The sequence below is a fragment of the Pseudoxanthomonas putridarboris genome (assembly GCF_038321125.1).
GTDB classification, from domain to species: domain Bacteria; phylum Pseudomonadota; class Gammaproteobacteria; order Xanthomonadales; family Xanthomonadaceae; genus Pseudoxanthomonas_A; species Pseudoxanthomonas_A putridarboris.
Map to the genome: position 1 here is coordinate 113692 of NZ_JBBWWT010000001.1, position 115343 is coordinate 229034.

Here is a 115343-nt window from a genome sequence, read left to right on the forward strand (position 1 = left end):
GTCCCCTGCCGCATCGGGCGAATCTGCAGCGTGTGACGCACCGTCCAAGCCCGCCGCCGCGGAGACCTGCACGAGATAGCGCCGTGTCTCCATCGGCAGCGGGGCCGCATGCAGTACGTGCGCGGTGTAGCGGCCGGGGCCAGCGTGGTAGGCGGCGAAGGCGCCGGGCACGCCGAAACGATCGGCCATCTCGCGCAGGTAGGCGGCGCCGGCGAGGATGTTCTCGCGCGGATCGTGTGGGTCGTCGCCGAAGCCGTGGCGCCGGCGCAGTTCGGCCCATGTCGCCGGCATGATCTGCATCAACCCCATCGCGCCTGCGTGCGAAACGATCGGGCGGCCATTGAGGTGCGTACAGCCCGCGCTCTCGGCACGCATCACCGCGCGAACCCACGGTTCCGGTACCGCGTAGCGCTGCGAGGCCTCGGCGATGTGCGGCGCCCACTGCGCGAGGCCGCAGCCGTGCGCGGGCGCGGCAACGGCCGCCGTCAGCAGCACGGCGCAGGCGAGATGCCTCACCAGGTCCACAACGGCACCGCTTCGCCGAGGATCGCATCGCGCCCGACCGGCCCGAAGTAGCGGCTGTCGAACGAGGCCGGGTGCCCGGATGCAATTAGGAACACCTCGTCCGGCGCCAGCGTGCGGCAGCCAGGCCAAGCCGCCAGCGGCCGGCCGGCGCCGTCGCGTTCGCGCACCAGGGCGACGACGCGGTCGTCAATACGGACGAGTCCGTCGCGCACGCAGGCGTGCTGATCGCCGACCGCGCCGATCCGCTTGAGGATCGGCAGGTGCAGCGGCAGGTAGCCGCGCCGGTGCGCCAGGTGCGCGGCGTCGGCCGGCAGCCGGGCGAAGACCGGCGTGCCCGGCCGCCCGTCGCGCAGCGGCCACCAGGCATACCAGCCGCGCGGCGCGCTGTCGCTGGGGTTGTAGACCAGCCGTGCCGGCCACAGCGCGCAGGCGGCGACGCCGATCAGCAGCACCGCGGCCGCCGCCACACCCAGCAGCCGGCGTTGCCGGCGCGTCACGACAGCAGGCTCCGGCGCAGCGTCGCGGCCGCGTGCTCGGCGGCGGTGTAGACCGGCAGCGCGGCGCCGGCGACAAGGCGCTGGTGCAGAACGCGCCAGTAGTCTTCGCTCACCTCTTCCGGCGGGATGCGCTGGGCTTCGATCGCGGCGATCGCGCTCAGCGCCTGCGCGGTCTTCGACGCGGTGGTGGCGTGCAGCAGCAGCTGTGCGCCCGGGGCGATACCCGGCAGGCAGACCACGCGCTCGCCGGGGCCGGCGGCGCGCAGCACGGCAAGCCGCTGCCGGCCGTCGCCACCGTGTTCGACGCGGGCGAAGACCGCGCCGGGCGGGAAGTAGACGCAGCGCGACCGATCCTCCGGCGCGTCCTCCCACAGCGACCGGCCGAAGCGCAGCCACGCCGACGCGCAATCCGGCACGCAAGTCAGCGCGACGCGGGTCAGCGGCGTCATGACGCGTCCCTGCCCTCGCCGTACTCGCGTTCGAGCAAGACCCGCAGCATCTCCGCGACGGTGAGGCCGCGCTGGAAGGCGATGACCTTGATCCGGCTGCGCAGCGCCGGGGTGACGTCGATGGTCATGCGCGCGGTGAAGCCGTCGTTGCGGCCGCTGCCGCGCACCCAGGCGTCCGCGCTGGCCTCGCGCGAGGGCCGCGGCCCGAGGCCGATGCGGCGCGCGCTCATCGCAGCCACCCGCGCACTTCATCGCCGAAGCGGGCGATCTCCTGCGCGGCCGGGCAGGCGTCGTCGATCTCGTCGACGAGCTGCCCGAGCGCGGCGGCTTCAGCGAACACCACGCGCTGGCTGACGGTCGAGGCCAGCACCGGCATCGCCTGCGGCGTGGTGTCCTGTTCGAGCGCCTGGCGCACTTCGCGCCCGATCAGCGTGCGCACGACGCAGCGGTTGACGATGAAGGCCGCCTTCAGCCACGGCTTGAACAGACGCGCCTCGTTGACCAGAGCGACGATCTCGCTGGAGGCCCACACGTCGTAGGGCGAGGGTTGCACCGGCACGAGCACCAGATCGGCGGCGAGGATCGCAGAACGCGCCAGCGCGGTGACGCGCGGCGGGCCGTCGATGACGACGTGGTCGGCGCGGCGTGCCAGTTCCGGCACTTCCTCGTGTAGCGTTTCGCGCGCGAGACCGATCACGCCGAAGCGCCTGCGCCGGCCGCCGTGGCTGCGCTTCTGCGCCCAGTCCAGCGCGGAGCCCTGCGGATCGGCGTCGATGACGACGACCTGCTTGCCGCCGTTGCCGAGTTCGCCAGCGAGATGAGTGGCGAGCGTGGTCTTGCCCACGCCGCCCTTCTGGTTGAGCAGCGCGACGATCATCGCCGTCTTCCTCCGCGGTTGCGGTGGAATCGGATTGGATGCGCCGTCGATCTGTCGCGTGGACGCAGTTGTCCACTGTCGCGGCGGACGCCTACCACCGTTATGCTTTTAAGCGTTAGAGCGTTACGGGCTGCGCAAGTGTGCGTGCGCGCTGGCGTTTTCGCGCGTTCGCACGTGTGATAGCACGAGGATTCCACGTGTGATGGCACGTGATTCGGCACGTGTGATGGCACGACGATGTTCACAGGCTTTCCCGACGTTGCCCACAGTGCCGCGGCGGCACGCGTCCTGCGGACGGCACGCGACGGAACAGGAGCGTTTCGTTCGTCATGCGATCGCGCTCCACGTGGAGCACGTAGCCGGGCAGCGGTTGGCGCTTCGCGATCCGCCGCAACCAGAGCGCGAAGTCGGCAGAGTCCATCTGGCTGCCGGACTTGGCGTGCAAGTGGCGGAAGTCGAAGCGCCAGCCGGCGCGCTGCGAGCCGCCGTGCTTGCGCACCAGCCGGTACAGCCAACGCTCGATGCCGCCTGAAAGCCGGAAGTACGCCGGGTCGATGGTCAGCACCAGTGCGCGCTCGACGACGCCGGTGTAGAACCAGTCCGGCAGGATCAGTTCGACGCCAAGCGGCCGGCCGCTGCGGTCGGCGCGCTCCTTCCACTCGTTGAGCCAGGAGAAGCGGTGCAGACGCGGCCCGGTATTCTCGCGGATCGAGGTCGCCACGCTGGTGGATTGCAGGCGGTCGAAGGCGGCGCGCAGCCGCTGGTAGTCGCGCAGCGACGTGCCACGACCGACGAAGCGCAGGATCTCGTAGGGCGTGGTGACGATCCGGCGCGAGGTCGGCAGGCCGGCGTCGCGCGCCTGCATCCACTGCGAAGCTGCCCAGATCAGCACGTCCGCGTCCCAGATCGTGGCGATGCCGTGTTCGACTGTGCCCTCCACGCGCACCGTCACGCCGCCGCTGCGGAAGTCGATCGGCCGCGTGCGCCGCGACTTCGCCAGCGAGAAGAACGGCCAGGCCATCAGATCCTGCGCGTCGCGCGGCGCGAAGTCGCCGGGCAACGCGCGGAACCGCGCCAGCGGTGTGTGGTCGCGTTCTCTGGACACCGCGCACGCTCAACGCACCGGGTAGTTGGGATCTGAAGTCGATTCGCAGGTGCGCGCGACCGACCAAGCCTCAAGGTCGGCGACCGCGTACAACACGCGGCGTCCGAACTTGCGGAACGGCGGCCCGCCGCCGATCACGCGCTGCTTCTCCAGCGTGCGCGGCGAGAGCTTGAGCCAGGCGGCTGCCTCGGCATTGGTCAGATAGCGCGGTGCGCTCTCGGGGGCGGTCGATGCCATCGCGGCGTGCTCCGTCGGCGGCAGGCGCAAGGCTGCCGGTACAGGGCACGGTCGCCGCGTGCAGCGGTGCGGCGAAGGGAGAATCGGCGCGTGCGCGCGGCCCTCCGCGTAGTCAGTCCAACAAGGTGCGGTACTGCCCTTCCATCAATGCGCGGCCGCGCTGGATCAGGTAGCGCAGCTGCGCACGCAGCTCGCTGTCGGCCGTCCAGTTCCCAGCCACGCGCGCCTCGCCGAACACGGCGTTGGCGATCTCCCGCTGCGGTGCGCCGGCGACCGCGCCGTCCAGCGCCTGCAAGGCGCGGGCATGCACGATCGCGCTGCGCGACGGTCGCGAGATCGAGGCGCGAGTGCCTACACGCGGCCGGCGCAGCAGGCCGAACGCGAGGTCGAGCATGGCGTGCGCCCGCTGTACTTTCGCGCCGACCGACACCGCGCAGGCGAAGCGGTCTCCATCGCACAGTGCCTCGGACAACAGCAGGCCAACCACCTCATTTCCGGCACGGACGTGAAGACGTAAATCCGTATCGTCGGCTGTCAGTAGCTTGCTTCCGGGGATCGCCCAGAGGTCGAAATGGGCCGCGGCCGGATCGTCGTCCGGCACCAGTCGCGTCCATCGACCATGCCGGCGATGCCAGATCGGCCGCGCATCGCGCGCATCAAGCGTCGGGTCTTCCGGGAAAGGACAACCCCCAGTGCGCGACGTCGCCCGTGCCGTGCACGGCACGCGACCAGTCGGCGCGGTAGTGGGGATTGCGGCGCAGGAATTCCCACGCCAGGCCCGGTCCCTTCAGGTGCAGCACATACAGGTAGGCAGCCGAGGGCTGCCAGGCGGTGTCATCCGTCATGGCGCGATTCCCACGGGATCAAACTTGGCGAGTATCGCGGCTCGCGAGGCGTGCACGATGAATCGAATGGGAACCGGCCGGAAAGTGCAAGTTGCAGACGTGCCGGCTGCGGCACGCCTGAAATGCACTACTTGCTGAAAAGCGTAACGACGTAATTGCGGCAATGCGCCGTGCCGTGATTACGGTTGAATCGCACCTGCGTCGCGCGCCTCTCGCAGATAGATGCTGAGCGGTTGGCGGGCTGCAAAGTCGATATCGCAGCGGATCTGATCGCCGGCAACGCTGGCAAGGTCCGACAGGCGCACGTAGTCCAGCGTTGGTGTCCCCAGGCCGAGGTCACACAGGCCGTACGCAAGATCCGGATCATCGGGATCGAGCTCGGTCAGCAGCCACGAAGCCGGACCATCGACGACGAACAGCCGGACCACGGGGTACGGGTCGTGGTCTTCATCGTTGGCTGTACGTGCGCCGTTGGCCAGCAATCGGGCACGCAACTGGCTGGATATCAGATTCACGTCGTCGTTCGCGGATTCAACCCGTCCCCCCAACAGCTTACGCAAAGCCGTCGATCCGGCTTTGCGGTTCCGCGGCATTTCACCATTCCGCCATGACGGCTGTACGGCAAGATCCCCGGGCGCCGGTCCCTGACCGCGCGCAGGCATCTTCCGGAAATTTCTCCGGCATGGGAAGCAACGGCTGTCCAGATGGCGCAAGAATCAGGGCCGTGCGCAACAGCCGAATAGCGCCCGACCGTCAGTCGGCCGTGTGCTGGCGACGGACTGTTGAACACTATAGATTGTAGCCCTATAGGACGCAAGCGGTTGTCATTCTGGGATTTGGCGGACTCCCAGAATGAAGGCGAAACCCTCCCTGCCCGCGGCGCTCAAGACCATCCGCAAGGCCCGCGGCCTGAGCCAGGAAGCGTTCTCGGACGTGTCCAGCCGCACCTACATGAGTTCGCTGGAGCGGGGGTTGAAGAGCCCGACGTTGAACAAGCTCGAAGAACTGTGCGAGGTGATGGGGGTGCATCCATTGACGCTGTTGACCTTGGCGTATGCGGGCTGCGACTCGCAGAAGACAGATCAGGTCCTGCAGTCGGTCGGAAGGGAATTGGACGCCATCTTGAGCGAGACCGGCGAATGACTGATTCACCCCAAGGGGATCCATCCCAAGTAGCGCACCAGGACGACGGCATATGCCGCATCCTTGCCTTGGACGGCGGCGGCGCGAAAGGCTTCTACACGCTCGGCGTGCTCAAGGAAATCGAGGCCATGCTTGGGTGCCCGCTCCACCAGCGATTCGATCTGGTCTTCGGGACTAGCACGGGAGCGATCATCGCCGCATTGATCGCGCTTGGCTACGAAATAGATCCGATCCACGATCTCTACAAATCGCACGTTCCGAACATCATGGCGCGCAAAGGGGCTGCCGCCAAAACTGCGGCGTTGCAGAATTTGGCCGGAGAGGTGTTCGGCGACAAGACCTTCGACGATGTACTGACTGGTATCGGCATAGTCGCAACGCGCTGGGCCACCGAGAAGCCGATGATCTTCAAGGCTAGCGTTGCCCAAGCGCACGGCCGCAAGGCGACGTTCAAGCCAGGCTTCGGCGTGAGCATCGCGGATGCCGTTCAAGCGTCGTGTTCCGCCTATCCCTTCTTCGAACGAAAGATCGTCACGACCTCCGACGGAAACAGAATCGAGTTGATAGATGGCGGCTACTGCGCGAACAACCCGACGCTTTTTGCGATCGCTGATGCAACGGCTGCGCTGAACAAGGAAAGAAAGGATATCCGCGTCGTGAACGTCGGCGTCGGCATCTATCCGGAGCCGAAACCTGGTCTGCTGATGAAGATCGCGAAGAAGTGGCTCGCGGTTCAGTTGTTGCAAAAGACCCTGGAGATCAATACGCAGTCGCTGGATCAACTGCGCGAAGTATTGTTCAAGGATGTTGCGACAATCCGGATAAGCGACACCTTCGAGCGCCCTGAAATGGCAACGGACCTCATGGAACACGACCTGGACAAACTGAACATGCTTCGCCAATGCGGCAGCGAGTCGTTCGCTGCCCGCGAAACGCAACTGAAAGAACTCCTCCTCTGAGAGAACCTAGGAACATGGGGATTCCTGAAAATCAACTCGACACCTGGTCCCATCAAGGTTCGGTCACGCAATCCGCGGCTACGTACAACGCGATCAAGAGCGCTTTGGAATCTACAAACGCCGTATACCACGCCAATAACTTCAAGGTCTTCCTTCAAGGGTCGTACGGTAACGACACCAATATCTATACTGAAAGTGATGTAGACGTCGTCATCCAGCTCGACGACGTCTACTTCAGCGACGTGACCTCACTGCCGCCGGCCGACAAGGAGGCCTACGACCGGACTTTTGTTCCAGCGACCTATTCCTACGACCAATACAGGAACGATGTAGTCAACGCCCTTACCAGTCGATTTGGCGCCGACGTCACGAACGGTCATAAAGCTATCGCCGTAGCGGCGAACGGCAACCGACGCAAAGCCGACGTCATCGCGGCAATGCAATTCCGTCGATACTGGAAGTTCAGAAGCACCTATGACTCGTCTTACGATGAGGGAATCTGCTTTTTCACTTCCGACGGCCAGCAGATCGTCAACTACCCCAAGCAGCACTCTGAAAACCTGACCATCAAGCACCAAGCCAGCAACGGTTGGCTGAAGCCGATGATCCGCGTATTGAAGAACATGCGAAGGAAGCTGGTCGCCGATGGCGTCCTGAACGCGAGCGTGGCACCTTCGTACTATCTCGAAGGACTTCTCTACAACGTACCTTCCGGCAAGTTCGGACTGAGCTACGAGGACAGCTTTGTCAACGCGATCAACTGGATACAGTCCGAGGCCGACGAGAGCAAGCTGGTTTGCGCGAACGAACAGTATTACTTGCTCTGGGAAGGAACCCCCACCTCGTGGGAACCGTCCAACGCTGAGGCGCTCCTCCAGGCCGTCATCCAGCAATGGAATGAATGGTGATCCCCCAGGCATTCCACCTGAGCGGCTTCACGACTGTCCGATCCGATTCGCGAAGAGGCTGAAGCATGAAAGGACGCACGATCTACCTCTTCATGTGGGGTTATCAGGACAGCTACAGGATCAGTCTTCAAGGCTTGGCCAGAGGTGTCCTCTCAAAACTCGGAGTAGTGGACGACGCCTACGTGCTGCTTGTAGGCGCCCGTGCGCCTGGGAGCAATAACCCCAACCCGGTCTGCGTCGAGCCGGAAGACGGCCAATGGCCGCTGTCGCTCTTCGACGGCTTACTCGACGAAGTGGAGTCGAAATACAAAGGGCATCACCTACAGTCCGTATTCTACGGCGACGCCCCCAGCATGAACGACAAGCCCGAGTGGATTCGGCGCGACGCGGCGCGAATGGCGGTTGCCGATGCGCTGGAGCCCTATGACAAGGCCAACGAGGTAGCGTCATTCTGCGGCGAGCCAAGGCGCATCGGAGACTACTACGTCACCCCGGTCATACAGGTCCCAACGGCGACCTTCGCCCAGTTTCCGCCTTTATCGCCGCGACCAGCGGGAGCATTCGAAAGAGGTTATGGATACCGCAGCCTGATCCATGCGGCGATCTATGCCGTGCTCGAAGAAGCAACGGGGAAGCTTCAGGACCCAGAACCCGGGCGCTTTTTCCATGACGGCGTGAGGAACGCGGAGGAAATTGTCCGTGTAGCGGCAGAGAAGTTCATGCACACGCCGGGTTTATCGATCGACCGGCAGTACATCCATACCGATCTGTTCAAGATTCTAAATCTCGTCTCCTCTCTTCTCTACGAAGGATCGAAAGGAATCGGCGACCTCGTAATCGTCGATCCCACGAACACGGCGGTCGACTTTGCCCTGAAATTCGCCAGTCCAGTGCCGCTCCGCGAACCACGCTGGATTAGGAAAGTCCTGCAGATGGCCGCCACCGGCGTCGGGATCATCGCGGATCACCAGAATATCTACGGCCTAGGCAGACTAAAGGAATCCCACAATCCTGCAGAACAAGATGCGTTTATCGTCTCCTTCGTTGACCACTATCACTGGGAGCTGCGTTGCGGCGACCAAATGCTGATACGAAGCCACTATGGCGTACCCAGACTCCCGCAGGAACCCATCGACAGGAAGGCCTTTCTCAGCAGCTACGCGCGGATCTTCCCGCGATCCCTGCCAGAAGACGGACTGCGTGCATGGAGTCTACTGAATGCACAGACTCGCCTGGAGCATGGCAGCATGGTTGTGTTCGCAGAAGACGCGGCTAACGAGGCAAAGCGACTCGGCAGGCAAGGCACGCCGATCATGCCAATCATTCTTACCGAAGAGTTGCTTCGAAGCGTCAGCGGCATCGATGGAACGATACTCGTCGATCCCAGCGGGTACTGCCACGCTATCGGCGTGATCTTGGACGGAGAGGCGAACGAGGAGTGCATGCCATCAAGAGGGTCCCGATACAATTCCGGAGTAAGGTACGTGGGCTCCGGCGGCAGAAAAAGACTGGCGATCATTGTTTCGGATGACCGCACCATCGACGTTATTCCCGCGCTGAGACGATTGGTCAGTCGGACATTGATCGAACGACACGTCGCCACCCTCGAATCTGCAACACTCGACAACTATCACGATTCCAGGAACTGGCTTGATAAGCACCGCTTCTACGTCAATTCCGGGCAGTGCGAACGGATCAACGCAGTGCTTTCCCGCTTGGACAATCTCCCGAAGGAGGCAGGCCTGCTCTACTTCGAAACCGAGAGGTTCGAAACTCACCCCGAAATGGAAGAAAGCTACCTGAGCGACTAGCAATTCGGCCCAAGGGCGATTTGATTCAGCGGTGAACACTCGCCATCCACGCACGAGAAGACGCGGGCCGGTTCGCCGGCCCGCGTCCTCGAGACCACCTCACTCAGCGGAGATGATCAGCGTTGGCGGCAACCAGCCGGTTTTCGCCAGTAGGTTTCCCGCCGATTCGGCCAGTACGTCGCGCTTAAGCTTGGCGAACGCGGGGCCGCCGTGGCCGTACTGGCCGAGGATCGCCAGCGTGTCGGTCTTGCGCAGGCGCTTGAAGTAGCCGGCGTTCGGCGTCCAGTGCGCGGTCATGTCCAACTGCAATGCCGACAGAAGCGGCATCGCCGGCTGCGAATCGCTGTGATCCTGCGCCGCGCTGAAACTGCGCGCCGCACAGTAGGCCAGCAGCGACAGGATGCGGTGGTCGTCGGCCTGCTGGCACCACGTCCACAGCGCGTCGGGTTCGGTCGGCAGCAGGCGTTCCCATGCGGCGTGCCACTTCGCCGCCGCCGCTTCGGCAGCGCTGCCGGCCAGCGTCTCCGACGCGCCGACGTCGGCGTGGTCGGTCACGGCGACGTCGAGGCCATGCCCGCCGCTGCGGGATTTGCGCAGCGCCAGCACCAACTGGAACGCGAGCGCGCGCATCGCCAGCGGAATATTGTTCGCCAGCGCCTGCTGCGCGACCACCGTCAGGAACGCCGACAGGTCGCGGCGCACGGTGCGCGGGTCGCCGCCCGCGCCCTTGTCGCCAACCCCGTCCACTTCGCCGCCCTGTCCGGCCTTGCGTGCGACCTTGGCCGCCGCGCGCTTGTCCTCGGGCCGGATGAGGCCGTCGAGAACCTGCACGTGGCCGCGATGGTCGAGCGCGACCACTGCGCCGGCCAGCGCCGCCGCGTCCGGGTCGGGTGCGATCAGCCCGCGCTCGATGGCCGCGATCTGTTCCTGCAGCGCCTCGCACTTCGCGCAGGCCCGCGTCCACGGCGGACTGTCCTCGTCACCGTCGGCCTCCGCTTCCGCCGCCTCGGCCTGCTGCTCGGCGGCGGCCAGCCGCGCGCGCAACTGCGCCAGCTTCTTCTCGGTCTTGGCGTCCGGCGTTTGCCGGATGCTGGGCACCTTTCCGAACTGCGCGCGCGTCTCGTAATCGAGCGTGCCGGCGACCACCTGCACCCACGGGCGTTGCTTGCGCAGCTTGGCGACGGCCTTCTCCAGTTTCGCGTTGGCCAGCCGGTCGAGCAGCGCGGCATCCTCGAAGTAGTCGGTGGCATCGTTGCCGAACAGGTCGCGGCGGATGGTGCCGCCGGCAGCGACGTAGGCATCGCGGCCCACCAGCCGCGCGCGCGGGTCGTCGCCGCGCACCGTCGTTTCGGTCAGGGCGCGGCGAATCTGGTACGCCGATGGGCGTGCGTCGTCTTCCAGCAGCGCGCCCTGCGCGGCGTGGTCGTCGGAGAGAGTGAAGGCCATCACCTGCTCCAGGGTCAGTTCCTCGGCACGGTAGAGCCGCATGACCTGCGGCGACACCCGCGCCAGCCGCAGCCGCTTCTGCACAGTGTCAACGCTGATGCCGAACTCGGCGGCAATGTCCTCGGTCGGCTTACCTTGGTCCACCAGCTTGGCGAAGGCGGCGAACTGGTCGGCCGGGTGCATCGCCTCGCGCTCGACATTCTCGGCGAGGCTGTTGGCGGTGGCCTGCTCGCGCGACACCACGCGGCAATCGACCGGCGCGCTCGCCGCCAGTTCCTTGCGCTTGGCGAGCAGCCGTAGCGCGGCGAGCCGGCGCTTGCCGGCGACCACCTCGAAGCCGGGCCGCTTGTCCTCGCGCGGACGCGGGATGACGGTGAGATTGTGGATCAGCCCGCGCGCCTTGATCGACGCGGCGAGGCTGTCGATGCGAGTGCCGCCGGTCTTGCGAACGTTGAGCGGCGACGGGAACAACTGGTCGAGCGGGATGGCCCGCACGTCGTTGGGGGTTTGGACTTGCGCGTTCATGGTGAACTCCTGTGGTTGTCATCGGTGCGTTGCGTGGCCCCGGCTCCGCAGGAGCAGGGGTCCGCAACAAGCTGATGGCGACCGCTCGCCACGCAGCCCGGCGCAGTCAAGGGAGCGGCGCAGCCGCAGCGCAGCGGCTGGCGCGGCCCGCAGCCGCAGGCGAGGACACGGGCAGCTGCGCGGGCCCTTGACTGAGGAAGCCGGGCGGAGTGGCAAGTCGTCACAAACGACAAAAGAATCGGCCCGCCTTACGGCGGGCCGTTCGTCGCAACGATCAATCGCTGCTGGGTCGCGACCAGATCAGGCTGTAGCTGCCGTCATCGCTCTCGACCAGGCGACCGTAGATCGCCGCCGGGAACGAGGGGTCGTCGAGCGAGACCGACAGGTACGGGCGGTTGGCCTGGCTGGTCTTGGCCCACGCTGCACCGATCTCGTAGTTGCCAGCCAGCACCCGATAGTCGGGGCTGTTGTCGCTGGTCTTCTCGTTCGGGACGAACTTGACCTTGACGTTGACGTTGAGCGTGCGCACGGTGCCCGCGTAGCCGTTATCGGACTTGGTGAAGGTGCCGATGGTGGACATGGTGATTCTCCTTCCGGTTGGTCAGGTCGCGCCCATCGCGGCCTTGACGGCGATCGGAAAGGCGATGGTCGGGCGCCCGCACCGCTTGCGGTCGCAACGCAGTGGAGAACCGGCAAAGCGCAAAGAACTTGTCGGCGAGGAGGCGGCACGCCGGGGAAGTTGTTTGCGCGTCCGGTTGCGGGCATGAGCCCGAGGCGCAGCCGTGCCATCGACCAAGATTCGCCGACAAGTGAAGGCCGCAGGGGTCGAGCTGATTTGGGAGGAGACTCGAACCACTCGGTACCCGCCGCATAACCGAAGGCGCGGGCACCGTGCGTGCGCTCAACCGGCCACAACCGTTGTTCCGAACGGCAGCGACTTCAGCCACGATCTAAGGTCGACCACAACGGGAACGGCACGGGTGACAACCCCCGTCATCCGACGCGGCCACGATGTTGAGCTGACACCACTTCCGTCCTGGCGGTAACGCCGCCAGCCCCTGACACTGATAACGGCAGCTACAGCCTGATTTGGCCGCGCCGCGCCGCGGCACGGCGCGCGCCCTGCCGTAAGGCGGATGTTTTGCGAGAGATTGCAAGAAAGAGAGGAGCTTGCGCTCCTCTCGACAATCGGCGACTCAAACCCAGCCGCGTGCGGCCATCGATAGGGACGCGTGCGCACCGACGACGAAGTGGTCCAGCAGCCGCACATCGACCAACGACAGTGCCTGCTTCAACTGCGCCGTCAGCGCCCGGTCGGCCGCCGATGGCTCGGGTTCGCCCGACGGATGGTTGTGCGCCACCACGACCGCCGCCGCGTTCAACAGCAGCGCCTGCCGGACCAGTTCGCGCGGATGCACCTCGGCGCCATCCACGCTGCCGAAGAACAGTTCGACGTATTCGATCAGCCGGTGCCGGGTATCGAGGAACACCGCAGCGAACACTTCGCGCTGCAGGCCAGCCAGCTTGTCGCGGAAGAACTTCCCGGCGACCGACGGATCCGAGAACAGCGTTCCGCGCCGCATGCGCTGGTCGACCACCTGGCGCGCTGCCTCGATGATCTGGTCGGCATTGGCCGGATGGTAGCGCTTGCGCGTATCGCGAATGAATAGAGGAGAATCGAACGAAGAAGAAGACGACATGGTCGTGCTCCGGTACCGGGCGGGATTGCCCGGCGCCGGGCGGCACGCCGCAGCGCAGCAGTCAAGGGTCGCAGACGGCCGCAGGCCGCAAGCGCCATCGGCGCGCAGCCCTTGACGGCGAGAACGACGTGCTACGGTGAAGGCAGCCGCAAGACCGCACCTCCTCCAGCCCGCTACCCACGGATCAGACGCCCAGCCCAAGAAGAGCGCCACTGGTTCGGAAGACCGATCAGCAGTTCTCCACGGGCGGCACCACATCACTAAACTTCTTGGTTGCACTGCTCGGCCGTGACAGTTCGTCCAGCTCCCTGACATGAATCTTCAACGGAACTTGGGTCACGACGCCACTGAATACACAAGTGCCCGTCGGCAACGTGGGAATCGACTCCTCCGTGACCCGATCCACGTAGGAAACCGCAGAAGAAATCATCTTCAGATCGGCCTGATTGATCAGCCGGTGAATGAAGTAGTTGTGCGCCTGCGAGGCGATGGTCGGGGAGATATCGCTTGGCCGTTGACTTGCTAAAGTCACAAACACCCCGAACTTCCTGCCCTCCTTGATGACCTCCTCAAACGTCTCCAGGCGGTAGTCCTTCCAAGTCTCCGCCTCGCGCGAGGATTGCTTGGACAGGATGTTGTGCGCCTCGTCTATGATGAGCGAGAGCGTTCTGTCCCCGCCTTCCGACTTTTGCTCGTCATAGAGTTTTTTCACCAGCAGAAGAGGAATCGTCTTCTTCATCTCGATGTTGACGTCGTGCAGGTTGACCACGACCACATTCTTCTGCCAGAAGCTCTGTTGCCCACCGAACGAGAACAGCTTTTCTATTTCGTCCTTCTTCGCCTTCAGCCGATTGATCAACGGCGCTATATGCTCGTTCTGCGCGCGGTTGGTAATAACGTCAGCGATGAGCTGCAGATAGAGCGCGGAAATCAGGTTGCCCAGCATGCTGGCGCCGAAGGCGAACCGGTCCACCTGCCGGTAAAGGATTGTGTCCGGAATCCGGTTGGGGTTCGTTCTCAGGTACGCAGTGCCATCGCGCAGCCGGAACTCGTTGCCCAGGTTGTACCAGTCGAGGTCGCCCGCCAGATCGACAAGATTCCCATCGGCATCGGCATCCGGCAGGATCTGCTCGAAGTAATCGATGAGCAGGGTCGCCCGCACCTTGTCCGCCAGCTGCAGGGTATCCCTCACCTTGCTCTGCAGGACGCCTCTGAAATAGGCCTCCGGATTGTTCGCCTCGGATACCTGCCTGAAGAAGCGCAATGTTCTCCTGAGGAACGGCTTTTGCGTCTTCTCCGTGGCATCGACAAGAATCGACAGAACCTCGATATCGAGCAGCGCATCCATTTCGACGGGAATCCTGTCGCCGTTTGCAACACGCGTCGACAGGTTGTAGACCTTCTTGTCCGGAGTCAGGCATTCTTCCCCACGGTACTCGCCATTGAAGTCGATGAGCACGAAGCGCGTTCGTTCCTCGAACCGCTCGCTGTTGCGCTGCTTCAGGGCCCGGATCAGCCCCTGGTACAACGCCGCGAGCGTGTTGGTCTTCCCGCTCCCGGTGTTCCCGAAGATCGCGATGTGGCTGTTGAACAATCCGTCGATGGGGAACTCTATCTCGATGTCTTCACCAAACAGCGTGGCGATGCTAACGGAGGGTGCGCCCTGCTGCACGAGGTTGTGCATCAGATGGACTTTCTGCTTGGTCAGCAGGTACGCTTCGTTGCCGATCAGCGGCAGCTCTCGGGTTCCCCCGGCGAAGACCCCACGTTCGTCGATGTAGCCCGAAAGGGCAACCGTGAGGATTCTTCGGTTCGTGTTGACCGCCTGGCCCTGCTCTTCCCATTCGTCGGACTTGTCGGATTGGACCCGCTCGCCCTCGACTCTCCCGATGATGCTCAGAAAGCCCTTCCGTATCTCCAGGTAACTGTTCACGGCAATGTTCGTCAGGATGTCTCCGTCCAAGAACATGTCCGACAGGTTCTTGTTCCGGTCCACCTGCACGTAGATCTTGCGCCCCTCGACGGCGCTGACCTCCCCGACCCTGAGGACAGAATCCCTCAATAGTTCGTGCGAGCTCACGGCGTCAGCCCTGCCCAGCACGCAATATACGGCTCAGCGAGTCGTTGAAGTGCTCGAAATGCAGCTCGTCCTCGTCGCCAGGGGCAATGATCTCGACGTTGCTGTACTGCTGGAACAGTGTCGCAAACCTGTCGCGAGCCGCTGAATTGAAGGCGAACAGCATCAGCCTCAACGTCGGATTCTTCAGGGCACGCATCGTAATGTCGCGGATGTGCTCGTCACCGAACGAGAAGCCGAATGTGATCAGAACGGTGTTCTCCCTGTCCAGGGAGTTCGCGTAGATCCTCAGCAGGTCGTAATAGGTGCGATCCATGAGGGTCTCGCGGAACTTTGCCGCCTGCGGCAGTACCACCGCGCAGGCGGCGATGAACTTCCTCCTCTCCTCATGAGTCCCGTCATTGTCGAGCAGCTTCACCGCCTCGACCCGGAGCAGGATGTCGTCCTTGTCCTTCAGCCACGACAAGGAGCCGTGGAGCTTGATGAGGTTGATGCAGGGTATTTCGACCCGGTAGTCGTAGAGATTGCCAGTGTTGTAGGTGGCCCTGAAGAAGTTCCGCGACGAGTACTCCATCCGATGCCCCAAGCTGGGCGAACGACTGAAACCATCGTTGAGGATGGTGGACGGGCACGCCGCCGACGCCTTCTCCAAGAACAGGTCGTAGTTCGTCGTGAACACCGTCGCTTGGCGCGGGAGGATGGTGGTGCGCCTGGCCAGGAGTATTTCCTCGATCGTCTTCAGCAGTGCCTCATAGCACCTGAGGGACGCGCGGTTGCCCTCGTCCGCCTCGTCGTTGATGAGCTTGTTGGTCGGCGCGTGAACCGTCTCGAGGAACGCATACATCTTGGCGTATGCCTCCTCGTCCCTTCCCGCGGAGATCAGTCCAGCGATTTCCGCCTCGATCGGACCGGCCGTGGGGATCGCCGGCAGCGACGCCCCGGATCCGAGCAGAAAGTTGATATTCCCCGACTGGAATGAACGAAGGAGCCTCTTGCGCAGTTCCTCGCCCAAGTCGTTGGCATTGATTATTCGAGCCACGCACCACCCCCCTGAGCGTAACGATGACGCTCGCCAGAAACGAAGCCATCACCCCCGCTCCCGCGGATACTACCGAGCATCATCGTGCCCCGGCAAATCCATGAAGAAGCGTTACCGCCCGCAATTCAGCGGCGTTCTTCCCACGTAGCGCCCGGCCCTGACCGTGGAGAGCATCCGCGTGCCGTCAGGGAGGTAGGTATGGACAGTGGAAACCAGCTCTCCCTCCAGCCCGAGCTTGGCGATCAGCAGCACCGCGAAGTTCGCGCCCACAGTTTCGTCCTGGACGATCTGCAGCATGGACAGGTCATCCGTCCTGCTTGGGTAAGGCGCAAACGACGGATGCGAATGCCATTCGCCAAGATAATTGAACCGGGTGTAGTCATGTCCGGTCTGCTGGAAGAATGCGCGAAGCCGTCCGATGGCGTCCTCGATTCTTCGCACGAATGAGGCGAACGCACCGCGACGATGCACGGTCATCTCCCGGACGATGAAGAGATTTGGTCCGACATGCTCGCCCATCAGGATTCCACCGACCTCGCGCCGGCCGGCTTTCCGGAGCGCCGCCAGCAGCAACTCGTGCTGCTCAGGCGGCAGGATCAGCGTCAGCACGCTTTTGTCCTTCGTACATCCTCAGCAACGCTTCCACGACGGCATGCCTGTCTTCGCCACTCCCGGCGTCCTCGCCGCGCTCCCAGCCATGGCCCTGCACGGCGACCGGGCGCGTGTCGAACGGCGCCTCGAAGATCCACTCGCGGCGCATGCCCAACAGGTACACCGAATAGGGAAACTCGCTTGGATCCCGGGACAACGCGGTATCGATGGCCAGCCGGGTCAGCGCGGTCGCCACGAAGCCGACGTCGCTGTCGTATGCGACCAACGGTTGTTCTTCGGTTCCATCGTAGCCTGCCGCGTTCTTGAAAGGCGCGTCGGGAAGGGTCGCCAGGTAGGCGTGGTAGGCGTCGCGAACCGCCAACGGGTTCGGATCGCGTCCCGGGCGCGCCCGCGCGATCATCCCACCGTAACCGCCGGCGAATATCTCGCCCCAGCATAGCGGCGTTTCCTGCCGCTTCGCTAACGCTGCCAGCAGAAGGAAGACTTCCGGATTGGCGGTGGCATCGATCAGCAGGTCGCAGTTGGACAGATCCTTGAGCGCGGCTGCCGCGGTCACCGCTGACTCCTGACCGGCGAGACGAGTGGTTCGCGTATCCACCTGCACCCCAGCGGCAATCAGTGACAGTGCGTCACGCGCCGCTCGTGCCTTGTGCGTCCCCACGTAGGCCCAAGACAGCTCGTGGCGCACCATGTTGCCGGGCGCGAGGTAGTCGTCGTCCACCAACAGGAAGCGGCGGACACCGGATCGCGCCAATGAAACCGCGATCTTGCTGCCCATTGACCCGAGTCCGACGATGCCGACACGGACATTGGCCAGTCGCTGTGTTTCCTCCGACAACCTGAAATCGGAAGGCGTCGGCCACACGATCCTGTGCTCCAGCAACTCCGGCTGCTCGCCCGAGTCGATCAGGAACACCCGCAGCGACGGCAACGCCGTGCCCAGCAGCACGATGGTTCTCGCCTTGTACTTGCCGGCCTCCTGCACCAGGACGTCGTCGGTGGCAAATCCCGCCTCTGCCAGCACCCGCACCAACGCCTCGGCGGATTCGACGGATTGGCGCTGGTCGAAGACTTCGCTACGAAAGATCCATCCATCGCCGGACAGCGAGAACAGCGGAAGCGATGCTGCGATACCTTCCGGAACGTCGACCACGTCCTGCAGCACGTCCTGCGCGTCGGCGACTTTCGCCGCGAACATGACGACTGCACCCAGGTTGTACACGATCGCCGATTTCAGCCGGGTTCGGGACGGTAGCGGGAGCGCAGTCCACGTGGCCAGTAGCCCGGTGGTGGCCACGAAGCGCTGGCCCGCGCCGCGCATGTCCTGTCCCTCCGTCAGGCGGTGCGCCGAGGGCACCGTGTTCGGCAACTCGGGATGCTGTTCAGTGCTCAGCAGTTCGTGTGCGCTACGCACCATGTCTGCACCCGTCACGTCGGGATGCCAGTTGTCTGCCCGCCACTGCAGGCACAGCGGGCCGCCGGCCCCGTACTGGTGGCCGGACCATCGCTCGGATTTGTCCCGCGGACAGATGTAGGGCGGCGAGTCCGGAAACATGGCCGGATAGGTCATCCGCCCCGCAAAGACGCGGCCATGGATGGTCATGTCGAGATCGACCGCAATCGAGCCGTCCTCGGACATGCGCCAGGCCGTGCTCAGCCAGCCGGCCTCGGCTTCGAGACGATCGAGTTCCGCGCGCTCGCGCAGGAAGCGCGCGGGATCGTCCATGGCCCATTTCATCAGGCGAAGCCCGAGGACTTGTTCGGCACCACCGGGCGGCTGGGGAAAGTGAGGCCAGCGGCAGCGGCGGCGGCAGGCTGGAGCAGGGACTTGGCCGCAGCGGCGTCCTTGGCGATCTGGGCGCTGAAATAGTCCGTGTTGAACACCTTGTCCCAGGCGTCGCCCGCCTTCTTGCGCGTGCAGTCGTATTCGTCGAGAACTTTCAGTGTCTCCAATGCCTCGCCCAGGCAATCGCGGAAGAAGATCACGCCCTCGTCGCCTTCCTCCGCGAGATTCTTGTCCGCATACACCGGATGGCCGATGCGCTGACTGAAAACCAGTTGCGCCTTGATCGCCTTCCAAGTGTCGCGCAGGGCGTCATCGTCCCGGTCGAGACGCGCCACGAAGTGGTCTACGACCAGTTTCGAGATGCAGATGCCGCTGGTGGTCTTTTTCTTCCAGGCGACGCGGCTGCGGGCCATCTTCTTGGTCAGCTTGGTGATCCGCCGCAGTTGGCTGGTATCGGACTGCCCCGCCTTCAGTTCCGAGCCGACCGCATCGTTGTACCAGCGCGTCACCTTGCGGGCATCCGACTTGACCCAGTCATCGCCGCTGGCCAGTTCGTACTCGACGACTTCGTTGCCCCAGAAGTCCTTCGAGCGGATCGTGCGGTAGACGGGAATGTCGATGTGGTAGCCGTCCGGATACTGCTGGCGCACGCAATTGGTCTTGACCACCGCGTCGTAGGCCAACCGGTCGTCCTTCAGCGCGTTGCGAACCCGGGTGCGGGCGTCGCGTGCGCCGAGGTAGCCGCCATCGGCGTCCTTCAGGTCTTCCTTGTCGAAATACACGCCATCGTCGATGTCGTAGTCGCAGGCATCATCCTGGACCATGGTGCGCATCGCATAGGAGCCCTGCGAGCTGAACTCCTTGGGCAAGGGATGGCCGGCCTTGGTCAACCCGTTCTTGAGCCGCGTCCGGCCGCTGTCGCGGCGGTTGCGCATCTCCGTCTGGTCGTCGTTCGAGAGGTTCACCTCGTCCGCGTGATACCCCTTCATCTCTTTGTTGCAATCAATGATGGTCATGGGCTTGTGCCTCGGGCTGCTGGCGACTGGGATCGGACGCGCCCGCCAGTGCAGTGCGGAACGCGCTCATCCGATCGTCTGATTCAGTCGTCGCCCAGGCGAAATCGACGTCGGAGATGGCTTGCCGGGCGAGCGCGTTGAGTACCTTGGGACGCGCGTCGTCCATGTTTTCCAGATACCTGTGGAGTTCGCCGGACGGGCATTGCGCCGGCAGCCGGTAGGCGAAGCTGCCGTGCCCCCGCAGCTCCGCGATCTTCTGCGCGAGGTAGCCATATGCGACCGCCTGTGCGTTGATGCTCGCGGCGATGGCCTTGAGGCCGCTGTCCCAACCCAGCGCCCCGCGGTGCAGTTTCCTGGCGCTCTTGAGTTCTTCGCCGCCCTGTACGGGAAGCGTGCCGAGCATGTACAGGTGGATCGGGCGATCGGCCTCGCCGCGCCGCTGCAGGATCTCGTGCGCTTCGATCATGCCCACCGCGCCCGGGTTGTTCGCCCACAAGCCGCCGTCCACGTAGTCGACGGTGGCCTCGCCACCACCGGGTTCGGTCAGGCGTGCGATCGATCGCAGGATGGGGGCAGCGCTGGTCGCCATGCAGGCGTCCACCAATAGCCGCTCGTTGTCGCGCCCGTTGAGACGGTCCATGTGCGGGGTCTTGAACACCACAGAGGCATGGCGGTTCAAATCCACCGTGGTGATGGCCAGGCCGATGCCGCGGCGCGCGTAGACCTGCCCCATGGTCTCGGTGCCGAAGGCATTGGTAAGCACGGCACGCAAGGCCCGGTCGCCGGCGGCAAGGCCGGAGAACAGGCCTCGGACGTATTTGCCCAGCTTCGGCACTGCCCGCAGCCGCTGCCGCGGGAAAATCTCCCGGCCATGCACCTGGTACAGCGCCAGCACCTTGCCGAGCGGGATGCCCGCCGCCAGGGCGCAGGCGACAATCCCGCCGGTACTGGTCCCCACCAGCAGGTCGAATGCCCGGCCCGGGTCGATCTCTCCAGTACCTGAGACGCGGAGCCGCTGTGCGAATGTGTCGAGATACGTCGCCTGGTAAACGCCGCGCATTCCGCCACCGTCCAGACACAGGACTCGAAATGGCTCCGCAATCCCCATATGTGCACCCTCGATGGGCTTGTTACCACGAGATATGGGGGTGACGACTGGGATTTCAAGGGCATAGGGCGACGGCCGTCACAATGCCCCATGGCAACTCCAGCAATGATCGATATCTTGGTCATATCGGCCGATTTTTGTATAAGATATTAGGCATGGCTAGAACCTCCCCCAAGCTGTTGCCCCGCTTGGCCCGCCTGCTGGCCGGGCTGGGCGCCAACATCAAGCTGGCCCGCCTGCGGCGCGGGCATAGCGCAGAAACCGTCGCACAACGCGCCGGCATCACCCGCAGCACCCTGACCCGCGTCGAGCGCGGTGATCCCGCGGTTTCGCTGGGCATCTATGCCCGGGTTCTGCAGGCACTGCGTCTGGAGAATGACCTGGCCGCCCTCGCTGCCGACGACGCGCTGGGCCGGAAGCTGCAGGATGCCGAACTCGAGCCCGCCCGCCGGGCGCCTGGCGCAAGGTCCCGTCCGGTCTCGTCGCAAGCGGTAAGCGATGAAGCAGAGGCGCGCGCCCGGAAGCGGAAGGACTGACAGTGTCGCGCCGCTACGATCAAGTCGTCGTCCATGCCGACCTGGAACACTTCGCGGCGCCCGTCGCCATGGGCGTGCTTCGCTGCCAGCGCGGGCGCAGCGACATCTTCTCCTTCGCCTACGAACGCGCTTGGCTGGAGCGTCCGGAAGCTTTCGCCTTCGATCCTGACTTGGCGCTCGTCGAGGGCCCTCAGTACCCGCCACCGGCGCGCGCCAACTTCGGGATATTCCTGGACTCGTCGCCGGATCGATGGGGCCGGATGCTGATGCAGCGTCGCGAGAACGTGCGCGCGCGCGATGAGGCCCGCCCGCCGCGCACACTGACCGAGTGGGACTTCCTGCTCGGCGTGCACGACGAAACCCGCATGGGCGCGCTGCGATTCCAGGCGCCCGATGGCGGCGACTTCATCGACAGCGACCCGACATATTCCGCGCCGCCCCTGACCTCTCTGCGCGAGTTGCAGGCGGCCAGCCTGCAGTACGAGACGCATGCCGACGACGAGGACCATCCCGGCTATCGGCAATGGCTGGCGCAACTGTTCGCGCCCGGCACATCGCTGGGCGGTGCCAGGCCCAAGGCCTCGGTGCGGGACGAACACGGCCACCTGTGTATCGCCAAGTTTCCCAGCCGCGACGACCGCCGTGACATCGGCGCATGGGAGTTGGTGGCGCATGCCCTGGCCCGCCGCGCCGGCATCGACGTACCACCGGTGCGTGCCATCCGCCTGCCGGACAGCCCGCACACCACGTTTCTCGCCCGCCGTTTCGACAGGACAGCCGAGGGCAGGCGCAAGGCGTTCGTCTCCGCGATGACGCTGACCCAGCGCATCGACGGCGAGGCCGGCGCCAGCTATCTGGAAATTGTCGACCTGCTGCAATCCAGCGGCGCCAATACCAGGCGCAACTGCAGGGAACTGTTCCGGCGCGTTCTGTTCAACATCCTGATTCAAAACACCGACGACCACTTGCGCAACCACGGTTTCTTCATCGATCGCAACGGCATCACGCTCTCGCCCGCCTACGACATCAATCCGGCGCCGGACCAGCATGCGTTATCGCTGGCGATCAACGAGGTCGACACGGCCTGCGACGTGATGGTGGCAATGGATGCCTGCGGCGACTACGGACTGAGCCGGCGTGAGGCGGATCTCGAGCTTGCCGCCGTCCGAACCGCGATTGGGCACTGGCGGGAAGAAGCGCAGCGGTTGGGGATCGCACGCGGCGAGATCGAGCAGATGCGGCCGGCCTTCCAAGTCTAGTCGCAACCATGCAACCAGCATCGCGGTTGGACGAGAACGAAACCCGCCTTAGCCGGATCATCGGCACTTAGCCGCACGCACGAGGGGAAACATGACGTCGATCGTCATCTGGCACAACCAAGAGGACGGGTTACGCGGCCTGTGGGCGGTGAGCGACTCACGCGTCACCAGCGCCGACAACATCCTAACCGACAACTATCCCAAGCTCTCCGTCATCCACGCGCTGGCGTACGAACGCGGGGATTTCTGTCGCTCGCGACCACGGCATGTGCTCACGACCGCCTTTGCGTGCGCCGGCAGCACGCTGATTGGCTCGACCGTCAGGGAAATGCTTTCGGCCCTGCTCTCTACACTGAGCGAGCTCGACTACTACGACGCGCCCGATATGCCGTTCGAGGACAAGATTCCAACACTCGAAGAGGTGGCCCATCTCGCCGCGACGCTCGCTTCCAGATATATCCTCAGCCTGGGAATGCATTACCCAGCGAGCGCGAGGACAGAGATTGCAGTGTTCGGCTACTGCGCCAGATCCGACGCGTTGCGCGTGTTCAAGATATCCAACCGTCCGGAAGCCCCCGCAACCGTCACTGTCGTGGCTGTTCCGGTCAACGACCACGACTTCCTGATTCTGGGGGACAGGAAATCGGATGTTGCCGAAGCAATTGCGGCAAAGCGTGCCCACTCAGAGAAACGTTCACTCGATTGGCACAGGGCGCCGATCCTGGCGCTGCTGAACTTGGTGGAAGATGTCGGTTTCGGCACCATCGGGGGTTCAGTCCAGCTATGCGCAGCCGGGAGGTTCGGGGTTCGCCATCTCCCGCTGTTCGACTCGGAACGCATGCAGGACCTTCTGGCTGGCTTCAACTTGTTCGAGATCTTTCCGAAGATCGGAGGATTCACTTGCGGCCACTCCCTGGGGCTGGTTCATCCCGGCACGGGTGGTTGGCCAAGTCCTCGACGCTGAAATGACCCGAGACCTTCGACGACCATGCTCTAGTCAAGGCGGGATCACCACTGCCGTAGTTTCCGGCAAGTTCTATGAATCGCACCGCGAACGCGTCGGCAATGACTGTCGCCAATGGCGATTGCTATTGATGTAGGCGCTTTCGTGTGCAAATGAGTGCACACAAATTGCACACGCGCTATTGCAAATAGCTGAAAATAAAGGACTTTCCGCCCGTTCCATCATCGGCGCGACGGACAGGCGCAGGGTTTCCGGCGGGGGCACGGGCGACGGCATGCCGTCATTGTAGCGTGGGGGCTTTCCGCCCCCGCCGTGGATCAGCCGGAGGCGCTGGCCTTGCCGGTCGGATGGCCCAGGATGGCATCGGAATCCTGGTCGAACACCGGCGCGGCGAAAGGCGCGGGGCCCGGCGTGCGGCCGAAGGCGATGGGCCGGGTGACGCCACGGTAGCTGCCCACCAACGGGTGACTGAACTCGGCCACCATGTCCTCGGCCAGCACCTGCGGGTGCTCGAACATGTCCTCCACGCGCCGCGCGGCCGCGCACGGCACTTCCTCGCCGAAGCGCTGTTCCCATTCCAGCGCGGTATGCCGCTGCAGGGCTTCATGCAGCCGCGGCACGATCTCGGCGGCGTGTTCGGCGCGCTTGCGCACGGTGTCGTAGCGCGGATCGTCGGCCAGCGCGTCCAGCCCGGTCAGCCGGCACAGCGCTTTCCAGAAGCGCGGCGTGTTGGCCGAAATGTAGAGATGGCCTTCGCGGGCGGGATGGATGCCGGTGACGCCGCCGGAACGCATGTCGCGGCCGATGTCCAGCGCTTCGCCTTCCGCCCAGATCATCCGGGCCGACTGCATGGTCAACGCGCTGCGCAGCAGCGACACGCCGACGAACTGGCCCAGCCCGCTGCGCTCGCGTTCGTACAGCGCGGACGAAACGCCGGCGGCCAGCAACGCCGCCGCGTAGTAGTCCACCACCGAACCGTAGATGATTTCCGGCGCGCCGCCGCGCTTTCCCTGCAACGTGCACATGCCGGTCATGGTCTGCAGCACCTGGTCGTAGCCGGCCTTGTCCTTCAACGGCCCGCTCTCGCCGTAGCCGGTGACCGCGCAATAGATCAGGCGCGGGTTGATCAGGTTGAGGCGTTCGTGGTCGATGCCCAGGCGCCTGGGCACCGACGGGCGGAAGTTGTGCACCAGCACGTCGGCCTCGCGCACCAGGCGCAGCAGCGCCGCCAGGCCCTCGGGTTTCTTGAGGTCCAGCGAGATGCCGCGCTTGCTGCGGTTGACGCCCAGGAAGGCGCGGCTCTCGTTGGCCAGCGTGGACGGATACTGGCGCAGGTTGTCGCCGTCCGGAGGTTCCACCTTGATGACGTCGGCGCCCTGGTCGGCCAGCAGCGTGCAGCCGTAGGGCCCGGCGATGTAGGCGCTCAGGTCCAGCACCTTGACGCCGCTGAGCGGGCCGGCCGGGCCGGTACGGCGGCCGGGCCGGAATGGGGATGCGTTGTCCATGGGGGAAACCTCCTTCAGGCGGCACCGTGGCGGCGGCGTCCAGTCTGGTCCAGTGCGGCGCACGGAAACAGCGCGCGCCGGTAACTTCTGCTGCCACAAATTCTTGCGTACAAGGCGACCGGCCGCATCATGCCGGGGGCGCCAGCGACAGCCAGGTCAGCCGCCACGCGCCGTCCTGCCTCCCGCCAGCGCGGTAGTACGGCCAGAACAACAGCGGCGGGCGGTAGTCGAGGGTCATGCTGATGCCGGCGCCCTCCTCGCCGTCGGTCACGGGCAGCACCTGCAACCACTCCTCCTGCGCGCGATCGGGCAGGCGGACGGTCTCCTCGGTCTTGAACCCGTCGATCAGTTCGGTGGCGTACGCCAAGGGGCCATAGGTCAGGCCGATGTAGTGCAGGTCCAGCACCTGCTGCCGCACCAGCGAGCCATCGGGCGCGCGGGATTCCTGCACATTGCGCAACGCCCGGCGATGCAGCACCGGCCGCAGCGGAAAGTCGAGGGCGACCTGGTCGCCGGCCCGCCACTGGCGCGGCACGCGCAGGTAGCTGCCGGGCACCGCGTCGAGGTCGAGCGCTTCGCCATTGACGCTGATGCGCGCGCCCTGCGCCCAGCTCGGGATGCGCAGGCACAACGCGAACGCGGTGGACCGCTCCGGCGTCACCTCGATGCGGATGCGGCCATCGAAGGGATATTCGGTGACCTGCCGCAGCGATACGCGCCCGGCCCTGGGGTGCGGCAACGCCGCTTCGCCCGCGCCGTAGAGATTGACGCGGACATCGCCGCCGTCGCCCACGCCGTAGAACAGCGCGGGCAGTTCCTCCAGCGCCATCGCACCGCTGGATTTGCAGCAGCGCCAGTAGGTGGTGTGCACGCGGCGGCCGTTGGGGAACGAGTAGTAGCACCAGTCCTCGCCATTGGGCGCCTGCGCGCCCAGCAGGTCGTTGTACGCGGTGCGTTCGATCTCCTCGGCGTAGCGCGCGTCGCCGGTGACCGCCAGCAGTTCGCGGTTGAGCTGTATCCATGCCAGCAGCGAGCAGGTCTCCACGTAGGCGTTCGGGCTGAAACTGCCCGGTGCGTTGAACACTTCGCGCGAGCGGTGCGCCACGCCGCCCCACGGGCCGCCGCCCAGGGTCAGGTGGTGGTCGCGGATGCTCCGCCACAGGTTCTCCACCGCCTGCCGGTGCGCCGCCTCGCCGGTGGCGCGCGACAGCTTGGCCAGCCCCACCAGGTTCCAGGCCAACTGGTAGGCCTTGCCGGTGGCGATCTCGGCGGCATCGGCGCCGTCCAGCGCGCGCGTCAGCAACGCAAGCTGGGGATGCGCGTCGGCCTGTTCCAGCACGCGACGGGCCAGTCGCAGGTAACGCGCTTCGCCGGTGGCGAAGTACAGCTCCATCGCCGGGTCCATCAGTACCGTGGCCGACATGCCGTGGTGGTTGCCCAGCGTAGTGATGTCGATGCCGCCTTCGGTCAGCACCTCCCAGCACAGGTCGCCGATGCGTTGCGCGGCGCGCAGGTAGCGCGGTTCGGGGAAGTGCCTGTGCACTTCCAGCAGGCCGAGGACCAGGTAGCTGTGCGTCCAGATGTCCCAGGTGCGCAACGCCGGCGCGCCGTCCCATGTCACCGGCCTGGGCGGCTGCGGATGCATGAAGCGGCGCGCGGGTGCGTAGTTGCCCAGGTAGCCGTCGGCCTGCTGCTGCGCCACCAGGTAGTCGGCCACGCGGCGGATGTTCGCCAGCAGGACCTCGTCGCCGCTGCGCGCGGCGGCGCGCGCGGCGGCGACCAGCCATTTGCCGGCATGCTCGCCGTACCAGTCGCCCTCTTCGTTGGTGGCCACGTGGGCCGGGTCGAAGATCGCGATCGCCGGGCTGCGCTCGTCCACGATGAAGTGATGCAGGCGTCCGCGCAGATTGGCGTCCAGCGCCTGGCCGAGCGGTCCACCCAATTTCGTTCCGGTCATGCTCATTGCTTCAGGTACCGTGCGAGTTCGTCGATCTGGTCCGCGCTCAGTCCCTGCGCCTGGGCACGCATGATGCCCCCGGTCAATGCGTCGACGATGCGTGGATGCGGGCGCATCGCGATCAGCGCACGCGGAGGGATGTTGCCCTGGGGATGGTCGTGGCACATGGCGCACCGCTGCCGGTAGATGTCCTCGGCGCCCTGTCCGGCCAGGCCGGCCTGCGCCGCGGATGCGGCCTCCGCGGCGGGTACCGTTCCCACGGCTTGCGCACGCCCGGCGAGCCTGCGTCCTCCCAGGCCGAATGCCTGGATGCGGTCGGTCCCCACGAACACCTGGCCCCCGCCGAATGCCGGCTCGTTGTACTTGCCGCTGGTGAACAACTCGCCGGGCGCGCTCCGCCACAGGACGTCCAGCGTCGCCGCATCCAGCGCGTACAGCACCGGCCGCGGCGCATCGGCGCCGCTCAGCGGCGCCGAGCGCGGGGCGTTCTCGTCCAGTATCCAGACGATCGCATGGTCGGCGCCGTTGCTGGTCACCACCGGCGACCCCGGATTGCCGAGCACCAGGGACTTCTGCAACCTGTCGATGCGCAGGAACGGCGGCTGGCCGGCATGCCTGGCCACCTCGATCCTGGCCACCGAGGGCGGCACGCTGATGGGCGATCCGCCGGCGCGCTTGCTGTTTCCGGTGACGAACAGATAGTCCGTCCCGCGCGCGTCGCGGAACGTCGCCGGCACCGAGCGCGCCCGGGCCAGATCCAGCGCCGCGTCCTCGTCCGAATACGGCCCGAACACGTTCAATGGCCCGCGCCTGCCGAACTGCGGCTGGGCCTGCGGAGCCAGCAGCGACCCATCCGAGGACGAGTCCTCGCTGCATGGCGGCCGCCGGTCCAGCCGGCCGGGCAATCGCTCGCGATCGAGCAGATAGACGTTGCCCTGCTTGCCGCCGACCGCCATCAGGCGCGGGGCGGTGTCCGCCTGCGCGTCCGGCAGCAGCACGGCGCCTCCGGCGCCCAGGTCGATGTCCATCTTCGCCGTGCGGCAGTGGTTGAACGGCGTATAGGTGCCCTGCAACACGAATGCGCCGGTTCCAGTTTGCGCGAGCTTCAGCACCGACTGGGTCCAGTCGTGGGGCGCATCCCGGTAGCCATCGAAACCGCTGCCGGTGACCACGTACACACTGCCCTGCGCATCCACCGCCGGCCCGCCCGTGCCCCAGATGCCACCGCTGCCGCGATGCGGCATGGCGACGGCGGCGAAGGCGCCGCTCACCTTCGCGCGCCCGGTATCCACCGACGCCAGCCAGCCGGTCTCGCTTTCGCCGAACACCACGTACAGCTGCGACCCGTCCGGGCTCAGGTTGAGCGCGCCGCGCTGGACGCGGAAATCGAAGCGCCGCTTCGGTGGCACCCGTTCCGGACCCGCGTTGGCGTTGAGGTCGTTGAAGGTGCTTTCGTCCAGGCGTACCGGCCAACCGGGCAGTACCTCGCCGCTGCCGATGTCCAGCGCATAGGCCTGCCAGCGTTTCTTGGGATCGCAGTGGGTCACGTACATGCGTCCGCGCGCCACGTCGATGACGGGCGTGCTGAGGATGCCGGTCGGCACACCGTCCAGCGGCGCCGGCTGCAGGCGGCAGGGCTCGCCCAGGCGCGTGCGCCACAGGATCCTGCCAGGCGCGACGTCGCCGCTGCGCGCGGCGTTGACCGCATAGACGAAGCCGTTGTTGCTGGCCGCGAACACGGCGGAGAATTCCGCGCCGCGATGCTGGCCCCGGGTGATCGCCACCCGGTCCACGTACAGCGGCGATGCGTACAGGCGCGGCGGCTGGCCGTCCAGCGCATCCAATGGCGGCGATTCCCAGACCAGGCCGAACGAGCCTTCAACGACGTTCTTCGGCGTCAGCACGGTTTCGTCCGCGCGCCAGCCGCTGCGCCCGGCGTCCACATGGAAGGTGGCGCGTTGCCGCGTCGTGCCGTGCGGCGCGGCGGTGCCGTCCGCGATGACTTCTTCCCTGACCGGTAGGTCGGACCGCGCGCCGGCGTCGGGCACGTCCAGCCCCGCCGTCCAGAACATGGCGTTGAGCAGCATCCGCCTCACGCCGGGCTGGTCCAGCGCACGCAGGTAGTGCCCCCCGCTGAACACGACGCCGCGGCCGCCGCCGTCGCGCTCGTAGGCCCAGGCGACCTCCGTCTGTTCGGCCTTGTCGTCGACCCGGTACTTGCCGTCGCGGTATTGCGGATGCAGTTCGGTCTTCAGGATCGGGACCCTCCTGCCACCGGCATCCGTGTGGCGGAAGGTCGGATAGAACTCGTCGCGGTAGTCGAAGGCATCGAGCCCGCGCGCAACGGGATGCGCCTGCGTCGCCGGCGCCAGTTCGGCCCATTCCGTGGTGCGGTCGAACATGCCCTCGCGGACGGCACCGAGCCATTGCGGCAGGCCCAGGTCGTCGCCGGGTGGCGCGGTCGAGGCCTGGTGCAGCGCGACCAGCCCCACGCCGCGCCGCATCGCCGCTTCGAACGCCGCGCGTCGCGCCGGATCGCGCAGGGGATGCTTGTCCAGCCCATCGAAGTACCAGACCACCGCGGCGGCACCGTCGAACGCGCCCGGATCGTCCGGCCATCCATCCGGGTAGGCCACGACGTCGAGTCGGCCGCGCGCGTCGGGCGAGGTTTCCACCAGCGCCTCCAGTGCGCGTATTCCGTCGGGATAGTCGTGGCGGCCCGGCGCTTCGCTGCCGGCGCCGCCTATCAGCACGATCTTCCGCGGAGGCGCACGATCGCAGCCCGGCAACCCCAGGCACACCGACAGCGCGAATCCCATCCACGCGGCCTTCCGCGCAAGGCGGAGCGCGCTGCGCGCATGGGCACCACGCGGGTTCACGCCGCGTCCACCACGCAACGGAAGCCGATCCGGGCCGAACGGTCCTTGCTTGGCGCCATCAGCAGCAGCTTGCCGTGCTGGTCCAGCCGTCTGGCCTGCGGGAAATACCAGTGCGACGTGCGCGGCTCGTAATCGCTGCCTCCACGCAATACGGCGCTGCGCGTGTGTTCGTCGGCGAACTCGTCGGTCCATTGCCAGACATGGCCGACCAGGTCCATCACCCCGAACGGACTGGCCCCGGCCGGATGCGCGCCGACTTCCGCCGGCGGCGGCAGCGCGCGGCCACGGAACACCGGCGGCGCGGCGTCATCGCGCCAGGCGTTGCCCCACGGATACAGGCGGCCATCGGTGCCCTGCGCGGCGTACTGCCATTCCCATTCGCGCGGCAGGCGCTTGCCGGCCCACTGCGCGTAGGCGCGCGCGTCTTCCAGCGAGACCCACGTCACCGGCCGGTTTTCCCAGCCGGGACGTGGTGCGCCGTCGCGCCAGTCGCGCAGGAAGTTGTGCGTGTCGCGCGGCGCGTAACCGGTGGCGTCGATGAAGACCTTGAACTGCGCGTTGGTCACCAGGTGCCGGTCGATGTGGAACGCCTTCAGCGTCATCCGCTGGCGATGGTGGCGGCGCGGGCTGTTTTCCCACGGGTACTGTACGTCCACGCCGTCCCAGGTCTGGCCTTCGATGGCGATGCCGCCCACCACGAACAGGTATTCGCCGCCGGGAATCGTCACCATACCGTCCGGCGCCTGTGCCCGCGCCGCCGTCGGTGCGACCGGCGCGATCTCCTGTGGAATGGAACGCCATTGCGCGGACAGCGACGCCAGCGGCGTGCGTGCATGTTGAGCCATGGTCGAAAGGAATTCCGCCAACCCTTCCTCGTCTTCGCCCGCCGACAGCGCCAGCAGCGCGCCGAATCCGCGCCCTTCCAGCGCCGTCTCGATGATGGCTTGACCTTCAATGACGCGTGGCTGCAGTTCATGGCCCTGCCACAGGTCGAAATAGCGCGTGCCTTCGGCGTGTTCCACCGCGAGCTGCTCGCCGGACACTGCGTATTCGTGCCGGTTGACCAGCGTCCACAGCGTGCGGCCTTCGCCCGGGAAACGGCTGGCGAACACGCCCGTCTGCAGAGTCTGTGCGTACGGCTGCCAGTCGCGGCTGACCAGCAGCGGGGCGAACCTGCGGTAGATGGCGGCGATGCGCTTCAGCGATTCGGCGTCGCGCGGGGTGAACTGGTTCCAGATGCCCCACACGTTCTCCCACGCGTTGTAGCCCACGCCGTTGAAGAAGACGTATTGCAGGTCGTGGTTGCGGTCGCGGCCCCAGCGGTTCTCGTAGTTGATCATGTGGCGCGGTTCCAGCCACTTGAACTTGGCCACCGGCGGGATCACCTCGTTGGGCGCCTTCTTGCCCCAGCTCTGCACGTTCCAGATCAGCTGTTCCTCGGCGCTGATGGTGGACTCGGGCTGCACCACCACCGGCTGTCCCAGCGCATCGCAGGCATCGAAGAACGCGCGCGGCACGCCGTTGTAGGTGTCGCCGTTGATGCCGTCGGCGCCGACCGCCTTCACCAGCCGCGCGATGGCCTGCCAGTCCGGCTCGCCCTGCTCGCGCGTGCCGTTGTCCCAGGGCATGGTGGGCAGGAACACGCGCACGCCGCGGCGATGGAAATCCGCCACCGCGCCTTTCAACCCTTCGATGCCGCCGGGCAGGTCGTGGGCCAGGTCGAACTGGTTGCGGTCGTCGATGCCGATGTTGGGGTACACGTACCACAGCAGCACGCTGTCCAGCCCGCCGAAGCGCGCTTCCAGGTCGTCCAGGTAGCGGTCCACGGTGTAGCGCCCCGCCACCGGATCGTAGAAGTAGCGGTCCTCGACCATCATCTGCGCGTGCACGAAATTGCGCTGCGCCCATTGCAGTTCGGGCCGGCGGTAGTTGGCGTCGTCGTAGCCGATGCGGGTCAGGTGCTCGCGCCGCCAGTCCCGCAGTTCGCTGATCCAGTCGTCGGCGGTGGCGTTGACGTCGATCTTCCAGTGGCCGATCTCGGCGAACGGCCAGCCCGGCGCCTTGCCCGGCGTGGGCAGGTAGCGCCCGGTGGTGACGTGGGAGAACTTGTATTCGGTCTTCGGCATGCGCGGCTCGGGCGATGCGTCGGCTGGCGCGGTATCGGCAGGATCGGTCGGGGGGTTCATGTCGGGGATTCGGGAAACGGAAGGAATCAGGAAAGGCCGCAATGGATCGCCAGCGCATCGCGGCCGTGCGGGGAGGATTCTTCCGGCGACGCGGCCAGCAGGGCTTCCACTTCGGCCCGCGCGGGCACGCTGGATTGCGCGCCCAGCCGGGTGCAGGCCAGCGCCGAGGCGGCGCTGGCGAAGCGCAGCGCCTCGGCCAGGGGCGTGCCCTGCGCCAGCCGGGCGGTCAACGCACCGCAGAAGGTATCGCCGGCACCGGTGGTGTCCACCGCATCCACGGCGAACGCGGGCTGCACGTGGATCTCGCCGCCACGCCGCGCCAGGCAGCCGCGCGCGCCCAGCGTGACCACCACGCAGGGCACGGCCATGCGCGCGACCTGCTCGGCGACCGAACCGGCTCCGGCCAGCGTCGCCAGTTCGCCTTCGTTGACCACCAGCACGTCCACGTCGGCCAGCAGTGCGGCCTGCAATGCCTGCGCGGGCGCGGCGTTGAGCACCACGCGCACGCCCGCCGCGCGCGCGGTGCGCGCGTACGCGGCCACCGTTTCCAGCGGCGTTTCCAGTTGCAGCAGCAGATGGCGGGTGCCGCGCAGCGCGGGCAGGTGCCGGGACTTGAGCAGCGCATTGGCGCCGGGCGCCACGGTGATGGCGTTCTCGGCATCGTCGGACAGGCAGATGAAGGCCGTGCCGGTGGCCACGCCGGGCGTGCGGACGATGATCGGCTGCACGCCCGAGTCGAGCAGCGATCGCTCCAGCACCGCGGCATGCGCATCGTCGCCCAGGGCGAGCAGCATGCGCGTCTCGGCGCCGCCCGCGCGCGCGCAGGCGACGGCCTGGTTGGCGCCCTTGCCGCCGGGGAACGTGGCGAAGTCGCGACCCAGCACCGTCTCGCCGGGCGCGGGCACGTGATGGGCACGCACGACGAAATCGAGGTTGGCCGAGCCCGCCACCAGCACGCCGCCCGTCAACGTACTCATGGCGCCACCGCCAGGTAGACACGGCGATAGAACGCGTTGGCCAGCTTCGGCAATTCATCGCGACCGTCGCCCGGCAGATGCTGGGCCAGCAGCAGCGCCACGATGTCCCGCTGGCGGTCGATGGTGAAGTAGGTCGAGGCCGCGCCCGACCAGCCGAACTGACCCGGCGAGCCAGGACGCGCACTGGCCTGCGCATCGGTGACGACATAACCGCCCAGGCCGAAGCCCTCGCCCGCGATGGGCGAAGGCACGGGTGGATCGAAGAGGGGAAGCTGGTCGCGCATCATCAGGTCCACGCTGTCCGGCCGCAGCACGGTCACGCCGTCCAGCGTACCGCCGTTGGCCAGCATCCGCGCGAAGCGCAGGTAGTCGGCGGCGGTGGAATACAGGCCGCCAGCGCCGCTGTCGTACGCGCGCAGGCGCGCGCCGGGTTCGCGCGCGGAGGGCCCATCGTCCAGCGCCAGGCGGCCGTCGTCGCCCATGACGGTGATGTCCACCACGCGCGCGCGCTGCGACGGCGGGACGGAGAAACCGGTATCGCGCATCCGCAACGGCACGAGGATGCGTTGCCGGAGGAACGCATCCAGCGACTGACCGCTGGCGACTTCGACCACCCGCGCCAGCACCTCGGTGTTGACGCCGTCGTAGCGGAACGACGTGCCGGGTTCTTCCGCCAGCGGTACTCGTGCCACACGGGCGGCGAAATCCGCCAGGTCCTTCGCCGACGAGGGATCGGCCTGTTCCAGCAACCGGCTGGCCTCTTCCCTGCCCTCGCCACCGGTCGCGAAACCGGCGGTATGGGTCAGCAGGTGCCGTACCGTCAACGTCCGCACGAGGGGCTCCAGTCGCGGGGCTTCCGCCGTGCCGCCGGCGAAGCGCCGCAACCCGGCCATCTCCGGCAGGTAGCGGGCGACCGGATCGTCCAGCCGCAAGCGCCCCTCCTCCACCAGCACCAGCGCCGCCACCGAGGTGATGGGCTTGGTCATGGAATAGATGCGGAAGATGGCGTCCTCCGTCATCGGCCGCGTACGCGCCAGGTCGGCATGGCCAGCGACGCCCTGGTACACGATCTTTCCATCCTGGAGCACCAGCGCCACCGCGCCGAGGTAGCCATCATGGCCGGTGGCCTGTTGCAGGAAATCATCCAGCGGTCTGGTGTCCACGGGTGCGGAGGGGTCCGTCCGATGCGGCGAATCCGTCCGGACGCCAGCGACGGCCGGCAGCGCCAGCATCATGCCCGCCAGCACGACAAGACCCCGCCATCCCCGCCGTGCCCCGGGGAGAGGCGCGGCGGGAACAGCGGTGGAGAGACGCATCCGTCGTGGGGGAGGGGCGTGGTTCAAAACGTGATGGTGTGGGTGATCGATACCATCCTGCCACGGCCCGCCCAGTAGTTCTGGTAACCCGCCAGCTGCGACCAGCTGAGGATGTACTGCTTGTCGGTCAGGTTCTCGATGCCCAGCGAGAACTTGCCGAAGCGTTCGGTCTCGTAGTTCACGCCCAGGTCGAACAGGGTGTAGCCGTAGGTGTCCTCACGGTACGAGAACTCCTCGCCATCGGATGCGCGCACGTCGCTGCCGGACAGGTGGCGGTCCGCCAGCCGGGTGGCGCCCAGGGTGATGTCGCCGTTGGGCACGAACTTCCAGGTCACCGACGCGGAGATCTTGTCCGGGTTGATGTCCAGCACGCCCATCGGTTTGTTGAGTCCGCCGGCCGGGTACGCGCCCGCCGGGTCCGCCGCCCAGAACGCGGTCTTGCCGCGGATGCGCGAATACAGCGCGCTGGCCTTCCACTGTTCGTTGAAGCGCCAGTCGCCGCTGACTTCGACGCCCTTGATACGGGTGGGCGCGCGGCTGAGGATGAAGTCGTTGGAATTGGGATCGATGGCCAGCGAAGTGCCGAACGGCGTCTCGGAATCGTAGTGCGAGGCGCTGAAGGAGCCGCGGCGGCCACGCCAGTTGACCCCGAACTCGGTGTTGTCCACCACGATCGCCGCGATGTCGGCGATGCGGTCCACCGACTGCCCCGGCACGTTGATGTTGCGCAGGGGGATGCCGATGTTGGGCAGGCCGAAGCCTTCGCCGTAGGAACCGAACACCGACCATTCGTCGGTGATGCGCCAGATGGCGCCGTAGTTGACCAAGTTCTCCTTGTACTTCACGCCGCCGCCTTCGACGAATACGCTGTTGCGGTAGGCCGTGGTGGTGTAGCTGTCCACGTGCAGGTCGCCGTCCTCGCGGCGATAGCCGCCGCTCAGGGTCACCGGCCCGATGTCGTAGGTCAGCTGCGCGTACGGCGCCTTGCTTTCGTATTCCATCGGCGGCACCCACAGGCGGTTGGTCAGCGCCAGCCGCTGCTCGGCGGTGTCCTTGACCACGTCGATGCCGGTGCGCAGTTCCAGCCCGGACACGTTGAACAGGTCCGGGCGCGTCCAGCCGATGCGGAAGCCCTTCTTCTCGCTGACGATCTCGGACTGGTCGAAGATGCGGTCGGCCTCGTCGAAATCGTCGTCCACCCTCACCAGCTGCTTGTCGTCGCCGTCCTCGGGCAGGTAGCGCATGGCCTGGTCGGCATAGTAGGCATCGATGCCCAGCGTGCCGCCGAAGAAGTCGCCATGCGTGTACTTCAGCGCGTACTGCTTGAAGTCGTTGAACTCGGCCTTCTGCCCGAAGATCTGGCCGCGCTCGGAGGTGTTGGTGCTGGGCACCTCGCACGGCGGATCGTCTTCCGGGCCGCGGCAACCCACGACCTGCACGTAGTTGCCCTTGCCCTCGATCTTGAAGTGGCTCACCGTGGCCTGCAGGCGCTGCTCGCCGTTCTCGCCGAAGTTGATGCCGCCCTTCAGGAACAGGTTCTTCGCCTCCGAATCGGACACCGAACCGCTGGTGTTCATGCCGATGCGGCGGCCGTTGCCATCGTAGGAAATGCCGCGGTCGATGAACGAAACGCCGCCGATGAAATCGGCGTTGTCCTGCTTGTAGGCGTGGTTGACGCCCAGCTTCCAGCCGGCGCTGTCGTCGCCGAACTGGGTCGAATAGCGCGAGACCACGGTGGTCTCGTGCCCGTCCTTCTCCGGCACCTTGGACAGGTAGTTGATGATGCCGCCGGCGGCGCCGATGCCCTCCGAGGCGGAGGGGCCGTTGATGACCTCGATGCGTCCCACCATGCCCATGTCGGTGAAGGTGGCGTTGCGGCCGCCCTCGCGCAACGGCGAGCCCTGCGGCACGCCGTCGAACAGGCGCAGCGCGATGCGGCCGCGCAGGGTCTCGCCGGTGTTGCTCATGGCCTGCGACGATTCCGCGTAGCCCGGCACGGTGCGCGCCAGCACGGCGGTGGCGTCCTCGGTCACCAGCAGCGTGTGCTGGATCTCCTCGCGCGACACCAGGGTGATGGCGCCGGGGATCTTGTCCACCGCCTTGGGCGTGCGCACGCCGGTCACGATCACCTGGTCCAGGTTGACCGCGTCGTCCGCGCGTCCACGGGTTTCCTGTTCCTGCGCATCCTGCGACGGCGGAGTGTTCTGTTGAGCCTTGACGCTGGCGCTGACGGCGGCGGCCAGCATGAAAACGCCGAATGCGGCGGGGACCTGTTTCATGGTGTGGTTCTCGAAGATTTTCTGGTGGCGGCGGCCCGGGCATGGCGCGGGATCCACCGTGACGGTTGTGTTTGCGAGACCAGCGCGAGAGTGCGCCTGCGTGCCAAGCGTTCCTCCCAGACGCTCGAACCCGACGATGGGAGGAGCCTAGGCGCTGGAGGCTGGCGAAAGAACCGGCCGGCGATATGTTCAATGCCTATTTTTTGTAGCGTGCACTGCAACATCGCGCGGCGATGGCAGCGCGGCCGGCTCAGTCCGCGCGGGTGGCGGCGCGGCTTTCCTGCAGCAGCACGGTGACCAGGCGGATGCGCACCGTGGAGCGCGACCACACCATGCCGATGCGGCGCGGCTCGCAGGCTTGCGGCAGCGGGATGCGGGCCAGGTGCAGCCCTTCCGGCCAGGGTTTGGCCCAGTCGGGCACCAGCGACACGCCCAGCCCCCGGTCCACCATCACCGCGATGGCGTTCAACCCGTTGAGCTCGAAACGCTCGCGCGGCTCGATGCCGGCGCGGCGCAGGTATTCCTCCGCCAGCCGGCCGCCCCACTGGTTGCGGTCGTAGCGGATCAGCGGTTCCTCGCGCAGCAGTTCGTGCGGATCGCGGCCCGCCATCCGCGCCGGCGCCAGCAGCACCAGGGGCTCCTCGCGCAACAGTTGCCAATCGCAGGTCTTCGGCAGGCTGTAGGGCGCCTGCAATACAAGTGCGGCGTCCAGTTCGCCGCTTTCCACGGCGCGGTACAGCTCGGCCGAATAGCCGGGCCGGATGAAGACGTTGATCTGCGGGAACTTGTCGACCATGCGCGCCAGGATGTCCGGCAGCATGCCGGCCAGCGCGGTCGGGCAAGCCCCGAGCCGGAGTTCGCCGGACACCGCGCTGTCGTTGGCCACGCTGCGCATGTCGGCCACGTCGCGCAACAGGTCGCGCGCACGTTGCAGGATGCGCGCGCCTTCTTCGGTGACGCTGACGGTACGCCCCGCCCGCGCGATCAGCGGCGCCCCCAGTTCGCGTTCCAGCGTGCGGATCTGCTGCGCCACCGCCGCCGGGGTGATGTTGAGCACGCGCGCGGCGGCCGCCATCGAGCCGCGGTCCGCCACCACCACGAAGGTATTCAGGAACTGGGTATCCACGTCACTCCCCTGGACTGCGCCTCAGGCTACACGAGCCCGGGAAGCAGCACGACAGGACTTCCGACCCATGGCGCGGCCCGTCCGTTCAGGCCACCGCGTCCTGGCGATGGATCGTCAGTCCCTTCAACGACCGCGTCGGTGGCGGGAAAAGCCAGCTGGCCGCGTAACCGATGACGATGCACAGCAGGATCGAAATGGCCAGGTAGAAGTACGGGTGCACCAGGCCCATCGACCAGATCAGCAACGTCAGCACGATGCTGGAACCGATGCCGATGGCCACGCCCTGCGAATTCGCACGGCGGGTGAACATGCCCAGCGTATAGGCGCCGGCGAAGCCGCCGCCGAGCAGGCCGGCCAGTTCGATGGAGACGTCGAACAGCGAATGGATGTCGTAGCGCGACAGCAGCAGCGCGATGGCGATGCCCGCCAGGCCCACCAGTACGCCCATGATCTCGGCGAACAGCACGCTTTTCTTCGGTGTCGGGTTCTTCGCCAGCTTCTCGTAGAAGTCCACCGAGGCCAGCGTGGAGACGCTGTTGATGATGCTGGACAGCGTGGACATGGCGGCGGCGAAGATGCCGGCGATGATCAGCCCGGTGACGCCCATCGGCAGTTCGGCGGCGATGAACAGCGGGAACGTGGCGTCGATGGGCAGCAGCGGGTTCATCCGCTCGGGGTGGGACTGGTAGTAGACGTACAGCGCGGTGCCGATGGCATAGAAGAAGAAGCCGCCCGGGATCATGATGGCGGCGAACGTCCAGATGGATCGCCCGGCCTCCTTGTCCGACTTGGTGGACAGGACGCGCTGCATCAGCACCTGGTCCTTGGGGAAGGTCAGCACCACGTCGAAGACCACCAGGAAGATGAATCCCCACACGGTGGCCTTGGTCAGGTCGAAGCTGAAGTCGAACAGCTTGGTCTTCTCTTCGGCCATGGCGACCTGCACGAACTCCGGGATGCCGCCATTGATGCCGTAGACGATGAAGCCGATGGCGAAGATAGCGCCACCGAACATCACGAACACCTGCACGAAGTCGGTCCAGATCACCGCCTTCATTCCGCCGAGCGTGGTGTAGATGATCGTGAACACGCCCATGATCAGGATGCTCCACACCACGTCCAGCCCGGTGATGGTGGCGATGGCCAGCGCGGGCAGGAACAGGATGATGCTCATCCGGCTGCCGATCTGCATGGCGATGCACAGCGCGCTGGCGAGCATGCGGATGGCCGGGTGGAAACGCGTCTCCAGGTAGGAGAACACCGACATCAAATTCAGCCGGCGCAGCAATGGCACGATCCAGATCGCCACGAACACCAGGCCCATCACCGCGATCAGGTTGTTGGTCAGATACTGCCAGTTGGTCTCGAACGCCTTGGCCGGGATGGCGATGAAGCTGATCGAGCTGGTGTTGGTGGCATACAGGCTGACGCCTGCCGCCCAGAACGGGATGCTGCGGCCGCCGACGAAGAAGTTGGCCGTCGAATTGCGCTTCTCGCCCAGATAAAAGTAGAGGCCGATGCCGATCATCGCGGCCAGGTAGACCACGATCACCAGCCAGTCCAGCCAGGTCAGCAGGTGCTTGCCGGCCTGCAACTGCACGGTGCGCACGCCGGGGACGCCGTCGTCGTGGCTCCACCACGCCAACCCATCGCCCCAGGCCGCCAACGGCGGCGCGGGATTCCCTTCCAGCGAGGACAACCCGGCCCATGCCTTGGTGATCGTGTGGAATGTCATCAGGCGGCCGTGCCCGCCGGAACCGGCCGCGTCTCCGCCGCCGGACAGCAGATACAGGACGTGGGCCTGTCCCAGGGCACGCGCCGAACCGGGCACGATGCGGCCGGGCACGGCCGGCATGGCTACCCAGCCGGAATCCTTCGACCATCGCCAGAGCGACTCCGCGCCTTCGCCCGCGACGCTGGCGTACAGATCGCCGCGCTGTGCGACCAGGGTGCTGGCATTGCCCGCCCCGGGCCAGGCCGGCAACGCCTGCCATGTTCCTTGCCCGCCCGGCACGGCGGTCCGATAGACATGCGTTTCCCCGGAGGCGTCGATGCCCGTCGCATACAACTGCCCGTCGCCCTCGGCCAGCGCGACATCGCGCAGGGCGGTCGGCCATGCCGGCAACGGACGCATCGAAAGTCGTTCTCCCGCCAGCGATACCGAGGCGATCCGCGCCGCCGCGCCTGCTTCGTCTTCCTGATGCAGCACGTAGAGACGGTCCTTCGCCGCCGAAAGCCAGCGGGCGGAACCGCCATCAAGCCCGGCGGGCAGCGCGATGCGCGACCAGGAACCGGATGCGGAACTCAACACCCAGGCCTCCTCCTTCGCGAAGGCCACCAGCCTTCCATCCACCTGGTGCAGTTCCTGGATCGCCGCCTTCGCGGGCGGCGCGGGCAACGCGGATTCCTTCAACGACGCCAGACTTTCCGCGCGGACAGTGGGTGCGCCGGCGGCGACCATGCAGGCCAGCAGGAACAACCCGCCGACCCGTTTGGAAAAGCTCATGCTGGATCCTTCTTCTTGTTTGCTCGCGCCATCGCCAGGATCGTGCGGGCATGCGCCAGGTAGGGCGCATCGACCATGCGCCCGTCGACGGCGAATGCACCGTGTCCCCGCCCCTCCGCCCCGGCCGCCGCATCGATGACATGCCGGGCCGCCTCGATTTCCTCCGGCGTCGGGTCGAACACGTCGTTCGCCCACGCCACCTGTCGCGGATGCACGCAGCTCTTGCCTGCATACCCCAGTGCGCGCGCCGACTCCGCTTCCGCACGGAAACCCTTCTCGTCGTCCAGCCCGGGAAACGCCGTGTCGTAGACGAACACGCCCGCCTCGGCCGCCGCCATGCGCAGCGCGTATTGGGTGGCGTGGACGTTACGCAGGTCGTCGCGTGCGATGCCGTAAGGCTCGAACAGGTCGCCCAATCCCAGTTGCAGTCCGCGCACGCGCGGATGGGCGCCCGCGATCGCCGCCGCATGGCGAAGCGCGCGCGGCGTCTCGATGTTGACCAGCAGGCCGGGACGGACGGTGCCCGGGCTTTCCGCCTCGATCGTTTCCATCCGCCGGACCGCATCGACCAGTTGATCCGCCGACTCGATCTTGGGCAGATTCACCAGATCGACGTCCAGCGACGCGATGGCGCGCAGATCGTCCATCCACTCCGGCGTGCCCGGCCCGTTCGCGCGGACGATGACCTGCTTGCCGGCGGCACGGTGCGGACGGGGCGAAAGATATTCCACCACGCAGGCGCGCGCCCTGGCCTTGTGGGCGGCAGGAACCGCGTCCTCGAGATCGAAGGACAACACGTCGGCCGCGCTGGCCATCGCCTTGGCGAACAGTTCCGGGCGCACGCCGGGTACGAACAGTTTGCTACGCATGGGCCGCGCTCATCATGGCGCGCAGTGTGAGTGAAACGGACATAAAGAAAAGTCCGTCCAGCCATATTCAGACGATACTTTTGCTTGCCACTGGAATGCCGCTTTGCAGCATTCCCGTGCCCGGCGCGTGCCGGGATCAGCGCTTCACGTCGAGGCTGTTTTCGCTCAGGAACGCCTGCACGTCGGCCACGCCCACCAGGTTGAAGTCGCCCGGCAGCGAATGCTTCAGGCAGGCCGCGGCCACGCCGAAGTGCAATGCGTCGGCCGCCGACATGCCGGTGAGGTCACCGTGCAGCACGCCGGCGGCGAAGGCGTCGCCGGTACCGATGCGATCGACGATGGGCGAGACCTCATAGGCGGGCGTGGTGTGCAAGGCGCCGTCGCGCAACGCCGTGATCGCAGACAGCGCGTGATGGTCCACGCTGCGCTGCACGCGCACCGTGGCGGCCATCCGATCCAAGTGCGGGAAGGCATTGAAAGCGGCCGCCGCACCGGCGGCGAAGCGCTCCTGCGGCGTGGCCTGCGGGAACTCCAGGCCCAGCACCACCTGCAGGTCGCGATGGCTGGCGAACAGGACGTCGGCCTCGGACATCAGCCCGCGCAGGATCGACGGCGCATCCCCGCCCCAGGCTTCCCACAGCTTCGGCCGGAAGTTGCCGTCGAAGGACACCTTGACGCCGGCGGACCGCGCGGCGCGCACCGCGGCCAGCGTGCCGTCGGCGGCCTGCTGCCCCAGCGCCGGGGTGACGCCGCTGACATGCAGCCAGTCCGCGCCCCGCAACAGGGCGGGCCAGTCGTGCCGGCCGCCGCCGCTGCGCGCGAAGGCCGAGTCCGCGCGGTCGTAGAGCACTTCGCTGGGGCGCTGGATTGCACCCGGTGTCAGGAAGTACAGCCCCATCCGGCCCGGCACGCCCAGCACGCCGGCGGTATCGACCCGGTGCCGGCGCAACTCGCCCAGCGCGGCCTCGCCCAGCGCGTTGTCCGCGACCGCGCCGACCATCCGCGCGTCGTGGCCGAAGCGCGCCAGCGACACCGCCACGTTGGCCTCGGCTCCGCCGACATGCACGTCCAGCACCGGCGATTGCAGCAGCAATTGCCGCCCCGGCGCGCCCAGGCGGAGCAGCAACTCGCCGAAACAAACGACCTTCCCCTTCATTGGAACCGCTCCCATGGTGGTGTTCCGAACCTGCCGTATTGTGCGCTGCCGGTATTGTCCCCGGGACACGATAAACCGGTCCGGACGACAGTTGTTGTTGCAGCGCACACTCTGATAGCTTTCGTTTTGACCAGCGGTGTCATTTTACCGGCTGGGAGATCATGGAAGGGTGATCCAAGCAGATTTTGCTACTAAAACAGCCGCGAAAAGCGGTCATGGTCCCTTGAGGAGGGGAAAACATGCCAGTCAGTCATCACCACCGGAAGACACCGGTTACCTTGCTTGCCGTCTCCATCGGCCTGGCGCTGCAGATCGGCGCGGCGCAGGCGCAGGACGCGGCGCAGGGGCCGGTGGACACCACCCTCGACACCATCAGCGTGACGGGTTATCGCGCCAGTCTCGAGAAGGCGCTGGACATCAAGCGCGGCGAGGCGGGCGTGGTGGACGCCATCGTCGCCGAGGACATCGCCGACTTCCCCGACCTGAACCTGGCCGAATCGTTGCAGCGCATTCCCGGCGTGTCCATCACCCGCGACGGCGGCGAGGGCCGCAACATCTCGGTCCGCGGGCTGGGGCCGCAATTCACCCGCGTGCGCATCAACGGCATCGAGGCGCTGGCCACCGGCGGCGGCACGGACACCTCCGGCGGCGTGAACCGGGGCCGCGGTTTCGACTTCAACACGTTCGCTTCCGAGCTCTTCAGCCAGTTGCTGGTCCGCAAGACATCGTCCGCGGATGTCGAGGAAGGTTCGCTCGGCGCCACCGTCGACCTGCGCACGGCGCGTCCGTTCGACTACGACGGATTCACGCTCGCGGTCGGCGGCCAGGTGGGCTACAACGACCTGACCGACGGGACCGACCCGCGCGGCACCTTCCTGATCAGCAACACCTTCGCCGACAACACGTTCGGCGCGCTCCTGTCGGTCGCCTACACCGACCGCAAGGTCGTCGAGGAAGGATCCGATTCGGTGCGCTGGGCGAACGGCCCGTCGAACGGCAACTTCAGCGCTTCTTCGCCGTTCGCGCGCGCACGGGACGCCGACGTGTACCACCCGCGCATCCCGCGCTACAACGTGTACACGCACGACCAGGAGCGCATCGGCGTCACCGGATCGCTGCAGTTCCGCCCGAGCAACAGCACCGAGCTGGCGCTCGACGTGCTGTACGCGCGCTTCGATGCGAACCGGGTGCAGGACAACATGAACGCGGTGTCCTTCAGCCGCGGCAACGCCAACCCCGACCCCGCCACCAATCCCGCCACCGGCAAGCCGAACACCGTGGTGCTGGATGGCGAGGTCGATTCGCGCGGCAACCTGGTGTACGGCGTGTTCGACAACGTCGACATCCGCACCGAGGGGCGCTACGACGAGCAGACCACCGACTTCCTGCAGTGGGGGTTGTCGCTGCGCCACAAGTTCAACGACGCGCTGACGCTGGACGCGCTGCTCGGAAGGTCCGAGTCGGAGTACGACAACCCGATCCAGACCACGATCATCGCCGACAAGTACGACGTCGACGGCTACTCGTGGGATTACCGCGGCAACAGCCGCCGGCCTGTCTTCGGCTACGGCAACATGAATCCGCTCGATCCGACCGGCTGGACGCTGGCCGAGATCCGGCTGCGCCCGCAGTACGCGAAGAACGAGTACGACACCGCCCAGGTCGACCTGACCTGGACCGCGTCCTCGTACTTCACCCTGAAGGGCGGCGTGCACTACAAGGACTACACCTACACCGGCCGCGAGTGGCGGCGGTCGTCGGAACTGAGCGTGCCCGCGGACGGCGATGCGGCCCTGGCCGGCCTGATGCGCGAGTTCGGCCTCTACGGCCTCGGCGCCGGCGGCGTCAATCGCTGGGTGGTACCGGACGTGGCCGCGTTCGCGCGCGCCTTCGACATCTACAGCAACAGCGGCATCTACGCGGTCTCGGACACGTTGTCGAACGTCGCGGCCAACAACCGCGTCGTCAACGAGGAAAGCACGGGCTTCTACCTCCAGGGCGATTTCTCGTTCGACATCGGTCCGGTGCCTTTCCGCGGCAACGTGGGCGTGCGCCACGTCAAGACCGACCTGACCAGCGACGGCTGGTCGTTCGTGGGCAGCGAAGCGGTGAAGACGCGGGTGACGCACGACTACAGCGACACGCTGCCATCGTTCAACCTGATCGCCGAAGTCACGCCGGACTTCCTCGTCCGCCTGTCGGGCGCCGAGGTGATGTCGCGCCCCAACCTGGGCTTCCTCAACCCCGGCGCCACGGTGACGGTGAGCGGCGGCGCGCGCACGGTCGCCACCGGCAACCCGAAGCTGGATCCGTTCCGCGCCAAGACGCTGGACCTCAACCTGGAGTGGTACTTCAGCAACGAAGCCCTGTTGTCGCTGGGCCTGTTCTACAAGGACATCGACAGCTACATCCAGACCTCGCGCGAGACGCGTCCGTTCAACACGTCGGGATTGCCGGATTCGCTGCTGGCCGGCACCGGCGCCCTGCCGACCGACGAGTTCACGTTCCAGCAGCCCCTCAACACGCCCGGTGGCGAGCTGACCGGTTACGAGATCAGCTACCAGCAGCCTTTCACCTTCCTGCCCGGGTTCTGGAAGGATTTCGGCGTGCAGTTGAACTACACCTACGTCGATTCCGACATCCAGTACCTGAGCTCGACCGGCGCCCCCTCCGCCAAGGGACCCATGGTGGGCCTGTCGAAGAACGCATGGAACGCCACGCTGTACTACGACAACAGCAAGTTCTCCGCGCGCGTGTCGGCCGCCTATCGCGACGAGTACCTCAACCAGATACCGGGCCGCGAGGGCAGCGACGTGGAAGGCACGAAGGAATCGACGACCATCGACGCCTCGCTGTCGTACAACATCACCGACAACTTCAGCATATCGCTGGAAGGGCTGAACCTGACCGACGAGTGGAGCGACCTGTGGATCGATTCGGTCGGCGACCGCTCGATCGCCTACACGCATACCGGTCGCCAGTACATGCTGGGGTTCCGCTACAAGTTCTGATTTCCCCTCCCCTGGCGCGTCCACGACATGCCGTGGCGCGATCCTCCGAAGCCCGGCCACGCGCCGGGCTTCTTTTTTAGAACCTGTTCACTATCTCGAAAAAGCGAGTTCATCATTCCGGCGGCTTTCAACAGCCGAATGGCTGGTCAAGCCGGAACCCAGCGACTTTCATTGAGTCGGCGCGAGCATTCCGAAGAGCCAAAAACACTGGGTTCCGGCTTGCGCCGGAATGACGGGTCTTTTTTTAGGTAATTCCCAAGCAAGCCGGACCAAATCTGAGAGGATTTGGTCATGAAGCAATGTCCTGCTTGCGGTGGTAGCCGACACTACGGCCTGTCGGATGGACGGCTCAAATGTCGCGCTTGCGGCAAGCGGTTCACCTGGACATCGGTGTGGGACTCGGTGCGCTTACCAGGCACCAGCAAGCACCGCCTGCTGGAGTTGTTCGTGCTCGGTGTGCCGTCCTACCGGCAGCGTTTCCGGAGTGATACCACGGCCGCCACCCGTGAACGGTTCTACCGGCTGGTGCGCGCGTGCTGCGCGATGGTGGAGCAACTGCGGGAGCCGTTCGAGGGCGCGCTGGAACTGGACGAAACCACGTTTGGGGGCGCCAGGAAGGGCAAACGTGGTTGGGGTGCTGCCGGCAAGGTGATCGTCTTTGGACTGATCAAGCGCAACGGTCAGGTCAAGGCCATGCCGATCGCGGCGCATGACCGGGCCTCGGTCATGCAGCAGATCGATGCGCACAGCCGTGAAGGTTCGCTGTACTACACCGACGAGTGGCAGGCCTACGCCACCTTACGCTTGCGCGGCGAGCATGTGATGATCCGCAAGGAGAAGGGACGGCCTCTCGGACGTGACCACATCAATGGCATCGAGGGCTTCTGGAGCTATGCCAAGAACTGGCTGTATCCCTACCGGGGCGTGCCCTCCCAATACTTCCATCTGTACCTGGCCGAAGTTTGCTACCGCTTCAACCACCGCCAGCAGGATCTCAAACCCCTGCTTTTCAGGCTTTTGAAGGCCACTTCGATCCAGGAACTGCGGCCCATTCTGGTCCGGAAAGCTTAGGAATTACCTTCTCGAATACCGGCCGCGCTGCTCGAGCCGGCCGCGCCGCTCGAGATCGTGAACAGGCTCTTACAAGCCCAGGCGTGGGCATGGGATGCCTTTCCATCCCCCGTCCGCCTGCGGGGACAAACGGGAACTGCCGGATTGTTCCGCACGCACTGTTGCTGTACGAAGACGTGCCAGTGGACGTGGTGGGCGGACTCCTGTGGCGACTGCCTTGCAGCCGCGCTCTCCGCCAGAACAACGGTGATGTGGAGGCAGGCGCGGCGCCCGCAACACAGGCGTGAAGGTGTCGTGCGGGATCGACGGACACTTCACGCTTTCGAGGGCACCCATCCGAGCGGCGAGTCCAGCGGCCTGCACGTGGCTTCGGTGGGCGGTCGCGCATCGTTCACCACTGCACCGGTCACTCGTGGCACGTCGGCGCGCGGTTCCACTTCCCAGGCGAGCATCGCCCGCGCCTGCCAGCACCGTTCTGCGGACCAGCGGCGACTTCCCATATCTTCATCATGGGCGACGGCATCCGCCCATACGCAGGCCGGAGGGGCACCGCGGCGGGCGTTTCGATGGCCGCCATGCGCGCAGCGAGGAAGCGCATGCATGATGCATGCGCTCCGGATGACGTCTTCCGTCCCGGATCCTCGTAGACCGATCCGGTTGACGAAGGCACCACCCCGCGCCTGCATACACAAGCACGGGGGGCGATCGGCTCAGCGCAGCGGTTCGCCGCGCTGGTAACCGGCCAATGGTTCCATCGTATCGAGGTCCCATTCGGCTTCGACGAACGGCTTGCGGGTTTCCGCATACTGCGGATAGCCGCCGACCTGATCCTGGCTGTCGATGATCTCGCCGCGCCCCTCGATCGCGTCGGCGACGATGCGGCGGTCGATCAGATCGCGGTTCCACGGTGTGGCGCCGGCTGTCAGGATCACCGCGTCCTGCACCTGCGCCGAGTGCAGCGGCCTCACCCCGAACGGCAGTTCCGGCGCCCGCTGCAGGCGACTCACCTTGACCGGCGCCGTCGTATAGCGGCCGATCTCCGGGATCGTCGGTTCGCCGATCACATCCACCAGCAGATTGTCCTCGGTGTAGAGATCCACATCGCCGGAGCCGCCGATCATGAAGAACGCCAGCGGCTTGGTATCGTGTCCCGCCCGCAACACGTTGCCGCGCAAGACCATGCGGCCGGTTTCGTAATCGTGCCCGATCCATTCCTCCGCGATCAGGTTGTAGTGCGCGGCGCGCGCGCCGGGGTTGTAGATCAGGTTGTTGATCACCTGGCCGCTGGCGCCGCCCTTGAACAGCGGATTGCGCTCGTAGTTGTGCGCGTACAGGTTGCCGACGATCAGGATGTCCTGCACATGGTCGTGCACCAGCGTGCCCTTGGAGTGCTCGCCCTTGGCGTGGCTAGCGTAGGCCAGGCCCTCGGCGATGAGGTTGTTGCTGAAGGTGATCCGGCGCGAAGTGCCGTTGCGGAAGTCCTCCGCCGTCTTGCCGCCCTCGATGAAGCGCGTCCCGGACGCGGACAGGCCTTCGTCCGTGCCCCAGGTCAGAGAGCAATGATCGACGATCACGTCGTGCGCACGCACCGTGGAGATCGCGTCGAAATCGAAGCCGCTGAGCTTCGGCTTGCCGGCGTCGCCGGGCCGCACGCGGATATGGCGCACAATGACGTCGTGGGTGGCGATGTCGATGCCGCCGCGGATCAGGGTGATGCCCGGCGCCGGCGCTGTCTGGCCGGCGATGGTCAGGAACGGCTCCTCGATGCGCAGGGTCTTCACGTCCAGGTCGATCACGCCGCCCACCTCGAACACCACAATGCGCGGCCCCTTGGTGCTGACCGCCTCCTTGAACGAGCCCGGCCCGTCGGCCGCCAGCGTCGTCACCCGGATGACCTGGCCGCCCCGCCCGCCGGGCGTGTGCGCGGCCCAGCCCTGTGCGCCGGGAAAGGCCAGCTTGCCGGATTCGGCCGCCAGCGCGGTGGATGCTGCCAGCGCCAGCAGCAGCGCGGGCAGGAAACGGATCAGTCGATGGCCGGCGACCGACAAAGAACGGACAGTGCGGAACATTGGCTCCCTCCCAGGAGTGGACCGATGGAGCGTGCATCGGGAATGGATTTTGCGGCAGTGCACATTGTCAATGACACCGGTTTACCATATACAGGTCATCAACCTGCGCTGTCACTCGGCAGTGCAACAAAACAGCGGGGGAGAACCCACTTGAGTACCGACCACAGCGGCACGGCGGGCGCACGCGAAGAGGCACCGGAACTGGCCGCCATCGCAGCGCGCTTCGTCGGCGCGCGCCGGCAGGGGCAGTCGCTGCCCGCATTCCCCGGCGAGATACCGCCCGACCTGGCCACCGCCTACCGCGTGCAGGACATCGCGATCGGACAGTGGCCGGACCCGGTGGTCGGCTGGAAGGTGGGCTTCATCGCACCGGAACGCCGCGACGTCTCGGGGGACGAACGCTTGCTGGGCCCCGTCTTTGCCCGCGCGCGCCAGTTTGCTATCGGTGGTCAATTGTCGTTCGCGGTGTTCGCGGGTGGCTTCGGCGCGGTCGAGGCCGAGTACGTGCTGCGGCTGGACGCCGATGCGCCGGAAGGCAAGACCGACTGGACGCCGGACGAAGCCGCCGCGTTTCCTTCCTCGCTGTTCATCGGCATGGAAGTGGCCAGCAGCCCGCTGGCCACGATCAACCAGTTGGGACCGCGCGTGGTGGTGTCCGATTTCGGCAACAACAACGGCCTGATCGTGGGGCCGGGAATTATCGGCTGGGCCTCGATCGCGGAAACCTCGCTCACCTGCCGGACCTTCATCGATGATCGACAGGTCGGCCAGGGGGGAGCGACGACGTTGCCGGGCGGGCTGCGCGCCGCGTTCGCGTTCGCGCTGTCGCGCTCCGCGCGCCGCGGGCGGCCGCTGAAGGCCGGCGACCTGGTCGCCACCGGCAACGCCACCGGCATCCACGACATCCTGCCCGGCCAGCAGGCGCGCATCGAGTTCGACGGCCATGGCAGCATCGTCGCCCGCGCGGTGGCCGCCGCGCCGATGGACGAAGGAGACTGGCCCGCATGATGAACCGCCGTCGTTTCCTGGGCGCCGGCATCGGCGCCGCGCTGGCCGCGCCGCTGCTGGGCTCGCCCGTACTGGCGGCCGGCGGCCCGCATGTGCTGACCGCCACCGACGTGCACGTGAAGGACTACCCCACGGTCGAGGCGGTGCGCTGGATCGGCGAAACGATGGCGCGCGAGACCGGCGGGCGGGTGACGATCCGCCAGTACCACTCCGGCCAGCTGGGCCGCGAGTCCGAGGCCATCGACATGGCGCGCTTCGGTGCCATCGACATGACGCGCGTCTATTCCGGCGCGCTGAACAACGCCTTCCCGCTGACCCAGGCGCTGTGCCTGCCGTACGTGTTCGACTCGGTCGCGCACATGCGCCGGGCGATGGACGAAGGCGTCGGCCGGGCCGTGCTGGACGGCTTCGCCAAGCGCGGGCTGGTGGGCCTGGCGATCTACGATTCCGGTGCGCGCTGCTTCTACAACGCGCGCCGGCCGATCCGCGCGCCGGCCGACCTGCACGGCATGAAGATCCGCGTGCCGGTGTCGGACATCTTCATCCGCATGCTGCGGCTGTTCGGCGCCAACCCCACGCCATTGGCGCTGGGCGAAGTGTTCTCCGGGCTGGAAACGCACATGATCGACGGCGCGGAGAACAACATCCGCAGTTTCCACTCCAGCCGGCATTTCGAGGCCGCGCGCTACTGGTCGCAGACCGAGCATTCGTACGCGCCGGACGTGCTGCTGGTATCGCAGCGCACGCTGGAGGCGCTGCGACCCGCCGACCGCGAACTGCTGCTGGACACCGCGCGGCAATCCGTCGCGGTGATGCGCCGGCTATGGGATGCATCCGAGGCGGAGGCGCGCGCGGCCGTGTCCGAGGCCGGCGTGCAGCGCAACGATGCCGACCTGGCGGCCTTCGCCCGCGCCGCGCAACCGTTGCTGGCCGAATACCGGCGCGACCCCGCCATCGACACGCTGTACCGCCGTATCCGCGACCTGGCCTGAGAACGACGCGATGTCCGAAGAAACCCCGACGCTTCCCGCCTCGCCCCTGCAGCGCGGCATGGACCTGCTGTCCAACGCCGCCATCGCCGTGGCCGTCGCCGCTCTGCTGGGGCTGGTGGGGGTGCAGGGCTGGCAGGTGATCGCCCGCTACGTGATCAACGACTCGCCCAGCTGGACCGAGCCGGTCACCGTGCTGCTGCTGACCACCGCGATGAGCCTGGGCGCGGCGGCGGGCGTGCATACCCAGCGCCACTTCGGTTTCTTCCTGCTGGCCGACGCCCTGGGGCCTCGCATGAAGAAGCTGGTGCACGCGGCCTCGCCGCTGGTCATCGCGGCGATCGGCGCGGTGATGGCGTACTGGGGCGTCATCCTGCTGGTCGATGGGCTGGACATCCGCATCGCCGGCGCGCCGATGCCGCAGAGCATCGGCTACCTGCCGCTGTCGGCGGGCGGCGCGCTGATGGTGGTGTTCGCCCTGTACCGGCTGCTGCTGGTGCTGCGCGCGCCGTCGACCGGCGAGGCCCGCTGAGCCATGGCGATCGCCCTGCTCTTCTCGCTCTTCGCCCTCCTGCTGCTGATCGGCGTGCCGGTGGCCTATGCGCTGGCGGCCTCGTCGCTGGTCACGCTGCTTTACCTGGACCTGCCTTCCATCGTGCTGGTGCAGCAGATTTCCTCGGGCACCGGGTCCGCCTCGCTGATCGCCATCCCGCTCTTCATCTTCGCCGGCGAGATCATGCTGCGCGGCGGCATCTCCGAGCGCCTGATCAGCCTGGCGGCGGCGCTGGTCGGCCGGCTGCGCGGCGGGCTGGGCCAGGTCAGCATCCTGTCCTCGCTGTTCTTCGGCGGCGTGTCCGGCTCGGCCATCGCCGACGTGTCGGCGGTGGGCGGCACGATGATCCCGCAGATGATCAAGCGCGGCTACGACCGCGACTATGCGGTCAATGTCAGCATCACCGCCGCGCTGGTCGCGCTGCTGGTGCCGCCCTCGCACAACCTGATCCTGTTCTCGGCCGCGGCCGGTGGCGGGCTGTCGATCGCCGACCTGTTCGCCGCCGGCATCGTGCCGGCGCTGCTGATGACGGCGGTGCTGATGATCACCGGCTGGGCCGTCGCGCGCAGGCGCGGCTACGGCGTGGAACCGTTCCCCGGCATGCGTGCGGTGCTGTTGCGGCTGGTGGCGGCGCTGCCGGGCCTGGGCCTGGTGGGGCTGATCTTCTTCGGCATCCGCGCCGGCATCTTCACCGCGGTGGAAAGCGCGGCGATCGCGGTGGTCTACGCGCTGCTGGTCACCAGCGTGCTGTACCGGCAGTTGTCGCTGAAGGAATTCTTCGCCACGGTGACGCATGCGGCGCGGACCACCGGCGTGATCCTGTTCGTGATCGCCACCGCGGCGGTGTTCGGCTGGCTGCTGGCCTACCTGCAGGTACCGGCGGCGGCGGTGGATGCGTTGCAGTCCATCGCCCACAGCAAGTACACCGTGCTGCTGTTGATCGTGCTGGTGCTGTTGCTGCTGGGCACCTTCATGGACCTGGCGCCGATGATCCTGATCTGCACGCCGATCTTCCTGCCGGTGGCGCGCGCCTACGGCATCGATCCGATCCACTTCGGCCTGGTGCTGGTGCTGACCGGCGGGCTGGGCCTGGTGACGCCGCCGGTGGGCTCGGTGCTGTTCATCGGCACCGCCATCGGCAAGATCACCATCGCGCAGAGCATGCGCACCATCTGGCCGTTCTGGCTGGCGGGACTGCTGGTGCTGCTGGTGGTGGCGCTCTTCCCCGAACTGTCGCTGTGGCTGCCGAAGGTCCTGAGAGGATGAGAAGGCCCCGCCTGTCGCCCTCCGGGGAATCCGGACCGTCGTCGCCAGCGCGCCGCGCCTGCCGGCCTCGGTCGCCGTTCCCGGTCCGGCTCACGGGCCCTGTCCCCAACCGCTAGAATCCTTTCACGACACCCCATACAAGGCCGTTCCCACCCCATGCCCGCGCGCAAGAAGCCCGAAAGCCCCGCACCCCGCCCCGCCAGCGGCAGGGCCGCGACCATCAACGACATCGCGCGGCTTTCCGGTGTGTCGAAGAAGACCGTCTCGCGCATCATCAATCACTCGCCGCTGGTCCGTAAGGACACCCGCGAGAAGGTGGAGGCGCTGATGCGCGAAGTCGGCTACGTGCCCGACCCGATGGCGCGCGGGCTGGCGTTCCGGCGCTCGTTCCTGATCGGCATGGTCTACGACAACCCGACCGCGCAGTACATCGTCAACATGCAGTACGGCGCACTGGACGCGCTGCGCGATTCGGGCTTCGAACTTGTCGTGCACCCCTGCGACAGCCGCAGCCCGGGCTACATCGACGGCGTGCGCCGCTTCGTGCAGCAGCAGAAGCTGCACGGCGTGATGCTGGTGCCGCGCGCCTCCGAGGACCAGGCGCTGGCCGACATGCTGGCCGAGATCGGCGTCCGCTACACACGCATCGCCTCGGTGTCGATGGACGAACCCTCGCGCATGGTGGTGACGCACGACCGCAACGGCGCCGCCGAGGCCGCCGAGTACCTGCTGTCGCTGGGCCACACCGACATCGCCCTGATCACCGGCCCCAGCGCCTACCGCTCGGCCATCGAGCGCACCGACGGCTTCGTCGAGGCGTTGGCCCAGCGTGGCATCGAGTTGCCGAAGGCGCGCATCATCGAAGCCGGCTACACCTTCGAATCCGGCGTGGTCGCCGCCGAGAAGCTGCTCTCCGGCAAGAACCGCCCCACCGCCATCTTCACCGGCAACGACGAGATGGCCGCGGGCGTCTACAAGGTCGCCCTGCGCGCCGGCATCAGCATCCCGCGCCAGCTGTCGGTGGTCGGTTTCGACGACAGCCCGCTGGCCTCCCGCCTGTGGCCGTCGCTGACCTCGGTGCGCCGCAATACCCGCGACACCGGCCGGATCGCCGCCGCCATGCTGATCCAGCCCGAGGGCGGCGCCCCCGCCCTGGCGGCCGCCAGCATCCGCCCGCACCTGGTCATCCGGGATTCCTCGCAGCCGCCGGAGTGAGGCTGGGATTGGAGATTAGGGATTCGGGATTGGCAGGAGCGGTCGCTCGCAGCCAACTTCCCCTCACCGGTACGGCAACCGGATCTTCCACATTCCCTTTCGGCCCATCGGCCACCTGATTTCCACAAATCCCGAATCCCCAATCCCGAATCCCCGCTCCCCCTGCCGCACCGCAAAATGACACCGGTTACCAAAGCCATTAGAATCGCCCCATTCCATCCTGCCCGCACCCGGCCGCAGCCGCGCGCCGCCCTCCACGGAGCCTGACGCATGTTCTGCAAGACCTATCACGCCACCCACCCCGACATGATGGACGGCGCCAGCAACGACCAGCTGCGCGACCGCTACCTGATCGGCGACCTGTTCGTGGCCGACACCGTGCGGCTGAATTACTCGCACAACGAACGCTTCGTGATCGGCGGCGCCGCGCCGGTGTCGAAGAAGGTCGAACTGCCGCGCCAGACCGAACCCGCCTCGGCCGCCGGCAAGCCGTTCCTTGAACGCCGCGAGCTGGGCGTGATCAACGTCGGCGCCGGTGCCGGCAAGGTGACCGTGGACGGTATGGCATACGCGCTGGGGCCGAAGGACGGCCTGTACGTGGCGATGGGCAGCGCCGACGTTTCGTTCGAGTCCGACGATGCGGGCACGCCGGCGAAGTTCTACCTAACCTCGACGCCCGCGCACGCGCGCTTCGAGACCAAGCAGCTCTCGATCAAGGACGCCGTGGCGCTGGAACGCGGCGCGCTGGAGACCAGCAACGAGCGCACGATCTACCAGTTCATCGTCCCGGCCACCTGCCAGTCATCGCAGCTGCTGCTGGGCCTGACCGTGCTGAAGACCGGGAGCGTCTGGAACACCATGCCGCCGCACCTGCACGATCGCCGCAGCGAGGTCTATTTCTACTTCGACCTGGCCGAGAACGACCGCGTCTACCACTTCATGGGCGAGCCGGAAGCGCAACGCCACATCGTGGTGAAGAACGACGAGGCCGTGGTGTCGCCGCCGTGGTCCATCCACATGGGTTCGGGCACCAGCAACTACGCCTTCATCTGGGCGATGGGCGGCGAGAACCTCGACTACACCGACATGCACGTGCTGGACATCTGCCAGCTGAAGTGAGGCAGCGCCGGGCTCGCCCGGCCGGACGCTCCACCGAAGCCGGAACCCGCAGCGGAGCAGGCTCCGCTCCACACCAAGACACCCACGCAACGCGTCCAACCGAGGGAACCCCATGGCAAGCAACCCATTCAGTCTCGAAGGCAAGATCGCGCTGGTCACCGGCGCCAACACCGGCCTGGGCCAGGGCATCGCGCTGGCGCTGGCCGAGGCCGGCGCCGACATCGCGGCCGCGGGCATCGTGGAAGCCACCGAGACCGGCGAGAAGGTGCGCGCGCTGGGCCGCCGTTTCCTCAACCTGGAGGCCAACCTGATCACCATCGAGCCGGTGGAGCGGCTGGTGAAGGAAACCGTCGCCGGACTGGGCGGTCTGGACATCCTGGTCAACAACGCCGGCCTGATCCGCCGCGCCGACGCGGTGGACTTCAGCGAGAAGGACTGGGACGACGTGATGAACGTCAACATCAAGTCCGCGTTCTTCATGTCGCAGGCGGCCGGCAGGCACTTCATCGCGCAGGGCCGCGGCAAGATCGTCAACATCGCCTCGATGCTGTCCTTCCAGGGCGGCATCCGCGTGCCGTCATACACCGCCAGCAAGTCCGGCATCGCCGGCATCACCCGCCTGCTGGCCAACGAATGGGGCAACCAGGGCGTCAACATCAACGCCATCGCCCCCGGCTACATGGCCACCGACAACACCGCGCAGCTGCGCGCCGACGCCGAACGCAGCAAGGCCATCCTGGACCGCATCCCGGCCGGCCGCTGGGGCGAACCGTCGGACCTGGGCGGCGCGGCGGTGTTCCTGTCCAGCCGGGCCTCCGACTACGTCAACGGCGCCATCATCCCCGTCGATGGCGGCTGGCTGGCGCGCTGATCCCTCCCCCTGGCCTGTAGGAGCGGCTTCAGCCGCGACCGGGGGAAGCAAGAAAGCATAGGCCACGGATGACGCGGATAAACACGGATAGGACTCAGGCAAGCTCCATCCGTGTTTATCCGTGCGATCCGTGGCGGATCCATTTCCTAATTTGTCCGGTCGCGGCTGAAGCCGCTCCTACAGGGCGCATCCACATCGGAGACTGCCGATGCTCCGCTCGCTTGTCCTGCTCGCGTTTACAGCCTGCTGCCTTCAGGCGGTCGCCCACCCATCGCTTCCCCGCCAGGTCTTCATCGCCGGCGATTCCACCGCCAGCGAGTACGGCCCGGAGCGCACGCCGCGCGAAGGCTGGGGCCAGCAGTTGCAGGCCTTCCTCGACGACGCCTACATCGTCCGCAACCATGCCAGGAGCGGACGCAGTTCGCGCAGCTTCATCGCCGAGGGCTGGCTGGACGGCATCGCCGGCGAGATGCGCGCGGGCGACGTGCTGCTGATCCAGTTCGGCCACAACGATGCCAAGGCCGAGGATCCCTCCCGCTACAGCGAGCCGCAGGCAGCGTTCCCCGAATGGCTCGGCCGTTACCTGGCGCTGGCGCGCGCGAAAGGCGCCATGCCCATCCTGGTCACACCGGTCGCCCGTCGCACGTTCGACGACCACGGCCGGTTGCTGGATACGCATGGCGTCTACGCGCAGGCCGTGCGCGACCTGGCCGCACGCGAGAACGTCGCGCTGATCGACCTGGCCGCGCTGAGCATGGACTGGCTGCGCGCGCTGGGCGACGAGGCCTCGAAGGCGTATTTCATGCATGTGCCGGAACGGCAGCAACAGGACGACACGCATTTCCAGACCCGCGGCGCGACGATGGTGGCCTGCCTGGTGGTGTCCGGCTGGAAGCGGATCGATCCGTCGCTGGCGCCACACGTGGTGCGCGACACCGACTGCGGCGCCCCGGCCACCGCCCTGGCCGACCGCGAGGCACAGGCGCACCCATCGCTGGTCGTGAACGAACGCGACCTGGCCGTGCGGCAACCCGGTCCGCATGGCGGCGCGGGCGCGACCACCGCCTATCCGTTCTTCCGCGACGCGCCCGGGATGGGCTTCGAGTTCCGCAAGCGCGTGCTGCACAAGGGAGCCGGCATCGGCCTGCACCAGCACGACAAGGACGAGATCTACTACGTGCTCGGCGGGCGCGGCGTGTACGAACTGGACGGCACCACGCACGCCGTGCGGGCCGGCGACGCCCTGCTGACGCGGCCCGGCAGCACGCACGGCATCCGCCAGGCCGGCGACGAGGACTTGGTGCTGCTGATCATGTACGCGCGCAAGCCGTAGGGCGCGCCCCGGCGCACCTTCCAACCGATCATGAAGGCGAGTGGTGCGCCGGGGCGCACCCTACGTCATTTTTGCGGCGCGGGACGCGCCCAGCGAAGGTACGTGTCGTCCAGCGACTTGCGCAGGCGCCGGAACTGCGGCGTGCCCGGCGCGACCTCCAGGCGCTCGGCTACCGACTGCCAGCCGCCGGCATGGTCGCGCGACCATTCGCGCACCACCGCGCGGCAGGGCTGGCCCGCCACCTGCGCCAGTGCGCACGCCATGTAGATGTCGCCCGCGGTCCAGTCGGGTTGCTGCTGCATCGCCTCGACATAGCCGCGCGGCACCGCGTAGTAGCGGGCCATCTCGTCGGCGAAGGCGGCGGGATAACGGCTGGCGTAGTCGTTGATGTCGGCCAGGTAGCGATCCACCACGACGTCGCCCGTGGCGGGCGCGTATCCCGATGCGGCCTGCGCGGCGGCGGCGGCCGGGAACAGCAGGCCCGACAGCAACAGGAATACCGGCAGCAGAACGTGTGGGCGAAGTGAAGGCATGGCGGAGATTGTGCCCCACTCGGTCCGCGGAATGTCACCGCGGCGCTCGTGGCGCGCCCGTAGTCGCATCGCGGCAACGGCGCTCATCTGATCGACATGACGGCCGAGGTGGCCGCGCTCAGGGCCCGACGGAACCCTCGATCTTCGCCAGGGCGTCGGGCAGTTGGCCCGGGTTCTCCACCACGCGCAGCCGGGGCGCATCGCCGTTGACGCCATGTTCGGCCTCCAGCGCCCAGGTCACGTGGTAGGGGATGTGCACGCCCCAACCGCCCAGCGCCAGCACCGGCTCGATGTCCGAGCGCAGCGAATTGCCGACCATCGCGAACTGCGCCGGCGCCACCTGCAGTTCGCGCAACACGCGCGCGTAGGTGGGTTCGTCCTTCTCGGATACCACTTCGATGCGGTGGAACAGGTCGGCCAGGCCGGACTGGGCGATCTTGGCTTCCTGGTGGAACAGGTCGCCCTTGGTGATCAGCACGATCTCGTGGTCGGCGGCGATGCGTTCCACCGCTTCGCGGATGCCGGGCAACAACTCGACGGGATGCTGCAGCGTGGCGCGTCCGATCTCGACGATGCGATGCAGGTCGCGCGCGCTGACGCGCTCCTCGGTCAGCTGGATGGCCGCTTCGATCATCGACAGGGTCATGCCCTTCACGCCGTAGCCGAAGATCTTCAGGTTGCGGCGTTCCACTTCCAGCAGGTGGCGGTGCGTGCGCGCATCGCCCAGGTCGATGTACGCGCCGAGGACGGCCTCGAAATCCGCTTCCGCCTGGCGGTAGTAGTCCTCGCTCTTCCACAGCGTGTCGTCGCCATCGAATCCCACCCAGCGGATGCCTGCCATCGCCCGTCTCCTTCGCAAGGGCGCGCAGCATAGCAAGCGTGCGTGCGGCACGGCAGGCCGGTCGGATGCCTGCGGCGATCCCGACTTTGCCCAACCGCAAGAAACAAGGCCGTCGGCACGTCCCGCAAGGAACGGCCGACGGCCTTGTACCGTGCCTCATCGATTGTCGTTGAAGACGGTCATTCGCCGGAAACCGGCGGGGTGGTGCTGTCGGTGGGCGGCGGCGTATCCGGCGGCGGCAGGGCGTTGGGATTGGCCGGCGGCGGCAGGTTGGGATCCGTGGGTGCCGGCAGGGTCGGATCCGTCGGCTCTGGCGGCGTCACGTCGTCGGCAGGCGGTGCCGGGTCGATGGGTTCGGGCGCGGCGGGAGGGGTGTCCTCCGGCGACGGACCGCAGGCGGTCAGCGCACCGGCACCGGCCAATGCGACGCTCAACGCAAGCGCCAGGCGCAACGGCGAAGTGGGGGAAAGGGTCATGGGGACCTCCTTGCATTCGGGGGGTGCGACTTCACGCGGCAGGATCCGGATCGCACGGAAACGGTCGCGTGCATGTCGCGCTCAGTTCTGCGGACCGTTGCCGGGCGCATAGGCCGCGTACTCTTCCGGCGTCAGCCGCCCATCGGCATCCTCGTCCAGCGTGCCGAACACCTGCGTCAGCGCGGGATCGACGGCGGCTTCATCCTTGCTGATGGCGCCGTCCAGGTTGGTGTCCAGTTCCTCGAACGAACGTGGCGCCGTAGTGGTGGTGGGTTCCGTCCCCGCCGCCGAGGCGGCTTCCTGCGCGCGCAGCGCCGGGCTCGCCAGCAGGGCGGCCATCGACAGTGCCGGGATGGCGATCAGCGAAATCGGAAGTTTCATCAGCGGCTCCTTCGACCGGAATCGAGCAAGCGGAATCGATGGCTTTCAACCAACGGAAAGGGCGGCACCTGGCCGCCCTTTCCGTGCGGTCTGCCTGCGGTTTCATCCGCAGGCGTACCATCGAATAGCCTCCGCGACCTTACTTCTGCTCGTCGTAGTTCTTGCTGACGAAGGCCTTGTACTCTTCGGCGGTCAGGTTGCCGTCCATGTCGGTATCGGCCTGGTCGAACACCTGGCTCAGGCCGGCATTGGCCGCGGCTTCCTGCTTGCTGATGACGCCGTTACCGTCGACGTCGATGTCCGCCCAGCCCTGCTGGCCCTGCGCATCGGCCGACTGCGTGCTCTGCGTCGGCACCTGCGTGGTCGAACCGGTGGCCTGCTCGGTCTGTTCGGTTTCCGACTGGGCGGCGGCGTCCTCGGTCTGCTCCTGGGCGAAGGCCAGCGGCATGGCCAGCGCGGCGCTCAGGGCAACCAGGGCGATCAGCGGCTTGCGGTGGGTGTTGTTCATGGTCTCTGCTCCGTATGTGTTGGGAGTGCGTCCGATTGCGCACGGCCCAACAATGCAAAGCAGCCACTGAACAAAACTTGCGTTACAACATGAACATGCACGCAGGCTTAACCCATTCCCGCAGTCGATCCGGTAATACATGCGTTAGGCATTCGTGAATGCCTTGTTGCAATGGCATTGTTGCGTGACCTGTCGCGGATTTCCCGTTACGGCCGCGTCGACTCGTCGTTGCGCGGAGGTTCGTCTTCGCGCGGTTTCTTGCTGAACCACTGCCAACCCATCACCACGCCGGACAAGGCACCGGCCAGTTCGCACATCACGCGGGCGCCCAGCGAGTCGGCGTCGTGGATGCCCTGCAGCGCAAGACGCGCGTAGAGCGGCGATTCGAGCTTCATCATGCCCAGGTAGAACAGGTTCCAGGCATCGATGCCGGTGCTGACGATCACCGCCGTCACGCAGGCCCAGCCGATGGCGTGACCCACCGACCAGTGCGCGCGACGGCAGATCCACTGCCACAGCAGGAAGCAGAGCAGGCCGACCACGAAGGCGATGAGGCCGGCTTCCAGGGCGCCAAGGAAGCCGTAATGCAGCGGTAGGTTCATGGAAAGGCGTGCTCCAGCCACGCAGGCACCGGCAGGCCCTTGGACCGCAGGAAGACGGGATTGAACAGTTTGCCCTGGTAACGCGTACCGGCGTCGCACAGGAAGGTCACGATGGTATGGCCTGGGCCCAGTTCGCGCGCCAGCCGCACCGCGCCGGCGACGTTGACGCCGCTGGAGCCGCCCAGGTTGAGGCCTTCCTCGGCCATCAGCGCATGCACCCACGGCACCGATTCCCCGTCGGGAATCGACCAGGCCCGGTCGATCGGCGCGCCGTCGAAGTTGGCGGTCACCCGGCTGGAACCGATGCCTTCGCTGATCGAGTTGCCTTCGGCCCTGAGTTCGCCCGTGTTGACGTAGTGCGCCAGCGCCGAGCCCGCCGGGTCGGCCAGCGCCACGACCACGCGCGGATCGCAGGCCTTCAGGAAGCGCCCCACGCCGGCCAGCGAACCGCCGGTGCCGGTGGCGCAGACGAAGCCGTCGATGCGGCCATCGGTCTGCTGCCAGATTTCCGGACCGGTGGTGGCTTCGTGGAAGTCGCGGTTGGCGGTGTTGTCGAACTGGTTGGCGAACCAGGCGCTGCCCGGCTCGCGCGCATTGAGTTCATCGCACAGGCGGCGCGCCACGTGCGCGTAGTGCTGCGGATTGGCGTACGGCACGGCGGGCACCAGCCGCACCTCCGCGCCGGTGATACGCAGCGCGTCGATCTTCTCGCGGCTCTGCGTCTCCGGCAGGGTGATGACGGTGCGATAGCCGAGGCTGTTACCCAGCATCGCCAGGCCGATGCCGGTGTTGCCGGCGGTGCCTTCCACGAGGGTGCCGCCGGAACGCAGTTCGCCACGGCGCTGGGCGTCCCGCAGCAGGCCCAGCGCGGTGCGGTCCTTGATGGAACCGCCGGGATTGAGGAATTCCGCCTTGCCCAGGATCTCGCAACCGGTCAACGCGGAGGCGCGCCGCAGCCGCAGCAGCGGCGTGCGGCCGATCGCATCGGCAAGGTCGGTACGCAGGTCCAAGCGGATTTCCCGGGAAGGCGCGACGGAGACGGCGCGCGTGACCCGCAAGCCTACCCGATGCCGCAACGGCGGACACGCTGGCATGATGCACCCTGCGGCCCGTCGCCGCGCCAGGGAGTCCCGTCATGACCCGCATCCTGTTGGCAGGGGCCACCGGCCTGGTCGGCCAGGCCGTGATGCAACGCGCGCTGGCTTCGGCGCAGGTCGGCCAGTTGGTCGCGCCCACGCGGCGGCCGCTGCCCGCGCAAGCCAGGCTGCTCAATCCCATCGTCGATTTCGATGCCCTGCCCGACGACGCGGAGTGGTGGCGGGTGGATACGGTGATCTGCGCCCTGGGCACGACGATCCGCGATGCGGGTTCGCAGGAGGCTTTCCGGCGCGTCGACTACACGTATCCGCTGGACATCGCACGGCGCACGCACGCCCACGGCGCGCGGACGTATGCGCTGGTGTCCGCCATGGGCGCCGATGCCGCCTCGCGCATCTTCTACTCGCGCACGAAGGGCGAGCTGGAACGCGACCTGCTGGCGCTCGGATTCCCGTCGCTGACGTTCGTGCGGCCGGGCCTGCTGGGCGGCGAACGTCCGCGCCGGCGCGCGGGCGAATGGCTGGCGTCGCTGGCATTGCGCGCACTCGAGCCGGTGGTGCCGCGCCGCTACCGCATCGTGCCGGCCGAACGCGTCGCCGATGCCTTGCTGCGGGCGGCGCTGGATGCCCCGCCCGGGCACCACGTCATCGAATCCGAAGCCATCGCCTGACCGGCGACGCCGCTCTCAGGCGCCGGGATCGTCCGCCAACACCTGCACGCCTTCGGCGACGATGCGGTATTCCACTTCGGGCACCGCCGCCCCGGCCGCGGCTTCCTTCGCCATGTGGTCTCGCGCGGCCGGCGACAGGGCCACCCGCGACAGCACGCCATAGACTTCGGCCTGCCCGCGCACGTCCCTGGGCACGTAGAAATCGTGGTCGCCCAGCAGCACACGCGCGCTGCGGCCATCGTCTTCCAGCATCACCCAGCAGCCCTTCTTCTGGCAGACGTCGGTGATGCGCCCGCTGAACTTGCGCGGCTGGCCCTCATGCGCCGCGGCATCGTCCAGCGCCCGCGAGACCGGCACCGCCTCGCCCGCCGGCACGTCCGCGCCGAACTTCTCCCACGCCGGCGCATCCGCCGCGTATACCGTCGCCACGCCCGCCAACAGGCACGCGGCCATCAACCATCGACGCATCGGAACATCCTCGCGAGGAAACCGGCGGCGATGATAGCGCCGGAACGGCCGCCTCAGTGCAACAGGCCGTGGTGCACCAGCCGCAAGGGACGCGTGCCGGCCGCCGCCACGGCATGGCTGGCGCGCTCCAGCAGGGCTTCGTCCGCCTCGTCGATGACCACCAGCACCTGACCGGCGTCGATCTCGCCGTGATAGTCGCGGCGCACTTCGCTGGGCACCGAGGAGCCGGCCAGCGCGGCGGCCCATCCGCCCACTGTGGCGCCGACCAGAACGCACAGCAGCACCGCCGCCATCGGGATGCCGGCCGCGGGCACGGCCATGCCGATCAGGCCGATCGCCAGGCCCACCACGCCGCCGCCGACCAATCCCCGCAGCGCCGCGGGGATGAAGTCGGTGGGCGAGCCTTCCTTCTCATCGTCCTGCATGCGCGTCATCTCGATTTCCGCCCGCCCGACCAACGCGGCATGGTCGGGACGGATGCCCATGTGCAGGGCGGCATGCAGGGCGTTCTCCGCCGTGTCCAAATCGGGTGCGCTGAATACGCGTCGCGTTTTCATGACAGCCTCCTGTCGCAGCCCGGCCATCGCCGGGTCTCGCACGCACCCTATATCCACGCGATGCGCAGGCGCGGTGAAGAAAGCCTTAAGGCGGCGTGACGCGCCGACGCGCGGCGTTGCTTACAGCGCGGGACGCTCGGGCGCCTGTTTGCGCCCCATCGCGCGCAGGTACAGTTCGTACAGCGCGGTGACCTTGGCCACGTATTCCTGCGTTTCGGCGTAGGGCGGTACGCCGCCATAACGCGTCACCGTGCCGATGCCCGCGTTGTAGGCGGCCGCCACCAGCGTCAGGTCGCCCTTGTAGCGGTGCATCAGCAGGTTCAGGTGGCGCGCGCCGGCGTGGATCGACTGTCCGGACGAAAACGGGTCGGCCACGCCGTATTCCTTCGCCACGTCCGGCATCAGCTGCATCACGCCCATCGCGCCCTTCGGCGACACCGCCCTGGCGTCGAAGTCGCTCTCGGCATGCGCCACGGCGCGCAGCCAGGCATCGTCCACGCCGGTCCTGCGGGCCGCCGCCTTGAATTCGGCCGGATACATGTCGAGCCGTGGCTTGCCCACGTTGCCCAGCCCGGGATGGGCGGGTTCGCCCGGCGGCGTCTGCACGGTGAACTTCAGGTAGACCCGCGAACCGGGCAGGTCGCGCGTGCTGTAGACCAGCTGGCCATCCTGCTCGCGCTCGTACAGGGTGCCGCTGAACACGCCCATCGAGCCCCACAGGTTGGGCAGGGCCACGGCATTGTCGTCGATCTCCCTGGCCACGCACCTGGAACCGGGCTCCGGCGCGGTGGCCAGGCTGACCGTGCCGCCTTTCACGCAGCGGTACACCGTGCGCGCGCCGGCCTCGGCACTGGCCAGGACCAGTACGGGCAGCAACAACCAGGCGGCGCGGACGAACGGGACCATGGGCGGCGGATTCTAGGCCCGGGATGCTGAAGGGCAGGTCTTTGTCACGCGCTGCGCATCGATTTTCGGCCAGCCGGCCCCCGCTCCTGCTGCGCCGCAGCACCCAACCGCGTAAAATGCGGGCCCTCTTTCACCGCACCCCCTCGGAGCACGCAATGGGCCTGGATCTGGTCAGCGCCGGCAAGAACCCGCCGGACGAAATCAACGTCATCATCGAGATCCCGAAGGACTCCGAGCCGGTGAAGTACGAAGTGGACAAGGCCAGCGGCGCGATCTTCGTCGACCGCATCCTCTCCACCCCGATGCGCTACCCCTGCAACTACGGCTACGTGCCGCACACCCTGTGCGGCGACGGCGACCCGGCCGACGTGCTGGTGGTGCTGCCGCTGCCGCTGATCCCCGGTTCGGTGATCCGCTGCCGCCCGGTCGGCGTGCTGCGCATGAGCGACGAGGCCGGCAGCGACGAGAAGCTGCTGGCCGTGCCGGTGGACAAGGTCTTCTCCGGCTACCGCCACATCCACGACATCGACCAGGTCAGCCCGCACTGGCTGGAGCGCATCGGCCACTTCTTCGAACACTACAAGGACCTGGAGCAGGGCAAGTGGGTGAAGATCGACGGCTGGGGCAACGCCGCCGAAGCCAAGGCCGTGCTGCTGGACGCCATCGCCCGCCAGGCCGACCAGCCGGACGACGACAAGCACAAGTTCTGAGCGCCACCGGCACCGATATGGAAAAGCCGCCCGATGGGCGGCTTTTTTCGTTGTGCGGGTTGGTTGTGGATGTCGAAACCGCCGGAGTTACCAGTACTGCAAGCTCGGGGCCGAGAACGCCGGAGCGGCATCGTCATGCACTGCACATCATTTGAAGTGGTACACCAGCGCGTAATACGCCACGTAGATCCACGACAGCAGTCCGTGGATCACCGCCCACAGCAGCGACTTGTTGGCGCTCCACGAGATCGCGATCGCCAGCGCGGTGCCGAACCCGATGCCGGCCCTGGCGACGGCGCCGCCGCCGCTCATGGCCTGCCCGCGCCCGCGCGATGCGGATAGCGCGCGAAGATCTCGGCCATGGCGGCATCGATCTTCGCGCCGCGCTCCTCCGGCTTGCTGCGCCCGACCCGGCCCACCGCCACGCCTTCCCAGACCAGGCGGTTCTCCTTCGCGTCCACCAGGTCCACGTTCAGGGTGCCCTCGGTGTACTGGTAGACATTGGTGCGGTCGCGCCAGTACGGCACCGACACGTAACGGCGCGCGCGATAGCTGTAGTAGTAGTCGTAATCGACTTCCGGCGTGCTGACCACGTCGGTCTTTTCCTGTATGTAGGCGTTCAGGTTGACCCACAGGTCGGGCGATTTCTCGTCGTAGACGTAACCGCGCGATTCCATTTGCGTCTGCGCCGCTGCCTTGATGCGGCCGCTGGTCAGCGTGGCGTAGCCTTGCCCTTCGATGGCCAGCGGCGAATAGAACGCGAAGGTGCGGTAGCGCGAGAAATCGGCGGACGGGTCCACATCGCTGGTCACGCGCGGGCCGGTGGCGCAGGCGGACAGCAGCAACGCGGCGGACACCATAAGGCTCCATCCGGTCATGCGGGCGAATCGGGCCATGGTCAATCTCCTTGGGTCGTCGACGGTCCGCATGATCGCGGACCCACCGTGAACGCTGCGCCAGCGGCCGGAGGGCGCCCGGCCGTGGTTCAGCCCTGACGATACACCTGCGCGCCCTGGGCCAGGAACTCGGCCGATTTCTCGGCCATGCCGGTCTCCAGCGCCGCGGTTTCGTCCACCCCGTGCTCGGCCGCGTAGTCGCGCACGTCCTGGGTGATCTTCATCGAACAGAAATGCGGGCCGCACATGCTGCAGAAGTGGGCCAGCTTGTGCGCATCCTTGGGCAGCGTCTCGTCGTGGAATTCCTTGGCCTTCTCCGGGTCCAGGCCGAGGTGGAACTGGTCTTCCCAGCGGAACTCGAAGCGCGCCTTGCTCAAGGCGTTGTCGCGCACCTGCGCACCGGGGTGACCTTTCGCCAGGTCGGCCGCGTGCGCGGCGATCTTGTAGGCCATGATGCCGTCGCGCACGTCCTGGCGGTTGGGCAGTCCCAGGTGCTCCTTCGGCGTGACATAGCACAGCATCGCGGTGCCGAACCAGCCGATCATCGCCGCGCCGATGGCGGACGTGATGTGATCGTAGCCCGGCGCGATGTCGGTGGTCAGCGGGCCCAGCGTGTAGAACGGCGCCTCGCCGCATTCGGCGAGCTGCTTGTCCATGTTCTCCTTGATCAGCTGCATCGGCACGTGTCCGGGGCCTTCGATCATCGTCTGCACGTTGTGCTTCCACGCGATCTTGGTCAGCTCGCCCAGCGTTTCCAGTTCGCCGAACTGCGCGGCGTCGTTGGCGTCGGCGATGCAGCCCGGGCGCAGGCCGTCGCCGAGCGAGAAGGCCACGTCGTAGGCCTTCATGATCTCGCAGATGTCCTCGAAGTGGGTGTAGAGGAAGTTCTCCTTGTGATGGGCGAGGCACCACTTGGCCAGGATCGAACCGCCGCGCGAGACGATGCCGGTGACTCGCTTGGCGGTCAGCGGCACGTAGCGCAGCAGCACGCCGGCGTGGATGGTGAAGTAATCGACGCCCTGTTCCGCTTGCTCGATCAGGGTGTCGCGGAAGATCTCCCAGGTCAGTTCCTCGGCGCGGCCGTCCACTTTTTCGAGCGCCTGGTAGATCGGCACCGTGCCGATCGGCACCGGTGAATTGCGGATGATCCACTCGCGGGTCTCGTGGATGTGCTTGCCGGTGGACAGGTCCATCACCGTGTCGCCGCCCCAGCGGATCGACCACACCAGCTTCTCCACTTCCTCGGCGATGCCGGAGGACACCGCGCTGTTGCCGATGTTGGCGTTGATCTTGGTCAGGAAGTTGCGGCCGATGATCATCGGCTCGCTTTCCGGGTGGTTGATGTTGTTGGGCAGGATGGCGCGGCCGCGGGCGATCTCGTCGCGGACGAATTCCGGCGTGATGATCTTCTGGATGTTCGCGCCGAAGCTTTCGCCCGGATGCTGCGCCAGCAGCAGCGCGTCGCGCACCGCTTCCAGGCGCTGGTTCTCGCGGATGGCGACGTATTCCATTTCCGGGGTGACGATGCCGCGCCTGGCGTAATGCATCTGGCTGACGTTGGCACCGGCCTTGGCGCGGCGCGGCAGGATGCGGCCGGGGAAGCGCACGGCGTCCAGCCTGGCGTTGTTCTCGCGCGAGCGGCCGAACTCGGAACTCAGCGCATCCAGTTGCTCGGTGTCGCCACGCTCCTCGATCCACTTCGCGCGCAGCGCCGGCAGGCCGGCGGACAGGTCGATGGCCGCCTGCGGATCGGTGTACGGGCCGGACGTGTCGTAGACGGTGACCGGCGCGTTCTCCTCGCCGCCGAAGAGGGTCGGCGTCTGGGTCAGCGCGATCTCGCGCATCGGCACCCGCAGGTCCGGCCGCGAGCCCTGCACGAAGATCTTGCGCGAGCCGGGGATCGGCCGGGTCACGGATTCGGAAAGCTGCCCGGTCTGCTGCAGCAGGTCGGCGGCGGGCTTGGGAATGGCATTCATCGGCATCGTCCTGGGCGGTGGGACGCGAGGGGTTCGCATCACGGACGAAGCGGCGGCGCAGGGAACGGTGTAGGAGGGGCTTCAGCCCCGATATCGCGACGGTCGGGCCTGAAGGCCCTCCTACAGCATCCTGCAAAGCTTCCCTACGCCGGTCTCAACCGGATCAGGTTCGAAGGGTCTGTCTCAATCCCCGGCTCCAGGCCGGCGATACCCCCGCTTCGGGCGGTATTACACCACAGCCGCCCGGGCGCCGTGTTCAGCCCAGCGTGTAGCCGATGCGGAAGCCGCCCCAGTGGCGGCCCTCCACGTAAATGGGCACCGACAGGTCGAACATGATCTGGCCGGTATCGCGGCGGTACACCTGCAGGCGGTAGGGATCGGTGTGCGCCCCGACCGTGCGGCCGACGCGGTCGGTGAAGATGCGCTTGGTGCGGTTGCCGACCAGGTCGCGCTCGCGGTCGCCGGTCAGCGGCTGGCAGAAGCACAGGTTGTGCGTGGGCACGTAGCCGTCCGGATTGGCGCAGATGGCGAAGACGATCCACGGGTGCCGCGTGGCCAGGGGTTCCTGCAGCGGGGGGAGCAGTTCGTCGCAGAGCGCATCGAAGGGCGTGGTGTACTTGGCCGGTTCGATCCCCGGCACCGGCGCGTAGTCGCGCGAGAACAGCGCATCCTCGCCGATCCGCCCCGACGACAGCGCCTGCTCGAACGCATGTCCCACGCGGTCCGCGCCGGCGCGGGCCAGATCGTGCACCCGCGCATGGCGGCGTTCGCGCATCGGATCAGCGGGCAGGCGGAACAGCCCGACGCAGTCGTGCAACGTATCGGTCCCCTGCGCCAATGCGGTGCCGCGGGCCGCCACATGGCCGGCATGCCGCAGATTGCTGCGGCTCAGCTCGACGACCTGCTCCAGCGCGCCGTCGATGGCCACGATTTCCCCGCCCTGCGCCGACACGCGGCCGGCGACGGACTCCATCGCCCTGCCCGCGCGCGCCAGCACGTCGCCGATGCCGCCCAGCACCTGCTCGGTGGCCCGTGCCGACGCCGCGCTCTCCGTCAGCGCCCGGCCGCTTTCGTCCAGGATGCCGCGCACGTCGCGCGCCGCCGTGGCGGCCTTCTCCGCGAGCCGGCGGATTTCGGTGGCGACCACGGCGAAGCCGCGCCCCGCCTCGCCGGCGCGGGCCGCCTCGATGCTGGCGTTGATCGACAGGATGTTGGTCTGGAAGGCCACGGCATCGATGACCTCGATGACCTCGCCGGCGCGCGCGGAACGGCGCTCGACTTCGCGCATCGCGTCGCCCAGCCGGCGCGCGGCCTCGGCGCCTTCGCGCGCGCTGGCATCGGCGCTGGCCGCCACGCCGATGACCGCCTGCAGTTCCTCGCCCGCGCCCTGCAATCCCTGCAGCAGGCGTCGCGTCGCATCGAGCACGCTTTCCAGCGCGGCCACCTGCGCCTGCGACTGGCGCAACAGTTCGTCGTTCTCGCCGACCAGGTGCGGCACCTCGCCCGCCACCTGCATGGACAGGGCGACGGCCTGGCGGATCGCCTCGGCCAGGTTGCCGAAGCCGGCGGCGATCTGCCGGATGACCGGATGCGCGGCCTGTCCCTGCGGCAGCGGGATATCCAGGTCGCAGCCGCCCAGCGACTGGCCGATCCGTTCCAGCAACTGGCGTTCCTGCCTGGCCTCGGCCAGGCGCTGGGCCAGCGGCTGCATGGCCAGCGAGCCGACCACCGGCGCGGCGTCACGAGCAAGCATGTCCATGTCGCGCAGCAGGGCGGCGGTCTCGGGGTGCGGCAGCGACAGCAGCCAGCCATCGCCGTCGCGATCGCTCTGGTAACGCACCCGGCGCGCGGGATCGTCGCAGGGCGCCTGCCACACGCCTTCTTCATCGGTCAGCACGCCGGCCGGCAGGCCCCAGATGCCATCGCAGGCATGGCCCAGCAACCGCTCGGCCGGCAGGCCCAGCATGTCCAGCGCGGCACGGTTGGCGGCCACGATGGCCGCCGAAGCGTCGAGCCTCAGCAGCCCGACCGGCGCATCCGGCAGCTGTCGATGTGTGTCCGCAACGCAGGCGGCGATTTCCCCGAAGCCCGACATGACGGTGCCCCTCCTCTCCCAGGAGGTAGCGGCCGGAGCGACGGCAAGTTGAGCCGCCTGTTCAGTTCAGAACGCGTCCAGCATCGCCTTGTCGCGCACCGCGCCCTTGTCGGCGCTGGTGGCCAGCAACGCATAGGCCTTCAGCGCGGTGGTGACCTTGCGCGCGCGCGGCTGCGCGGGTTTCCAGCCGGCGGCATCCTGTTGCGCGCGCCGCGCGGCGAGTTCGTCATCCGAAACAAGCAGGTCGATCGAACGCGCGGGAATATCGATGCGGATGCGGTCGCCGTCGCGCACCAGCCCGATCGCGCCGCCCGCAGCGGCTTCCGGCGACGCATGGCCGATGGACAGGCCCGAGGTGCCGCCGGAGAAGCGGCCGTCGGTCAACAGTGCGCACTGCTTGCCCAGGCCTTTCGACTTCAGGTAACTGGTCGGATACAGCATCTCCTGCATGCCGGGACCACCCTTCGGGCCTTCGTAACGGATCACCACCACGTCGCCGGGCTTCACCTCGTCGCCCAGGATGCCCTTCACCGCCGCATCCTGGCTCTCGTAGACGCGCGCGCTGCCCTCGAACACATGGATCGACTCGTCCACGCCGGCCGTCTTCACCACGCAGCCGTCCCGCGCGATGTTGCCGTACAGCACGGCCAGGCCGCCTTCCTGCGAATACGCATGCGCGACATCGCGGATGCAGCCCTCGGCGCGGTCCACGTCCAGCGACGGCCAGCGCGTGGCCTGGCTGAAGGCCACCTGCGTGGGAATGCCGGCCGGACCGGCCTTGTAGAACGTGGCGATGCTTTGGTCGTCCGTCCGGGCCACATCCCACTTGGCGATGGCGTCGGCGAGCGTCTTGGCATGCACGGTGGGCACGCTGGTGTGCAGCAGCCCGCCGCGCGAAAGTTCGCCCAGGATCGCCAGGATGCCGCCGGCGCGGTGCACGTCCTCGATGTGGTACTTCTGCGTGTTCGGCGCCACCTTGCACAGCTGCGGCACCCGCCGCGACAGGCGGTCGATGTCGCGCATGCCGAACGGCACCTCGCCTTCCTGCGCGGCGGCCAGCAGGTGCAGGATGGTGTTGGTGGAACCGCCCATCGCGATGTCCAGCGTCATCGCGTTCTCGAACGCCTCGAAGGTGGCGATGCCGCGCGGCAGGGCCGTCGGGTCCTCCGCGCCGTACCAGCGGTGGCACAGTTCGACCACGGTGCGCCCGGCGCGCAGGAACAACTGTTCGCGGTCGGCATGCGTCGCCAGCGTGGTGCCGTTGCCCGGCAACGACAGGCCCAGTGCCTCGGTCAGGCAGTTCATCGAGTTGGCGGTGAACATGCCGCTGCACGAGCCGCAGGTCGGGCAGGCGCTGCGCTCGACCGCGGCGACCTGTTCGTCGCTCGCATTCGGATCGGCCGCCATCACCATCGCATCGATCAGGTCCAGCTTGTGGTCGGCCAGCCGGGTCTTGCCGGCCTCCATCGGCCCGCCGGACACGAACACCGTGGGGATGTTCAGCCGCAACGCCGCCATCAGCATGCCCGGCGTGATCTTGTCGCAGTTGGAAATGCACACCAGCGCGTCGGCGCAGTGCGCGTTGACCATGTACTCCACCGAGTCGGCGATGATCTCGCGGCTGGGCAGCGAGTACAGCATGCCGTCGTGGCCCATGGCGATGCCGTCGTCCACGGCGATGGTGTCGAACTCCTTGGCCACGCCGCCGACGCGTTCGATTTCACGTGCAACCAATTGCCCCAGGTCCTTGAGGTGCACGTGGCCCGGGACGAACTGGGTGAAGGAGTTGGCGATGGCGACGATCGGCTTGTGGAAATCGTCGTCCTTCATGCCGGTGGCGCGCCACAGCGCGCGCGCGCCGGCCATGTTGCGTCCGTGGGTGGAGGTCTTGGAGCGGTATTCGGGCATGATGGATCGCGTGGAAACAGGCGCGGGGGGAAAGGGCCCTGATTCTGCGGCCTTTTCACTGTTTCAGTTGCAACCAAATGCCGCTGATCGTCCGATCGTCGAACAAGTGGCGAATGCGCTTGACAAGCCCGACGACAGCATGTTTCCCTTGCCGCATGTTGCAGCGCCACACGCCCCCGACGACCGACCCGACCGCACCCGCTGCGGCGTCCGTCCTCGTACTCGTCCTTATTACCTCGCCAACAGGTGCGGGACGGACCGGCGCGTAAGCAGAAAAAGCACGCCAGATTCGCAAAACCCCGCACTGAGAAGTGCGGGGTTTTTTGTTTGCGGCCCTTTCCACCCAACGCCTTTCCCTCCAACCCATCAGCCAGGAACCCATCGCAATGACCACCGCCAACGCTCTCCCGCAACCCAAGATCGCCGTCGTCGGCTACGGCAGCCAGGGCCGCGCGCACGCGCTGAACCTGCGCGATTCCGGCTTCGACGTCACCGTGGGCCTGCGCCCCGGCGGTCCGACCGAGGCGAAGGCGCAGGCGGACGGTTTCGTGGTGAAGACGCCCGCCGACGCGGTGAAGGACGCCGACCTGGTCGCCGTGCTGACGCCGGACATGGTGCAGAAGAAACTCTACGAAGAGGTGCTGGCGCCGAACATGAAGCCCGGCGCGGTGCTGCTGTTCGCGCACGGCCTGAACGTCCACTTCGGCATGATCGAACCGCGCGACGACCTGGACGTGGTGCTGGTGGCGCCGAAGGGCCCGGGCGCGCTGGTCCGCCGCGAATACGAGATCGGCCGCGGCGTGCCGTGCATCTACGCCGTCCACCAGGACAGGAGCGGCAAGGCCGAGCAGTTCGCGCTGGCCTACGCCGGCGGCCTGGGCGGCGCACGCGCCAACCTCATCAAGACCACCTTCAAGGAAGAGACCGAGACCGACCTGTTCGGCGAACAGGCGGTGCTGTGCGGTGGCGCCTCGTCGCTGGTGCAGGCCGGCTTCGAGACGCTGGTGGAAGCCGGCTACCAGCCGGAGATCGCCTACTACGAAGTACTGCACGAACTGAAGCTGATCGTCGACCTGTTCTACGAAGGCGGCATCACCCGCATGCTGGAATTCGTCTCCGAGACCGCGCAGTACGGCGACTACGTCAGCGGCCCGCGGGTGATCGACGCCAGCGTCAAGGCGCGCATGAAGGACGTGCTGACCGACATCCAGGACGGCACCTTCACCAAGAACTGGGTGGCCGAGTACGAAGCCGGCCTGCCGAACTACAAGAAGTTCAAGCAGGCCGACCTGGACCATCCGATCGAAGTCGTCGGCAAGCAACTGCGCGCGAAGATGGTGTGGCTGGCCGAGAACGGCGCCAAGCCCGATGCCGACGACGCCAGTACGAACCGGGCCGCCGCCGCATGAACGCCGTCTCCGCCACTGCCCCACGCAATGGCGCCCGCTGGCTGGCCCACGCCCTGGAAGCCGAGGGCGTGGACACGCTGTTCGGCTACCCGGGCGGCACCATCATGCCGTTCTACGACGCGCTGGTGGATTCCAAGCTGAAGCACATCCTGGTGCGCCACGAGCAGGGCGCCGCGCTGGCCGCCAACGGCTATGCGCGCGCCAGCGGCAAGGTCGGCGTATGCGTCGCGACGTCCGGCCCCGGCGCGTCCAACCTGGTCACCGGCATCGCCGACGCGATGCTGGACTCGGTGCCGATGGTCTGCCTGACCGGGCAGGTCGCCACGCCGCTGATGGGCACCGACGCGTTCCAGGAACTGGACGTGTTCGGCCTGACCCTGCCCATCGTCAAGCACAGCTTCATCGTGCGGCGCGTGGACGACCTGCCGCAGATCGTGCGCGAAGCCTTCCGCATCGCCCGCGAGGGACGCCCCGGCCCGGTGCTGATCGATCTGCCCAAGGATGTGCAGATGGCCGACGCCAGCCACCTGCCCGACCACGCGCCGGCCCGCGTCGATCCGCAGCCCGCGCCGGAAGACGCGAAGCTGGCCGAAGCGCTGGCCGCCATCGCCGGCGCCGAAAAGCCGGTGATCTACGGCGGCGGCGGCATCGCGCTGGCGGATGCGGTGGATGCGTTCCGCCAGTTCGTCGATGCCACCAAGATCCCGACCGTGCTGACCCTGCGCGGCCTGGGCGCGCTGCCCGCCGGGCATCCGCAGTTCCTGGGCATGCTGGGCATGCACGGCACGCGCGCGGCCAACATGGCGGTGCAGGAATCGGACCTGCTGATCGTGGTGGGTGCGCGCTTCGACGACCGCGCCACCGGCAAGCTGGTGGAGTTCGCCCCGTTCGCCCGCGTCGTCCACCTGGATGCCGATGCGTACGAGATCTCCAAGCTGCGCACGGCCGACATCGCGATTCCCGGCGACGTGGCCACCGGCCTGCGCACGCTGACCGCTGCCCGGAGCACCTGCGACGACTGGCGCAAGCGCTGCCAGACGCATCGCGAGAAGTTCGGCTTCCGCTACGACGCGCCCGGCACCGACATCTACGCGCCCGGCCTGCTGAAGCGGCTGAGCGAAGTCGCGCCGGCCGACGCGATCATCGCCTGCGACGTGGGCCAGCACCAGATGTGGGTGGCGCAACATTGCCGCTTCAACCATCCGCGCAACCACCTGACCAGCGGCGCGCTGGGCACGATGGGCTTCGGCCTGCCGGCGGCGATGGGCGCGCAGTTCGCCTGCCCGGACCGCACGGTGGTGCTGGTCAGCGGCGACGGCAGCTTCATGATGAACGTGCAGGAGCTGGCCACCATCGCCCGCTGCCGGTTGCCGGTGAAGATCGTGCTGCTGGACAACAGCGCGCTGGGCATGGTGCGGCAGTGGCAGGAGCTGTTCTTCGCCGAGCGCTACAGCGAGATCGACCTGTCCGACAACCCGGACTTCGCCGCGCTGGCGCAGGTATTCGGCATTCCCGCCCAGCGCATCGACCACCGCCACCAGGTCGAGGACGGACTGGCCGCGCTGCTGGCGCAGCCGGGGCCCGCCTTGCTGCACGTCGCCATCGACATCAAGGCCAACGTCTGGCCGCTGGTGCCGCCCAACCACGCCAACAGTTCCATGCTGGATGCCAATCCGGCCAAGCAGAGTCCGGAGCCCACCCCCCATGCGATACCGGCTTGACCTGGTGCTGAAACCGGCCGAGGGCGCGTTGACGCGCGTGATCGGCATGGCCGAGCGTCGCGGCTTCGCACCGCAGGCCATCAACGGCGAACCGTCGGCCTCCGACGGCCGCTGGCGCGTGCAGTTGGTCGTCTCCGGCCAACGCCCGCCGGAAACGCTGCGCTTGCAGATGCAGAAGATCTACGACTGCGAGTCGGTGGAGATCACCGCGCTGGAGGACGTGGCATGAGGCCGGGATTCGGAATTCGGGATGACCGGCCTGTCGGCCGTTGGGGGCCGGGATTCGCCAGCGATGGCAGGATCCTGACCACCGCTGCGCGGTCCGGGCTGATCCGATTCCCGCGGAGGCGTCTTCTTCAATGCGAGACGATCCGCTTTTACGAATCCCCAATCCCCAATCCCGAATCACGGCAGTTCATCCATGCCTGACGCCGGCCGCGCCCCCGCCAGCCAGGACCCGGACGTCGGCGACGTCGTCGTCACCGTGGCCGACGTGCTGGCGGCGCAGGCGCGGCTGCGGCGCTACCTGCCCCCCACCCCGCTGCACCATGCCGAACGCTTCGGCGTGATGCTGAAGCTGGAGAACCTGCAGCGCACCGGCTCGTACAAGGTGCGCGGCGCCTTGAACGCGCTGCTGGCCGCGCGCGAACGCGGCGACCGCCGCCCGGTCATCGCCGCGTCGGCCGGCAACCACGCGCAGGGCCTGGCCTGGGCCGCCTACCGGTTGGGCGTGCAGGCCATCACGGTGATGCCGCACGGCGCGCCGGAAACCAAGATCGCCGGCGTCGCCCACTGGGGCGCCACCGTGCGCCAGCACGGCAACAGCTACGACGAAGCGTTCGCGTTCGCCAGGGAACTGGCCGAACAGAACGGCTACCGCTTCCTGTCCGCGTTCGACGATCCCGATGTGATCGCCGGCCAGGGCACGGTCGGCATCGAGATCGCGCCGTATGCGCCGGACGTGGTCATCGTGCCCATCGGCGGCGGCGGGCTGGCCTCGGGCGTGGCGCTGGCGCTGAAGTCGCAGGGCGTGCGCGTGGTCGGTGCGCAGGTCGAAGGCGTGGACTCGATGATCCGTGCGATGCGCGGCGACACCTCGCCGATCGACCCGGTCGCCTCGCTGGCCGACGGCGTGCGCGTCAAGGTGCCCGGCTTCATCACCCGCCGGCTGTGCACGCAACTGCTGGACGACGTGGTGACCGTGCGCGAGGCCGAACTGCGCGAGACGCTGGTGCGGCTGGCGCTGGAAGAAAACCTGATCGCCGAGGGCGCCGGCGCGCTGGCGCTGGCCGCCGGGCGCCGCGTCGCCGGCAGGCGCAAGTGCGCCGTGGTGTCCGGCGGCAACATCGACGCCACCGTGCTGGCGCGGCTGCTGTCCGAGGTGCGCCCACGCCCGCCGCGCAAACCGCGCCGCCGCGCCGCCGAAGGCGAGCCTTCGCTTGCGCTTGCGGCGCCCGACGAATCCCCCATTCCCCTTTCCCCAGCCGTGCCGCACAAGTCCAGGACACGCCGCACCGCAACCGCAGTCGTAGAGGAATCCATCTGGTGAATACATCCACTGCCACGCCGAACGGACCGGCCCACGTCCGCATCTTCGACACCACCCTGCGGGATGGCGAACAATCGCCCGGCTGCAGCATGTCGCCGCAGCAGAAGCTGGTGATGGCGCGCGGCCTGGCCGACCTGGGCGTGGACGTCATCGAGACCGGCTTCCCGGCCAGTTCGCAGTCCGACCGCGAGGCGCACGCGCTGATCGCCCGCGACCTGCGCGACACCACGCTGGCGGTGCTGTCGCGCTGCCTGCCCACCGACATCGAGACCTCGCTGCGCACCGTGCAGGCGGCCGCGAAGCCGCGCCTGCACCTGTTCCTGTCCACCAGCCCGCTGCACCGCGAGCACAAGCTGCGCATGACCCGCGAGCAGGTGCTGGAATCGGTGCGAAAGCACGTGGCGCTGGCGCGCGGCCACATCGACGACATCGAGTTCTCCGCCGAGGACGCCACCCGCACCGAAGAGGACTTTCTGCACGAAGTCGTCGCCGTGGCCATCGCCGCCGGCGCCACCACCATCAACCTGCCCGATACCGTCGGTTTCACCACGCCCGAAGAGATCCGCGGCATGTTCGAGCGCGTCATCGCCAACGTGCCGGACGCGGACAGGGTGGTGTTCAGCGCGCACTGCCACAACGACCTGGGCCTGGCCGTGGCCAACTCGCTGGCCGCCATCGAGGGCGGCGCGCGGCAGGTGGAGGGCTCCATCAACGGCATCGGCGAGCGCGCCGGCAACTGCGCCATCGAGGAGATCGTGATGGCGCTGAAAGTACGCAATGCCTTCTACAACCTGGATACGCGCATCGACACACGCCGCATCGTGCCCACCTCGCAGTTGCTGTCGCGGCTGGTCGGCATGCCGGTGCAGCGCAACAAGGCCATCGTCGGCGCGAATGCCTTCGCGCACGAGTCCGGCATCCACCAGCACGGCATGCTGCGCCACCGCGGCACCTACGAGATCATGCAGCCGCAGGACGTGGGCTGGCCGTCCTCGCAGATGGTGCTGGGCCGCCACAGCGGACGCGCCGCGGTCGAGCAGCGCCTGCGCGCGCTGGGCTACTGGCTGGAAGAGGACGAGCTGAAGCTGGTGTTCGAGCAGTTCAAGGCGCTTTGCGAGAAGCAGCGCGTGGTCAACGACGACGACCTGCAGGCATTGATGCAGGATTCCTCCGCCAGCGATGGATACCGCCTGTCCTCGATGACCATCAGCGACGTCGGCAGCCGCGCCAATGCGCTGGTCGAGCTGTCCGACCCGGACGGCAACCGCGTCTCCGAGACCGCGCAGGGCAACGGCCCGGTCGATGCGCTGTTCAGCGCGCTGGCCGCCGCCACCGGCGTGCAGCTGCAACTGGAAAGCTACCAGGTGCACAGCGTCGGCATCGGCGCCGACGCACGCGGCGAAGCCAGCCTGTCGGTGCACTGCGAGGGCGTGGAGTACGAAGGCACCGGCACCAGCAAGGACATCATCGAAGCCAGCGCGCTGGCTTGGCTGGACGTCGCCAACCGCCTGCTGCGCCAGCGCCGCGCGGAGAAGCAGGAGATGGCGGCGGCATGAGAGGCATCAGACATCTCTTGACGAGCCCCCTCCCCCGCACGCGGGGGAGGGCTGGGGTGGGGGCGAACCGGAGCCGGTCGCCTCTCTCCACCGGTCCCTTATCGAGTGCATCCGACGCCACTTCTTCCCCTGAAAATCAGCAGCTTCGTCCTGCCTCCATCCCAACCCTGTATCAAGTACGGGGCAAGCTCTTCCCCCGCGAGCGGGGGAAGGGGTCGTACCCGTCCATGTTCAAGCACCACGGAATTCCGCGATGAGCTTCACCACACCACGCACCCTGTTCGACAAACTGTGGGACGCCCACGTCGTCGTCCCCGAGACCGCCGCCGCGCCCGCGGTGCTGTACATCGACCTGCACCTGATCCACGAAGTGACTTCGCCGCAGGCGTTCACCGAACTGGCCGCGCGCGGGCTGAAGCCGCGCCGCCCGGACCGCACCAAGGCGACGATGGACCATTCCACGCCGACCCTGCCGGCCGGCGCCGACGGCAAGCTGCCCTATTACACGAAGGCCGCGGAATCCCAGGTCGACACGCTGGCGCGCAACTGCGCCGAGTACGGCATCGAACTGTTCGACATGGGCTCGGACCGGCGCGGCATCGTCCACGTCATCGCGCCGGAACTGGGCTTCACCCAGCCCGGCATGACCATCGTCTGCGGCGACAGCCACACCTCCACGCACGGCGCGTTCGGCGCGCTGGCCTTCGGCATCGGCACCAGCGAAGTCGGCCACGTGCTGGCCACGCAGTGCCTGCTGCAGCGCAAGCCGAAGACCATGGCGATCACCGTGGACGGCCCGCTGGCGCCGGGCGTCGGCGCCAAGGACGTGATCCTGCACATCATCGGCACGATCGGCGTGAACGGCGGCACCGGCCATGTCATCGAGTACCGCGGCTCCACCATCCGCGCGATGGACATGGAGCAGCGCATGACCCTGTGCAACATGTCGATCGAGGCCGGCGCGCGCGCCGGCATGGTGGCGCCCGACCGGACCACCTTCGACTGGATGGCGAAAGCGCCGCGCGCACCGAAGGGCGCGGATTTCGAGTCGGCGAAGGCGGAGTGGTCGAAGCTGACCAGCGACGACGGCGCGCGCTACGACGTGGAGGTGCGGATCGATGCGCGCGACATCCGTCCCACGCTGACCTGGGGCACGCACCCGGGCACGGCCATCGCGGTGGACGCGCCGATCCCGGCCGCCAACGATGCGGCCGCGCGGAAGTCGCTGGACTACATGGCCTTCGAGAGCGGCCATGCCCTGGAAGGCACGGCGGTGGACGTGGTGTTCGTCGGCTCGTGCACCAACGGCCGGCTGAGCGACATGCGCGAGGTGGCCAGCGTGTTGCGCGACCGCAAGGTCGATCCGCGCGTGCGCATGCTGGTGGTGCCGGGTTCGGAGCAGGTCAAGCGCCAGGCCGAGGCCGAAGGCATCGACCGGATCGTGCGCGCCGCCGGCGCCGAGTGGCGCGAGCCCGGCTGTTCGATGTGCATCGCAATGAACGGCGACCTGGTCGCGCCGGGCCAACTGGCGGTCAGCACCAGCAACCGCAACTTCGAGGGCCGCCAGGGCCCGGGCTCGCGCACGCTGCTGGCCTCGCCGCTGACCGCGGCGTGGGCGGCGGTGAACGGCCGCGTCAGCGATCCGCGCGAACTGTTCGCCGGCCACAAGGAGGTCGCATGAAGCATCTTCCCAATCTTTGTAGGAGGGGCTTCAGCCCCGACAGGACCCAACCGAAAGCATCGGGGCTAAAGCCCCTCCTACAAAAGCACATCGATCCGGACCCATCATGACCGCCTTCACCCGACTGGTTTCCCGCAGCGTGGTGCTGCCGCAGACCAACATCGACACCGACCAGATCATCCCCGCGCGTTTCCTGTCCACCACCGAACGCGCCGGCCTTGGGCAGCATGCGTTCAACGACTGGCGCCGGCTGCCCGATGGTTCGCCGAACCCGGCATTCCCGTTCAACCAGCCGGAGAACGCCGGCCGGCAGATCCTGCTGGCCGGGCGCAACTTCGGTTGCGGCTCCTCGCGCGAGCACGCGCCGTGGGCGCTGACCGACCTGGGCCTGCGCGCCATCGTCAGCAGCGAGATCGCCGACATATTCCGCAACAACAGCCTGAAGAACGGACTGGTGCCAGTGGTGCTGGCCGAGGAGATCGTGCAGTCGCTGATGGAACGGCCCGACGACGAGCTGGTGGTCGACGTGGACGCGAAGGAGCTGCGCGCGCCGGACGGCTCCGTCTTCCCGTTCCCGCTGGACGACTTCGCCCGCACCTGCCTGCTGGAAGGCGTGGACGAACTGGGCTACCTGCTGGCCCGACAAAATGATATCGAACGCTACGAGGCTACCCGCCATGCACGCTGAAATCGCCGTACTGCCGGGCGACGGCATCGGTCCCGAAGTCACCGCCGCCGCCGTCTCCGTGCTGCGCACGCTGGCACGCCGCCACGGCCACACCTTCGAATTCCGCGAATACGACATCGGCGGCATCGCCATCGACACCCACGGCGAGCCGCTGCCGCAGGCCACGCTGCAGGGCTGCCAGCAGGCCGATGCGGTCCTGCTGGGCGCCGTCGGCGGACCGAAGTGGTCCGACCCGAACGCCAAGGTACGCCCGGAACAGGGCCTGCTGGCGCTGCGCAAGGGCCTGGGCCTGTTCGCCAACCTGCGGCCGGTGCGCCCGCACCCGGCCGCGTTGAATGCCTCGCCGATCAAGCCGCACCTGCTGACCGGCGTGGACATCGTGGTGGTACGCGAACTGACCGGCGGCATCTACTTCGGCGAGAAGACCCGCGACGCGCGCGGCGCCAGCGACCTGTGCAGCTACAGCGTCACCGAGATCGAGCGCGTGGTGCGCAGCGCGTTCAAGCTGGCGCGGCAACGCCGCGGCTACCTGGTGTCGGTGGACAAGGCCAACGTGCTGGAGACCTCGCGCCTGTGGCGCGACGTGGCCGCGCGCGTGGGCCGCGAGGAATTCCCCGACGTGAAACTGGAGCACCAGTTGGTGGATTCGATGGCCATGCACCTGCTGGCCAAGCCGCGCGAGTACGACGTCATCGTCACCGAGAACATGTTCGGCGACATCCTGACCGACGAGGCGTCGATGCTGGCCGGCTCGCTGGGCCTGCTGCCGTCGGCCTCGCTGGGCGACGGCAAGATCGGCCTGTACGAACCGATCCACGGCTCCGCGCCCGACATCGCCGGCAAGGGCATCGCCAATCCCTACGCCACCATCCTGAGCTGCGCCATGCTGCTGCGGCACTCGCTGGGCCTGTACGAAGAAGCCGACTGCATCGAACGCGCGGTGGATGGCGCGCTCAATGCGCAGGTGTTCACCAGCGACCTGGCCACCGGCGGCCGCGGCGTATCGACGCAGGCCGCCGCGCAGGCGGTGATCGAACAGATGCAGGCGCATTGCTACGTGGCCGAACTGCGCGATTAGCCATCCCCCGCACCACCGCCTCCTGTAGGAGCGCCCCTTGGGCGCGATGCTTTTAGAGATCACGGGGAAGAGCATCGCGCCCAAGGGGCGCTCCTACGGGGAGGGAAGCATGCGGCGGCGCCGCGTGTCGGTCAGGCCGTGGATTCCTCCGGCTTCACCTTGAACCACGCCGCATACAGCGCCGGCAGGAAGAACAGCGTCAGCACGGTGGCCACGGTCAGGCCGCCCATGATCGCCACCGCCATCGGGCCGAAGAACGCGCTGCGCGACAGCGGGATCATCGCCAGCACCGCCGCCAGCGCGGTCAGCACGATGGGGCGGAAGCGGCGCACGGTGGCGTCGATGATCGCGTGCCAGCGGTCGTGGCCGGCATCGATGTCCTGCTGGATCTGGTCCACCAGGATCACCGAGTTGCGCATGATCATGCCCGCCAGCGCGATGGTGCCCAGCATCGCGACGAAACCGAACGGCACGCGGAACACCAGCAGCGCCAGGGTCACGCCGATCAGGCCCAGCGGCGCGGTTAGCAGCACCAGCGCCACCCGCGAGAAGCTGCGCAGCTGCAGCATCAGCAGCGTGGTGACCGCCAGCAGGAACAGCGGCATGCCGGCGGCGATCGACCTCTGCCCGCGCCCGGAATCCTCCACCGTGCCGCCGGTTTCCAGCAGGTAGCCCTGCGGCAACTGCGCGCGGATCCCGTCCAGCGTCGGCAGGATCTGCGCCACCACCGTCGGCGGCGTCATGGCGTCGGTGTTGAGGTCGGCGCGCACGGTGACGGTCGGCAGGCGGTCGCGGTGCCAGATGATGCCGTCCTCGAACGCATATTCCAGCGTGGCGATCTGCGACAGCGGGACGCTGCCGCCGCTGCTGGTCGGCACCGCCAGGCTGCCGAGCAGGTCCAGCCTGGCGCGCTCCTCGTCGGGACCGCGCAGCAGGATCTCGATCAGTTCGTTGCCTTCGCGATAGGTACTGACGCTCAAGCCGGACAGCGAGCCGGACAGGAAGTGCGAGACCTGCGCCGTGCTGACGCCCAGCGCGCGGGCGCGGTCCTGGTCGATGCCCAGGCGCACGATCTTGCTCGGTTCGCTCCAGTCCAGGTTGACGTTGGTGACGCTGGCGTTGGCGCGCACCTTCTCGGCCACCTGGCGGGCGATGGCCTGCACGCGGTCGATATGCTCGCCGGAGACGCGGAACTGCACCGGATAGCCCACCGGCGGGCCATTCTCCAGCCGCGTCACGCGGAACTGCAGTTCGGGGAACTGCGGCGCGACCTCTTCGATCAGCCACTTCCGGGTGGTCTCGCGCGATGCGATGTCGTCGGTCAGCACCACGAACTGCGAGAAGTTCGCCTGCGGCAACTGCTGGTCCAGCGGCAGGTAGAAACGCGGCGAGCCGGTGCCGATGTAGGCCACGTAGTTCTGGATGCCGTCGCGGGTGGCCAGCAGCTTCTCCAGCTTGCGCGCCTGCGCGTCGGTGGACTTCAGCGAACTGCCTTCGGCCAGTTCAAGGTCCACCATCAGCTCGGGCCGCACGGAGTCGGGGAAGAACTGCTGCGGCACGAAACGGAACAGCACGATCGATGCCACGAAGGCGGCGACGGTGATGCCGATCACCAGCCAGCGATGGCGCAGGCAGGTTTCCAGCCAGCCGCGGAAACGCTGGTAGAACGGCGAGTGATACGGATTATGGTCGTGCGCTTCGTGCGGCTTCGGCGCCAGCATGCCGGCGTACTGCGGCCAGCGGTCGGCCAGCCGCGCGCGGAAGCCCTGCCAGCGCGCGGGCAGCGAACCCGGCCTGGGCGGCCGCGGATTGCCCAGGTCGGGCAGCATCTTGTCGCCCAGGTAGGGAATGAACAGCACCGCCGCGATCCACGACACCACCAGCGCGATGGTCACCACCTGGAACAGCGAGCGCGTGTACTCGCCGGTGCTCGACGCCGCGGTGGCGATGGGCAGGAAACCCGCCGCCGTCACCAGCGTGCCGGTCAGCATCGGGAACGCGGTGGATTCGTAGGCGAAGCTGGCCGCCTTCAGCCGGTCGAAGCCCTGCTCCATCTTGATGGCCATCATCTCCACCGCGATGATCGCGTCGTCCACCAGCAGGCCCAGCGCCAGCACCAGCGCGCCCAGCGAGATCTTGTGCAGGCCGATGCCGAAGTAGTGCATCACCGCGAACGTCATCGCCAGCACCAGCGGGATCGACACCGCCACCACCAGTCCCGTGCGCAAACCGAGCGAGAAGAAGCTGACCAGCAGCACGATGATCACGGCTTCGGCCAGCACGCGGACGAACTCGCCCACGGATTCCTCCACCGCCGCCGGCTGGTCGGAGACCTTGCGCAGCTCCATGCCCAGCGGCAGCGTCTTCTGCAAACGCCGGAACTCGTGCTCCAGCGTCTGCCCCAGCTTGAGGATATCGCCGCCGTCCTTCATCGCCACCGCGATGCCGATGCCGTCCTGGCCCATGAAGCGCATGCGCGGCGCGGCCGGGTCGGCGAAGCCGCGCTTGATCTCGGCGATGTCGCTCAGCTTGACCGTGCGCCCGCCGGCGCGGATCGGGAAATCGCGGATCTCGTCGACCGTGGTGAACTCGCCGCTGATGCGCAATTGCACGCGGTCGCTGGCGGTCTCGAAGAAGCCGGCCGGCGTCACCGCGTTCTGCTCCTCCAGCGCCTGCTGCACCGCGCTCAGCGGGATGCCCAGCGTGGCCAGCTTGGTGTTGGACAGCTCGATCCAGATCTTCTCGTCCTGCAGGCCCACCAGCTCGACCTTGCCGACGTCGGCCACGCGCTGCAGTTCCAGCTGGATGCGGTCGGCGTAGTCCTTCATCACCGCGTAGTCGAAGCCTTCGCCGGTCAGCGCGTAGATGTTGCCGAAGGTATCGCCGAACTCGTCGTTGAAGAACGGCCCGACCACCCCCGCCGGCAGGGTGGCGCGGATGTCGCCGACCTTCTTGCGCACCTGGTACCAGAGATCGGGGATCTCCTTGGACCTCATCGAATCGCGCGCCATGAAGATCACCTGCGACTCGCCGGGACGCGAATACGAGCGGATGAACTCGTAGTTGCCGGTGGTCATCAGCGCCTTCTCGATACGCTCGGTGACCTGCTGCGAGACTTCCTCGGCGCTGGCGCCGGGCCACACGGTGCGCACCACCATCGCCTTGAAGGTGAAGGGCGGGTCCTCGGACTGGCCCAGGTGCTTGTACGACCACGCGCCGATGATGCCCAGCAGGATCATCGTGAACAGCACCAGGCTGCGGTTGGTCAACGCCCACTCGGAAAGGTTGAAGCGGCGCATGGGTTACTCCGCTTCCTGTCCCCTCTCCCGCTTGCGGGAGAGGGTCAGGGTGAGGGCACCAAGCCCTCCTTTACCAACAGACGCACCGCGTTGCGGCGCGCCCTCATCCCATCCTTCTCCCGCTTGCGGGAGAAGGGAAGTACGCGCCATGCGGGAGTCGCTTGCGATCATTTCAATATCCATTGGCATGCATCGGCTCCGGCTCATTTCATTGCGATGGGCTTGTTGTTGCGATCCACAGGCGTCACGGTCTGCCCCTCGCGCAACAGGTGCCCGCCGGCCGCCACCACCCAGTCGCTGGCTCGCACGCCGTCCAGCACGGGCACGGACTCTTCGCCATAAGCGCCCAATCGCACGGGTTGCAGGCGCACCTTGCCGGTCGCCGGATCGACCACCCATACCGCGGTCTTGCCATCGTCGCTGCGCTGGATGGCCGACAGCGGCAGCTTCAATGCCGCCTTCGCGCCGTTCTCCTGAACGTAGACGCGGGCGCTCTGGCCCAGTTCCACCTGCTGCGCGGCATCGCCGACGAGGTCGACGCGGGCCGCATAGGTGCGGGTCTGCGCATCGGCGGCGGGCGCGATCTCGCGGATCGCGCCGGGCAGGCGCTGGCCGGGAGCATTCCACAGCTCCACCATCACCGGCTGGCCGACGCTGAAATCGCGGATGCGGTTTTCCGGCAGGCCGATGGCCACTTCGCGGCCCCCGTCGGCGGCCAGGGTGAACACGGTCTGGCCGGCGGCGACCACCTGGCCGGCCTCGGCCTGGCGGCTGGCGATCACGCCGTCGCGCGGCGCGCGCAGCTGCGAATAGCCTTCCTGGTTGCGCATCACGTCCATCTGCGCGCGCGCGGCGCGCGCCTGGCCTTCGGCCGCCTTGTAGGCGGCCTCCTGCGCGTCGTAGGTGGACTGGCTGATCAGTTGGTCGCCGACCAGCTTGGCGTAGCGGTCGCGATCGCCGCGGGCGCGGACCAGATCGGCTTCCGCCGCGGCCAGTTGCGCCTGCGCAGCCTGCGCCTGCAGCGCGAAGTCGCCCGGGTCGAGCACCGCCAGCACCTCGCCGCGTCGCACGCGCGCGCCGGCGTCCACGTTGCGGCGGACCAGGTTGCCGCCGACACGGAAGGAAAGCGGACTCTCCTCGCGGGCGCGTATTTCGCCGGCGTAAGCCGACAGGGCCGCCTCGACGCCGCCGCCCGCATGCACCACCAGCGCCGGTCGCGGCGTTTCCGCCGCCGGTTCCGCGCTGCAGGCCGCCAGGCTGGCCAGCAGGATCCCGAACACTCCGTTCCAGCGCATGCTCCGCATAGTCGCTCCGCCGCCCTTCAACAATTAGTAGACTTGGCGGTATAGTATAAATATCGAACCGAGTAGTCTAGTATTAACACGATGGTCAGCCCGATCCCTCCCGCCAGCCGCCGCAAGCCTTCCGGCAAGCCCGCCACCGGCCCCGGCCGCCCCAAGGACCTGGGCAAGCGCGCCGCGATCCTGGAAGCCGCCAAGCAGTTGTTCGCGCGCGAAGGGTTCAACGGCGCCAGCATGGACCAGATCGCCGCCGAGGCGGGCGTATCCAAGCTGACCGTCTACAGCCACTTCGGCGACAAGGACGCGCTGTTCGCCGCCGCCGTGCAGGCCAAGTGCGAGGAAATGCTGCCCGACACGCTGTTCGAGATCGAACTGAAGGGTTCGCTGCGCGACCAGCTGAAGGCCATCGCGCTTGCCTTCTTCGCCTTGATCACCAGCGAGGAAGCCATCAGCACCCACCGCATGATGATGGTGCCGGGCAATATCGACGACAAACTGAAGCGGACCTTCTGGGAAGCCGGCCCGCAGCGCACCCACGACGCCTTCGCCGCCCTGTTGCGGGCGCAGGTGGACAAGGGCGAGCTGGACATCCCCGACGTGGCCATCGCCTCGGCGCAGTTCTTCACGCTGATCAAGGGCGAGGTGCACGCCCGCATGACCTGCGGCCTGTGCGGCCAGCCGGGCCGCGGCGACGCCAACCGCCACATCGACGCCTGCGTGGACATGTTCCTGAGGGCCTATGGCCGCCGCTGAACCTGAAGCCCGGCCCCGGTCGACGGAGGTCGCGATGACTTCCGGCACTGCGTCCGTGCGGGCGGCTGCCGCGATCCTTGTCCAGCGCGGACGGGCCCGGCCCGGTAAAATGCCCGGCCCAGCCCTCCGCGTCGGATGACCACCCCCCATGACGATCGATTACCCCCAAGCCCGCGAGAACATGGTCGAACAGCAGGTGCGTCCCTGGGACGTGCTTGACGCGCGCGTGCTGGAAACGCTGGCCACGCTGCCGCGCGAAGCCTTCGTGGCCGACGCGCACCGCGCCCTGGCCTACGCCGACCTGGAAATCCCGCTGGGCCATGGCCAGGCGATGATGAAGCCGGTCGTCGAAGGCCGCGCGCTGCAGGCGCTGAAACCGCAGGCCGACGAGGAGGTGCTGGAGATCGGCACCGGCAGCGGCTACCTGGCCGCCTGCCTGGGCAGCCTGGCCCGCGACGTGGTCAGCCTGGAGATCAACCCGGAACTGGCCGCCGCCGCGCGCGCGCGCCTGGACGCGACCGGCCTGGGCAACAATGTGCGCATCGAAACCGCCGACGCGCTGGCCTACGACACCGACCGCAGGTTCGACGTCGTGTGCGTGACCGGCGCGGTGAGCGCCATCCCGGCGCGCTTCCTGCAATGGCTGCGCCCGGGCGGCCGCCTGTTCGTGGTGCGCGGCGAATCGCCGGTGATGGAAGCCGTGCTGCACGTCAACGATGTCAACGGCGCGCGCGTCGAATCGTTGTTTGAAACCGACCTCCCCTACCTGGTCGGCGCCGCGCCGGCGCCCCAGTTCGTCTTCTGAAGATTACAAAAGGAAACCGCATGAGCCGCCGCCCCCTCGTACTCGCGCTCGCCCTGGCCTTGCCGTTCGCGGCCAACGCCACCGACCTGATGCAGACCTATGAGCTGGCCCGCGCCGGCGATCCGCAGCTTTCCATCGCCGAATCCACCCGCCTGATCGACAAGGAAGGCGCGGTGCAGGCGCGCGCCGCACTGCTGCCGCAGGTCGATGGCAGCGCCAGCTACCGCCTCGACCACAGCAGCCGCCCCGGCAGCCCCACCGGCGACGGCAAGGGCCGCACCTATGGCGTGGACATCAGCCAGACGATCTTCGACTGGAGCCGGATCGCCAACCTGCGCGGGCAGAAGGCCATCAGCAATGCCGCCGACTACGACCTGGCCTCGGCGAACAGCGAGCTGATCACCCGCACTTCGGCCGCCTACTTCAACGTGCTGATCGGCATCGAGTCGCTGGCCGCCGCCGAGACCAACGAAGCCGCCTCGCGGAAGCAGTTCGACTACGCGCAGAAGCGCCTGGACGTGGGCCTGGCCCCGATCACCGACGTCCACGAAGCCCGCGCGGAGTACGACAGCGCGCGCGCCAACACCATCCTGGCCCGCAACGCGCTGGACGACAGCTACCGCGCGCTGGCCGAGATCACCGGCCAGCCGATCACCGGCCTGCGAGGCCTGCCGGACGAGTTCCGCCCGGAGCTGCCGGTCGACCAGACCGCCGACGTGTGGGTCTCCCGCGCGCTGGAACAGAATCCCGACCTGAAGTCGGCGGAATTCCAGCTGGAATCCGCACAGTTCGGCGTGTCCAGCGCGCGCGCCGGCCACTACCCGACACTGAGCCTCGGTGGCGGTTACACCAACGGGACCAGCTGGGACTCCGTGGGCGGCACCCTTTCGAGAGACGTCGAGGGCTACAACTGGGGCGTCACCCTGCGCGTGCCGATCTTCGCCGGCGGCGCCACCCAGTCCGGCGTGCGCCAGGCGCTGGCCCAGCGCGACCGCGCCGCCGATGGCCTGGAGCAGACCCGCCGCGCACTGGTCCGCAACACCAGCAACGCCTACCAGGCGCTGGTCGCCGGCGTGAGCGAAGTGGAAGCCCGTCGCCTGGCGGTGGTGTCCGCGAAGAGCGCACTGGACGCCTCGCAGGTCGGCCTGGAAGTCGGTACCCGCACCGTGCTGGACGTGCTGCAGAACCAGCGCACGCTGTTCCAGGCGCAGGTCGAGTTCGCCCGTTCCAAGTACCAGTTCCTGCAGAACCGCCTGCTGCTGGAACAGGCCGCCGGCACGCTGGATGGCGCGGACGTGCAGGACGTGAACCGCCTGCTGACCGCCGACGCCGAGGCGCGCCTGGCCAACCCGGAGACGACGACGCAGTAAGCCATCGCCGCACTCGATGGCATGCACGACGGCGGGGCAGTCCCGCCGTTGCTGTTTCTGCATCCCCTGCAGGAGCGACGTGAGTCGCGGCCACGCGCCATGGACATCTGCGTCGAGAGTGGTTGTTCACCATCCGGGCGCGCTGCGGCGCGCTCGACATCATGCATGGTGAATGGCTATCGGGGCGCGGTCGCGACTCACGTCGCTCCCACATCTTTACCTGCATGGCATGCGATCAGACCGCGCCCTGTTCGCGCAACGCGTCGATCTCCTGCGCCGAGTATCCGAATTCCAGCAGCAGTTCTCCGGTGTGCTGGCCCAATGTCGGCGGCGCATGGCGGTACCGCACCGGCGTGGCGGAGAACTTCAGCGGACTGGCCACCAGCGGCAACGCCGGCTCATGCGGGTGCGCCATGTCCACCACCATGCCGCGTGCCCGCACCTGCGGATCGGCGAACACGTCGGCGAGGTCGTTGACGGGTCCGCACGGGATGCCCGCCGCTTCGAGCCGACACAGCCAGTCGGCCCTGGTTCGCCGCATGAACTTCTCCTGCAACCGCGGTACCAGCGCATCGCGGTGCCTGACCCGTGCGGCATTGGCGGCACAGCGCTCGTCGCCGACCAACGCCGGTTCGTCCAGCAGTTCGCACAGCCGCGCGAACTGGCGGTCGTTGCCCACCGCGACGACGACGTGCCCATCGGCGACCGCGAACACCTGGTACGGCACGATGTTGGCGTGGGCGTTGCCCTGCCGCGGCGGTACCTCGCCCGCCACCAGGTAGTGGCTGCCCAGGTTGGCGAGCATCGCGACCTGCGCGTCCAGCAGGGAAAGATCGATCGCCTGCCCTTCGCCCGTCGCATCGCGATGGCGCAGCGCCGCCAGGATCGCGACCGTGGCGTACATGCCGGCGAACAGGTCCGCGACGGCCACGCCGACCTTCTGCGGTTCGCCGCCGGCCGCGCCGGTGACGCTCATCAGGCCGCCCAGTCCCTGCACGGCGAAGTCGTAGCCGGCGCGCGTTGCGTACGGCCCATCCTGTCCGAAACCGGTGATCGAGCAGTAGACCAGGCGCGGATCGACCGCGCGCAGCGTGGCCGCATCCAGGCCGTGGCGCGCCATGTCGCCGAGCTTGAAGTTCTCCACCAGCACGTCGCAGCGCGCGGCCAGCCGGCGGATGACCGCCTGCCCTTCCTGCCGGGAAATATCCACCGAGAGCGAGCGCTTGTTGCGGTTCGCGCAGAGGAAATAGGCCGACTCGGCGGTTTCGCCGCCTTCGCCATCGCGCAGGAACGGCGGTCCCCAGCCGCGGGTGTCGTCGCCGTGGCCGGGGCGTTCGATCTTGATGACGTCCGCGCCCAGGTCCGCCAGCGTCTGCGTGCACCACGGGCCGGCCAGCACGCGGGTCAGGTCGAGCACGCGGATGCCGGCCAGCGGCAACGGCGTCTTCCCGGCGGTCATGGCGACGGGGCCGGCAGTTCCGGCGCGATCATGGCCAGGGTGCGGCCGAGCGCGCCGCGGCCATGCTCGACCAGCGCGCGGCCGTTGTCCGCCATGCGCTGGCGCAATCCGTCGTCCCGCAGCAGGCGCTCGATGGCATCGCCGACGCCCTGCGCATCCGCGGCGACCTCCAGCGCATCGGCTTCCTTCAGGCGGCGGGCGATCTCGGTGAAGTTGTGCAGGTGCGGGCCAGTCACGGCCGGCGTGCCGACCGCCGCGGGTTCCAGCAGGTTGTGCCCGCCGACGGGTTGCAGGCTGCCGCCGACGAAGGCGACGTCGGCGCAGGCGTAGAACGCCATCAGTTCGCCCAGCGTGTCGACTACGAACACATCGCAGTCCGGCGTCGGCCATCGGTCGATGCGCCGCGTCGCCACGCGCCAGCCCGCCTCGCGCGACGCTTCCACCACGCGCGGGAAGCGTTCCGGATGGCGCGGCGCCCACAGCAGCAGCAGATCGGGCCAATGCCGGCGCAGGCGCCGGTGGATCTGCAGGACGGCGTCCTCTTCGTCCTCGTGCGTACTGGCGGCGATCCAGGTGCGCCGCATCGCCCCGGGGCGTGCGCGATAGCCGGCCACGAAGCCCGGCACGCTGTCCGGCACCGGGATGTCGAACTTCAGGTTGCCGATGTCGCGCACCTGCGCGGCCTCCGCGCCCAACTGCACGAACCGGCCGGCGTCGTCGGCCGATTGCGCGGCGACCTGCTTCACCGTGCGCAGCGCGCGCGCGATCAGCGGCCGCAGCACGCTGTAGCCGCGCAACGAGCGCGCGGACAGGCGCGCGTTGAGGATGTAGGCGGGAATGCCGCGATCGTGGCAGCCGAACAGCAGGTTGGGCCACAGTTCGGTTTCCATCACCAGCGCCACGCGCGGCCGGTAATGCTGCAGGAAGCGGCCGACGGCCCCGGGCAGGTCGTACGGCGCATACACGTGCCTTACCCGTTCGCCCCACAGCGCCCGCACGCGTTCTGAGCCGGTCGGGGTGATGGTGGTGACCACGATGCGCAGGCCGGGCTGCTGGCGCAGCAACGCGTCGACAACCGGCGCCGCCGCGTTCACCTCGCCCACCGACACCGCGTGCAGCCAGACGTCCATCGGCTCGGCGGGCGTGTCGTAGCGGCCGTAGCGCTCGTCCCAGCGCTGGAAGTACTCGGTGAAGCGGAAGCCCCGCCAGATCAGGTGGTAGACCGTCACCGGCGTCAGCAGGTACAGCGTGGCGGAATACAGGCCACGCAACAGTCGCTCGGTCAGGGTCTTCGGCATCGGCACAAGGATAGGCACGCCGCGCAGGCCTGTCACTGCGCATCGCAAGCGTCGTGGCGCGGTTCCCCGGACCGGGCCGAGAACCTAGAATCGGGGGATGGCCGACCACGACAAGAACGAACGTCCCTCCTTCTTCACTCCGCGCAACTGGCCGATGTGGCTGGCCCTGGGCGTGATGGTGGCGGCCGCACGCCTGCCGTGGGCATTGCAGCGCGGGCTGGGGCGCATGATCGGCGCGGTCGCGCCGTGGCTGGCGCCGTCGCGCCGGCATGCGGCGGAGGTCAACCTGGCGTTGTGCTTCCCCGACTGGACGCCGGCGCAGCGCAAGGCGTTGCTGCACGAAAGCTTCTCCGCGCTGGGCGTCGGCCTGTTCGAGTTCGTCCGCGCCTGGTGGGGCTCCATCGCACCGATGCGGCGCGATGTGGTGGTCGAGGGCCTGGAACACCTGCGCGCGCTGCAGGCGCAGAAGCGCGGCGTGCTGATGGTGTCCGGGCACTTCATGACGCTGGAGATCTGCGGCCGGCTGATGTGCGACCACGCGCCGCTGGCCGGCATGTACCGCCGCCACGACAGCCCGGTGTTCGAGTGGGCGGTCAAGCGCGGCCGCCTGCGCTATGCGCAGCACATGTTCACCAACGAGGAGATCCGCGGTGCGGTGCGGCATCTCAAGCAGGGCGGGTTCCTGTGGTACGCGCCCGACCAGGACATGCGCGGCAAGGACACGGTGTTCGCACCGTTCTTCGGCGTGCCGGCGGCCACTATCACCGCCACCCACCAACTGGCGCGGCTGACCGGCTGCGCGGTGGTGCCGTTCTTCCACCGGCGCGAAGGCAGCCGCTATATCCTGCGGGTGGCGCCGCCGCTGGAGGATTTCCCGTCCGCCGACGCCACCGCCGACAGCGCGCGCGTCAACGCGCAGATCGAGGCGATGGTGCGCGAGGCGCCCGCGCAGTACCTGTGGATCCACCGCCGCTTCAAGCGCCAGCCCGACAGCGCGCCGCGACAGCTCTACCGCCGCGACGGCGCATCGACCTGATGCCCGCTCAGGCTTGCTCGGCGTCGGCGTCGTCCCGCGCCAGCAGGCTGCCGGCATACAGGGCCGCCAGCAGCAACGTCAGCCCGCCCCAGAAGGTCGAATAGAACGCCAGGTGCGTGTTGAACGGGAACACCGTCACCGCCAGCGCCAGCATCGCCGGCCGCGCGCGCTCCTTCGCCCGCGGCGTGGCGTAGCGCCAGGCCCGCCAGGCCAGCGCCGCGCCGGCCAGCCACAGCAGCAGGCCGATCACACCGGTCTCGCTGAGCACTTCCAGCACGATCTGGTGCGCGTGCAACGCAGGGCCCTCGCCCCAGGCCGGGCGGTGTCCGGGGCTGGCGTCGCACGCCGGGTAGGCTTCACGGAAGCCCCGTGCGCCCACGCCGTTGACCGGGTGCCGCGCGATCATGCAGCCGGCGGCCGACCAGATCTGCGCGCGGCCCGACAGCGCGGTGTCCACGCCGGACTCCTCCGACGTCAACGCATGCGTGGTGCGCAGCACGCGCTCGCGCAGCTGCGGCGACGCCGTGGCCAGCATGCCCAGCAGCAAGGCGCCGAAGGCGAACACGCCGACCAGCCGCTTCCAGCCCAGCAGGCGCCAGCCCGAGAACAGCAGCACCAGCGCGTAGGTGATCCACGCGGCGCGCGCACCCGCCAGCAGGACGACCGTGCCCACGGCGGCAGCGGCGAGCAGCCAGCCCCCCACATCCAGGCGTCGGGCCGCGGCGAACAGCAGGAACGGCGACAGGCTCGCCAGCACCACGCCCAGTTTCAGGTTGCATGGGCCCAGGAAACCGCTGAGGCGATCCAGCCCGGCGATCTCTTCCGGCCTGCACATCGGCCGGCCGCTGATCAGTTGCTTCAGCTGATCCAGGCTCCAGAACAGCGGGCTGGTGCCGAACACGACCTGCGCCAGCGCATCGAGCGTCCAGATCGCCACGATGATCGCCAACCCGCGCATCGTGGTGCGGCGCGCGCCATCGTTGGCCACGGCGGCGGCCACCAGCCAGAGGAACGGCAGATAGCGCAGATCGACCAGCGATTCGCGCAATGCGCGCGGCGCATCCACCGCATCGATCGCGGAAATCAGCTGCGGCGCCCAATACGCCACGAACAAGGCGCTGGTCAGCGCCCAGGCCGGGCCGCTGAGCAGCTTCGTGCCGCCACGGAAGCGGCCCAGCAGCAGCCGGACGATCGCGGCCAGCGCGCCCAGCACCATCACCCCTTCGGCGTAGCCCGGCGCCGGCCACAGGGCGACGAAGGTCAACACCCAGGCCGGCGCCCAGCGCCAGCCCTGCGCGGGTGCCGGCGAGGACGGAGACGGGTCAGCCGGTGGGACGGATGGGTAGGTCATCGACGAGATCTTGGTAAAGGGCCAGCGTGGCGTCCTGCATGGCGCGCAGGCTGTAAGCGTCCATCGTAGCCAATGGCGGCGGTGGACGGGCAAGCAGCGCCTGTGCGGCATCGGCCAACGCGGCTTCGTCGAAGGGCGCCACCGCACCCTGCGGCTGCAGCTGCGCAAGCAGTTCGCCGACGCCCCCATGCGCCCAGCCGACGACGGGCCGGCCCACGGACAGCGCTTCGATCACGGTGCGGCCGAAGGATTCCGGCTTGCGCGACAACTGCAGGACGAGGTCGCATGCGGCGTAGGCGCGCGCGATTTCCGGCGTGGGCGGCGTGAAGGCCACCGCATCGGCGATGCCGAGGCGCGCGCATTCCGCTTCCAGTTCCAGCAGATACGCTTCGCGGCCCGCCTCGCGCGCACCGGGCAGCCACAACCGCGCATCGTGACCAGCGCGTCGCACCGTCGCCAGCAGGCGCAGCGCATCCGCGTGCCCTTTCAGGCGCGTGCCCCGGCCGGGCAACAGCAGCAGCGGGCCATCGCCGCCCAGCGATGGATGCCGGGCGACAGCCCACGCGCGCGCTTCGCGGTCGGGATGAGGCGCGCGGGGGAACTGTTCGGGCTGGATGCCGCGCGGGATCACCGCCAGCTTGCCCGGATCGGTGCGCGGATAGTGCTGCAGCAGGTAGCGCCGCACCATGTCCGACACGCAGACGATCCGCTCGCCGTAAGTCATCACGGCACTGTAGCGGCCGGGCGAATTCAGGCCGTGCATGGTGGTGACGAAGCGCGGCCGCTTCGCCGCCGGCATGCCGCGCAGCGCCCACAGGCCCAGCCAGGCCGGCAGGCGCGAGCGCGCGTGCACGATGTCGGCGCCCACCCCGGCGAACAGGCGCCGCAACGCCGGCACGTGGCGCAGCGCCAGCAGCGACTTGCGGCCGATGTCCAGGGCGACGTGTTCGGCGCCGGTCTCCTGCAACGCTGGCAACAGGCGGCCGCCGGCGGAAACGACGATGGCGCGGTGGCCGGCGCGCACCAGCGCGTCGGCGATTTCCAGCGTTGAGCGCTCGACGCCGCCGGATTGCAGGGCCGGCAGCAGCTGGACGACGGTCAGTCGCCGCATGGGCGCATCGCCGGCGCGCGCGACCCCATCGGATCCGGGTCAGTCGGCCAGGACGAAGTGCGAGCCGCAATAGGGGCACTGCACGTCGCCGCCGGGCGCATCCTCGATCGGCAGGTACACGCGCGGGTGCGAGTTCCACAGCGCCATCGACGGCAGCGGGCAGCTCAGCGGCAGGTCCGCGCGGTGCACGGTGTAGCGCTTCTCGGCATTGGCGGGCGCGGTGGCGGTCTGGCTCATGGCGTGCGGAGGCGGGTGGAACGGGGCCGCCAGTCTACCAGCCGCACCACGCGCGCCCAAGGAAACCCGCGCCGCGCCACGAAAAACGCCGCCCCGCGTGCGCGGGACGGCGTTTCCGGCAATCCGGCCGGGGGAGGGAGGCCGGCGTGCGTTGCGCTTACTCGGCCGTGGCTTCGGTGGTGATGGTCAGCTTGACCTCGTCGCTGACCACCGGCGCGTAGGCGCCCACGCCGAAGTCGCTGCGCTTGACCGTGGCGGTGGCGTCGAAGCCGATCGCCGGCACCTTCCTGATCGGGTGTTCGGCGACCTTGTTCAGCGTCACGTCCAGCACGACGGGCTTGGTGATGCCCTTGATGGTCAGGTCGCCGGTGACGGTCAGCTTGCCTTCGCCGGCGGCTTCGACCTTCGTGCTCTTGAAGCTGGCGGCCGGGAACTGGGCCGCGTCGAAGAAGTCGGCGCTGCGCAGGTGTTCGTCGAACTTGGCGGAGAAGCCGTTCAGCGCCGACAGCGGCAGCGTGACCTGCACGCTGGAGGCCGACACATTGTCGGCGTCGTAGACCAGCACGCCGTCGGCTTCACCGAAGTGGGCGCTGGGATTGGAGAAACCGAAATGGTTCCACTGCGCGATCACGTCGGTATGGGTGGGGTCGAGCTTGTAGGTGACCGGGGCGGCGAAAGCGGAACCGGCGAGGGCGAACAGGGCGGCGGCGAGCAGGGTCTTGCGCATGATGGGAATCTCCAGGGGTGGTGGATCAGGCGATGCGGGCGGCTTCGTCGAAGCTCAGGCGCGGCAGGCGCGGGAACACGCCGGCCGGGTCGCCGTAGCCCAGATTGACCAGGAAATTGGACTTGATGGCGGTGCCGGCGAAGAAGGCTTCATCGACCTTGGCGTTGTCGAAGCCGGACATCGGGCCGGCATCCAGGCCGAGCGCGCGCGCGGCGATGATCAGGTAGGCGCCCTGCAGGCTGCCGTTGCGGAAGGCCACGACGTGGCGGTTCTCGCGCGGCCCCTCGAACCAGCTCTTGGCATCGGGCACGTGCGGGAACAGGTAAGGCGTCTTCTCGTGGAAATCCTCGTCGAAGCCGATGATCGCGGTCACCGGCGCGGCCACGGTCTTCTTAAGATTGCCCTCGTCCAGCGCCGGCGCCAACCTGGCCTTGGCTTCCTGCGATTTGACGAACACGAAACGGGCCGGCGTGGTGTTGGCCGCGGTCGGCCCCCACTTCACCAGTTCGTAGAGCGCGTGCAGCTGGGCGTCCTCGACCGGCTTGTCCAGGAAGGCGTTCTGGGTGCGGGCGGTGCGGAAGAGCTGGTCCAGTGCGGCGGCATTGAGGGCTTCGGACATGGCGATACCTGGGAAGAGTGGACGGGAAGGGGACCGGCTCGCGGCAACATGCGCGGCGAGCGAGAAGGCCAGTGTAGAGTGTCCTGACTATGGCAACATCCAACCGTCCCGGAACGGATTGTTTTAACCAGTGGAACGAACAACCCTGCCCAGCCCGGATTCCCGCCACCTCTGGACCCTGACCGACGGCCATGCCGGCAATGTGCGGCAGGCACGGTCGTTGGCCCGCGGGCTGGGCATGGAGGGCGCCCGCGAATGGGTGCTGGGACCCCGGGCGCCGTGGCGCTGGGCCGCGCCGCGCCGGCTTCCGGGCGCCGAACATGCGTTCGGCGACGGCTTCGCTGCCGCACTGCGGGCGGCCCCGGAACTCGCCATCGGCTGCGGCCGGCAGGCGGCCCTGGCCACGCGGCTGCTGCGCGAGCGTGGCGCCCGGAGTATCCAGATACTCGACCCGCGCACCGACCCGGCGCACTGGGACCTGGTGATCGCGCCGGAACACGACGGCCTGCGCGGCGCCAACGTCATCACCCTGACCGGCAGCCTGAATCCCGTGGACGACGCCTGGCTGGCCGAAGCGCGGACGCGGTTCGCCGCCTTCGCCGACCTGCCCGCCCCGCGCACGGCACTGCTGCTGGGCGGTCCCAGCGCGCACTACGTCTTCGACCGTGCCGCCTTCGACCGGCTATGGGGGCATCTGGAGCGCACACTGGCGAGGGACGGCGGTAGTCTGCTGGCGACCGTCTCGCGCCGCACGCCGGCGGACGTGGTACAGGCGCTGCGTTCGCGCCGCGATTCCCCGCATGCGCTGCTCTGGTGCAGCGAAGACGATGGACCCAACCCCTACCCCGGCCTGCTGGCCTGGGCCGACCGCATCGTCTGCACGCCGGATTCGGTCAACATGCTGTCCGAGGCCTGCGCCACGTCCGTCCCCGTGCACGTGTTCGAACCTCAGCGCATCGGCGGCCGTCCGCACCGCTTCCTCGAAGCGCTGCTACGACACGGACGCATCCGCGCGATGGACGGCGCACTGGCGCCCTTCGACGCGCAACCGCTGCGCGAAACCGCGCGCGTGGTGGCGGAAGTACAGGACCGGCTGGGGTTGTGATTCAGCGCCGGGTTTCCGTTGCCATCCGCACCGCCAGCGCGGCCAGCACCGTGCCCATCAGCCAGCGCTGGGCGTTGGCCCAGAATGGCCGCTGCGCCAGGAACACGGCGAAGCTGCCCGCGAACAGCGCGATCAGCGCATTGACGACCAGGCTGATGGCGATCTGCGTCGAACCCAGCACCAGCGATTGCGTCAGCACGTCGCCGCGCGCCGGGTCGATGAACTGCGGCAGCAGCGACAGGTAGAGCACGGCGATCTTGGGGTTCAGCAGATTGGTCAGCAGCCCCATCAGGAACAGCCTGCGCGGACCGTCCGCCGGCAGTTCGCGCACCTGCAGCGGCGAACGTCCGCCGGGACGCAAGGCCTGCCACGCCAGGTAAAGCAGGTAGACGGCACCGGCGATGCGCAGCGCGTCGTAGGCGTACGGCACCGTCATCAGCAGCGCGGTGATGCCGAAGGCGGCGCAGAGCATGTAGACGACGAATCCGGCGGCGACGCCGGTCAGCGATACCAGCCCCGCACGCGGGCCCTGGCTGATCGAGCGCGACACCAGGTAGATCATGTTCGGCCCTGGCGTCAGCACCATGCCGAGCGCGATCAGCGCGAATGCGAACAGTTGGGAGGATTCGGGCACGACGCATCTCCTGTCGGAAGGATGGGGTGCCCAGGCGCGCGGCGCGGCGATGCCCGCGCTTCCCGAGGGTGCTCCCTCCAGGCGCCAGTCACGCGGGCATGCAGGGTAGCGGCCCGCACGGGCGCGAGGCAAGCGCCGCTCAGAACCTGTTCACGATTTCGAAAAAGGAGTTCGTCATTCCGGCGGCTTTCAACAGTCGAATGGCTGGTCAAGCCGGAACCCAGCGACTTTCATTGAGCCGACGCGAGCATTCCGAATAGCAAAGACACTAGGTTCCGGCTTTCGCCGGAATGACGGGTCTTTTTCTCGAATACCGGCCGCGCTTCTCGAAATCGTGAACAGGTTCTCAGGAAGCGAACACCAGCCCGTGCGCCGCGGCGGTACGGACGACCAGCGCGCGGGCCGCGGCGAGCGTGGCGTTCTCGGCCACCAGCCGCGGGCGTCGATCCAGCGTGCAGGCCAGGCCTTCGGCCACGAAGGCGCCATGCACCTGGGCCAGGGCATCGGCTTCCTCCGCCGACAGCAGGCCAGCCCGCGCCATCGCCTCGATCAGGCCCGGCGTATCGCGTGGCGACAGCAACGCGGGATGCGCGCCGGATTCGCGCAGCACCAGGTACTGCAGCAGGAATTCCAGGTCGACCAGGCCGCCCGCGCCCTGCTTCAGGTCGAAGCGCGCGGCATCGCCGCGGTCCAGCTCGGCGCGCATGCGGGCGCGCATGTTGACCACGTCCTCGCGCAGCTTCCGTGAATCGCGCGGCGCGGCCAGCGTCTGCGAACGGATCTGTTCGAACGCGGCCAGCAACGCCGCGTCGCCGGCCACGCCGCGCGCGCGCACCAGCGCCTGGTGTTCCCAGGTCCAGGCGCGCTCGCGCTGGTAGTCGCGGTAACTGCCCAGCGACGACACCAGCAGGCCCTTGGCGCCGTCCGGCCGCAGCCGCACGTCCACGTCGTACAGCCGGCCCGCGCCGGTCACCGCGCCCAGCAGCGCGACGATCTTCTGCGCCAGGCGCGCATACCAGCGCCCCGCCTCCAGAGGGCGGGCGCCCCCCGCCTGCGCGGGGGCAGGCTTGGACTCCGCGCCGGCGGGCGCATCGAACAGGAACACCAGGTCCAGGTCCGAACCGAAGCCCAGTTCCTCGCCGCCCAGGCTGCCGTAACCCAGGATCGCGAAGCGGCCGCCCGGCACCGCGCCGTGCGCCACCGCCACGTCCTGCTGCGCGACGCGCAATACGATGCGCACCACCTCGTCGGCCAGCCACGCCAGCCGCCGCGTGCTTTCGCGCGCCGGCTGGCGCCCGTCCAGCGCGGCCATCGCCACGCGGAAACTCAAGGCCAGGCGCCGTTCGTTGAGCGAACGCAGCAGCAGTTCGGGATCGTCTTCCTGCAATGCCGCTTCGCACTCGGCCCGCATCTGCGCGCGGTCGGGCAACGGGCCGGACACGCGCGTATCCAGCAATTCGTCCAGCAGCAATGGATACAGGGCCAGGCGTTCGGCCAGCAAGGCGCTGCGCGCGAGCACGTCCACCAGTCGCGCCAGCGCACTGGGCTGTTCGTCCAGCAATGCCAGGTAGCTGGCGCGGCGCAGGATGGCCTGCAGCAGGCTCAGCACGCGCCGCAATGCTGCATCCGGCTGCGACGAACGCACACAGGCTTCCAGCAGTGCGGGCAGCACGCGGTCCAGGCGCGCACGCGAGGCATCGGACAAAGCGCGCACGCCGGAGTACCGCGCGAATTCGCGCAGCGCGGCATCGGCCCCCGCCGCGTCGTGGAAGCCCGCACTCGCCAGCGTTCCGGCTTCGCCGCCTTCCGGCAATGCGCGCCAGTACTGCGCCAGCGCACCCGGCTCGGCATCGCGGCGGCGGGGCGCCAGCAGCTCGGCGAATTCGGTCGAGACCCGCGCGCGCTGCGCGTCCAGCGCGTCGCGCAATGCGTCCCAGTCGGCGTATTCGAGGCCGCGCGCGATCCGCAGGCGGTCGATGGCGCTGTCGGGCAGCGCATGCGTCTGCGCATCCCGCAGCATCTGCAGGCGGTTCTCCAGTCGGCGCAGGAAACGGTAGGCGGCGGCCAGCGCTCGGCCTTCTTCTTCCGACACCTGCCGCGTGGCGACCAGCGCGGGCAGCGCGACCCGCAGGCGGCGTTCGCGCAGCGCCGCTTCGCGGCCGCCGCGGATCAGCTGCAGGGCCTGCACCAGGAACTCGATCTCGCGGATGCCGCCTGGCCCGCGCTTGATGTCGTCGGCCAGTTCGCGCCGCGCGACTTCCGCCGCGATGGCCGCCTTCATTTCGCGCAGGCCGTCGAGCGCGGTGAAGTCCAGGTAGCGGCGGTAGACGAACGGGCGCAACGACTGCAACCAGCCCTCGCCCGCCTCGATGTCGCCGGCCACCGCGCGCGCCTTCAGCCAGGCGTAGCGTTCCCAGTCGCGGCCCTCGCGCTGGAAGTACTGGTCCATGCCGGCGAACGACAGCGCCACCCGCCCGGCGTTGCCGAACGGCCGCAGGCGCAGGTCGACGCGATGGCAGAAGCCGTCCACGGTGGGCTCGTCCAGCAGCTTCGCCAGCCGTTGTCCCAGCCGCGCGAAATAGTCCTCCGCGGCCAGCGGGCGCGCGCCATCGGACTCGCCGCCCTGCGGGTAGGCGTAGACCAGGTCGATGTCGGAAGAGAAATTCAGTTCGCCGCCGCCCAGCTTGCCCAGGCCGAACACCACCAGCCGCTGCACGCTACCATCGGCCGCGCGCACCACGCCATGGCGTTGCGCGAACTCGGCTTCCAGCGCTTCCAGCGCGGTTTGCAGGCAGACCTCGGCCAGCCGTGTAGTGCCGGCCAGCGTGGCGTCCACGTCGTCCAGGCCGTGCACGTCGCGCCAGACCAGGCGCGTGGATTCGGCCGCGCGATGACGGCGCAGCAGTTCCGGCCATAGCGGGGTGTTGTCGGCGGTGAGCGCAGGCACCGGCCATGGCGCATGGCCGTCATCCTGCAACAGCGCCTTCAGCAGCTCCGGCTGGCGGCGCAGCGTTTCCAGTGCGAAGTCGCTGGCGGCGATCACTTTCGCGACGCGCGCCACGGCGGCCGCATCGGACAGGCTTGCCGCATGGTCCGGCGATGCGGCACGCAGGCGTTCGATGCCGCGCGCGACCAGCGCGTCGAGTTCATCCGCGAGGGAAACAGGAGTGTCGTTCATGCCGGCCGATTGTGGCATGGCGGATCGCAGGAGCGCCCCATGGGCGCGATGTTCTCCATTCCGCGATGGTGCAGGCGACAGCATCGCGCCCGAGGGCGCTCCTACAAGGCAAGGGTTTTGTAGGAGCGGCCTTGGCCGCGATGCTCTTGGTGAGATGTGTGGAAAGCATCGCGCCCATGGGGCGCTCCTACAGGAAACGGTCAGGCCGCCTGCGACAGGTCCGGCAATGCATCCTCGTGCCTCAATGACAGGCCGAACTGCTGCGCCATGTGCCTCAGCAGCACCGGCTTCACCTCGTCCATGCCCGACGGGCCGCCCAGGTCGGCCAGCGAAACGACCTGCAGGCCCTGGTAACCGCAGGGATTGATGCGGTGGAACGGCTCAAGGTCCATCGCGATGTTGAAGGACAGGCCATGGAAGGTGCAGCCGCGGCGCACACGGATGCCGAGCGCGCCGATCTTGGCACCGGCCACGTACACGCCCGGCGCGCCGTCCTTGCGCGCGGCCTCGATGTTCCATTCGGCCAGCGTATCGATGATGGACTGCTCGATCCTGCAGACGTAGTCGCGCACGCCCACCTTCAGCCGCTTCAGGTCGAACAGCGGATAGGCCACGATCTGGCCCGGGCCGTGGTAGGTCACCTGGCCGCCGCGGTCCACGTGCACCACCGGGATGTCGCCGGGCGCGAGGACGTGCTCGTCCTTGCCGGCCTGTCCCAGGGTGAATACCGGATCGTGCTCGACCAGCCAGAGTTCGTCCGGCGTGGCGTCGTTGCGCGCGTCGGTGAAGCGCTGCATCGCGCGCCACACCGGCTCGTAGGGTTGGCGGCCCAGTTCGCGGACGCGGCAGGGCGCGGTCACAGCGTCCACTTCACTTCCGGATGGTCGCGCAACGCCGTATGCGCGGCGTCGTACTGTTCGCGGCTCTCGGCGCGGAAGGCGATGCGCACGGACACGAACCGGCCGTTGGACGAATGCTTCCACGAGATGCTCTCGTGCTCCACCTGCACGCCGGCCGATTCCAGCAGGCGCGGCAGTTCGCTCTCCAGGCCGGCGCCGGCGGCGCCCATCGCGCTGAGCTCGAAGGTGCCGGGGAACTGGAAGCCGTGGTCGGGGTTGTCGGATTTGATTTCCATGGGCGGATTATTGGGACGCCGGCGGCGAAAGCCAAGTCGAAGCCGTTCCCGGGCCGCGCATATGGCGGTCAGGCGCGATAATCGCCCTCCCTCCCCACCGGCCATGCCATGCCTTTCCTGATCGTCAGCGTCCTGTGCAGCGTGCTGGTCTCGGTCGTGTTGAAGCTGGCGTACGGGCGCGGCATCGATGTCCCGCAGATCATCACGTGGAACTACCTGGCGGCGCTGCTGCTGTGCCTGGGCCTGCTGGACCCGCCGCTGGCCGCACTGCACGATCCCGGCACGCCCATCGCATCGCTGGTGTTGCTGGCCCTGCTGCTGCCGGGCATCTTCCTGGCGATGGCGGCCTCGGTGAGGGTGGCCGGCATCGTCCGCACCGACGTGGCGCAACGGCTGTCGCTGATGGTGTCGCTGGCGGCGGCCTTCCTGTTCTTCGGCGAGACCGCCGACGGCCTGAAGCTTGCGGGGCTGGGCCTGGGGCTGCTGGCGATCGCCGGCATCGTCGCGCGCGATGGCGGCAGCGGGCCGGAGCGCGCTTCCAGGTCTTCGCGCTGGCTGCTGCCGCTGACCGTGCTGCTGGGCTACGCCGGCGTGGACATCCTGCTCAAGCGCATCGCGATGTCGGGAACGCCATTCGCTGCGTCGCTGCTGTTCGCGTTCGCCGGCGCCTTCGCGGTGATGTGCCTGTGGCAACTCTGGCGCATCGCGCGGCGCGGGGTGCGGCCCACGCTGCCCGCCTTGTCGGCCGGCCTCCTGGTGGGCGCGAGCAACTTCGGCAACATCCTGTTCTACGTGAAGGCGCATCGCGCCCTGCCCGACAATCCCGCGGTGGTGTTCGCCACCATGAACCTGGGCGTGGTCGTCCTGGGCACGCTGGTGGGCACGCTGGGATTCGGCGAGAAACTCGGCCGCCTCAACAAGCTGGGCATCGCGCTGGCCCTCGTCGCCGTGGTGTTGATCGCCATCAGCCGGCAAGGATGAGCGCCCGGTCGCGCCCACGCCCTCACAGGGGCGGGGAATCGGCATCCCGGGTGGCGCGCACCAGGTCGATGAAGGCCCGCAGGGCCGACGGCATCTGCCGCTGCCGCGGGTAGTACAGCATGAAGCCCGGGAAGCGCGGGCACCATTCCTCCAGCACGCGGACCAGGCGGCCTTCCCTGACCAGGTCGCCCACATAGTCCTCCAGCACGAAGGCCAATCCCACGCCGTCCAGCGCGGCGCGCACCCAGAGATCCATCGTCCCCACCGTGAGCCGGCCGCGCACGTCGAGTTCGAGCGCGACGCCTTCCTTCTCCAGTTCCCATTTGTAGACGCGGCCGCTCGGGAAGCGGAAACGGATGCAGTCGTGCACGGCCAGATCGTCGGGATGCAGCGGAACGGGATGCCGCGCGAAGTAGGCCGGCGCGCCCACCATGGCGACACGCTGGGTGGGACCGATGGGTACCGCCACCATGTCCTCGGGCACGGTTTCCTCGAAACGGATCCCCACGTCGAAACCGCCGCCGACGATGTCGACCAGGCCGTCGTCCTCGACGATCTCCAGCTGGATCTCCGGGTAGGCCGCCAGGAACCGCGGCATCAGCGGCGCCACCAGGAGATGGCAGGCCGCCCGCGAGGTGTTGATGCGCAGCAGGCCGGCCGGCGCCGTACGGAAGTTGTTCATTTCTTCCAGCGCGTCGCTGACGTCGCGCAGCGCCGGCCGCAGGCGCTCCAGCAAGCGCCGGCCCGCCTCGGTCAGCGCCACGCTGCGGGTGGTGCGGTTGAACAGGCTGACGCCCAGCCGCTCTTCCAGGCCGCGGATGGCATAGCTGATCGCGGACGTGGACAGCGCCAGTTCGGCGCCGGCCTTGCGGAAGCTGCCGTGGCGCGCCACGGCGGCGAAGGCGGCCAGGTGCGAGAGGTTATCGGGCGAGGACATGATTGTGCAGGATACTTCAATGAATCATGCCGATAAATGCGCTTCATCAGGGTAGCCGCTCTCTTTATTGTCTTGCATTGCAAATCAATCCTCCCGGAGCCTCCCATGTTCCTCGCCCACGGCTATGCAGCGCTCGACCCTCATTCCCCGTTGGTCCCCTTCGCTTTCGAGCGCCGCGACCCCGGTCCGAACGACGTGCGGATCGAGATCCTCTACACCGGCATCTGCCATACCGACCTGCACCAGACGCGCGACCACTGGGGCGGCGCCCTGTTCCCGATGGTGCCGGGGCATGAAATCGTCGGGCGCGTGGTGGAGGTCGGCAACGGAGTGAAGAAGTTCAAGGCCGGCGATCTTGCCGGGGTCGGCTGCATGGTCGATTCCTGCCGCCATTGCCAGAACTGCCAGGACGACCTGGAGCAGCTCTGCGTGGAAGGCGCCACCCTGACCTACAACGGTCGCGAGCGCGACAGCGGACAACCCACGTTCGGCGGCTATTCCGACCAGATCGTCGTCGATGAGCGCTTCGTGGTGAAGATCTCGGCCAGCCTCGACCTCAAGGCCGTGGCGCCGCTGCTGTGCGCCGGCATCACCACCTATTCGCCGTTGCGGCACTGGCAGGTGGAGCCGGGCCAGAAGGTCGGCGTCATCGGCCTGGGTGGCCTGGGCCACATGGGCGTCAAGTTCGCCAAGGCGATGGGCGCGCACGTGGTGATGATCACCACCACGCCCGAGAAGGGCCGCGACGCCACCCGCCTGGGCGCCGACGAGGTGCTGCTGTCCGGCGATGCCGAGGCGATGGCCGCGCATGCCGCCAGCTTCGATTTCCTGCTCGACACCATCCCGGTCAGCCACGACCTCAACCCGTACGCCGCCCTGCTCAAGCGCGACCGCACGCTGGTGCTGGTGGGCGCGCTGACCGAGCTTTCCCCGCCCTTGTTCGGCGCCAACCTGATGATGGGCCGCAAGCGGGTTTCCGGTTCCGCCATCGGCGGCATGGCCGAGACGCAGGAGATGATGGATTTCTGCGCCGAGCACGGCATCGTCAGCGACGTGGAGATGGTCGATATCCAGGACGTCAACCAGGCCTACGAACGACTGCTGAAGAACGACGTGCGCTACCGCTTCGTCATCGACATGGCGTCGCTGCAAAAGGACGCGGCCTGACGGCCGGCCCATCGACCGCGACGGGAAACGAAGAAGCCGGCTTGCGCCGGCTTCTTCCATGTCGGGCGGAGCGGATCACTCCGACTCCCACCACATCCAGAACGCATCCCACAGGCGCTTGAAGAAGCCGGCCTCCTCCACCGCCGTCACCGCCACCAGCGGCGACTGCGCGACGACCTTGCCGTCCAGCGTGACCTTCACCGTGCCGATGGCCTGGCCCGCGGCGATCGGGGCCACCAGCGTCCTGGGCACGTCCATCGTCGGCTTGAGTTGCTCGTACTTTCCGCGCGGCACGCTGACCAGCAGCGGTTGCGCCACCCCCAGTTGCGCCTCCCTGGCCTGGCCCTTCCACACGCGGTGGGTGGCGATGGCCTTGCCCGGCTCGTACAGGCGGTGGGTTTCGTAGAAGCGGAAGCCCCAGTTCAACAGCGCCAGGCTGTCGTCGGCGCGCTGCTTCTCCGAGGTGGAGCCCATCACCACCGCGATCAGGCGCTGGTCGCCGCGCTGCGCCGAGCTCATCAGGCAATAGCCCGCGCCGGAGTGGTGGCCGGTCTTGATGCCGTCCACCGACGGGTCGCGCCACAGCAGCAGGTTGCGGTTGGGCTGGGTGATGGTGCCTACGGTGAATTCCTTGATCTTGTTGTAGGCGTAGGCCTCCGGGTAGTCGCGGATCATCGCGCGGCCCAGCAGGGCCAGGTCGTAGGCGGTGGAGTAATGTTCCGGCGCGGACAGGCCGTGCGCGTTGACGAAGTGCGAACCCTTCATGCCGAGCCGCGCGGCGTAGTTGTTCATCAGCGCGGCGAAGGCTTCCTGGCTGCCCGCGGCGTGTTCGGCCAGCGCGATGGCGGCGTCGTTGCCCGACTGCACGGCCATGCCCTTTTCCATGTCCAGCAGCGGCGCGGTCTTGTTGACCGCGAAACCGCTGTAGCTGCCGTCGGTGCCGGCGCCGCCCTCGCGCCAGGCGCGCTCGCTCATCATCACCTGGTCGTCGGGCTTGATCTTGCCGTTCTTCTGCTCGGCCGCCAGCACGTACGAGGTCATGACCTTGGTGATGCTGGCCGGCTCGACGCGCTCGTTGTAGTTCTCGCCCGCCAGCACCTGGCCGGTAATGTAGTCCATCAGCAGCCACGCGGTCCCGACGGGCTTGGGGGCGGGCGGTATGGCGACGGCGTCCGATGCCTGGGCAGGCGCGGGCTGCGGAGCCGGCGTCTGGGCGAAGGCAAGGCCCATGGCGGTGGTCGCCAGCGCGGCGAGGGCGAAACGGAACTTCATGTGCTGCGGACTCCGGTTGGCGATGGCCTGAAGCACGGGATTGTAAGCCGTGCGGCAAAAAGCTGGTTGTTGGTTGCTGGTTGTTGGCGGAGCTGCTGGCCTCGCGTTCTCCGGTCTGCCGGGAACCGGCGACTATTCCCGCACCAGTTGCGGGCGGTCGAAGCCCAGTCCGGCGATGCGGCCGGCCAGCACCTCGGCGGTGGCCGGGTCCGGCGCTCCCACGCGCAGGCGCCACAGCGTGCGACCGTTGCTGGCGATGTCGCTGAGCCGCGCATCGGCGATGCCGGCGGCGGTCAGCCGGGCCAGCGCGCGATCGGCGTTGTCGCGGCTGGAGAAACTGGCCACCTGCAACTGCACCGTGGACGGCGATGGCGGCTGCGACGGTGCGGAAGGCGGTGCGGCCACGGCGGCCGCTGCAGGCTCCGAGCCAGGCGCCGACGCCGACGCCGGCGTCAACGTCGCCGGCTTGCCGGTGGCTACGCGCACGCCATTGGCCTTCATCCAGGCTTCGAATCCCGCCGCGCTGGGCGTGCTGCCGGCCGTCGCGGTGGCGTGGTAGCGCGCGCTGGCGGGCGCCGTGCCCGCGGGCAGCTGTCCGACCAGCTGGTCCATGGCCGAAGCGGGCGGCGATGCCGGCGCAGTCGGCACGGGAGCCGCCGCCAGGCCCGTTTCGCCCGGCGTCAGCGCTCGCACTTCGACACGGCCGGTGCCGCGCTGGGTGATGTCCAGCTTCACCGCGGCGGCATAGCTCAGGTCGATCACACGGCCTTCGTGGAACGGACCGCGGTCGTTGACGCGCACCACCACCGACTTGCCGTTGTCCAGGTTGGTGACGCGGGCGAAGCTGGGCAACGGCAGCGACTTGTGCGCGGCGGTGAAGGCGTACATGTCGTACACCTCCTGGTTGGAGGTGCGGCGGCCATGGAACTTGCTGCCGTAATACGATGCCGTGCCCTGTTCCACGTAGCCGTCCACGCGCTCCAGCACCTGGTAGCGCTTGCCCAGCACGGTGTACGGCGACTTGTTGCCCACCGGCGAGCGCGGCTCGTTGGTCACCACCGGCTCGGGAATGCAGTCCACCTGCGGCACGTAGTCCGGCGTGCGGTCGGGTACGCCCGGCGCGTACAGTCCGCCGGCGGTGTAGTTGCCGCGCTTGGACAGGTCCTCCTGCGCCGGCGCGTAGGTCTTGCAGGGCTTGCCAGCGGCCGCGGTGGACGGCGACGTGGCGGACTTGCCGGGATGCGCCGTGCCCGAGGGCGTGGACTTCTTCGGGGCCGTGCTGCAGGCGGCCAGGGCGACGGCCAGCACGGGCAGCGCCAGCCACCTCATGCCGACGGAATCTCCCGGCCGGCGATGGCCTGGGACAGCTGGTGCACCGCCATCGCGTACATCTTGGAATTGTTGTAGCGGGTGATGGCGTAGTAGTTCTGGAAGCCCAGCCAGTACTGTTTGCCGGCGCTGCCTTCCAACGAGACGAGCGTGGCGGTGGCGTCGGGCGCGACGGGATCGAGCGGGCGATAGCCGCGCTGCGCCAGGTCGGCCAGCGTGTAGTCCGGCGTCCACGTATCGGGATTGAACTCGGCGAAGCCCGGTTGCAGTTCGGCGCGGGCCACCACCGGGCCGCCCGGCACCCAGCCGCCGCGCTCGCCGCCCTTCTTGCGGAAGTAGTTGGCGATGGACGCGAACACGTCGCTGTAGCTGTTGAACAGGTCGCGGCGGCCATCGCCATCGCCGTCCACCGCGAACTCGCGGTAGCTGGACGGCATGAACTGGCCCAGCCCCATCGCGCCGGCGTAGCTGCCGGTCAGCGAGGCGATGTCCAGGTTCTCCTCGCGACCCAGCGCGAACAACTGCGCCAGCTCGTCGCGGAAGAACTGCTCGCGGCGGTGCTCGTAGGCGGCGCGCTCGGGATCGCCGCTGCGCGGATAGCGGAAGGCCAGCGTGTACAGCGCGTCCAGCACCTTGTGCCGGCCGGTGAAGCCGCCGTAGCTGGTTTCCACGCCGATGATCGACACGATGACTTCGGCCGGCACGCCGTACTGCCGCTCCACCCGCGCCAGCTCATCGCGGTGCTGCGCCATGAACTTCCTGCCGCCCTCGATGCGCGCGGGGGTAAGGAAGCCGGTGCGGTACTCGCTCCATGGCTTCACCCGCTCGGCGGGACGCGACATCGCCGCCACCACGCTGTCGAGGAACTGCGCCTTGGCCAGCGTGGCCTCGATCCGCGCGGGTTCGATGTCGTACCTGGCCGCGGTGTCCTGCACGAACTGCGCGCGCGCGGTGGCGAAATCCACCGGCGGCGGCGGCGGTGCTTCGGCGACGCGTTCGACCGACGTCTCGGCGGGCGACGCGCTTGCGGCAGGCACCTCGGCGGAGGCCGGCGACGGCTCGGCCGCCTGCGCGGAGACGGGGGACTGCGGCGTGGCGCAGGACGCCAGACCGAGCGTGAACAGGCAGAAAAGAGCGCGTCGGATCATCGGCGCGAGGGTAGCATGGGCAAAGTGCTGAAGCGTGAATGTCGGGAGTCGGGATTCGAACCGGTTGCAGGCAATCCCGCCTTTCCCAATCTCCAATCCCGACTCTCCAATCCCGACTCTCCAATCCCGACTCTCCAATCCCGGCTTTCAATACCCATGCACCGGCCGATGCGCGCGCACCGCCATCACCAGGCCCAGGCCTGCCAGCAGCGACACCGCCGACGTGCCGCCGTAACTCAGCAGCGGCATCGGCACGCCGACCACCGGCAGCACGCCGGAGATCATGCCGCCGTTGACGACGACGTAGACGAAGAACGACAGTCCCAGCGTGCCGGCCAGCAGTCGCGAATAGGTGTCGCGCGCATCCATCGCGATCCACAGGCAGCGGCCCACCACGAACAGGTACAGCGCCAGCACCACGGCCACGCCGACCCAGCCGAACTCCTCGCTCAGCACGGCGAAGATGAAGTCGGTGGTGTGCTCCGGCAGGTAGTTCAAGTGCGACTGCGAGCCCTGCCCCCAGCCCTTTCCGGTCAGGCCGCCCCCGCCGATGGCGATCTTCGACTGGATGATGTTCCAGCCGGTGCCCAGCGGATCGTTCTCGGGGTTGAGGAAGGTCAGGATGCGGTCCTTCTGGTACGGCCGCAGGAACCAGATCCACGCCACCGGCGCCGCCGCCGCCACGCTGCCCACGCCGATGCCCACCCACCACCAGGGCAGCCCCGCCAGCAGCAGCGCGAAGATGCCGCTGGCGGCCACCAGCATGCCGGTGCCGAAATCCGGCTGCAGCAGGATCAGCGCGGTGGGCACGCAGACCAGCGCGCCGGCGACCAGCACCGTGCGGATCGAGGGCGGCAGCGGTTCGCGGTGCAGGTACCACGCCATCATCATCGGCAGGCTGATCTTCATCAGCTCGGAAGGCTGCAGGTAGAACAGCTTGAGGTCGATCCAGTGCGCGCCGTGCCTGCCGGTGCCGATGAACAGCACCAGCGCCAGCGGCAGCAGCGACACCATGAACACGCCCGGCGTCCATCCGCGCAGCCGCACCGGCGACACGCGCGACAGGCCCCACATCGCCGCCAGGCCCACGGCGAAGCGCGCGCCCTGCGCCAGCATCAGGCGCGAGCCCTGCGCCTCGCCGCCCGCGCTGTACAGCACCGCCAGCCCGATGCCCATCAACGCCGACAGCGCCAGCAGCAGCGGCCAGTCCAGCGTGCGCAGCAAGTGCCGCAGCAGGTCGAACGCCCAGCGCAGGAGGTCGCTCATGACGGGAGACGGGAATGGGGAGTGGGGAATGAAGCCGGATCAGGCCCCTCTCCCGGCGGGAGAGGGGCTTTGAATCCCTGCCTGGGGCGATGGCGCGGTACCTGCAGCCTGGTCGGCCGGCGTGGTCGCGGGGGCCGGAGATATTTCATTCCCCGTTCCCCGTTCCCCGTTCCCTGCTTCCACTTCCGGCATCTCCCCCAGCAGGTAGGCATCGAAGATCTTGCGCGCGATCGGCGCGGCGGTGCTGCCGCCGTAGCCGCCGCCCTCCACCGCGATGGCCAGGGCGATGGTCGGGTTGTCGGCCGGCGCGAAGCCGATGAACAGCGCGCGGTGGCGCAGGTGCATGGGCAGGCTGCGCGGGTCGACGGCGGCGGTGCCGCGCCGGCTGACCACCTGGGCGGTGCCGGTCTTGCCGGCCATCAGGTACGGCGCGCCGGCCGCCACGCGCCAGCCGGTGCCACCGGGCTGCATGGTGCCCATCATGCCTTCGCGCACCACCTGGACGTTGGCGGGGTTGGGGCTGATCGGCGTGGGCGCGGGCTGTGGCAACGGTTCCCAGGGCTGGTCGAAACCCACCCGCATCCGGCTGACCAGGTGCGGGCGGCGCAGTTCGCCGCTGGCCAGTCCCGCGGTGGCGCGCACCAGTTGCAGCGGCGTGACCTTCCAGTCGCCCTGGCCGATCGCGGCGTTGACGGTGTCGCCGGGATACCAGCGCTCCTTGCGCGCCTTCAGCTTGGCCTGCGGCGACGGCAGGATGCCGCCGATCTCGCCGCGCAGGTCGATGCCGGTGGGTTCGCCGAAACCGTAGCGCTGCATGTACTGGTCGAACTGCTCGATGCCCATGTCCAGTGCCAGTCGGTAGTAGTACGTGTTGACCGACTGGGAGATCGATTTGCGCAGGTCGGTCCAGCCATGGCCGCGACGGCTGGCGTCGCCCCAGCCGCGGCTGGTGCCGGGCAAGTAGAACATGCCGGTGGACAGCACCTTGTCCTCGGGCGTGCGCTTGCCGCTGTCCAGGCCGGCCAGCGCGATCAGCGGCTTCAGCGTGGACCCCGGCGCCACGCCGCCCAGCACCAGCCGGTTGAACTGCGGGCGCGAGGGATTTTCGTTGAGCGCCCTGAAATCCTTGCTGGAGATGCCGTTGACGAACAGGTTGGGGTCGTAGCTGGGCAGGCTGACCATGGCCAGGATTTCGCCGGTGCGCGGATCCATCGCGATCGCCGCGCCTTCCAGTTCGCCGAACGCGTGCACGATGGCCTGCTGCAAGTCCGCGTCCACGCTCAGTTGCAGGTCGGTGCCGGCCTGCGCCGGCACGCGGCCGAGCACGCGCAGCGCGCGGCCCTCCACGTTGGTCTCTACCTTCTCGTAGCCGATCCGGCCGCGCAGTTGCTCGTCGTAATAGCGCTCCAGCCCGGTCTTGCCCATGTGGGTCAGCGCGGCGTTGATCTCGCCCAGCGTCTCCAGGTCCTTTTCGTCCACCCGGCCGACGTAGCCGACGATGTGCGCGAACAGGTCGCCATAGGGGTAGCGCCGGGTCAGGTACGGCACCAGTTCCACGCCCGGGTAGCGCCAGCGGTCCACCGCGAAGCGCGCCATCTCCTCCTCGTTGACGCGCAGCTTCAGCGTGATCGGGCGGAAACCGCGAGTGGCCTTGCGGGTGGCCTCGAAACGCTCGATGTCCTCCGGCGACAGTTCGATGATCCGGCTCAGGTCGGCGATCAGCCGGGCCGTGTCCTTCACCTTGTCCGGAGTGACGTCCAGGCGGAAGGCCGGCACGTTCTCGGCCAGCAGCTTGCCGTTGCGGTCGTAGATGGTGCCGCGGCCCGGCACCACCGGGCGCGGGCGCACGCGGTTGGCTTCCGAGCGCGTGGCGTATTCGTCGTGGTCCACCACCTGCAGCTTGAAGTACCAGCCCGCCAGGCCGACCAGGCAGGCCGCCACCACCACGAAACCCAGCACCGCGCGGCGGCGGAACTGTTCGGCTTCCGCGTGGGGGTTCTTGCTGCGGCGGCGCGGTGCGATCACGGCTCAGCCACGCCTGCCCCGGCCCTGCCGCAGCGCGTCCATCAGCAGGAACAACGGCGGCCACAGCAACATGCCCAGCAACGGCGCCCACCAGTACTGCCACGGCAGCGTGGGTTCGCCCAACGCCAGATGCACCGCGGTGGTCACGATGCGGTCGTTGACCAGCAGGCCGCCGATGGCCAGCGCCTGCTGCGACAACGGGAAGAAGCGCAGGCGCGCACGGAAGCGTTGCAGGATGAAGGCCATGATGACCAGTCGCAGCGCCTGTTCGCCCAGCAGCGTGCCGAACATCAGGTCGGCGACCAGGCCGACGATCACGGCGAAGCCCAGCCCGGCGCTGTCCGGCGCCTCGATCACCCAGTACGCGACCACCAGCGCGAGCCAATAGGGCCGCAGCGGTTGCAGCAGGCCCGGCAGCGGCAGCAGGCCCAGCAGCAGGGCCATGACGATGCTCACCGGCAGCAGCCAGCCCGAACGCGCGCGGCTCATCGTTGCGGCTCCTGCAGGGGCGGCCCAGACGGTGCAACGCCGGTGTTGAGCCCCTCTCCCGCCGGGAGAGGGGTTGGGGTGAGGGTTGGTGCGTCAGCCATGCCTTGTGCTTGCGAAGAAGTCGGCGCACGCGCCGCTTCTGTCTGGCGAGCGGCGCCATCACGGCCGTCCCGTACCCTCTCCCCAACCCGCACCCCTGCCGGCGCGTTGGACGCGCCGGCGCTCGGCAAGGTGCGAAGCAGTGCTTCGCCAGCACCTTGCCTCTCCCCAGCGGGAGAGGGGCTTTGAGCGACACCGCCACCGGCAGGTGGTGCTCCATCCGGATCGGCCGCCTCCGGGACGGCACCGGGAGCGGCGTCACCTTCCGGCAGGAAGCGCGACGGGTCCGGCGGCGGCAGCACCGGCGGCGGCGCGGACTTCAGCAACAGCACGTCGCGACCGCGATCCAGCCGTGCGGCCGGGGTCACGTCGCCGACCAGGAAGGCATGGCTGTCGTCGGGCCGCAGCGCGGAGATCGTGCCGACCGGGAAGCCGGCCGGGAAGCGCCCGCCCAGACCCGAGGTCACCAGCACGTCGCCCACCTCCACGCCACTGTTGAGCGGCACGTCGGCCAGTTCCAGCAAGTCGCTGCGGCCGCGCCCGTAGACGATCAGGCGCACGCCGTTGCGCGCGACCATCACCGGCACCGCGTGGTCCGGGTCGGTCAGCAGCAGCACGGTGGAATGCGCCGGCGTGGTCCCGATGATCTGGCCCATCAGCCCGCCCGCGTCGATCACCGTCTGTTCGACGCGCACGCCGTCGCTGCTGCCGGCATCCAGCACCAGCCGCTGGCGTCCGGGCTCCAGGTCGATGTCCAGGATGGGCGCCAGTTGCACGTCCAGCCCGCGGGTGAACTTGACCCCCAGCAGTTCGCGCAGCTGCGCATTGTCGGCGGCGGCGGCCTGCAGGCGCGCCAGCCGCGCATTGGCCACCAGCAGGTCGTTGCGCAGCCTGCGGTTCTCCTCGATCAGGCCGCTGCGCGTCGCCGCATCGTCCTGCACGCGGGTGGTGAGGCGGCCGGGCAGGCCGGCCAGCCACCACAGCGGCTGGGTCGCCACGTTGGCCTGCGCCCGCACCTGCGACAGCCAGCCGCCGCGGTGGTCCAGCACCAGCAGCGCGATCGTCAGCGCCAGGTACCCCAGCAGGCGCAGCGTGCTGGCGACTTCACCGGGGCGTGAGGCGACGGGAGGACCGACGTAGGAAGGCATCAGTGTTCGGGATTCGGGATTCGCGATGGGGGATTCGCAACAGCCGGGCTGCGATCCGTCACGTGAAGGGAGATGACCCGGGCCGCTTTGAACGAATCCCGAATCACGACTCCCGAATCACGGCTCCGCATCATTCGGGCGCGAAGAACTCGTTGCCGTGCATGTCCACCAGTTCCAGCGCGCGGCCGCCGCCGCGAGCCACGCAGGTCAGCGGGTCGTCGGCCACCTGCACGTGCAGGCCGGTCTCCTCGGAGATCAGGCGGTCCAGGTCGCGCAGCAGGGCGCCGCCGCCGGTCAGCACGATGCCGCGCTCGGCGACGTCGGCGCACAGTTCCGGCGGGGTCTGCTCCAGCGCCAGCTTGACCGCGCTGACGATGCCGGACAGCGGCTCGTGCAGGGCCTCCAGCACTTCGTTGGAGTTGATCTTGATCATCTTCGGCACGCCCTCGGCCAGATTGCGGCCGGAGATCTCCATCTCCTGCACTTCCGGCTGGGGGTAGGCGCAGCCGATCTCCAGCTTGATCCGCTCGGCCGTGGCCTCGCCGATCAGCATGCCGTGGTTGCGGCGCACGTAGTTGGTGATGGACTCGTCGAAGCGGTCGCCGCCGATGCGGACCGACTGCGAGTAGACGATGCCGTTCAGCGAGATCACCGCCACCTCGGTGGTGCCGCCGCCGATGTCGATGACCATGGAACCGCGCGCCTCGGTCACCGGCATGCCGGCGCCGATGGCGGCGGCCATCGGTTCCTCGATCAGGTAGACGTCGCGGGCGCCGGCCTCCTCGGCCGATTCCTTGATCGCGCGGCGCTCCACCTGGGTGGAGCCGGCCGGCACGCACACCAGCACGCGCGGGCTAGGGCGCAGGAAGCGCGACTTGTGCACCTTCTTGATGAAGTACTTCAGCATCGCCTCGGTGTAGGTGAAGTCGGCGATCACGCCATCCTTCATCGGGCGGATGGTGGTGATGTGGCCGGGGGTGCGGCCCAGCATCTGCTTGGCCTCGGCGCCGACCGCCGCGACCGAGCGCGAGCCGCCGATGGCGCGGTCCTGGCGCACGGCCACGACCGAGGG

At 68.0% G+C, this 115343-nt stretch carries 101 protein-coding genes, 1 pseudogene and 2 riboswitches (2 of these 104 only partly in view); of the genes and pseudogenes, 34 read left to right on the forward strand and 68 right to left on the reverse strand.

The window, feature by feature from the left end; genetic code table 11:
- From AAD027_RS00550 to AAD027_RS00595, 10 genes are all read right to left on the reverse strand, one after another.
- On the reverse strand, positions 1-495 hold the 5' portion of the coding sequence (locus AAD027_RS00550; protein WP_341724063.1) for a lytic transglycosylase domain-containing protein. Its footprint begins 129 nt before the window's first position; the window shows 495 of its 624 coding nt (coding positions 1-495); the start codon lies at positions 493-495; its stop codon lies beyond the left edge, outside the window.
- Between the two features lie 17 nt (positions 496-512).
- Positions 513-1022, reverse strand: coding sequence for a S26 family signal peptidase (locus AAD027_RS00555; protein WP_341724064.1), 510 nt, complete (start codon positions 1020-1022; stop codon positions 513-515).
- Positions 1019-1471 (reverse strand): DUF2840 domain-containing protein, encoded by a 453-nt coding sequence (locus AAD027_RS00560; RefSeq protein ID WP_341724065.1) that lies wholly within the window; start codon positions 1469-1471, stop codon positions 1019-1021. The genes AAD027_RS00555 and AAD027_RS00560 overlap by 4 nt, the downstream gene beginning before the upstream one ends.
- Entirely contained in the window at positions 1468-1701 is a 234-nt protein-coding gene (locus AAD027_RS00565; protein WP_341724066.1) for a chromosome partitioning protein ParB, read from the reverse strand. The genes AAD027_RS00560 and AAD027_RS00565 overlap by 4 nt, the downstream gene beginning before the upstream one ends.
- A complete protein-coding gene (gene parA, locus AAD027_RS00570; protein WP_341724067.1) occupies positions 1698-2348 on the reverse strand; it encodes a ParA family partition ATPase in 651 nt (216 codons plus the stop codon). The genes AAD027_RS00565 and parA overlap by 4 nt, the downstream gene beginning before the upstream one ends.
- Before the next feature lie 241 nt (positions 2349-2589).
- A complete protein-coding gene (locus AAD027_RS00575; RefSeq protein ID WP_341724068.1) occupies positions 2590-3453 on the reverse strand; it encodes a replication initiator protein A in 864 nt (287 codons plus the stop codon).
- A 9-nt stretch (positions 3454-3462) separates the two neighbouring features.
- On the reverse strand, positions 3463-3690 hold the full coding sequence (locus AAD027_RS00580) for a helix-turn-helix domain-containing protein (protein ID WP_341724069.1): 228 nt from the start codon (positions 3688-3690) through the stop codon (positions 3463-3465).
- A 112-nt stretch (positions 3691-3802) separates the two neighbouring features.
- The gene (locus AAD027_RS00585; protein ID WP_341724070.1) at positions 3803-4291 is read right to left on the reverse strand and encodes a DUF2285 domain-containing protein; all 489 of its coding nucleotides are present in this window, start codon (positions 4289-4291) and stop codon (positions 3803-3805) included.
- Positions 4292-4346: 55 nt separating this feature from the next.
- The gene (locus tag AAD027_RS00590) at positions 4347-4535 is read right to left on the reverse strand and encodes a transcriptional regulator domain-containing protein (protein WP_341724071.1); all 189 of its coding nucleotides are present in this window, start codon (positions 4533-4535) and stop codon (positions 4347-4349) included.
- A 179-nt stretch (positions 4536-4714) separates the two neighbouring features.
- Positions 4715-5128 (reverse strand): DUF2958 domain-containing protein, encoded by a 414-nt coding sequence (locus AAD027_RS00595; protein ID WP_425605361.1) that lies wholly within the window; start codon positions 5126-5128, stop codon positions 4715-4717.
- 259 nt (positions 5129-5387) lie between these two features.
- Between AAD027_RS00595 and AAD027_RS00600 the strand changes: the two genes are divergently transcribed.
- The 4 genes from AAD027_RS00600 to AAD027_RS00615 all read left to right on the forward strand — a co-directional run bounded on the left by AAD027_RS00600 (position 5388) and on the right by AAD027_RS00615 (position 9356).
- A complete protein-coding gene (locus AAD027_RS00600) occupies positions 5388-5678 on the forward strand; it encodes a helix-turn-helix domain-containing protein (RefSeq protein WP_341724072.1) in 291 nt (96 codons plus the stop codon).
- The gene (locus tag AAD027_RS00605) at positions 5675-6637 is read left to right on the forward strand and encodes an anti-phage phospholipase (RefSeq protein ID WP_341724073.1); all 963 of its coding nucleotides are present in this window, start codon (positions 5675-5677) and stop codon (positions 6635-6637) included. Before AAD027_RS00600 ends, AAD027_RS00605 begins: the two co-directional genes overlap by 4 nt.
- Positions 6638-6651: 14 nt before the next feature.
- On the forward strand, positions 6652-7545 hold the full coding sequence (locus AAD027_RS00610) for an anti-phage nucleotidyltransferase (RefSeq protein ID WP_341724074.1): 894 nt from the start codon (positions 6652-6654) through the stop codon (positions 7543-7545).
- A gap of 65 nt (positions 7546-7610) precedes the next feature.
- Positions 7611-9356: an anti-phage protein gene (locus AAD027_RS00615; protein ID WP_341724075.1), complete on the forward strand. Its 1746-nt coding sequence runs from the start codon at positions 7611-7613 to the stop codon at positions 9354-9356.
- A gap of 99 nt (positions 9357-9455) precedes the next feature.
- Here AAD027_RS00615 and AAD027_RS00620 read toward each other — a convergent pair whose 3' ends face one another.
- From AAD027_RS00620 to AAD027_RS00660, 9 genes are all read right to left on the reverse strand, one after another.
- Positions 9456-11327: a ParB/RepB/Spo0J family partition protein gene (locus AAD027_RS00620; RefSeq protein WP_341724076.1), complete on the reverse strand. Its 1872-nt coding sequence runs from the start codon at positions 11325-11327 to the stop codon at positions 9456-9458.
- A 274-nt stretch (positions 11328-11601) separates the two neighbouring features.
- Positions 11602-11907 carry a DUF736 domain-containing protein gene (locus AAD027_RS00625; RefSeq protein WP_341724077.1) on the reverse strand — a complete coding sequence of 102 codons (306 nt, stop codon included), beginning with the start codon at positions 11905-11907 and terminating at the stop codon, positions 11602-11604.
- Between the two features lie 616 nt (positions 11908-12523).
- Positions 12524-13027 (reverse strand): RadC family protein, encoded by a 504-nt coding sequence (gene radC, locus AAD027_RS00630; RefSeq protein ID WP_341724078.1) that lies wholly within the window; start codon positions 13025-13027, stop codon positions 12524-12526.
- Between the two features lie 229 nt (positions 13028-13256).
- On the reverse strand, positions 13257-15107 hold the full coding sequence (locus AAD027_RS00635; RefSeq protein ID WP_341724079.1) for an ATP-binding protein: 1851 nt from the start codon (positions 15105-15107) through the stop codon (positions 13257-13259).
- A 4-nt stretch (positions 15108-15111) separates the two neighbouring features.
- On the reverse strand, positions 15112-16116 hold the full coding sequence (locus AAD027_RS00640) for an SIR2 family protein (RefSeq protein WP_341724080.1): 1005 nt from the start codon (positions 16114-16116) through the stop codon (positions 15112-15114).
- Positions 16117-16254: 138 nt separating this feature from the next.
- Entirely contained in the window at positions 16255-16752 is a 498-nt protein-coding gene (locus AAD027_RS00645; RefSeq protein WP_341724081.1) for a M67 family metallopeptidase, read from the reverse strand.
- Positions 16727-18481, reverse strand: coding sequence for a ThiF family adenylyltransferase (locus AAD027_RS00650; RefSeq protein WP_341724082.1), 1755 nt, complete (start codon positions 18479-18481; stop codon positions 16727-16729). Before AAD027_RS00650 ends, AAD027_RS00645 begins: the two co-directional genes overlap by 26 nt.
- A gap of 11 nt (positions 18482-18492) precedes the next feature.
- Entirely contained in the window at positions 18493-19557 is a 1065-nt protein-coding gene (locus AAD027_RS00655) for a cyclic GMP-AMP synthase DncV-like nucleotidyltransferase (RefSeq protein ID WP_341724083.1), read from the reverse strand.
- Complete coding sequence (locus AAD027_RS00660; RefSeq protein WP_341724084.1) at positions 19544-20665, reverse strand: patatin-like phospholipase family protein; 1122 nt, start codon at positions 20663-20665, stop codon at positions 19544-19546. The genes AAD027_RS00655 and AAD027_RS00660 overlap by 14 nt, the downstream gene beginning before the upstream one ends.
- A gap of 188 nt (positions 20666-20853) precedes the next feature.
- Here AAD027_RS00660 and AAD027_RS00665 point away from each other — a divergent pair, with 188 nt between their 5' ends.
- The 3 genes from AAD027_RS00665 to AAD027_RS00675 all read left to right on the forward strand — a co-directional run bounded on the left by AAD027_RS00665 (position 20854) and on the right by AAD027_RS00675 (position 23424).
- Positions 20854-21201: a helix-turn-helix domain-containing protein gene (locus AAD027_RS00665; protein WP_341724085.1), complete on the forward strand. Its 348-nt coding sequence runs from the start codon at positions 20854-20856 to the stop codon at positions 21199-21201.
- Between the two features lie 2 nt (positions 21202-21203).
- Positions 21204-22460 carry a type II toxin-antitoxin system HipA family toxin gene (locus AAD027_RS00670; protein ID WP_341724086.1) on the forward strand — a complete coding sequence of 419 codons (1257 nt, stop codon included), beginning with the start codon at positions 21204-21206 and terminating at the stop codon, positions 22458-22460.
- A 91-nt stretch (positions 22461-22551) separates the two neighbouring features.
- On the forward strand, positions 22552-23424 hold the full coding sequence (locus AAD027_RS00675) for a hypothetical protein (protein WP_341724087.1): 873 nt from the start codon (positions 22552-22554) through the stop codon (positions 23422-23424).
- Positions 23425-23741: 317 nt separating this feature from the next.
- On the opposite strand, the gene AAD027_RS00680 is transcribed toward AAD027_RS00675, so the two are convergent.
- The 11 genes from AAD027_RS00680 to AAD027_RS00730 form a co-directional block, all read right to left on the reverse strand.
- Positions 23742-24929, reverse strand: coding sequence for a CaiB/BaiF CoA transferase family protein (locus tag AAD027_RS00680; protein ID WP_341724088.1), 1188 nt, complete (start codon positions 24927-24929; stop codon positions 23742-23744).
- Between the two features lie 127 nt (positions 24930-25056).
- Positions 25057-26886 (reverse strand): glycoside hydrolase family 127 protein, encoded by a 1830-nt coding sequence (locus AAD027_RS00685; RefSeq protein ID WP_341724089.1) that lies wholly within the window; start codon positions 26884-26886, stop codon positions 25057-25059.
- A gap of 2 nt (positions 26887-26888) precedes the next feature.
- Positions 26889-29705 carry a ThuA domain-containing protein gene (locus tag AAD027_RS00690; protein ID WP_341724090.1) on the reverse strand — a complete coding sequence of 939 codons (2817 nt, stop codon included), beginning with the start codon at positions 29703-29705 and terminating at the stop codon, positions 26889-26891.
- Between the two features lie 56 nt (positions 29706-29761).
- Positions 29762-31951 (reverse strand): SUMF1/EgtB/PvdO family nonheme iron enzyme, encoded by a 2190-nt coding sequence (locus AAD027_RS00695; protein WP_341724091.1) that lies wholly within the window; start codon positions 31949-31951, stop codon positions 29762-29764.
- Between the two features lie 26 nt (positions 31952-31977).
- A complete protein-coding gene (locus AAD027_RS00700) occupies positions 31978-32928 on the reverse strand; it encodes a ribokinase (protein ID WP_341724092.1) in 951 nt (316 codons plus the stop codon).
- Positions 32925-34091 carry a serine hydrolase domain-containing protein gene (locus AAD027_RS00705; RefSeq protein WP_341724093.1) on the reverse strand — a complete coding sequence of 389 codons (1167 nt, stop codon included), beginning with the start codon at positions 34089-34091 and terminating at the stop codon, positions 32925-32927. The genes AAD027_RS00700 and AAD027_RS00705 overlap by 4 nt, the downstream gene beginning before the upstream one ends.
- Positions 34092-34267: 176 nt before the next feature.
- A complete protein-coding gene (locus tag AAD027_RS00710; protein WP_341724094.1) occupies positions 34268-36523 on the reverse strand; it encodes a TonB-dependent receptor in 2256 nt (751 codons plus the stop codon).
- A 250-nt stretch (positions 36524-36773) separates the two neighbouring features.
- Entirely contained in the window at positions 36774-37649 is an 876-nt protein-coding gene (locus AAD027_RS00715; protein ID WP_341724095.1) for a LysR family transcriptional regulator, read from the reverse strand.
- Between the two features lie 85 nt (positions 37650-37734).
- Entirely contained in the window at positions 37735-40155 is a 2421-nt protein-coding gene (locus AAD027_RS00720; protein WP_341724096.1) for a sodium:solute symporter, read from the reverse strand.
- The gene (locus AAD027_RS00725) at positions 40152-41024 is read right to left on the reverse strand and encodes an HpcH/HpaI aldolase/citrate lyase family protein (RefSeq protein ID WP_341724097.1); all 873 of its coding nucleotides are present in this window, start codon (positions 41022-41024) and stop codon (positions 40152-40154) included. The genes AAD027_RS00720 and AAD027_RS00725 overlap by 4 nt, the downstream gene beginning before the upstream one ends.
- A gap of 136 nt (positions 41025-41160) precedes the next feature.
- A complete protein-coding gene (locus AAD027_RS00730) occupies positions 41161-42180 on the reverse strand; it encodes a sugar kinase (protein ID WP_341724098.1) in 1020 nt (339 codons plus the stop codon).
- A gap of 239 nt (positions 42181-42419) precedes the next feature.
- On the opposite strand from AAD027_RS00730, the gene AAD027_RS00735 reads away from it, so the two are divergent.
- Positions 42420-45191 (forward strand): TonB-dependent receptor, encoded by a 2772-nt coding sequence (locus AAD027_RS00735; protein ID WP_341724099.1) that lies wholly within the window; start codon positions 42420-42422, stop codon positions 45189-45191.
- 543 nt (positions 45192-45734) lie between these two features.
- Positions 45735-46262, forward strand: a complete 528-nt coding sequence (locus tag AAD027_RS00740; protein ID WP_425605378.1) for an IS1595 family transposase — start codon at positions 45735-45737, stop codon at positions 46260-46262.
- 710 nt (positions 46263-46972) lie between these two features.
- Here AAD027_RS00740 and AAD027_RS00745 read toward each other — a convergent pair.
- Entirely contained in the window at positions 46973-48331 is a 1359-nt protein-coding gene (locus tag AAD027_RS00745; protein ID WP_341724101.1) for a pectate lyase family protein, read from the reverse strand.
- A 150-nt stretch (positions 48332-48481) separates the two neighbouring features.
- On the opposite strand from AAD027_RS00745, the gene AAD027_RS00750 reads away from it, so the two are divergent.
- The 8 genes from AAD027_RS00750 (at position 48482) to AAD027_RS00785 (ending at position 56685) form a co-directional block, all read left to right on the forward strand.
- The gene (locus AAD027_RS00750) at positions 48482-49339 is read left to right on the forward strand and encodes a 2-keto-4-pentenoate hydratase (RefSeq protein ID WP_425605362.1); all 858 of its coding nucleotides are present in this window, start codon (positions 48482-48484) and stop codon (positions 49337-49339) included.
- Complete coding sequence (locus AAD027_RS00755; RefSeq protein WP_341724102.1) at positions 49336-50331, forward strand: TRAP transporter substrate-binding protein; 996 nt, start codon at positions 49336-49338, stop codon at positions 50329-50331. Before AAD027_RS00750 ends, AAD027_RS00755 begins: the two co-directional genes overlap by 4 nt.
- A gap of 10 nt (positions 50332-50341) precedes the next feature.
- Entirely contained in the window at positions 50342-50860 is a 519-nt protein-coding gene (locus AAD027_RS00760) for a TRAP transporter small permease (protein ID WP_341724103.1), read from the forward strand.
- A gap of 3 nt (positions 50861-50863) precedes the next feature.
- On the forward strand, positions 50864-52147 hold the full coding sequence (locus tag AAD027_RS00765; RefSeq protein ID WP_341724104.1) for a TRAP transporter large permease: 1284 nt from the start codon (positions 50864-50866) through the stop codon (positions 52145-52147).
- A 156-nt stretch (positions 52148-52303) separates the two neighbouring features.
- Positions 52304-53362, forward strand: a complete 1059-nt coding sequence (locus AAD027_RS00770) for a LacI family DNA-binding transcriptional regulator (protein ID WP_341724105.1) — start codon at positions 52304-52306, stop codon at positions 53360-53362.
- A 270-nt stretch (positions 53363-53632) separates the two neighbouring features.
- Complete coding sequence (gene kduI, locus AAD027_RS00775) at positions 53633-54481, forward strand: 5-dehydro-4-deoxy-D-glucuronate isomerase (protein ID WP_341724106.1); 849 nt, start codon at positions 53633-53635, stop codon at positions 54479-54481.
- 112 nt (positions 54482-54593) lie between these two features.
- Positions 54594-55352 (forward strand): 2-dehydro-3-deoxy-D-gluconate 5-dehydrogenase KduD, encoded by a 759-nt coding sequence (gene kduD, locus AAD027_RS00780; RefSeq protein ID WP_341724107.1) that lies wholly within the window; start codon positions 54594-54596, stop codon positions 55350-55352.
- A 208-nt stretch (positions 55353-55560) separates the two neighbouring features.
- On the forward strand, positions 55561-56685 hold the full coding sequence (locus tag AAD027_RS00785) for a GDSL-type esterase/lipase family protein (protein ID WP_341724108.1): 1125 nt from the start codon (positions 55561-55563) through the stop codon (positions 56683-56685).
- A 65-nt stretch (positions 56686-56750) separates the two neighbouring features.
- Here the strand turns inward: AAD027_RS00785 and AAD027_RS00790 are convergent, their stop codons facing one another.
- The 7 genes from AAD027_RS00790 to AAD027_RS00820 form a co-directional block, all read right to left on the reverse strand.
- On the reverse strand, positions 56751-57218 hold the full coding sequence (locus AAD027_RS00790; protein ID WP_341724109.1) for a hypothetical protein: 468 nt from the start codon (positions 57216-57218) through the stop codon (positions 56751-56753).
- A gap of 118 nt (positions 57219-57336) precedes the next feature.
- Positions 57337-58059 carry an HAD family hydrolase gene (locus AAD027_RS00795; RefSeq protein ID WP_341724110.1) on the reverse strand — a complete coding sequence of 241 codons (723 nt, stop codon included), beginning with the start codon at positions 58057-58059 and terminating at the stop codon, positions 57337-57339.
- A 179-nt stretch (positions 58060-58238) separates the two neighbouring features.
- Positions 58239-58535, reverse strand: coding sequence for a hypothetical protein (locus AAD027_RS00800; protein ID WP_341724111.1), 297 nt, complete (start codon positions 58533-58535; stop codon positions 58239-58241).
- Positions 58536-58616: 81 nt separating this feature from the next.
- Positions 58617-58916 (reverse strand): EF-hand domain-containing protein, encoded by a 300-nt coding sequence (locus AAD027_RS00805; RefSeq protein ID WP_341724112.1) that lies wholly within the window; start codon positions 58914-58916, stop codon positions 58617-58619.
- A 139-nt stretch (positions 58917-59055) separates the two neighbouring features.
- Positions 59056-59424 (reverse strand): EF-hand domain-containing protein, encoded by a 369-nt coding sequence (locus tag AAD027_RS00810; RefSeq protein WP_341724113.1) that lies wholly within the window; start codon positions 59422-59424, stop codon positions 59056-59058.
- 206 nt (positions 59425-59630) lie between these two features.
- The gene (locus tag AAD027_RS00815; RefSeq protein ID WP_341724114.1) at positions 59631-60026 is read right to left on the reverse strand and encodes a hypothetical protein; all 396 of its coding nucleotides are present in this window, start codon (positions 60024-60026) and stop codon (positions 59631-59633) included.
- Complete coding sequence (locus tag AAD027_RS00820; RefSeq protein ID WP_341724115.1) at positions 60023-61036, reverse strand: cysteine synthase A; 1014 nt, start codon at positions 61034-61036, stop codon at positions 60023-60025. The genes AAD027_RS00815 and AAD027_RS00820 overlap by 4 nt, the downstream gene beginning before the upstream one ends.
- Before the next feature lie 125 nt (positions 61037-61161).
- On the opposite strand from AAD027_RS00820, the gene AAD027_RS00825 reads away from it, so the two are divergent.
- Entirely contained in the window at positions 61162-61794 is a 633-nt protein-coding gene (locus tag AAD027_RS00825; protein ID WP_341724116.1) for a Rossmann-fold NAD(P)-binding domain-containing protein, read from the forward strand.
- Between the two features lie 15 nt (positions 61795-61809).
- On the opposite strand, the gene AAD027_RS00830 is transcribed toward AAD027_RS00825, so the two are convergent.
- From AAD027_RS00830 to AAD027_RS00840, 3 genes are all read right to left on the reverse strand, one after another.
- Positions 61810-62262 (reverse strand): DUF4920 domain-containing protein, encoded by a 453-nt coding sequence (locus AAD027_RS00830; protein ID WP_341724117.1) that lies wholly within the window; start codon positions 62260-62262, stop codon positions 61810-61812.
- A 53-nt stretch (positions 62263-62315) separates the two neighbouring features.
- Positions 62316-62819, reverse strand: coding sequence for a hypothetical protein (locus tag AAD027_RS00835; protein WP_341724118.1), 504 nt, complete (start codon positions 62817-62819; stop codon positions 62316-62318).
- Between the two features lie 120 nt (positions 62820-62939).
- On the reverse strand, positions 62940-63725 hold the full coding sequence (locus AAD027_RS00840) for a lytic transglycosylase domain-containing protein (protein WP_341724119.1): 786 nt from the start codon (positions 63723-63725) through the stop codon (positions 62940-62942).
- 155 nt (positions 63726-63880) lie between these two features.
- Here AAD027_RS00840 and ppa point away from each other — a divergent pair, with 155 nt between their 5' ends.
- Positions 63881-64435, forward strand: coding sequence for an inorganic diphosphatase (ppa, locus tag AAD027_RS00845; protein ID WP_341724120.1), 555 nt, complete (start codon positions 63881-63883; stop codon positions 64433-64435).
- 147 nt (positions 64436-64582) lie between these two features.
- On the opposite strand, the gene AAD027_RS00850 is transcribed toward ppa, so the two are convergent.
- From AAD027_RS00850 to ilvD, 5 genes are all read right to left on the reverse strand, one after another.
- Positions 64583-64747 carry a hypothetical protein gene (locus tag AAD027_RS00850; protein WP_341724121.1) on the reverse strand — a complete coding sequence of 55 codons (165 nt, stop codon included), beginning with the start codon at positions 64745-64747 and terminating at the stop codon, positions 64583-64585.
- Positions 64744-65331, reverse strand: coding sequence for a DUF4136 domain-containing protein (locus AAD027_RS00855; RefSeq protein WP_341724122.1), 588 nt, complete (start codon positions 65329-65331; stop codon positions 64744-64746). The genes AAD027_RS00850 and AAD027_RS00855 overlap by 4 nt, the downstream gene beginning before the upstream one ends.
- A gap of 89 nt (positions 65332-65420) precedes the next feature.
- Entirely contained in the window at positions 65421-67307 is a 1887-nt protein-coding gene (gene thiC / locus AAD027_RS00860; protein WP_341724123.1) for a phosphomethylpyrimidine synthase ThiC, read from the reverse strand.
- 122 nt (positions 67308-67429) lie between these two features.
- Positions 67430-67532, reverse strand: a riboswitch (TPP riboswitch).
- Between the two features lie 31 nt (positions 67533-67563).
- Positions 67564-69402: a methyl-accepting chemotaxis protein gene (locus AAD027_RS00865; protein ID WP_341724124.1), complete on the reverse strand. Its 1839-nt coding sequence runs from the start codon at positions 69400-69402 to the stop codon at positions 67564-67566.
- Between the two features lie 66 nt (positions 69403-69468).
- Complete coding sequence (ilvD, locus tag AAD027_RS00870; RefSeq protein WP_341724125.1) at positions 69469-71310, reverse strand: dihydroxy-acid dehydratase; 1842 nt, start codon at positions 71308-71310, stop codon at positions 69469-69471.
- A gap of 386 nt (positions 71311-71696) precedes the next feature.
- Here ilvD and ilvC point away from each other — a divergent pair, with 386 nt between their 5' ends.
- From ilvC to leuB, 8 genes are all read left to right on the forward strand, one after another.
- Positions 71697-72719 (forward strand): ketol-acid reductoisomerase, encoded by a 1023-nt coding sequence (ilvC, locus tag AAD027_RS00875; RefSeq protein WP_341724126.1) that lies wholly within the window; start codon positions 71697-71699, stop codon positions 72717-72719.
- On the forward strand, positions 72716-74440 hold the full coding sequence (gene ilvG, locus AAD027_RS00880) for an acetolactate synthase 2 catalytic subunit (RefSeq protein ID WP_341724127.1): 1725 nt from the start codon (positions 72716-72718) through the stop codon (positions 74438-74440). The genes ilvC and ilvG overlap by 4 nt, the downstream gene beginning before the upstream one ends.
- Entirely contained in the window at positions 74424-74669 is a 246-nt protein-coding gene (locus AAD027_RS00885; RefSeq protein WP_341724128.1) for an ACT domain-containing protein, read from the forward strand. Before ilvG ends, AAD027_RS00885 begins: the two co-directional genes overlap by 17 nt.
- Before the next feature lie 192 nt (positions 74670-74861).
- Positions 74862-75989 (forward strand): threonine dehydratase, encoded by a 1128-nt coding sequence (locus AAD027_RS00890; protein WP_341724129.1) that lies wholly within the window; start codon positions 74862-74864, stop codon positions 75987-75989.
- Positions 75986-77545: a 2-isopropylmalate synthase gene (locus AAD027_RS00895; RefSeq protein WP_341724130.1), complete on the forward strand. Its 1560-nt coding sequence runs from the start codon at positions 75986-75988 to the stop codon at positions 77543-77545. Before AAD027_RS00890 ends, AAD027_RS00895 begins: the two co-directional genes overlap by 4 nt.
- Positions 77546-77798: 253 nt before the next feature.
- A complete protein-coding gene (gene leuC, locus AAD027_RS00900; RefSeq protein ID WP_341724131.1) occupies positions 77799-79226 on the forward strand; it encodes a 3-isopropylmalate dehydratase large subunit in 1428 nt (475 codons plus the stop codon).
- 106 nt (positions 79227-79332) lie between these two features.
- Complete coding sequence (gene leuD, locus AAD027_RS00905) at positions 79333-79914, forward strand: 3-isopropylmalate dehydratase small subunit (protein WP_341724132.1); 582 nt, start codon at positions 79333-79335, stop codon at positions 79912-79914.
- Positions 79904-80992: a 3-isopropylmalate dehydrogenase gene (gene leuB / locus AAD027_RS00910; RefSeq protein ID WP_341724133.1), complete on the forward strand. Its 1089-nt coding sequence runs from the start codon at positions 79904-79906 to the stop codon at positions 80990-80992. The genes leuD and leuB overlap by 11 nt, the downstream gene beginning before the upstream one ends.
- A 131-nt stretch (positions 80993-81123) precedes the next feature.
- Here the strand turns inward: leuB and AAD027_RS00915 are convergent, their stop codons facing one another.
- Positions 81124-84291, reverse strand: coding sequence for an efflux RND transporter permease subunit (locus tag AAD027_RS00915; protein ID WP_341724134.1), 3168 nt, complete (start codon positions 84289-84291; stop codon positions 81124-81126).
- 203 nt (positions 84292-84494) lie between these two features.
- Positions 84495-85595, reverse strand: a complete 1101-nt coding sequence (locus tag AAD027_RS00920) for an efflux RND transporter periplasmic adaptor subunit (RefSeq protein ID WP_341724135.1) — start codon at positions 85593-85595, stop codon at positions 84495-84497.
- A gap of 81 nt (positions 85596-85676) precedes the next feature.
- Here AAD027_RS00920 and AAD027_RS00925 point away from each other — a divergent pair, with 81 nt between their 5' ends.
- The 3 genes from AAD027_RS00925 (at position 85677) to AAD027_RS00935 (ending at position 88520) form a co-directional block, all read left to right on the forward strand.
- Complete coding sequence (locus AAD027_RS00925; protein WP_341724136.1) at positions 85677-86345, forward strand: TetR/AcrR family transcriptional regulator; 669 nt, start codon at positions 85677-85679, stop codon at positions 86343-86345.
- A 148-nt stretch (positions 86346-86493) separates the two neighbouring features.
- The gene (locus AAD027_RS00930; protein WP_341724137.1) at positions 86494-87150 is read left to right on the forward strand and encodes a protein-L-isoaspartate O-methyltransferase family protein; all 657 of its coding nucleotides are present in this window, start codon (positions 86494-86496) and stop codon (positions 87148-87150) included.
- Positions 87151-87170: 20 nt separating this feature from the next.
- Positions 87171-88520, forward strand: a complete 1350-nt coding sequence (locus AAD027_RS00935; protein WP_341724138.1) for a TolC family outer membrane protein — start codon at positions 87171-87173, stop codon at positions 88518-88520.
- Positions 88521-88755: 235 nt separating this feature from the next.
- Here AAD027_RS00935 and AAD027_RS00940 read toward each other — a convergent pair whose 3' ends face one another.
- Both AAD027_RS00940 and waaA read right to left on the reverse strand, forming a co-directional pair.
- The gene (locus AAD027_RS00940; RefSeq protein ID WP_341724139.1) at positions 88756-89979 is read right to left on the reverse strand and encodes a CaiB/BaiF CoA transferase family protein; all 1224 of its coding nucleotides are present in this window, start codon (positions 89977-89979) and stop codon (positions 88756-88758) included.
- Entirely contained in the window at positions 89976-91277 is a 1302-nt protein-coding gene (waaA, locus tag AAD027_RS00945; protein ID WP_341724140.1) for a lipid IV(A) 3-deoxy-D-manno-octulosonic acid transferase, read from the reverse strand. The genes AAD027_RS00940 and waaA overlap by 4 nt, the downstream gene beginning before the upstream one ends.
- Positions 91278-91374: 97 nt before the next feature.
- On the opposite strand from waaA, the gene AAD027_RS00950 reads away from it, so the two are divergent.
- The gene (locus tag AAD027_RS00950) at positions 91375-92313 is read left to right on the forward strand and encodes an LpxL/LpxP family Kdo(2)-lipid IV(A) lauroyl/palmitoleoyl acyltransferase (protein WP_341724141.1); all 939 of its coding nucleotides are present in this window, start codon (positions 91375-91377) and stop codon (positions 92311-92313) included.
- Positions 92314-92320: 7 nt separating this feature from the next.
- Here the strand turns inward: AAD027_RS00950 and AAD027_RS00955 are convergent, their stop codons facing one another.
- The 5 genes from AAD027_RS00955 to AAD027_RS00975 all read right to left on the reverse strand — a co-directional run bounded on the left by AAD027_RS00955 (position 92321) and on the right by AAD027_RS00975 (position 96358).
- On the reverse strand, positions 92321-93664 hold the full coding sequence (locus AAD027_RS00955; RefSeq protein WP_341724142.1) for an O-antigen ligase family protein: 1344 nt from the start codon (positions 93662-93664) through the stop codon (positions 92321-92323).
- On the reverse strand, positions 93636-94775 hold the full coding sequence (locus AAD027_RS00960; RefSeq protein WP_341724143.1) for a glycosyltransferase: 1140 nt from the start codon (positions 94773-94775) through the stop codon (positions 93636-93638). Before AAD027_RS00960 ends, AAD027_RS00955 begins: the two co-directional genes overlap by 29 nt.
- 39 nt (positions 94776-94814) lie before the next feature.
- Positions 94815-95012: a zinc-finger domain-containing protein gene (locus AAD027_RS00965; protein WP_341724144.1), complete on the reverse strand. Its 198-nt coding sequence runs from the start codon at positions 95010-95012 to the stop codon at positions 94815-94817.
- Between the two features lie 157 nt (positions 95013-95169).
- The gene (locus AAD027_RS00970; RefSeq protein ID WP_341724145.1) at positions 95170-95739 is read right to left on the reverse strand and encodes a YceI family protein; all 570 of its coding nucleotides are present in this window, start codon (positions 95737-95739) and stop codon (positions 95170-95172) included.
- A 25-nt stretch (positions 95740-95764) separates the two neighbouring features.
- On the reverse strand, positions 95765-96358 hold the full coding sequence (locus AAD027_RS00975) for a malonic semialdehyde reductase (protein WP_341724146.1): 594 nt from the start codon (positions 96356-96358) through the stop codon (positions 95765-95767).
- A 130-nt stretch (positions 96359-96488) separates the two neighbouring features.
- Between AAD027_RS00975 and AAD027_RS00980 the strand changes: the two genes are divergently transcribed.
- Entirely contained in the window at positions 96489-97463 is a 975-nt protein-coding gene (locus tag AAD027_RS00980) for a mitochondrial fission ELM1 family protein (RefSeq protein ID WP_341724147.1), read from the forward strand.
- 1 nt (position 97464) lies between these two features.
- On the opposite strand, the gene AAD027_RS00985 is transcribed toward AAD027_RS00980, so the two are convergent.
- The 4 genes from AAD027_RS00985 to AAD027_RS01000 form a co-directional block, all read right to left on the reverse strand.
- Positions 97465-98097 (reverse strand): LysE family translocator, encoded by a 633-nt coding sequence (locus AAD027_RS00985; RefSeq protein ID WP_341724148.1) that lies wholly within the window; start codon positions 98095-98097, stop codon positions 97465-97467.
- Positions 98098-98118: 21 nt separating this feature from the next.
- Positions 98119-98199: riboswitch (ZMP/ZTP riboswitch) on the reverse strand.
- Positions 98200-98443: 244 nt separating this feature from the next.
- The gene (gene glnE, locus AAD027_RS00990) at positions 98444-101275 is read right to left on the reverse strand and encodes a bifunctional [glutamate--ammonia ligase]-adenylyl-L-tyrosine phosphorylase/[glutamate--ammonia-ligase] adenylyltransferase (RefSeq protein WP_341724149.1); all 2832 of its coding nucleotides are present in this window, start codon (positions 101273-101275) and stop codon (positions 98444-98446) included.
- A 200-nt stretch (positions 101276-101475) separates the two neighbouring features.
- Entirely contained in the window at positions 101476-102144 is a 669-nt protein-coding gene (gene lipB / locus AAD027_RS00995) for a lipoyl(octanoyl) transferase LipB (RefSeq protein WP_341724150.1), read from the reverse strand.
- The gene (locus AAD027_RS01000) at positions 102132-102410 is read right to left on the reverse strand and encodes a DUF493 family protein (protein ID WP_341724151.1); all 279 of its coding nucleotides are present in this window, start codon (positions 102408-102410) and stop codon (positions 102132-102134) included. Before AAD027_RS01000 ends, lipB begins: the two co-directional genes overlap by 13 nt.
- A 108-nt stretch (positions 102411-102518) precedes the next feature.
- Between AAD027_RS01000 and AAD027_RS01005 the strand changes: the two genes are divergently transcribed.
- Entirely contained in the window at positions 102519-103391 is an 873-nt protein-coding gene (locus tag AAD027_RS01005; protein ID WP_341724152.1) for an EamA family transporter, read from the forward strand.
- A 22-nt stretch (positions 103392-103413) separates the two neighbouring features.
- Here AAD027_RS01005 and AAD027_RS01010 read toward each other — a convergent pair whose 3' ends face one another.
- A complete protein-coding gene (locus AAD027_RS01010; protein WP_341724153.1) occupies positions 103414-104328 on the reverse strand; it encodes a LysR family transcriptional regulator in 915 nt (304 codons plus the stop codon).
- 105 nt (positions 104329-104433) lie between these two features.
- Between AAD027_RS01010 and AAD027_RS01015 the strand changes: the two genes are divergently transcribed.
- Positions 104434-105495, forward strand: coding sequence for an NAD(P)-dependent alcohol dehydrogenase (locus AAD027_RS01015; protein ID WP_341724154.1), 1062 nt, complete (start codon positions 104434-104436; stop codon positions 105493-105495).
- 75 nt (positions 105496-105570) lie between these two features.
- Here AAD027_RS01015 and AAD027_RS01020 read toward each other — a convergent pair whose 3' ends face one another.
- The 8 genes and pseudogenes from AAD027_RS01020 to AAD027_RS01055 all read right to left on the reverse strand — a co-directional run.
- A complete protein-coding gene (locus AAD027_RS01020) occupies positions 105571-106767 on the reverse strand; it encodes a D-alanyl-D-alanine carboxypeptidase family protein (RefSeq protein WP_341724155.1) in 1197 nt (398 codons plus the stop codon).
- A gap of 132 nt (positions 106768-106899) precedes the next feature.
- Positions 106900-108096, reverse strand: a complete 1197-nt coding sequence (locus AAD027_RS01025; protein WP_341724156.1) for a septal ring lytic transglycosylase RlpA family protein — start codon at positions 108094-108096, stop codon at positions 106900-106902.
- Entirely contained in the window at positions 108093-109244 is a 1152-nt protein-coding gene (mltB, locus tag AAD027_RS01030; protein WP_341724157.1) for a lytic murein transglycosylase B, read from the reverse strand. The genes AAD027_RS01025 and mltB overlap by 4 nt, the downstream gene beginning before the upstream one ends.
- 147 nt (positions 109245-109391) lie before the next feature.
- Positions 109392-110510, reverse strand: coding sequence for a rod shape-determining protein RodA (rodA, locus tag AAD027_RS01035; RefSeq protein ID WP_341724158.1), 1119 nt, complete (start codon positions 110508-110510; stop codon positions 109392-109394).
- A 186-nt stretch (positions 110511-110696) separates the two neighbouring features.
- Positions 110697-112532: pseudogene (gene mrdA, locus AAD027_RS01040) on the reverse strand (penicillin-binding protein 2); the annotation flags it as partial.
- A gap of 6 nt (positions 112533-112538) precedes the next feature.
- Positions 112539-113024, reverse strand: a complete 486-nt coding sequence (gene mreD / locus AAD027_RS01045; protein ID WP_341724159.1) for a rod shape-determining protein MreD — start codon at positions 113022-113024, stop codon at positions 112539-112541.
- Positions 113021-114271: a rod shape-determining protein MreC gene (gene mreC, locus AAD027_RS01050; RefSeq protein ID WP_341724160.1), complete on the reverse strand. Its 1251-nt coding sequence runs from the start codon at positions 114269-114271 to the stop codon at positions 113021-113023. Before mreC ends, mreD begins: the two co-directional genes overlap by 4 nt.
- A 130-nt stretch (positions 114272-114401) precedes the next feature.
- Positions 114402-115343: the 3' portion of a rod shape-determining protein gene (locus tag AAD027_RS01055; RefSeq protein ID WP_341724161.1), read on the reverse strand. Its footprint extends 105 nt past the window's final position; only the last 942 of its 1047 coding nucleotides appear in the window; the start codon falls outside the window, past its right edge — the gene reads right to left on this strand; the stop codon is at positions 114402-114404.

Bases quoted from the DNA above. Each gene is read 5' to 3' on its own strand.
- AAD027_RS00560 (WP_341724065.1), bottom strand. From the start codon at position 1,471: ATGACGCCGCTGACCCGCGTCGCGCTGACTTGCGTGCCGGATTGCGCG.
- AAD027_RS00565 (WP_341724066.1), bottom strand. From the start codon at position 1,701: ATGAGCGCGCGCCGCATCGGCCTCGGGCCGCGGCCCTCGCGCGAGGCC.
- parA (WP_341724067.1), bottom strand. From the start codon at position 2,348: ATGATCGTCGCGCTGCTCAACCAGAAGGGCGGCGTGGGCAAGACCACG.
- AAD027_RS00580 (WP_341724069.1), bottom strand. From the start codon at position 3,690: ATGGCATCGACCGCCCCCGAGAGCGCACCGCGCTATCTGACCAATGCC.
- AAD027_RS00590 (WP_341724071.1), bottom strand. From the start codon at position 4,535: ATGACGGATGACACCGCCTGGCAGCCCTCGGCTGCCTACCTGTATGTG.
- AAD027_RS00595 (WP_425605361.1), bottom strand. From the start codon at position 5,128: ATGCCGCGGAACCGCAAAGCCGGATCGACGGCTTTGCGTAAGCTGTTG.
- AAD027_RS00600 (WP_341724072.1), top strand. From the start codon at position 5,388: ATGAAGGCGAAACCCTCCCTGCCCGCGGCGCTCAAGACCATCCGCAAG.
- AAD027_RS00605 (WP_341724073.1), top strand. From the start codon at position 5,675: ATGACTGATTCACCCCAAGGGGATCCATCCCAAGTAGCGCACCAGGAC.
- AAD027_RS00610 (WP_341724074.1), top strand. From the start codon at position 6,652: ATGGGGATTCCTGAAAATCAACTCGACACCTGGTCCCATCAAGGTTCG.
- AAD027_RS00615 (WP_341724075.1), top strand. From the start codon at position 7,611: ATGAAAGGACGCACGATCTACCTCTTCATGTGGGGTTATCAGGACAGC.
- AAD027_RS00620 (WP_341724076.1), bottom strand. From the start codon at position 11,327: ATGAACGCGCAAGTCCAAACCCCCAACGACGTGCGGGCCATCCCGCTC.
- AAD027_RS00625 (WP_341724077.1), bottom strand. From the start codon at position 11,907: ATGTCCACCATCGGCACCTTCACCAAGTCCGATAACGGCTACGCGGGC.
- radC (WP_341724078.1), bottom strand. From the start codon at position 13,027: ATGTCGTCTTCTTCTTCGTTCGATTCTCCTCTATTCATTCGCGATACG.
- AAD027_RS00650 (WP_341724082.1), bottom strand. From the start codon at position 18,481: ATGGACGATCCCGCGCGCTTCCTGCGCGAGCGCGCGGAACTCGATCGT.
- AAD027_RS00655 (WP_341724083.1), bottom strand. From the start codon at position 19,557: ATGACCATCATTGATTGCAACAAAGAGATGAAGGGGTATCACGCGGAC.
- AAD027_RS00660 (WP_341724084.1), bottom strand. From the start codon at position 20,665: ATGGGGATTGCGGAGCCATTTCGAGTCCTGTGTCTGGACGGTGGCGGA.
- AAD027_RS00675 (WP_341724087.1), top strand. From the start codon at position 22,552: ATGACGTCGATCGTCATCTGGCACAACCAAGAGGACGGGTTACGCGGC.
- AAD027_RS00680 (WP_341724088.1), bottom strand. From the start codon at position 24,929: ATGGACAACGCATCCCCATTCCGGCCCGGCCGCCGTACCGGCCCGGCC.
- AAD027_RS00685 (WP_341724089.1), bottom strand. From the start codon at position 26,886: ATGACCGGAACGAAATTGGGTGGACCGCTCGGCCAGGCGCTGGACGCC.
- AAD027_RS00690 (WP_341724090.1), bottom strand. From the start codon at position 29,705: ATGGGATTCGCGCTGTCGGTGTGCCTGGGGTTGCCGGGCTGCGATCGT.
- AAD027_RS00695 (WP_341724091.1), bottom strand. From the start codon at position 31,951: ATGAACCCCCCGACCGATCCTGCCGATACCGCGCCAGCCGACGCATCG.
- AAD027_RS00700 (WP_341724092.1), bottom strand. From the start codon at position 32,928: ATGAGTACGTTGACGGGCGGCGTGCTGGTGGCGGGCTCGGCCAACCTC.
- AAD027_RS00710 (WP_341724094.1), bottom strand. From the start codon at position 36,523: ATGAAACAGGTCCCCGCCGCATTCGGCGTTTTCATGCTGGCCGCCGCC.
- AAD027_RS00720 (WP_341724096.1), bottom strand. From the start codon at position 40,155: ATGAGCTTTTCCAAACGGGTCGGCGGGTTGTTCCTGCTGGCCTGCATG.
- AAD027_RS00725 (WP_341724097.1), bottom strand. From the start codon at position 41,024: ATGCGTAGCAAACTGTTCGTACCCGGCGTGCGCCCGGAACTGTTCGCC.
- AAD027_RS00730 (WP_341724098.1), bottom strand. From the start codon at position 42,180: ATGAAGGGGAAGGTCGTTTGTTTCGGCGAGTTGCTGCTCCGCCTGGGC.
- AAD027_RS00735 (WP_341724099.1), top strand. From the start codon at position 42,420: ATGCCAGTCAGTCATCACCACCGGAAGACACCGGTTACCTTGCTTGCC.
- AAD027_RS00740 (WP_425605378.1), top strand. From the start codon at position 45,735: ATGGTGGAGCAACTGCGGGAGCCGTTCGAGGGCGCGCTGGAACTGGAC.
- AAD027_RS00745 (WP_341724101.1), bottom strand. From the start codon at position 48,331: ATGTTCCGCACTGTCCGTTCTTTGTCGGTCGCCGGCCATCGACTGATC.
- AAD027_RS00755 (WP_341724102.1), top strand. From the start codon at position 49,336: ATGATGAACCGCCGTCGTTTCCTGGGCGCCGGCATCGGCGCCGCGCTG.
- AAD027_RS00760 (WP_341724103.1), top strand. From the start codon at position 50,342: ATGTCCGAAGAAACCCCGACGCTTCCCGCCTCGCCCCTGCAGCGCGGC.
- AAD027_RS00765 (WP_341724104.1), top strand. From the start codon at position 50,864: ATGGCGATCGCCCTGCTCTTCTCGCTCTTCGCCCTCCTGCTGCTGATC.
- AAD027_RS00770 (WP_341724105.1), top strand. From the start codon at position 52,304: ATGCCCGCGCGCAAGAAGCCCGAAAGCCCCGCACCCCGCCCCGCCAGC.
- kduI (WP_341724106.1), top strand. From the start codon at position 53,633: ATGTTCTGCAAGACCTATCACGCCACCCACCCCGACATGATGGACGGC.
- kduD (WP_341724107.1), top strand. From the start codon at position 54,594: ATGGCAAGCAACCCATTCAGTCTCGAAGGCAAGATCGCGCTGGTCACC.
- AAD027_RS00785 (WP_341724108.1), top strand. From the start codon at position 55,561: ATGCTCCGCTCGCTTGTCCTGCTCGCGTTTACAGCCTGCTGCCTTCAG.
- AAD027_RS00790 (WP_341724109.1), bottom strand. From the start codon at position 57,218: ATGCCTTCACTTCGCCCACACGTTCTGCTGCCGGTATTCCTGTTGCTG.
- AAD027_RS00795 (WP_341724110.1), bottom strand. From the start codon at position 58,059: ATGGCAGGCATCCGCTGGGTGGGATTCGATGGCGACGACACGCTGTGG.
- AAD027_RS00800 (WP_341724111.1), bottom strand. From the start codon at position 58,535: ATGACCCTTTCCCCCACTTCGCCGTTGCGCCTGGCGCTTGCGTTGAGC.
- AAD027_RS00805 (WP_341724112.1), bottom strand. From the start codon at position 58,916: ATGAAACTTCCGATTTCGCTGATCGCCATCCCGGCACTGTCGATGGCC.
- AAD027_RS00810 (WP_341724113.1), bottom strand. From the start codon at position 59,424: ATGAACAACACCCACCGCAAGCCGCTGATCGCCCTGGTTGCCCTGAGC.
- AAD027_RS00815 (WP_341724114.1), bottom strand. From the start codon at position 60,026: ATGAACCTACCGCTGCATTACGGCTTCCTTGGCGCCCTGGAAGCCGGC.
- AAD027_RS00825 (WP_341724116.1), top strand. From the start codon at position 61,162: ATGACCCGCATCCTGTTGGCAGGGGCCACCGGCCTGGTCGGCCAGGCC.
- AAD027_RS00830 (WP_341724117.1), bottom strand. From the start codon at position 62,262: ATGCGTCGATGGTTGATGGCCGCGTGCCTGTTGGCGGGCGTGGCGACG.
- AAD027_RS00835 (WP_341724118.1), bottom strand. From the start codon at position 62,819: ATGAAAACGCGACGCGTATTCAGCGCACCCGATTTGGACACGGCGGAG.
- AAD027_RS00840 (WP_341724119.1), bottom strand. From the start codon at position 63,725: ATGGTCCCGTTCGTCCGCGCCGCCTGGTTGTTGCTGCCCGTACTGGTC.
- ppa (WP_341724120.1), top strand. From the start codon at position 63,881: ATGGGCCTGGATCTGGTCAGCGCCGGCAAGAACCCGCCGGACGAAATC.
- AAD027_RS00850 (WP_341724121.1), bottom strand. From the start codon at position 64,747: ATGAGCGGCGGCGGCGCCGTCGCCAGGGCCGGCATCGGGTTCGGCACC.
- AAD027_RS00855 (WP_341724122.1), bottom strand. From the start codon at position 65,331: ATGGCCCGATTCGCCCGCATGACCGGATGGAGCCTTATGGTGTCCGCC.
- thiC (WP_341724123.1), bottom strand. From the start codon at position 67,307: ATGAATGCCATTCCCAAGCCCGCCGCCGACCTGCTGCAGCAGACCGGG.
- AAD027_RS00865 (WP_341724124.1), bottom strand. From the start codon at position 69,402: ATGTCGGGCTTCGGGGAAATCGCCGCCTGCGTTGCGGACACACATCGA.
- ilvD (WP_341724125.1), bottom strand. From the start codon at position 71,310: ATGCCCGAATACCGCTCCAAGACCTCCACCCACGGACGCAACATGGCC.
- ilvC (WP_341724126.1), top strand. From the start codon at position 71,697: ATGACCACCGCCAACGCTCTCCCGCAACCCAAGATCGCCGTCGTCGGC.
- ilvG (WP_341724127.1), top strand. From the start codon at position 72,716: ATGAACGCCGTCTCCGCCACTGCCCCACGCAATGGCGCCCGCTGGCTG.
- AAD027_RS00885 (WP_341724128.1), top strand. From the start codon at position 74,424: ATGCGATACCGGCTTGACCTGGTGCTGAAACCGGCCGAGGGCGCGTTG.
- AAD027_RS00890 (WP_341724129.1), top strand. From the start codon at position 74,862: ATGCCTGACGCCGGCCGCGCCCCCGCCAGCCAGGACCCGGACGTCGGC.
- leuC (WP_341724131.1), top strand. From the start codon at position 77,799: ATGAGCTTCACCACACCACGCACCCTGTTCGACAAACTGTGGGACGCC.
- leuD (WP_341724132.1), top strand. From the start codon at position 79,333: ATGACCGCCTTCACCCGACTGGTTTCCCGCAGCGTGGTGCTGCCGCAG.
- leuB (WP_341724133.1), top strand. From the start codon at position 79,904: ATGCACGCTGAAATCGCCGTACTGCCGGGCGACGGCATCGGTCCCGAA.
- AAD027_RS00915 (WP_341724134.1), bottom strand. From the start codon at position 84,291: ATGCGCCGCTTCAACCTTTCCGAGTGGGCGTTGACCAACCGCAGCCTG.
- AAD027_RS00920 (WP_341724135.1), bottom strand. From the start codon at position 85,595: ATGCGGAGCATGCGCTGGAACGGAGTGTTCGGGATCCTGCTGGCCAGC.
- AAD027_RS00925 (WP_341724136.1), top strand. From the start codon at position 85,677: ATGGTCAGCCCGATCCCTCCCGCCAGCCGCCGCAAGCCTTCCGGCAAG.
- AAD027_RS00930 (WP_341724137.1), top strand. From the start codon at position 86,494: ATGACGATCGATTACCCCCAAGCCCGCGAGAACATGGTCGAACAGCAG.
- AAD027_RS00935 (WP_341724138.1), top strand. From the start codon at position 87,171: ATGAGCCGCCGCCCCCTCGTACTCGCGCTCGCCCTGGCCTTGCCGTTC.
- AAD027_RS00940 (WP_341724139.1), bottom strand. From the start codon at position 89,979: ATGACCGCCGGGAAGACGCCGTTGCCGCTGGCCGGCATCCGCGTGCTC.
- waaA (WP_341724140.1), bottom strand. From the start codon at position 91,277: ATGCCGAAGACCCTGACCGAGCGACTGTTGCGTGGCCTGTATTCCGCC.
- AAD027_RS00950 (WP_341724141.1), top strand. From the start codon at position 91,375: ATGGCCGACCACGACAAGAACGAACGTCCCTCCTTCTTCACTCCGCGC.
- AAD027_RS00955 (WP_341724142.1), bottom strand. From the start codon at position 93,664: ATGACCTACCCATCCGTCCCACCGGCTGACCCGTCTCCGTCCTCGCCG.
- AAD027_RS00960 (WP_341724143.1), bottom strand. From the start codon at position 94,775: ATGCGGCGACTGACCGTCGTCCAGCTGCTGCCGGCCCTGCAATCCGGC.
- AAD027_RS00965 (WP_341724144.1), bottom strand. From the start codon at position 95,012: ATGAGCCAGACCGCCACCGCGCCCGCCAATGCCGAGAAGCGCTACACC.
- AAD027_RS00970 (WP_341724145.1), bottom strand. From the start codon at position 95,739: ATGCGCAAGACCCTGCTCGCCGCCGCCCTGTTCGCCCTCGCCGGTTCC.
- AAD027_RS00975 (WP_341724146.1), bottom strand. From the start codon at position 96,358: ATGTCCGAAGCCCTCAATGCCGCCGCACTGGACCAGCTCTTCCGCACC.
- glnE (WP_341724149.1), bottom strand. From the start codon at position 101,275: ATGAACGACACTCCTGTTTCCCTCGCGGATGAACTCGACGCGCTGGTC.
- AAD027_RS01000 (WP_341724151.1), bottom strand. From the start codon at position 102,410: ATGGAAATCAAATCCGACAACCCCGACCACGGCTTCCAGTTCCCCGGC.
- AAD027_RS01005 (WP_341724152.1), top strand. From the start codon at position 102,519: ATGCCTTTCCTGATCGTCAGCGTCCTGTGCAGCGTGCTGGTCTCGGTC.
- AAD027_RS01010 (WP_341724153.1), bottom strand. From the start codon at position 104,328: ATGTCCTCGCCCGATAACCTCTCGCACCTGGCCGCCTTCGCCGCCGTG.
- AAD027_RS01015 (WP_341724154.1), top strand. From the start codon at position 104,434: ATGTTCCTCGCCCACGGCTATGCAGCGCTCGACCCTCATTCCCCGTTG.
- AAD027_RS01020 (WP_341724155.1), bottom strand. From the start codon at position 106,767: ATGAAGTTCCGTTTCGCCCTCGCCGCGCTGGCGACCACCGCCATGGGC.
- AAD027_RS01025 (WP_341724156.1), bottom strand. From the start codon at position 108,096: ATGAGGTGGCTGGCGCTGCCCGTGCTGGCCGTCGCCCTGGCCGCCTGC.
- mltB (WP_341724157.1), bottom strand. From the start codon at position 109,244: ATGATCCGACGCGCTCTTTTCTGCCTGTTCACGCTCGGTCTGGCGTCC.
- rodA (WP_341724158.1), bottom strand. From the start codon at position 110,510: ATGAGCGACCTCCTGCGCTGGGCGTTCGACCTGCTGCGGCACTTGCTG.
- mreD (WP_341724159.1), bottom strand. From the start codon at position 113,024: ATGAGCCGCGCGCGTTCGGGCTGGCTGCTGCCGGTGAGCATCGTCATG.
- mreC (WP_341724160.1), bottom strand. From the start codon at position 114,271: ATGCCTTCCTACGTCGGTCCTCCCGTCGCCTCACGCCCCGGTGAAGTC.